Genomic DNA, 110,308 nt, shown 5'->3' with positions numbered 1-110,308 from the left:
GACGGTCACGCCGCGCGCCACGGACGGTCTGGTGATCGCCGCGGGGCCCGGCGGCGTCGAGGCCCTTGACGCGGATACGGGCCGCAAGCGCTGGTCGCGGCCGGGATACGAGTGGATCGAGGACGGCGTGCCGCTGGTCTCCGACGGGCTCGTCCTGGTGTCGGGACCGGAGCCGGGCGGCGCGGCCGACGGGGGCGCGTGGGGGGTCCACGCGCTGCGGGCCCGTACGGGGGAGGTGGCCTGGGCGGCCCCGGTACCCGCCGCGTCCCGCATGACCCTGGCAGCGGCACACGACGGCCTCCTCCACATCTGCGCGGACCGCACCCTGCACACGATCCGCGCCCCCCGGAAGACAGCGGTCAGGTCGTGAACGCGGTCGGCCGGCGCCGCGTCAGCGCCGCTGCCGCTTCCACGGCCCCGTGATCGCCAGCATGATGCCGGGCGTCTGGATGTTGGCGTAGAGCGTCCGGCCGTCGGGCGAGAACGTGACGCCGGTGAACTCGCTGTACTCCGGCTTCTCCGGGGTCCCAGCGTTGAGTTCGTTGCGCGCGATCGGATACGTGCGGCCACTCTCCGTCGCGCCGAACAGGTGCTGGATCCCCTCCCCGTCCTCCGCGATGACCAGGCCGCCGTACGGCGAGACGGTGATGTTGTCGGGCCCGTCGAAGGCGCCGTCCTTGCCGGGGTCCGGGTTGACGCCGAGCAGCACCTTCAGCGTCAGCGTGCGGCGGCCCGGGTGGTAGAACCACACCTGCCCGTCGTGCGGGACGGGGCTCTCGGAGCGGGCGAAGGAAGAGACGATGTAGACGCCGCCGTCGCCCCACCACATGCCTTCGAGCTTGCGTGCCCTGGTGATGTCGCCGTCGTCGAACTGCTCGCGCACCGGCACCGTGCGGGCGTCGCGGTCCGGCACCTCCGCCCAGTCCACGCCGTACACCGTGCCGGTCTTCGTGGCGCGGGACAGGTCGTCGACGAAGCGGCCGCCGGAGTCGTAGCACTTGGCGGCCTTCAGGACGCCCGCGTCGTCGGCGAGGGTGCGCAGCCTGCCGCGGCCGTGTTCGAAGCCGTGCGGCGGGGTCCAGCGGTAGAGGAGGCCGTTCGGCTTCGACGCGTCCTCGGTGAGGTAGAGGTGGCCGCGCCGGGGATCGACGACGACGGCCTCGTGGGCGTAGCGGCCGAGCGCCTTGACGGGCTTGGGGGCGCGGTTGGCACGGCCGTCGACCGGGTCGACCTCGAAGACGTAGCCGTGGTCCTTGGTCATGCCGTTCTGACCGGCCTTGTCCTCGGTCTCCTCGCAGGTGAGCCAGGTGCCCCAAGGAGTGCTGCCGCCCGCGCAGTTGGTGGCGGTGCCCGCGATGCCGACCCATTCGGCGACGTGCCCGTCGCGGCGGACCTCGACGACGGTGCAGCCGCCGGACGCCGCCGGGTCGTAGACGAGCCCCTCGGTGAGCGGGACGGGGTTCTGCCACTTGCTCCGGGGGCCGCTCAGCTCGTGGTTGTTGACGAGGAGCGTGGTGCCGCGCGGGCCGCGGAAGGCGGCGGTGCCGTCGTGGTTGGACGGCGTGAACTCGCCGCTCTCCAGCCTGGTCTTCCCGCTGTGCGTGATGACGCGGTACGAGAATCCGGCGGGCAGCGCGAGGAGCCCGTCCGGGTCGGGCAGGAGCGGGCCGTAGCCGGGGCCGTGGTGTCCGTGGCCGCGCGCCGCGTCACCGTGCCCTTCGGCTCCGTCGAGTTCCTCGGTCTCCGTGGCGGCGAGGGCGCCGGGCGCGGTGGCGAGCGCGCCGACGCTGCCCGCCAGGGCGACGCCCGCGCCGGTGACCGCGGAGCGTCTGGCGAAGTCCCTGCGGGTGAGCGACATGATTACTCCTGAGGACGCGAGGACGGGGAGGTGGCCGGGCTGCTGTCGGCGCCACGGTCCCGCTCGCGTATAAACGGCGGTTGAACACCGTTCGACGTCGAGGGGCCTCATTCCATGAACCTGCCCGTGAACCTGCCAGCCACCGGCCGCCGTGTCCTCGTCAGCGGGGCGTCCCGGGGTCTCGGCCGCGCGCTCGCCCGCGCCTTCGCGGAGAACGGCGACCGCGTCGCCGTGCACTACGGCTCGCGCGAGGACGAGGCGCGGGCGACGCTCGACTCGCTGGCGGGCGAGGGGCACGTCCTGGTGGGCGGCGACCTGTCGGACCCGGCGGGCGCGGCGGACGTCGCGGGCCGTGCGGCCGAGGGGCTCGGCGGCGGCATCGACGTCCTGGTGAACAACGCCGCCGTGAACCTGCCGCATCCGCTCGCCGACACGTCGTACGAGGACTGGGCGGCGCTGTGGCAACAGCACGTCTCGGTCAACCTCCTCGCCACGGCGAACCTCAGCCACCTCGCGGCCCGCCGCATGATCGACCAGGGGACGGGCGGCCGGATCGTGAACATCGGCTCGCGCGGCGCCTTCCGCGGCGAGCCCGACCACCCGGCGTACGGCGCGACGAAGGCGGCGGTGCACGCGCTCGGCCAGTCGCTCGCCGTGTCGCTCGCGCCGTACGGGATCGCGGTGGCGTCGGTGGCGCCCGGGTTCTTCGGGACGGAGCGCGTCGCGCACCGCCTCAGCGGGGCCGAGGGCGAGGCGATCCGCGCGCAGAGCCCGTTCGGGCGCGCGGGCACGGCGGAGGAGATCGCGGCGGCGGTGCTGTGGCTGGCGTCGCCGGTCGCCGAGTGGGCGTCGGGGACGGTCCTCGACCTCAACGGGGCTTCGCATCTTCGTACCTGAAAGTTCGTACCTGAAAGAACGTCCCGCCGCGGCCGCGACCTCGGCCGCGGCGGGACTTCGTAAACAAGGTCAACAGGCGTGGATCACCCGCAAAGCGAAGAATCAACGCAGAACACCTTGACCCGCGATGCCCGCCGCAATAGACATCACCACGTGGAGCGCCGCACCACCCGCACGGGGAGGCGAGCCGAGTGGACGCACATCAGGCACGCAGCCTCCATGAGAGCCGGCTGATGAGGCTGGCCAATGTCACCGGCGTCGGCACCGGGAGGGACGAGCACTCGGGTCAGGACGTGATCGTCGTCTTTGTCACCCACCGAGTGCCCCGCGACCGGCTCCGTGACGAAGACGTGGTTCCGGAAGTGCTCGAAGGTGTCCCCGTACGCGTACTCGCCATCGGCGAGGTCGACGCGCAGCACGGCGAGGCGTAGCGAGAGCGACGCACGGGCACCGTCCGGAACTCCCACCCTTCACAGAGGAAGAGGTGGTCTGGCGTGGTGAGCCAGCCCGAACTGATGCGAGGACCCACCGGCGGTCAAGTCAGCGACAGCTCGCGCCAGCAGGCGATGTCCGACTTCCTGCGGCCGCAGCAGCCGCTCGCGAACGTGGTCGGCTTCGGCCACGGCGTGAAGTGGACCGACGGAGAGCCCACCGGCGAACCCGCCGTCCTGGTGTTCGTCACCCAGAAGGTCCCGGAGTCCATGCTTCCGGAGCGGGACGTCATCCCGCGCCAGATGGACGACGGCACCCCGACCGACATCATCGCGGTCGGCCACATCGCGGCACAGCGCGGCCAGAGCAGGCCGGGCGGCCGCCGCGCCGAGGACCGCTCCTCGGTGACGTACGGCCCCGACGGCAGCGTCAGCGAACAGCTCGCGGGCCTCGGCCAGCCGCAGCTTGAAGAGCTCATCGGACGCGGCGCGTTCGAACCGCAGCTGCTCAAGCGCCGGATGCGCCCGTGCCCCTCGGGCTTCTCGGTCGGCAACGTCCGGGTGACCGCGGGCACGCTCGGCAGCGTCGTCTACGACTTCCTGCCCGGCGCCTCCGTCGACCCGCCGGGCTCCGGCCTCGGCGTACCGGCGAAGTTCTACATCCTCTCCAACAACCACGTGCTCGCCGACTCCAACCGGGCGCAGCTCGGCAGCGCGATCGTGCAGCCCGGCGTCTTCGACGGCGGCACCGACCCGGCGGACCGCATCGCGACCCTGGACCGGTTCATCACCATCCAGTTCGCCCCGCAGATCCCGCTGGAGCGGCACAACAACGTGGTGGACGCGGCGCTCGGCGCGGTCGACTTCCAGGACGCGACGCGCGAGCAGTACTTCAGCGGTGCGCCGCGCGCCTGGCGCCGCAAGGCCAACGTGGCCGTCGGCGACCTGGTCAAGAAGACCGGCAGGACGACGAACATCAGCTTCGGCCGGATCATGGCGGTCGACGCGACGATCGACGTCAACTACGGCACGGCGGGCACCGCCCGCTTCAAGGACCAGATCCTGACGACGAACATCTCGGCGGGCGGCGACTCCGGTTCGCTGGTCGCCTCGCAGGACGACGTCGCGGTGGGCCTGCTCTTCGCCGGGTCCTCGACCGTGACCGTGCTCAACCACATCGAGAACGTCCGCGCGCTGCTGCGCGTGGAGATCGCCGAGCTGCTGGCCTGACGGTCAGGACGGAAGGAGGGTTTTCCATGACCACTCAGGCACGTAAGCAGAAGGGCCAGACGCGGACGGAGCACCGCTTCCACAATCCGCAGGGCGCCGAGGTCAAGACGCGCGACGAGGCGTTCGCCTCGCAGGTCGCCGACGTGTCGGCCGAGGCCCTGTCGACGGACTGCAAGCTCACGCTCCACGCCGGGGCCGTCACCTTCGCCATCGAGGTGAAGTACAACCCCAACACCTATCCGCACGTGGTGACCGGCGGCCAGATCACCTCCGGCATCTGCGGCGCCCCGTGGGACATCACGGGCGGCACGATCGGCGAGACGATCCGCCTGGACGCGAAGCGGGCCGGGCAGGGCAGTTGCGCGAACACGATCACGATCGTGGGCGAGTACCAGAATCCGCCGGCGTACCGGGGGACGTACGGGTTCGACGGCGCGACGTCGTCGTTCAAGCACACGACTCGCTACGAGTGCTGAGGTAGCGGACCTGGTGGGTAGGCAGTACTCCTTCCTACCCGCCAGGTTGCTGTCTATCGCCCTGCGGGCTCGTCCTCAAACGCCGGACGGGCTGAACATGGCTAGATGTTCCTCGCCTTGAACGCCGCCTTGCGGGCCTCCTTCGCCACCTTCTTGTCGGGGTGGAGGCGGCCCATCGCGTCGAGGACGTCCGCCGTGGCGGGGTGCTCCACCCGCCACGCCGTGGCGAAGAAGCCGCTGTGCTGCTCGGCGAGGCCCTCGACCAGGCCCTGCAGCTCGTCCGAGTTGCCCTCGGCGGCCAGCTGCGCGGCGAGCGTGTCGATGGTCAGCCAGAAGACGAGCTCCTCCGAGGGCGCGGGCACGTCCGCCGCGCCGTGCTCGGCGAGCCACACCCGGGCGAGGCCCCCGAGCTCGGGGTCGTCGAGCACCTCGCGAAGCGCGGGCTCGGCCTCGTCGCCGACGAGCGAGAGCGCCTGCTGGCAGCGCAGCCGCCGCAGCGGCGCGCCCTCGTCGCCGCCGCGCGCCGCGGTCAGCAACTCCCGTGCGGCGCCCAGCGGTTCGTGCCGGGCGAGCCACTGCTCGATCTCCGCCTGCGCGGCGTGCTGCGGGAATCCGGAGGTGCCGTCGAGCAGCGCGTCGGCGCCCTTGTCCGCGAGGTCGCCGACGGCGGGCGCGTCGACGCCCGCCTCCAGCATGCGGGCGCGGATGCCGTAGAGGCCGAGCGGGGTGAGCCGGACCATGCCGTAGCGGCTGACGTCCTCGTCTTCGACGGGGGCGGGCTCGTCGGCGGCCTCGTCGATCTCGGCCATCAGGGCCTCGTCGACCGGCTGGTACTCGACGAGACCGAGCGGCTCGAAGAGCCGGAACTGGTCGTCGAGCTTCATCATCGCGTCCGACACCTGCTCCAGGATGTCGTCGGTGGGCTCGCCCATGTCGTCCGGGACGATCATCGAGGCGGCGAGCGCGGGCAGCGGCACCGGGCCCTCGCCGCCCGCGGCGTCGCCGACGGTCAGCAGGTAGAGGTTGCCGAGCACGCCGTCCAGGAAGTCGGCCTCGGCCTGCGGGTCCCAGCCGAGCTCGCCGAAGTCGACCTCGCCGCTCTCCTCGAGGACGTCGAGGAGGTCCTCCATGTCGGGCACGGTGGCGTCCGCGTACACGGTGTCGAGGGCGCCGAGCCAGATGCCCAGGACGTCCTGGGGGCCGCCCGCGACGAGCAGGGCGAGCTCCTCGCCCGCGGTGACGGTGCCCTCGGCGCCCTCCTCCTCGGCGTCCGTGACCTCGATCAGGCCCGTGTCGACGGCGACGCGCCAGGCCTCGCTCGTGTACGCGGCGGCGTCCGCGTCGTCGATGCCCTCCGCTTCGAGGCCGAGCTCGGCGGCGGCCGCCGGGAGCTGCGCGTCGACGAGCTCGCCGCCCGCGCCGACCCGGGTCTCGGGTCCCGCCCAGCGGGCGAGCCGCACGGCGCGGGAGAGCAGCGGTGTGGCGAGCGCGGCCCGCGCGAGCTCCGCTTCGGAGTGCAGCAGCACCGGCGGCAGGGTGGCGGGGCTTACGGACATCTGCTGGTTCTCCTCCGGGGGTGCGGTGCGCCGTAGGTAGGTCTCGGCAAGGCGCAAGCCTAGACGGATTTGGCCGGGTGCCGCCCGGTTCATGTCCCTGTCAGACGGCGTACAGGGAATGAGCACCCGGACAACCTTGACAACTCCCCTGGCCACGCAAGAGATTGACGCGCGTAGAGCGCCGCTCGGGCGCCCGCCGTCCTCTCCGCCTTCCCTCACCCGGAGTTCCCTGATGCCCCACATACCGAGATCAGCCGCCGTCGGCGCCGTCGTCGCCACCGCGCTCGCCGCCGGTCTGCTCGTGACCACCTCGTCCGCCGCGTCGGCCGACACCGTCGCCATCCACGACATCCAGGGCACGACGCGTGTCTCGCCGCTCGCCGGACAGCAGGTCACGGACGTCGCGGGCATCGTGACGGGGGTCCGCGGCTACGGCTCCAAGGGCTTCTGGATCCAGTCCGCCGACGGCGACGCCGACCAGGATCCGGCCACCAGCGAGGGCGTCTTCGTCTTCACCGGCTCGGCACCGCTCACCGTCGAGGCGGGCGACGCGGTCCTGGTCTCCGGCACGGTCGCGGAGTACGTCCCCGGGGGCGCGGCCTCCGGCAACCAGTCGCTCACCCAGATCACCAAGCCGACGGTGACCGTCAGGACGTCCGGCAACGCGCTGCCCGCGCCGGTCAGGATCGACGCGAAGTCGGTGCCCGCCGCGTACGCGCCCGCCGGTGATCCCGCGCGGGACAACAGCGTCAACGGTCTGCCGCTGCGGCCCCGCTCGTACGCCCTGGACCTCTACGAGTCCCTGGAGGGCATGAACGTCCGCGTGGGCACCTCGCGCGTGGTCGGCGCGACCGACGCGTACAACGAGCTCTGGGTGACGGTGAAGAAGCACGAGAACCCGAACCGGCGCGGCGGCACCGTCTACGGCTCCTACCGCGCGCAGAACGGCGGACGGCTGCAGATCCAGCAGCTCGCGCCCGTCTCCCAGCAGCCCTTCCCGAAGGCGAACGTCGGTGACGTGCTGAACGGCCGCACCGAAGGCCCCCTGGACTTCAACCAGTTCGGCGGCTACACGCTGGTCGCCCGTCAGCTCGGCGAGGTCGCGGACAAGGGCCTCGCGCGCGAGAGGACGAAGCGCCAGGCCAAGGGTGAGCTCGCCGTGGCCACGTACAACGTGGAGAACCTCGACCCGAGCGACCCGCAGCAGAAGTTCGACGCGCTCGCGGGCGCCGTCGTCGCCAACCTCGCCTCGCCCGACATCGTGGCCCTGGAGGAGATCCAGGACGACACGGGCGCGAAGAACGACGGCACCGTCTCCGCGGCGGCGACCCTGAAGAAGTTCACGGACGCGATCGTCGCGGCGGGCGGCCCGCGCTACGCGTGGCGCTCCGTCGACCCGGAGAACAACAAGGACGGCGGCGAGCCCGGCGGCAACATCCGCCAGGTCTTCCTCTACAACCCCGAGCGGGTCTCGTTCACCGAGCGGGCGCCCGGCGACGCGACCACCCCCACCGGTGTCGTACGCGAAGGGGGCCGGGCCGCGCTGACCCACTCCCCCGGCCGGATCGCGCCCGGCGACGCGGCGTGGGCGGACAGCCGCAAGCCGCTGGCGGGCGAGTTCGTCTTCCGCGGCCGTACGGTCTTCGTGATCGCCAACCACTTCGGTTCCAAGGGCGGCGACGAAGGTCTCACCTCGCACCACCAGCCGCCGGTGCGCTCGTCGGAGACCAAGCGGCTGCGGCAGGCGCAGGTCGTCAACGGCTTCGTGAAGGACCTGCGCAAGGTCAAGGGCGACGCCGACGTCGTGGTGCTCGGCGACATCAACGACTTCGAGTTCTCGGCGACCGCCAAGGCCCTTCAGGACGGCGGGGCGCTGCGCTCGGCCGTCGAGTCGCTGCCCAGGAGCGAGCGTTACTCCTACGTCTACCAGGGCAACTCCCAGGTCCTCGACCAGATCCTGACCAGCCCGGGCGTGGGACGCGACTTCGCCTACGACAGCGTGCACATCAACGCGGAGTTCGCGGACCAGAACAGCGATCACGACCCGCAGGTGCTGCGCTTCCGCCCGTAGCCACCCGCGGTCACCCGTAGAGGTGGTCCAGCCAGTCCTGCCACGCCAGTTCGGTGCGCTTGCCGTCAGCGTGCGCGCCGAAGTCGTGCACGCTGACGGTCACCGGGAGGCCGAAGTGGTTGCGGCCGAAGAAGCGGTGCAGGCTGTCGTCCGCGCGCAGCCCCAGGAAGTACCTGCTGCGGAAGTCGATCACCGCGTCGAGCGGCTCGCCGGGCGTCCTGACCCGGACGCGGGCCCCTTCCGACGCGTCGTCGGGCAGGGCGAGCGAGCGGCCGAGCCTGACGAAGGCGTCCGGCGCGGCCGACGCGGGCGGTCCGGTGATCGCGGAGTGCACGGCGGGACGGCCCTTGAAGTGCGCGAGGTACTCGCACAGGGTGTGCAGCCGGAAGTCGGTGTGCTTGGCGACGGTGTCGTACTGGGTGTCGCGGTCGCCGGTGAAGACGCCGCTGCGGACGTAGCGCACCCAGGAGCGGCGGCCGCCGTTGCGCGGCTCGACGATGTGGTCGAGCTGGCTGAGGGTCTGGCCGGGTATCCGGTCCGGGTCCTCCACGCGGGCGGTGAGGCGGTGCGGCGGGTCCCAGCACGTGACGGTGCCGCCGGAGGGGGCGGCACCGCCCGTGCGGGGTTCGTACCGCAAGGGCCTGAGCCAGCCCGCCGCGCCGGTGGTGAGGGCGTCCCAGACCTCAGCGGGCGATGCGTCGACCTCGAACTCCCTGGCTATCTCGAATCCCTTGCCGCTGCCCGCGCCGCTGCCGCTCATGCCGTCCCCCTCGCATCGCCCTGCGCCGGTCCACCGTCCCGCCGACGGGGGCCGCTGTCCAGGCGCGTTCGGAGGTCGGCGGTTCGGCGCCGGGGATCTACGCTCCGCGCGGTACGAAGGTGTGCGCCAACCGGTAGCGGGCGACCGAGTCATCGGAGAGGACGCCCGGGAATTCCCGCACGCGCCGCCACCGGGGCGTCGGCGTTCCCACCCCGTCGCTCCCGGCGGCGAGCGCGTCGACGTGGGCCTGTACGTCGGTCCACTCCGCGTAGTTGACGACCCGCCTGCCGTCGGTGCTGACGTGGAAGTGCGCGGCGAGCAGCCCGCCGCCCGCCGTCCCGTCGCCGTCCAGGGCGTCCAGCACCCCGTCCACCCAGGCCCGTTGGCGATCGGCGTCGGGCCCTTCGAAGTCGACGCGCACGATCACGATCGCACCGGGCTCGCGGTCCGTGCGCTCCGGGGCGCCGGTCCAACTGCGGTACAGCGTCGTCTTGTTCAGACCGAGGCGCTCGATGCCCGGCACGGCCGCGTCGATGTCGGCGTTCCTCGCGTCCCTGCCGTTCGAGGCGCTCGCGAAGAAGTCCTGGTAGGCGTCCTCGTCCCGCCACTGCGAGTGGTGCAGGACCGTGTCACCGTCGGTGCCCGCGTACACGGCGTACGACAGCAGGCCCTCGTGCGGCCAGTCCCTGCTGCTCCAGGCCGTGGCGATGGCGTCCAGCGTGCCCTGCTGCCGCTCGGCCGAGCCGGTGCTCCAGGTACTGACGAAGGTGAGCCCTGCGTCGGGGCGGGCGGGGTCGGGGTGGGTGCCGGTGCGGAGGGTCGCGCTCGTGCTCGGGGCCGTGGTCCGGGTCGGTCCCTGCGTCGGTCCCTGCGTCGTAGACATGGCTGTCCCGTCCATCCGTCTCGGTGTGTGTGCCGGGCCCGGACCGGCGACCGCCCCGGGCACGTCCCACACTCCGACCTCAACCGACCTTGAGGTCAAGCCCCGGTCAAGCCCGTTCCCGATCCGGCACGGTCACCGCGGCCAGCGCGGGACGCTTCGCCTCCCGGCCGTCCCCCGAGGAACGGCCCCGTACCCGCCGCCACACCCACGGCCCCATGAACCCCGCGAACCAGCGCGCCTCCGCCGTCACCGCGCCGAACACCGACTGCGGGGCGAGCGGCGGCAGCGGCTCCAGCCAGCTCTCGTGGCCCGGTACGCCCAGGACGTCCGCCACGCCCGCGGCGATCCTGGCGTGGCCGAGCGGGCTCGCGTGCAGGCGGTCCCGGCTCCACAGCCGCGGGTCGGTGGTGACCCGGTGCGGGAACGTGTCGAGGACGGCCACCCCGTGCCGGTCGGCCGCCGCGCGGATCCGCGCGTTCAGATCAAGCACCCTGGGCAGCGCCCGCCGCGCGAGCGGGGAGATCCGTCCGATGTCAGGGAAGGTCACGGTGGCCACCCGGGCGCCCGTCGCGGTGAGTTCGGTGAACATCTCCTCGATGTCCGCGGCCACGCGCGCGGCGTCGAAGCCCGGCCGCACCAGGTCGTTCATGCCCGCCATCACGGTGACGAGATCCGGCTTCAACGCGAGGGCGGGGCCCAGCTGTTCCGCCTTGACCCGGGCGGTCACGCGCCCGCGCACGGCGAGATTGGCGTACGTGAGGTCCGGATTTCCCACCGCGAGGATCTCCGCGAACCGGTCGGCCCACCCCCGGTACCCCTGGCTCTCGTCGCCGTCCCCGAGCCCCTCGGTCTGGCTGTCCCCGATCGCGACGTAGCGCGTGAAGGGATACTGCTGCCTCGTGCTCATGGCCTGAGCTTGCTCCGGCCACGCGGACCCGTCAACGCGGGTCCACGGAGCGCGGGCCGCCCCGCCGCCTCACAGCAAGTGCCCGCCCCCGTCCACGAGCAGCACCTCGCCCGTGATGTACGAGGAGTTGGTCAGGTCGACCACCGCCTCCGCGATGTCCTCCGGGCGGCCGACCCGCCCCAGCGGCAACCGTTCCGCGGCGGCCTCCATCGCGGCCGCCACGCCCTCGACCCCGTCGAACCACGGCGTGTCGATCATGCCGGGCGCGACGGCGTTGACCCGCACCGCGGGCCCGAGCGTCTTGGCGAGCAGCTTGGTCATGTGGTTCACGGCGGCCTTGCTCACCGCGTACGGGATGGAGCTGCCACCGGGCCGCACCCCCGCCTGCGACGAGATGTTCACGATGCTGCCCGCGCCGCTCGACCGCAGGTGCGGGACGGCCGCGGTGATCGTCTGCCAGACGCCGATGACGTTGACGTCGTACAGCTCCCGCCACACCTCGGGGCTCGCGGCCTCGAAGTCGTCGTGGTCGATGAACCGGGTGGCGCCCGCGCAGTTGACCAGGACGTCCAGGCGGCCGTACGTGTCGACGGCCGTCCGGACGAGCCGCTTGGCGTCGCCCTCGTCCGCGACGTTCGCCCTGACGTAGATCGCGTCGGGCAGTTCGGCCGCCAGTTTCTCGCCCGCCGCCACGGAGCGCGCGGAGTTGACGACCACCCGGATCCCGCGGGCGGCCAGACGCCGGGCGATCTCGGCGCCGATCCCCGACGAGGACCCCGTCACGAGGGCGACGCGCTCCTCACCGGCACGGCCACCGTCGCGGATGCCGCTGATGCCGTCGTTGCTGCTGGTTTCCATCTATGCCTCAAGCCTCTGTACGTCCGGCCTGTCGGCGCCCGCGCCGATCATGCCAGAAGCCGCCCCGGTCAGCCGGGCCAGCTCCCCGTGAGGCGCCGCACGCCGACCGCGCCGCCGCGCTCCACCGCGGCCCTGACCACGGCGAAGATCGCGCCCTGCAGCGCGGCCGCGGCGAGGATCTCGCGCCAGGCGCGCTCCTCGTCATGGGCGTCCGGCGCGTCGTCCTCGCCCGCGACCGGCTTGTAGAGCAGCTTGACCGGGCTCATGCCTCGTCGCCCCGCCTGCGGCGGCGCAGTGCCGCGCAGGCGAGCAGCGCGCCGGTGCCCGCCGCGACCGCCATGAGCACCCGCGGGCGCCTGCCGCCGCGCACCCGCCGCGCGGCCTCGGCGACCTTCTCCTCGACCTGGGCCACGGCGCGGTACTCCTCGGCCTGCGCGGCCCCCTCGGCGACCTTGTCCTTGACCTGCGCCGCGGTGTCGCGCATCTGGTCCTTGACCAGCGCCGCCCCGTGCCTGGCGCGGGACTTGACGTCCGCCTGCGCGAGCAGTTCCTTCGGATTCCTGGGCGTGTCGGCCATGAGTGCGCCTCCTCGGCTCGTCCGGTTCGTCGTCCGGTTCGTCGTTCGTCGCTCGCGCTCCGCCACGGGGAGCGCGGTGCCGACCGGGTACCCGGACCTGGCCCGGCTGCCCCCGGCACCCGCGATCTTTTAGCGTCCATGCCCACCACCTCGTAGGAGAATTAAGTGGAGCTTCAGCGACGCGTGCCGAACACTGCCGTCATGACCTCCCGGACCCCGGCCCCCTTCGGCCGCGCCCTGTGCGCGATGATCACGCCCTTCACCGACGCGGGCACCCTCGACCTGGACGGCGCGCAGCGCCTCGCCGACCGGCTGGTGACCGACGGCTGCGAGGGGCTCGTCCTGTCCGGCACCACCGGCGAGTCGCCGACCACGTCCGACGCGGAGAAGTCCGCGCTCGTGCGCGCGGTGGCCGACGCGGTGGCGGGCCGGGCCCGGGTCGTCGCGGGCGTCGGCAGCAACGACACCCGGCACACCGCCGAGCTGGCCCTGGCGGCCGAGAAGGCGGGCGCGGACGGCCTGTTGGTGGTCACGCCGTACTACAGCAAGCCGCCGCAGGACGCCGTGGCGGCCCACTTCCTGGCGGTCGCCGACGGCTCGGGCCTCCCGGTGCTGCTCTACGACATCCCCGGCCGCACCGGCACCCGCATCGCACCGGAGACGGTCCTGCGCCTGGCGGACCATCCGCGGATCGTGGGCGTGAAGGACTGCGCGTACGACATCCTCGCGAGCCAGCGCGTCATGGCCCGCACGGACCTGGCGTACTACGCGGGCTGCGACGAGTACGACCTGGCGCTGTACGCCGTCGGCGGCGCGGGCTACATCAGCACGGTGGCCAATGTGATCCCCCGTCAACTCCGGTCCGTCCTCGACGCGTTCGACGCGGGCGACCACGCGGAGGCGCGCCGCGGGCAGCTCGCCGCCACCCCGCTCATCGACCTCATGATGGCGTCGGGCCTGCCCGGCACGGTCACCGCGAAGGCGCTGCTCGGGGCGCTCGGGCTGCCGTCGGGCCCGGTGCGGGCACCGCTGCTGCCCGCGGGCCGTGAGGTGACCGACGAACTGCGGGCGGCGTACGACGCGGTCGGCTAGCGCGCCGCGAACACTGGGGTCCAGCGCCCGTTCGCGTCGGCCTTGGGCGAGAGGAAGCCGCTGAGCGGAACCGTCTTCTTGCTCCCGATCGTGACGAGGACGAGCCGGTTGCGGTACTCGCTCGTGCCGGGCGCGATGTCCCAGGCGATCAGCCGCTTGTCGTCGACCCAGGCGAGGAGCTGCTGCCCCGGCACCTTGGCGACGCGCTTGCCGGTGAGCGGGTCGATCACCTCGGAGGCCGTCTTCTTGTTGGTGCCCGCGAAGTCACCGGCCGCGAGCTTCCCGCTCGGGGAGAGCCTGGCGTCGACGTACCAGCGCAGGTGCTTCTCCCTGGCGGGAGCGCTCCGCTCGCGGCCGTCGAAGTCGTAGTACTGCTGGTTCGGCGCCCTGGTGAGGCCCGTGTAGACCAGGGATCCGTCCTGGCTGAAGCCGAAGTCCTGGCGGGTGTTGATGTCCGCGAACCCGAACTCGCCGGACGTGTCCGTCGCCACCTTGCTCCAGTGGGTTTCGCCGGACGCCACGTCGACGAGGTAGAAGCCGGTCCTGCTCGGCTCGGCGGGGCCCGGCTCCTCCGTCTTGCCGTTGTTGATCGGCCGGTCCCCGTCGAGCCGGTCGGGATCCTGCGCGTACGTCGTCGCGACGAGCTTCCTGCCGTCGGGCGAGAACTCGACGCCGCCGACCCCGTGCTTCACCGGGATCCAGCGCTCGACCTTGCCCGTGAGCAGGTCGAGCAGGCCGATCCGCTGGGCGGGCAGGCCGCGTTCGAGCACGGCCGCGGTGCGCATGCCGGGCGCCACGTCGAGGAAGGACCAGCGTTCGGCCTTCCGGTAGCGTCCCGTCTTCTGGTCGAGCAGCTGATAGGTCCGGGTGATCAGGGCGTCGCCGTCGGACTGCTTGACGCGGGCGCTCGTACTGAACGCGGCGAGCGCGGTGCCGCCCGCGGCAATCAGGTCGCGGGGCGGCGACTGGTCGGGGTGCGCGACGACGTCACCGTCGTGCAGCTCGCTCGCGGGACGCGGGCCGTGCGCGTCGGAGTCCGCGCCGATGACCGGCACCGCCACCGCCAGCACGGCCGCCACCGCGGCGAGCGACGTGCCCGCGATCGCGCGCGCCCTGCGACGGCGCCGCACGGTCAGCACCCGGTCGGCGAGGTCCCCCGGCACCGGCGCCCCTTCCGCCGCCTGTTCCCGCAGTGCGTCGCGCACCAGGTCTTCGACGTTCACGGTCCTACCTCCACGGGCGAGAAGTCGGGGGATCCGGTCCTGGTGCCGGGCCCTTCGAGCCGGGCGAGCTCGGGCGCGAGGCCCCTGAGCCGGGCCAAGGAGCGGTGCGTCGTGCTGCGCACGGTGCCGACGGAGCAGCCCAGGAGCGCGGCCACCTCCGCCTCCGGCAGGTCCTCGAAGTAGCGCAGCACGAGGACGGTCCGCTGCCGTGCGGTGAGCTTGGCGAGCGCCCCGCGCAGCACGATCCGCAGCTCCGCGGTGGACGCGCCGTCCCCGGCCACGGGGGTCTCCGGCGGTTCGGCGACGGCCAGTTCGCGCCTCGGCCACTTCAGCCGCCAGCGGCTGATCTGCTGGCGGTAGAGGACCTGCCGTACGTACGCCTCGGGTTCGTCGATGCGGTACCAGCGGCCGACGGCCTTGACCAGCGCGTTCTGGAGCAGGTCCTCGGCCGCGTGCTGGTCGCCGCCGCTGAGCAGCACGGCGGTCCTCAACAGCGCGCCGGATCTGCTCCGCACGAACTCCCGGAAACTCTCCTGCCCTTCGGCATCCATCGTCACCTTCTCTTCCCCGGCGGGCCTGCTGCCCCCTCACTCCTCTGGACGGGTCCGGCCGTCCCCCGCTATGCCTGCGTCCGAAAGAAACTTCCCGCGGCCGTGGTCAGCCAGGGAATCCCGCCGCCTTGGTCCAGCGCAGCGTGTCCCCGCCCCTGCTGAAGGTGACCTGCTTGCCCCCGGCGGCGACGGCGATCTTCTCCCAGCCGTCGAAGTTCTTGGTGAGGTGCTTGTCCCACTTGGTCAGCGGCCCGGTGGCGACCGCGGCGACAGATTCGGTCGGCGGCTCGCCGTCCGCGCAGTACACCCCGAAGTCCCCGAAGGCCGCGACGGTCCCGTCCTTGGCCTTGAGCGTGATCCCCTGGCAGGCGTCGGTCTTGGTCCGGTGGACGACCGCGGGCTTGGACCACCCCTTCGCGCTGGGGCTGTAGTCCTGCACGAAGAGCCCCTTCTCGCTCAGGTAGTGCATGGCCACACGGCGCCCGTCGGCGAGCTTGACCTGCGCGTTGAACGGGCTGGGGCTGCCGCTCCAGTGGATGTCGCTCTTTTGCAGCGGATAGCTGTGATCACCGGCAACGGCCCGGTCCACCTGCCGCACGGCCCCGTGCCCGGCGGCCTTGCCCTGCCCCGCGCCCGTGTCCTGGCCGGTGCTCTGCCCGCACCCGGCCACGAGCCCGACCACGGTCACCGCCCCCAGCGCCATGGCCCTGATCCCCGCTCCGCGCATGTCCTTCTCCTGTTCGTCCCGCGCAGCATACGTACGCGAGAGCGCGAGAGCGCCCTCCCGTGACGGAAGGGCGCTCTCGACGGAGCCTGCGGGGCAGGTCAGTTGTGGCTGTTCTGATGTTGCAGCAGGCCAGGCGGTCAGTCCTCCCCCTGGGCCGTGTCGGGGCCGTGATCCGCAGCGTCTTCGCCCCTGAACACGCGATCCACGGCGGCCCGCGTACGGGTCTCGCTCGATGGCATCAGATGCGTGTACGTGCGAAGCGTGAAGGCCGGGTCATGGTGTCCGAGGTACTCGCTCAGGGCCTTGATGCTCTCGCCCGCGTCGAGGAGTACAGAGGCGTAGAAGTGCCTCAGCGCGTGCATGCCGTTCTCGCGGCCGGTAGGCACCCCGGCGACTCGCAGAGCCGGTTGCCACACCTTCTCGTTGAAGCGAGTCCGGTTGAGCGGCTTTCCCTGCGCGCTGAGGAACAGCAGCGAGGCAGTGACCGGCGGACCGTCCAAGGTCTTCCAGGGCAAGGTCACCTCAACCGGCGCATGCCTGGTGATGTGTGCGGCGAGCGCGAAGCTCACGGTCTCCGGCAGCGGCACGTCGCGCTCTTTGCCACCCTTGGGAGGCCCGAAGACAGGTCGCGTTCCCTGGAGAAGCTTGACCTGGCGAACTACGTGGAGAGTGCCGCCAAGGAAATCGATGTCTTCCACGGCCAACCCGAATATCTCGCCTTGCCGGGGCCCACAGCCAGCACCGACCGCGACCATCTCTCGATATTCGTCCGGCAATGCCTCGTGCACGTCCATCACACGACCCGCCGTCCATGGCTTGACCTTGCGCGGGTCCAGCCTTGGGGCCCGGACAGACCGAGCCCGGCAAGGGTTCTCAGCGATGATCCGATCCTCTACAGCGGCAGTGAACACCGCTGAGACGTTGGCGAAGATCGAGCGGCGGTACGAGGCTGCGCGTCCGGTCGCCTCCAACTGCCGCATCCACACACGTAGGTGCGACGGCCGGAAGGACGCCATGGGCCGATCACCCAGGTACGGAAGCGCGTGCACCCGTAAACGGATCTCGACACTCTCACGCGTCACCGGATCAGTGGTGAGCGCCTCCATCCACGCCTTGGCGTACCGCCCGAAGGTCACCGCTCCCGCCAAGGGATCGATGTAACGGCCCTGGGACACGTCAGCCTCGATGTTCGCCAGCCAAGTGTCGGCCTTGCGCTTCTGCTTGTCGGGGAAGCTCTTGGACTTCTCGGTGCCGTCCGGGGCGATGTAGCGGGCGCGGTACCGCAGGCCGACGCCGAAGCGGTCGGTCTTGACCTTTACCGGCTTGCCGTCGGCTCCCGGCTCGGTCTTGTACCAGCGGTCTTGGACGTGTCCGGCCATCAGGCAGCCTTTTCCAACTGGGAATGGACCCACAGACACACGTCTTCAGGGTCGTAGCGGAGGTGTCGACCGACGCGGAAGCCGCGCGGCCCGGTGTGCTTGCGGCGCCACTGGTAGATCGTCTCGATGGGGACGCCAAGCAGGTCTGCCAGGTCGACCGGGGCCAAGTAGCGATCAGGCAACGCGCGCTTCATGCCACTCCCCCACGTTGTCGAGGTCGGGTAGATCAGCGAGTGCTTCGCGCGCGGTGTCGCGGTTGAGCTGGAGATCCCGGGCGATCGTCGCGGCGAGGGCGGATTCACCGGGGGTGTGGCCGTGGCCCGCGTACTGCCAGTCGGAGAGGACGAGGACGGTTTCCGGCTCGTGGTCGGCGAGGCAGAGGGCGTCGCGTTCTTGGGCGGCGCGGAAGTCGGCTCGGGCCTGGCGGAGTTCGCCGAGAGTAGTGGAGTAGCGCCGAGACTTGGTGGAGAAGTGACCGCGGAAGCCGAGCATGTGCGCCCAGGCCCACAGGCGGCGGTCCGGATACGTCGCGTCGAGGCGACGGCATGCGGTGATCAGTCTGCGCGCGTGGTCGGGAACGCCGTGACGGTCAAGTTCGGCGAGTTCGCCGATGCGGCGGTCCAGGGTCCCGGTGTTCTCCGCGGCCTTGGTGGCGTACTTGGCGACGTAGGAGGCGACGGCCTGTTCGGTGATGTCAGAGCCGTCCCCGAACGCCTTCACGGGCCGTACGTCGAGCTGCTGTCCCCAGCGGAAAGTGCGGACCGGTTGGCCATCGACGGCGGGCACCGAGACCGAGGTGTAGGCGTGCGTGGCGGCGGCACGGATGGCGTCGGCGAGGAGGTCGACGTTGGCCCAGGGCGGGGGCGGAGTGACAGGGCCGTCCGAGCCGTCGAGGCGGATGACGGCATGGAAGTGGATGGCACCGCGCTTCTGGAATTCGGCGACCTTGCCGTAGGAGAGCCGGGCCACGTCGGCAAAGCCTCGTTGAGTGAGCCCAGCTCGTGCGGCAATCTCCCGGCGGAGCCGGTTGCTGAAGCGCTGCCACAGATCGCCCGCGTAGTTGTTGAACAGGACCGCGGCGACGTAGTCGTAGGTGGCCGGGTCCAGGGCAGTGCCAAGTACCGGGTCGTCGATGGAGTGAGGGGAGCCGCAGCGGCAGGTACCGCAGTCGGGCCGGTTGTGGACAGGACCAAAGGTTGGGGCGGTGAGGGTGGCGAAGACGCGGGGGTGGTCGCGGACGGTGGCAGGGATGTCGCGGCGGTCGTCGCCAGCAAGGCCCGCGCGGATCAGGTGGTAAGTGTCCCCAGCGTAGGTCCAGGCGCAGGAAGGACAGCGGGAGGCGCGGCGATTCCCGCAGGCGATACGGAGGCGTCCACCGGGCTCGTGCTCGGTCGTGTAGTGCTGCAGGGTCTCACCGGTCGTCTTGTCCCTGGTGAGGGACCATCCGGTCAGGTGGATCGGGTCGGAGCAGCCTCCAGTTCGGCGGATCTGGTCCTGCCAGCGGTCGAAGTCGTCGGCCGAAGCCACCCTCAACAGATCGCCGAGGGTGGTCGGGTCACGCAGCGTGTCAGACACGGGCGCCCTCCCGCGTACGAGCGCTGGAGACCGTGACGGCGCCGCGGCAGGCCATGCAGTGGGCCGTGATGGTGCGCAGATGCCCGTGGCGGTCCCGACCACCGAGGGTGACCTTGACGGTGGCGAAGCCGTCGCAGTTGCCGCAGATACGGGCCGGGGTAGGCGTGGGTTGGACCATGATGATGTCTTCCTTCCGGATCGTTGGGTTCGGTCGGGAGGCGTGGCACCGGAGCGGGCTGGACTTGGCGGTTGAGACCGCTCCGGGGCCGGTCAACGGCCGTGCTTGGAAGCGCCGTTCATCAGCGAGCGAATGACGAGCGCGAGGACGGCGAGCGATCCCGCGGTGACGGCGACCGCCAAGAGCATGGAGACCAGCACGACGCCCACCACGAGCACGACCGCGATGCCGCCGCCGACGAGCGCGATGACCGAGCCAGGTGTGATCTGCACAGCCGGTCGGGACGTGACCGCGTTCGGTGCGGAGGAGGCATCGTGGCGGCAGAAGCAGTTCGTCGGAGCATGTCCGGGGTGAGGCTCCTGGAGCGGCTCGGGGGTGTAGACCGGGATCACTTCGCCGGTCGGGGCGGGGTTGGTCGGGATCCGGGGCTGGAACACTGGGCGTTCTCCTCTCACTTGGTCGCGGTGTCGATGGCAGGGGCAAAGAGGCTGTCGGCAAGGAGGTAGCCGCCGAGCAGCAAGACGGCGACGAGCCAGAGCGGCGGACGGACGAGCTTGATGCCGACCCATCCGACGCAGGCAAGGAAGAACCACAGCGGCACAGACATCAGCGGGTCTCCTTCTCAGCGGACGCCGCAGCGATGACCCTGGGCGGCCACCATGGCGGCGGCGGAAGTCTCGTACTCCGCCGACCAGCCGCAGTCCTCAGTGGCGCAGGCGGCGACATAGGCGATCTGGCCGCGGCGTCCGTGGGAGGTGCCGACAGTGACGTGACCGACGCGGCGCAGTTCGCGGAAGATCCGGTACAGGCCCATGAGTGGTGCTCCTCTCGAATCAGGTGAGTTGGGCGGCGATGGCGTCGGCCAAGGGGGCCGGGACGCCGAGGCGGGTGCACAGGGTGGCGGGGTCGATCCGGACCCCGGTTCGGGTGTGGTGGTCGTCGGCGAGCTTGCGAGCGTGCGCCACCAGCGCTGGCGGAACCACGGCTGCGGGCGCCGGGTCTGCGGCGACCAGGGACGGAGGCGGCTCGGGGATGGGGAGTTGAGCGGGAGAATCGTCGGAAGCCACCGGGCCATCGCGTTTGAGGTCCTCAACTGCGATCTTGTTCGGCGGTAGGGACGGTGTCGGGTCGTCCGCGCCCCGGTCGGGTGCATGGGCGAGGAGGGTGCCACCAAGGAACGCGAGCGCAGGCCATCCGGCGATGCCGAACCGCAGCCAGTCAGGGGGGTGCTGCAGGTCGAGGAATCCAGCGGTGGCGACGTTCGCGCCCAGCGAGGCAGCCAGAGCAATCAGGAACCAAGACCAGGCCAGCCGGGACGGACCATCACTGCGGAGCCGCCGCCAGGCCGCCACAAGCAGCAGGTCGACCGATACGGGGTAGGCCCATGCCTTCCAGTCGTCCTGTCCGGCCGCGGCCGCCAGGTCGTGCAGGTGGGCGAAGGACAACGCTCCAGCGATCACGGCTTGGATCAGAACGGCGTCCGGGCGGATCGAGCGGATCATGTCCATACCTCCTTCGCGAGGTTGGAGCCAGGACGGGGCGGGGCATCATGTCCGGCCGCCCGGCCCCGGCTGTGATCAGTCAGTGGCTTCTCCGGTGCCCCAGCACTTCGGGCACAGAGCGCTCTGTTGGTCGTCGGTTGCACGGCCCTTGCGGATGCCGACGCGGACTGTCTCGGTGATCTCGCCCGCGCCCTTGCAGTCCGGGCACACGGGAGGATGCGGCTTATGCGGGGTGGTCTTCTTCGCGGTCACGGCCGTCACCCCTGACCGGGGTAGTTGGGGCCACGGGTGGGGTCGTAGCCCGGCGGCGGCTCGGGCAGCGAGGCAGCCAAGGACGGGCCCATCACGTTGATGAACTCCTGATCGGCCCCCGGGGTGTGGTCGTACAGGGCTAGGTCACCGAGCATGGCCACGGTGCGGGCGAGGTCCTCACAGTGCGAGCACACTGCGCTCACCGGCCCTTGGCACGTGAACGGTGGTCGACTTCAGCTGCCCGAGAGGCGACTTCCAGTCGCGCGAGCAGAGCATCACGACGCGCTCCCGCTGCCGCACGGCGAAAGCTACGGGCGCGCCGGGCGATCGAGCCACCAATGCAAGCCATGATCTTGGCCAACGAGGGGTGACGCATGATCATCCTTCCGATCTTCAGGCATGGCGGGGATAGGGAATTGGCGAGAGGCGGTCACGCCGAACGTGAAGCAGGAGGAGAGGTCAGGCCGCTTCAACTACTGCGGGCACGGGGTCCAGCGCGGGCTTGAAGCGGGCCAGTTCCGGCAGATCCGGCGTCAGATGGGCGTGCCGGTTGCAGGCGGCGACGGCTTGGCGCATCGAGGTGTGCGGGGTGCGGATGCGCGTCCACTCGCCGCTGGAGTAGCCAACGATGGCCGTACCGCGGCGCGCGTTGGGGATCTGGGTCGCGGCGAACACGGCGTGCGGGGAGATGTCCCCGAAGGTCATCTTGGCGGTCGATTCGTCGTTGACGCGGTGCACCACCCGACCAGTCAACTGGGCCCGCAGCATGGTGATCCCATCGCCGAGTTCGGAGCCGAAGCGCTGCCCGTAGATGTCGAGGAACATCCCCGCGGCGCGGCCGAGTTGGGCCAGCCGGATCAGGGCGGTGATGATCCGGTCCCGACGCTGATCATTGCGCTTGGCGCTCAGGGCGAGTTCCGCGATCTCGTCGATGGTGATCACGACGGGGACCGGGCGTAGCTCTTCGGGAAGGTCCCAGATGTTCGCGGCGATCTCCGCATCCGGAGTGTCAGCACTGATCCGCTGGGCGCACCGCACCGTGTCGTAGATGTCCTCCATCCGCGCCACGAGCGCTTCGAGGAGGTCGGCCGCGTCGTCGGGGCTGTCGGCCAGGGCGGAGAAGCGGCGCGCGAACGGGCTAAGTTCGATCTTCTTGCAGTCGATGCCGACCAGCGCCACCGGCTGCGCGGAGAGCTCTTTGATCACCGTGCGCTGGAAGACCGACTTGCCCGACTGGGTCGCGCCGACCGTCACCGAGTGCGGAGTCTCGCGATAGTCGCGGTAGTGCACCGAGCCGTCTTCCACTCGCGCAACCGGGATCTTCAGCAGATCACGGGCCGTCTTGACGGGCATCCGCACGTCCTTGAGCACGTCGAAGGCCGTCAGGGTGAGCTCGATGATGCCGGGCTTGATCTCGCGTGAGGTGACCTGATGGACCGCGAAGGAGTGCCGCAGCCGGTCGGCAGCCGAGGAGAACTCGAAGGCGTCCTGCCCGGGCCACATCCGGATCCGCAGCAGGAGACCGGTCCGTGTCGGCCGCAGCCACAGAAGCCGGGGTACTCGTTGGCGAGGAACCTCGCGCTTGAGTGCACGGGCCATGGCCAGCCGGAAGCGCGAGGCCGGGACGGTCAGGTGACAGGCGTCCATCACGGCCGCGTAGCGCAGCCGGATACGGAGCGCGGCGATGACGATCCCGAAGGACAGCCAGTACCAGGCGGGGCGCCGCCATCGCAGAAGCCCCGCGGTAGCGACGATCAACGCTAAGACAGTCAGCCACATCATGGTCAAGCGGCCTTCGGCTTCGCGGACCCGGTGGTGAGCGAGGTGACAGCGATCGCGCGGAAGGCGATGCCGTGCCGCTTCTGCCCGTTGAACTCGTTCTCCCAGGCCGAGGCGACCAGGCCCGTCAGAGCAACCGGCGCCCCCATGACCAGGTCGTCCGAGATGCCCGGCTGCGGGACGGTGACCTTCAGAATCTCCACCTCGTCGTTGGCGGAAAACATGACCTCAACCGTCATCTGCGTGACGCCGTCCGCATCCGTGGCGATCTCACCGGTGCGACGGTCCTTGACCTTGGGCTGCGGGGCCTTGGCCACCATCACTGTGGCGGCGGTGGTGTCGACGGGAATCTGACGCATCGTCTGTTCTCCTGATCTTGCGGGGAGTTGAGAGCCGTCGTGCGACGGTGAGATCAGGAGACCGCCAAAGAGGGTGGACGCATCTCGGTCCAGAGGGACGTTTGGGGACGTCTCCCGAAGGGGTAAAACGTCCTTAGCCGTCCGTGCCTCATGGAGGGGACCAGGGAGATGGCGAACGAGCGCTTACGAGCCGCGATTTCAGCAAAGGGCGAGACGATTCAGTCAGTCGCCGAGCACGTCGAGGTGGACCCCAAGAGCGTGGAACGTTGGATCACGCTAGATCGCACCCCGCACCGTCAGCACCGCTGGACTACAGCCAGTTTCCTCGGAGTTGACGAGGTCTACCTCTGGCCAGCAATCGAGAAGCAGGCCGAGACCGCAAGCGCTTCCGAGTTGGTCACGTACTACCCGCACCGCGGAGCCGTGCCAGCGGCCCTGTGGTCGTCCCTGATCGAGAACGCCTCGCATCACGTGGAAATCCTCGTGTACGCGGGCCTGTTCCTCTTCGACAGCCACCCGGACCTACCCGACGAGTTGGCCGACAAGGCGAAGGCCGGGGCCCAGGTGCGCATCCTGTTGGGCGACCCGGATTCAGCGATGATCAGGCAACGCGGCGAAGAGGAAGGCATCGGCGACGACCTGGCTGCCCGAGCCCGCATCACGCGCCGCTACCTCCAACCGGCGACAGCGACACCCGGTGTCGAACTCCGCCTTCATGACACGATCTTGTACAACTCGATCTACCGCTTCGACGACGACGTGTTGGTGAACCCTCACGTACTCGGGGCGCCCGCCGGACAGAACCCAGTACTGCACTTCCGGTACCTTCCCGGCGCCCGGACGTTCCGGCACTACATGCGGAGCTTTGACTACGCGTGGGAGCGGGGACGGCCCGCGTAAGTGAGCCTGCCAACCAGCCGTGCGACGCTGGGGGCATGGCCCGCATCGACTACGTGAATGATCCGAACGCCCCGAAGGCGAACAGCATCGTCCCCTCGGTGGTCGCCGTCGCCGTCAACGAAGCCGGGGAAGTCCTCTTGATCCACAAGACGGACAACGACCTGTGGGCACTGCCCGGCGGCGGGGTCGAAGTCGGCGAGTCTGTCGCCGATGCTGCCGTGCGGGAAACCAAGGAAGAGACCGGCTTCGACGTAGAGGTGACGGGATTGGTCGGCCTCTACACGAACCCAGGGCACGTCATGGCGTACGACGACGGCGAAGTGCGCCAACAGTTCTCGATCTGCTTTACGGCCCGCATCGTCGGCGGGGAGCCCCGCACGAGCAGCGAAAGCAAGGAAGTTGCCTTCATCGCACCAGAGCGGTTGAGCGAGCTGAGCATCCACCCATCCATGCGGATGCGGATCGAGCACGGCTTGGCCAACCGGTCCCAGCCCTACATCGGTTGATCACTCACCAAGCCGGGCACAGGTGCGCTCGACAGCGGCCCCAAGGTACGGCCGAGCCTTGCTGATCGCGGTGTGCACTTCACTGCCCGGCTCGTAGCGAACGAGGATCTCGTCAATCCGACGGTCGAAGTCGAAGAACTGCCCGGCGGGACCGGTCGTCATGTCGGCGTAGATCAGTGCGTCAAGAAGAGGCGAGTCCTCCCGCTCGTAGATGCCCAACTCAGTCGACAGGCCACGCTGTTCCGCCTCATAGACGGCGCCGGAGTGGTGAGCGACCAGCCGGACCAGGCGATCAGGAGCGCCGAGGGACTCAAGGTGCCGAGCACCATCAAGAGGGTGGAAGCCGGTTTCGCGTAGCTCCGGGGCATACCCGATGTCGTGCAGCCAGGCGGAAGCGACGAGGAGATCCCGTTCAACCTCCGGAACAGCCGCCGATGCCTCGCGTGCGCGTGCCGCCACGGCCTGAGTGTGCAGCCAACGGTTCCCGAGCGGAGGCAGCAGGGACTCAGCCAGTTCGGCCGCACCCTGAGGCGTGTCCAGTGCAATAGGCATGATTCGCACCGTAGCCGAGTCGGCCGGTTGTCCAACAGCCCGGCATCAGACCCTCCGAATCATGGTGCGGTCAGAGTTTCCCTACTTCATCAAGGCTCGCTGCGCTCGCGTCTGCCTGATCAGCCTGAGGCGCCAACTACCTTCACCCCGCGGCTTCGCCCCGGTCACACGGAAGCGCCCACCACGGACCGCCGCCGCGATCCGGCCTAGAAGAGGGAAGAGATCAACAGCATCCGTAGGACGACCAGGCGCAGGCACAGGAACACCCCCTCAAGACCACCCACCAGGCCCGAGCCCGCCCCCAAGGGGATCAATCCGAAGGACCGAGGGCCCCAGAACGGGGCGGCGCCGGTCGGCCGCCGCACCGCCGCCTCCCTGTCTGCGCCACCGGCTGCGGGGCACCGACCACCCGTCGCACTCAAGGGGCCAAAACCCAGCACAGGGCCATGGGGGTACAGGGGATTGCCGCACCACAGGTCAACGACGCTTTGTGTTACCGATAAGGCCGGATCGCGGCGGCAGTCCGCGGCGGTATCTCCCGCTACCTGGGCCGTCACCCCGTGGCTGGGGTGGTCGGCTCCACGGCTTTAGGCAGCCACTTTGGGGCGAGCCTCTAAGATCATGGCCCCGATTCGGACCTTGCGGGCAGGTCCACCGACCGCCCGAATCACGATGAGCTTAAGGGGCCATGATCACTCGCCCCAAAGCAGCTCCAGCCCAAAGCCGCTCCACCGACCTCACTAGCAGCCGCCAGTCAGGATTCGCTTACTCTTGCCGCGAGCGAGCTTGTCCCCGACGCGGGTCTATCGCATCCTCGTAGGCGTCATCGATCTCCACTGCCAAGTCGAGCATCCTCTGAGCTAGGTCATCGAGGTCGCAGATAGCAATCTCGCGCTCTTCGAAGCCCTTTCTGTGGCGGCTGCGATAGACGTGGAATATTCGCTGATCAGCCTTCGCTGTCTGCGGGCGCGCCGTGCAGATCTCGTCCCCCGAGCAGCTCTTGGCCCACTGACCATGGACCAGAAGGTTCCTCATTCGAGCCGCATCCTGAATGTCATTGAATGCACGGGCAATGCGGTCGGAGTGATCACTGGGCCACCACTTCATCTCAGTGATCTGACCAAGGATCGCTTTCCCATTCGAGACGAGCCACTCAACTGACTGGCCTTCGAACACGATCCACCCCGCATCGTGGTCGCCAGCCATCCAGCCCACGTTGTAGCGCAGGCGAGATTCCATCCGTGCGCTAGCGACCACCACCCGACCGAGGGCGGAGTACAAGGCGTCGAGGTCTGACGCTTCCTCTGCCGCAGCTCTCATGGCACTAGCATGCCCAAACCGGAGTCTCCGTGCTGCCGAATATCGCAGAGCGACGGGGCAGGGAGCGTAGCGCCTCTCAACACAGGCCAACCACGTGAACGAGCCCCTGCCCAAGGGCGGGCTGACATCCCCTATTGACACCAACGACGATGAACAGCCGCAGTACGCAGCAGCCTTGAGCGCCGCGCCGATCCGCAGCGGGAGGCCCTCTTGGGCATGCCCGATCGAACTCCTGATGCGGTGCTCATGCACGAACGCCCTCCCGGGCCGTCCTCGGGCCGCGGAAGGGCGCTCAGCGATGACCAACGCCGACAACTGCCGACAGCTCAACAGCAGTTCAGAGCGCTGATCAGGTAGGCGGCCGCACGTCAGGCCACCATTGATCAGTTGTGGCTGTGCAGAACCTCGTTCAGACCGCCCCAGACCGCGTTGTTCGGGCGGGCCTCGACGGTGCCCGTGACCGAGTTGCGGCGGAAGAGGATGTTCGAGGCGCCGGAGAGCTCGCGGGCCTTGACGATCTGGCCGTCGGGCATCGTCACGCGGGTGCCCGCGGTGACGTACAGACCGGCCTCGACGACGCACTCGTCGCCGAGCGCGATGCCGACGCCCGCCTCGGCGCCGATCAGGCAGCGCTCGCCGATGACGATGCGGACGTTGCCGCCGCCGGACAGGGTGCCCATGGTGGAGGCGCCGCCGCCGATGTCCGAGCCGTCGCCGACGACGACACCGGCGGAGATGCGGCCCTCGACCATGGAGGTGCCGAGGGTGCCCGCGTTGAAGTTCACGAAGCCCTCGTGCATGACGGTCGTGCCCTCGGCGAGGTGCGCGCCGAGCCGCACGCGGTCGGCGTCGGCGATGCGGACGCCCTTCGGCGCGACGTAGTCCGTCATGCGCGGGAACTTGTCGATGGAGGTCACGGCGAGGTGCAGGCCCTCGGCGCGGGCGTTGAGCCGGACCGTCTCGACGTCGTCCACGGCGACCGGGCCGAGCGAGGTCCAGGCGACGTTGGGCAGGAAGCCGAACTGTCCGTCCAGGTTCACGCCGTGCGGCTTGACCAGGCGGTGGCTGAGCAGGTGCAGACGCAGGTACACGTCGTGGGCGTCCTGCGGCTTGTCGTCGAGGGACGCGATGACCGTACGTACGGCGATGATCTCCACGCCACGGCGGGCGTCCGGGCCCATCGCCTTGGCGGCGCCCGCACCGAGCAGCTCCACGGCGCGCTCGGCGGTCAGCCGCTCGGTGCCCGCGGGGCCCGCCTCCGCGGCGAGCTCGGGAGCGGGGAACCAGGTGTCGAGAACGGTGCCGTCGGTGGTGACGGTGGCGAGTCCTGCGGCGACGGCGCCGGTGGTGCGGGAAGCATTCGTGTCGGTCATGGGTGAAACCTAACCGGAGGTACGGCGCGCGAGCGAACCGGTCTCAGGAGGCGGGCCGCCCGCGGCGTCCGGGGCCGGACCGCCCGCACGAGCGGCGTCCGGTCCTTCCCCGGCGACCACGTCGGCCCGCACCCTGCCGCGCCCCCGCCCCGCCACGAACACCGCGCACCCCGCCGCCCCCGCGAGCACCGCGCAGAGCGGCCACAGCAGCCCGGGCGCCACGGTGTACAGCGCCCCACCGAGCGGCGCCGACAGGACGACCCCGCTGACCGAGACCCCCGAGTACAGGCTCTGGAACCGGCCCTGCAGCCCCGCGGGCGCGTGGTCGGCGACGTACGCGGTGGCCGGTGTCTTGTAGAGGATCTCGCCCGCGGTGAGCAGCAGCATCATGGCCACGGCGGTGCCGAGCCCGGTGCCGACGGCGAGCACGGCGTAGCCCGCGCCGACGAGCAGCAGCCCGGCCCCGACGATCCGCAGCGGCGCGCGGCCGCGCAGGGCGAGGGTGACGGGGAGTTCGAGGAGCAGGATGACGCCGCCGTTGATCGCGAGGAGCCAGCCGTAGACCCCTGTGTCCAGGCCGTGCCGGTCGAGGTCGACGGGGAGCGTCGAGTACTGCTGACGGTAGACGAGGTCGGCGACCAGGATCGCGCCGAGCAGCACGAGGACGGTGGGGCGCCCGCGCAGCGCGGCGAACACCCCGGGACCCGGGTCTGCCGCCCTGGCCCGCACCGCGCCGCGCGCGGGCAGCACCCGCCAGGCGTACACGGCGAAGACGAGCGTGCCGAGCCCGTCGACGACGAAGAGGAGGGCGTACGAGGCGTGGGCGATGAGCAGCGCGCCCAGCGGGGGCCCGACGGTGAAGCCCGCGTTGGCCGCGAACCGGGTCACGGCGAAGGCCTGACGGCGCCCGCCGCCGGGCACGGAGACCGCGACGAGGGCACCGTTGGCGGCGCGCACACAGCCCCCCGCGTACTGGCCGACGGCCGGCACGACGTAGAGCAGCGCGGCGGGCAGGACGGGCAGCGCGAGCACGCCCACGCCGCTGACCAGCGATCCGGCGAGCAGGACGCGCCGGTGGCCGTACCGGTCGCCGAACCAGCCGCCGGTGAAGTTGCCCGCGACCATCCCGGCGCCGCCGATGCCGCTGATGAGACCGGCCTGGGCGACGGACAGGTCGCGCTCGTCCGTCAGATAGACGAAGAAGTAGACGAAGGTGAAGGCGACGACCATGTTGAAGAACTGACCGGCGGCGAGCAGCCACACGACCCTCGGCACGTCCCGCAGACGCTGCCCTTGCGCTTCCCCCTGCCCCTGCCCTTTCCCTTGCTCTTTCTCGTGCCCTTCGCGTTTCCCGCGCGGCATGCCACCCCCGGTAGATCGACGACCACTTAGTTCCTTTTGGGAACGGACTATGTCAGCATGGACGTCATGCCGCAACGGACCCGCCTCGACGACGACCACTGCGCCATCGCGCAGGCCCTGGACGTCGTGGGCGACTGGTGGACCCTGCTGATCGTGCGCGACACGGCGCGCGGGGTGCACCGCTTCGACGAACTGCAGGCCGAACTCGGCGTGTCCCGCAAGGTGTTGACCGAGCGGCTGCGCCTCCTGGTGGCCGCGGGCGTACTGACCCGCACCCCCTACCAGGACCGCCCGGTGCGCCACGAGTACCGCCTGACACCGCGCGGCCGCGCACTGCTGCCCGTCCTGGTCGCCCTCCAGGACTGGGGCGATACCTGGGTACTGGGAGAGGGAGAGACGATGGCGACCGCGACGGAGACGTCCCTGGAGGCCCAGCGGGTCCACGAGCTGCTCGGCACGCGCGTACCGGCAGTCCAACTCATGGGCCATGAAGGGGAGTTGTGCGACCCGGTCGCCGGGGACACCCCCTACACGGTCCTGTACTGCTTCCCCGGCGCGTACGCCCGCCAGGACGCCTACCCGCCCGGCTGGGCGGGGATCCCCGGCGCGCGCGGCTGCACGCTGGAGTCCTGCTCCTACCGCGACCAGCTCGCGGAGTTCACCGCGGCGGGTGCGACCGTGCACGGCGTCTCGTCCCAACGCCCGGACGAGCAGCGGGCGTTCGCGGAGAAGGAGGACCTGCGCTTCCCGCTCCTGTCGGACGCGGACCTGGCCCTGACGGCGGCCCTGCGCCTGCCGACGTTCCGCGCGGCGGGCGTGAGCCGGATGAAGCGGCTGACGCTGGTGGTGGACGGCGACCGGGTGGTGCGGGACGTGCAGTACCCGGTCACGGACGTGGTGGCGAGCGTCGGGGCGGCCCTGGCGAAGGTCAAGTCCCTGACGGAAGAAGCCGGTTGAGCACCTCGCGGGTGTACGCCGCGTCGTAGTCGCCGCCCGTGAGCAGCACCTGGAGACAGATCCCGTCCATCACGGCGACGAGGGCGCGCGCGGTGAAGCGGTCGGTGCGCCGCTCAAGGACGGCGGAGACCTCCTCGCACCACTCCGCCGCCACCGGGCGCAACGCGGGCCTGCGCAGGGCCGCGAGATAGAGCTCGTACTCCAGCTCGACCCCGGCGCGCTCCCCCGAGAACCATTCGCCGAGCAGCCGCACGAGCTCGTCCGCGACATCGGCACCGGGGTCCTCGAAGGCGCCGCTGCTGGTCATCGCCTTGGCGAAGCCCTCGTTGGACTGCCGCAGCGCGGCGACCATCAGCTCGTCGAGCGTCTTGAAGTGGTACGTCGTGGAGCCGAGCGGCACGTCCGCCTCGGCGGCGACCGAACGGTGGCTGAGCCCGGCGATGCCCTGCCGCCCGACCACCCGGATCGCGGCGTCGATGATCCGCTGACGGCGGTCGGGGTCGTAGCGACGGCCCATCAGTGCGCCCCGCCCAGATTGAGCACGACGACGCCCGCGATCACGAGCGCGATGCCCGCGACCTTGACGAGATTGGCGGCCTCTCCCAGGAAGAGCATGCCGATCGCGGCGACGGCGGCGGTGCCGATGCCCGCCCAGATCGCGTAGGCGGTGCCCACGGAGAGGGTCTTGAGGGTCTGCGCGAGCAGCGTGAAGGCGAGGAGATAGCCCGCGACCGTGATCAGCGAGGGCCACAGCCTGCTGAACCCCTCGCTGTACTTCATGGCGGTCGTCCCGGCCACCTCCGCCGCGATGGCCCCGGCCAGCAGTGCGTATCCCATGCGTACGAGTGTACATATCGATGTGTACGGGCGTACGCAAAAGCCCCCCGGAGAATCCTCCAGGGGGCTTCGTCGAAGCAGTGCGGTCTCAGACCGACTCAGACGTTGAACCCCAACGCCCGAAGCTGCTCGCGCCCATCGTCCGTGATCTTGTCCGGGCCCCACGGCGGCATCCAGACCCAGTTGATCCGGAGCTCGTTGACGATGCCGTCCGTGGCGGACTTCGCCTGGTCCTCGATGACGTCGGTCAGCGGGCAGGCCGCCGACGTCAGCGTCATGTCGATCGTGGCGATGTTCGCGTCGTCGACGTGGACGCCGTAGATCAGGCCGAGGTTGACGACGTCGATGCCCAGCTCGGGGTCGACGACGTCGTACAGCGCCTCGCGGACCTCTTCCTCGGAAGCGGGCTTCGTGGTCAGGGTCTCGTTCTCGCTCATGCGGTCTTCCTCTCAGCGACGTCGTCGGCGGCGTCGGTGCCGAGCGCCTGCGCCGTCGCGTCCTTCCACGCCATCCAGCTCAGCAGAGCACACTTCACGCGCGCCGGGTACTTGGAGACCCCGGCGAACGCGACGGCGTCCTCCAGGACCTCCTCCATCGCGTCGTCCGGCGTCAGCTTGCCCTTGGACTGCATCAGTTCCAGGAACACGCCCTGGATCTTCTGCGCCTGGGCGAGCTCCTTGCCGACCAGGAGGTCGTTCAGGACGGACGCGCTGGCCTGGCTGATGGAGCAGCCCTGGCCCTCGTACGACACGTCGGCGATGGTCGACCCGTCGTACCTGACGCGCAGCGTGATCTCGTCGCCGCACGTCGGGTTGACGTGGTGCACCTCGGCGTCGCCATCGCGCAGACCACGCCCGTGCGGGTGCTTGTAGTGGTCCAGGATGACTTCCTGGTACATCGAATCCAGCTTCACGTTCCCAGCCAGCCCCTCAGCCGAAGAAGTTCCGTACGTGCTCCAGGCCGTCGACGAGAGCGTCGATCTCGCCGGGCGTGGAGTACAGATAGAACGACGCTCGCGTGGTCGCAGGAATTCCGTAGCGGAGGCAGACGGGCCGTGCGCAGTGGTGACCCACGCGGACCGCGATGCCTTCCTCGTCCAGGACCTGGCCCACGTCGTGCGGGTGGATGTCGCCGAGCGTGAAGGAGATCGCGGCGCCGCGGTCCTCGGCCGTGGAGGGGCCGATGATCTTGAGGTCGGGGACCTCGAGGAGCCGCTTGACCGCGTACTCGGTGATCGCGTGCTCATGGGCGGCGATCTTGTCCATGCCGATCGCGGACAGGTAGTCCACGGCCGCGCCCAGGCCCACGGCCTGGGAGACCGGGGGCGTGCCCGCCTCGAACTTGTGCGGTGCGGGAGCGTACGTCGAGGAGTGCATCGACACCGTCTCGATCATCTCGCCGCCGCCGAGGAACGGGGGCAGGTCCTCCAGGAGTTCCTGCCGTCCCCACAGCACGCCGATGCCCGTCGGGCCGCACATCTTGTGGCCGGTGAAGGCCACGAAGTCGGCCTGCAGCGCCTGCACGTCGAGCGGCATGTGCGGGGCGGCCTGCGAGGCGTCGATCAGGACGAGGGCGCCGACCTCCTGGGCGCGGCGGACGATCGCCTCGACCGGGTTGTGGGTGCCCAGGATGTTCGACACGAGCACGAAGGAGACGATCTTCGTCTTCTCCGTGATGACCTCTTCGATGTTCGAGAGGTCCAGGCGGCCGTCGTCCGTGAGGCCGAACCACTTCAGCTTCGCGCCCGTGCGCTGCGAGAGCAGCTGCCACGGAACGATGTTGGAGTGGTGCTCCATCTCCGTGATGACGATCTCGGTCTCGTGGTCCACGCGGTAGGGCTCATCGGCCCAACCGAGCATGTTGGCCACGAGGTTGAGCGACTCGGAGGCGTTCTTGGTGAAGATCACCTCGTCGCGGCTGGGCGCGTTGATGAACTCCGCGACCTTGTCACGGGCGCCCTCGTACAGCGCCGTGGCCTCCTCGGCGAGGACGTGCACGCCGCGGTGAACGTTGGCGTTGTGCTGCTCGTAGTACTCGTTCAGTACGTCGAGGACCTGGCGGGGCGTCTGGGAGGTCGCCGCGTTGTCCAGGTACACGAGCTTCTTGCCGTCGTGGATCTGGCGATCCAGGATCGGGAAGTCCTTGCGGATCGCCTCGGTGTCGAGGAGGCCCGGCAGCTGTGTCACGCGGATGCGCCGCCCTTCGTGTAGGCCTCGTAGCCCTCGGCCTCGAGCTTGTCGGCGAGCTCGGCGCCGCCCGACTCGGCGATGCGGCCGTTGGCGAAGACGTGCACGAAGTCGGGCTTGATGTAGCGCAGGATGCGCGTGTAGTGCGTGATGAGGAGCGTGCCGACCTCACCGGTCTCGCGGACGCGGTTGACGCCGTCCGAGACCTGGCGCAGGGCGTCGACGTCCAGGCCGGAGTCCGTCTCGTCGAGGATCGCGATCTTCGGCTTGAGGAGCTCCATCTGGAGGATCTCGTGGCGCTTCTTCTCACCTCCGGAGAAGCCCTCGTTCACGTTGCGCTCGGCGAAGGCCGGGTCCATCTGGAGCTGCTCCATCGCACCCTTGACCTCCTTCACCCAGGTACGCAGCTTGGGCGCCTCGCCGCGGATCGCCGTCGCCGACGTACGCAGGAAGTTGGAGACCGAGACGCCGGGGACCTCGACCGGGTACTGCATGGCGAGGAACATGCCGGCGCGGGCACGCTCGTCGACGGACATCTCCAGGACGTCCTCGCCGTCGAGGGTGACGGTGCCCTTGGTGATCGTGTACTTGGGGTGACCCGCGATGGAGTAGGCGAGCGTCGACTTGCCGGAGCCGTTCGGGCCCATGATGGCGTGCGTCTCGCCCTGCTTCACGGTCAGGTCGACGCCCTTGAGGATCTCCTTCGTGGCGTTGTCGGCCTCGACGGTGACGTGCAGGTCCTTGATTTCAAGCGTTGCCATGGGTGCCTCAGGACTCCTGGGAGAGGGAGACGAGCACGTCGTCCCCTTCGATCTTTACGGGGTATACGGGGACGGGGCGCGTCGCGGGAAGGCCGGACGGCTTGCCGGTGCGGAGGTCGAACGCGGAGCCGTGCAGCCAGCATTCGATCTGGCAGTCCTCCACCTCGCCCTCGGAGAGGGAGACGTTCGCGTGCGAGCAGATGTCGTTGATCGCGAACACCTCGCCCTCGGTGTGGACGACCGAGACCGGCGTGCCGTCGAGTTCCACCCGCTTCGGGGTGTCCTCCTCCAGCTCGCTCAGCCCACAGGCCCGAATGAATCGGGCGCCGTCGAAGGTCATGCGACCGTCGCCTCCAGCTCCTCTTCGATCTTCGCGATGAGGCGCTCCTCGACGTCGGGCAGGCCGATCTGCTGGACCAGCTCGGCGAAGAAGCCGCGGACGACCAGGCGGCGCGCCTCGTCCTCCGGGATGCCGCGGGACTGCAGGTAGAAGAGCTGCTCGTCGTCGAAGCGGCCGGTCGCCGAGGCGTGGCCCGCGCCGACGATCTCGCCGGTCTCGATCTCGAGGTTCGGCACCGAGTCGACCCGGGCGCCGTCGGTCAGAACCAGGTTGCGGTTCATCTCGTAGGTGTCCGTGCCCTCGGCCGCGGCCTCGATGAGGACGTCGCCGATCCACACCGCGTGGGCGTTGTCGCCCTGGAGCGCGCCCTTGTAGACGACGTTCGACTTGCAGTGCGGGGTGTTGTGGTCGACCAGGAGGCGGTGCTCCTGGTGCTGGCCCGCGTCGGTGATGTAGAGGCCGAAGAGCTCGGCCTCGCCGCCGGTGCCCGCGTAGTTGACGCGCGGGTGCAGGCGGACCAGGTCACCGCCGAAGGTGACGACCACGGACTTGAAGGAGGCGTCGCGGCCGATCAGCGCGTTGTGCTGGGCGACGTGCACCGCCGTGTCGTCCCAGTCCTGGACGGAGACGACGGTGAGCTTGGCGCCGTCGCCGACGACGAAGTCGACGTTGGCGGCGAGCACGGCGTCACCGGTGTGGTCGATGACGACCAGGGCCTCGGCGAACGCGCCGAGCTCGATCACCTGGTGCGCGAAGGCGGTGCCGCCCTCGCCGTGCACGGTGATCCGGATCGGCTCGGTGAGGACCGTCTCCTTGGGGACGGACACGACCGAGGCCTTCTCGAAGGACGAGTACGCCTGGGCGGCGACGCGGTCGACGGGCTTGCCCGCCTTGCCCACGCGCGCGTCGTCCCGGCCGACGGTCTCCTGGGTGACGCCCTCGGGGGCGCTCACCTCGACGCGGATGCCGCCGTCGGCGACCGCGGTGCCGTCGTGCAGCCCGCGCAGGCGCTCCAGCGGCGTGAACCGCCACTCCTCCTCGCGGCCGTGCGGCACGGGGAAGTCCGCCACGTCGAAGGACGGGGGCGCGCTCATGCGGGTCGCGACGGTGGACTCGGCGGCCACCGCGATCGATCCTGCGGTGGTGCTTCCCACCGGGATGTTCTGAGCCTCAGCCATGGCTGTCGTCGTGCTCTCTCTCTGCGTAAAGAAGTCAGTAGCTGCGGGGGCCCGGCCGGTTCGCACCGGCCGGGACGCGGCCGGTGTTAACCGACCGAACCCTCCATCTGCAGCTCGATCAGCCGGTTCAGCTCCAGGGCGTACTCCATGGGCAGCTCCTTGGCGATCGGCTCGACGAAGCCGCGCACGATCATCGCCATGGCCTCGAACTCCGTCAGACCGCGGCTCATCAGGTAGAAGAGCTGGTCGTCGGAGACCTTGGAGACGGTGGCCTCGTGGCCCATGGAGACGTCGTCCTCGCGGACGTCGACGTAGGGGTAGGTGTCCGAGCGCGAGATCGTGTCGACGAGCAGCGCGTCGCAGAGCACGTTCGACTTCGATCCGGCGGCGCCCTCACCGATCTCGACGAGGCCGCGGTACGACGTACGACCGCCGCCGCGCGCCACCGACTTGGAGACGATGTTGGAGGACGTGTTCGGCGCCATGTGGACCATCTTGGAACCGGCGTCCTGGTGCTGGCCCTCGCCCGCGAAGGCGATGGAGAGCGTCTCGCCCTTGGCGTGCTCGCCCATCAGGTAGACGGCCGGGTACTTCATGGTGACCTTGGAACCGATGTTGCCGTCGATCCACTCCATGGTCGCGCCCTCGTACGCCACGGCGCGCTTGGTGACCAGGTTGTAGACGTTGTTCGACCAGTTCTGGATCGTCGTGTAGCGGCAGCGGCCGCCCTTCTTCACGATGATCTCGACGACCGCGGAGTGCAGCGAGTCCGACTTGTAGATCGGCGCGGTGCAGCCCTCTACGTAGTGAACGTAGGCGTCCTCGTCCACGATGATCAGGGTCCGCTCGAACTGGCCCATGTTCTCCGTGTTGATGCGGAAGTAGGCCTGGAGCGGGATCTCGACGTGCACGCCCTTGGGGACGTAGATGAACGAGCCGCCGGACCACACGGCGCTGTTCAGCGAGGCGAACTTGTTGTCACCGACGGGGATGACGGTCCCGAAGTACTCCTTGAAGAGCTCCGGGTGCTCCTTCAGCGCCGTGTCGGTGTCCAGGAAGATGACGCCCTGCTCCTCCAGGTCCTCGCGGATCTGGTGGTAGACGACCTCGGACTCGTACTGGGCGGCGACACCGGCGACGAGGCGCTGCTTCTCCGCCTCGGGGATGCCGAGCTTGTCGTACGTGTTCTTGATGTCCTCGGGCAGGTCCTCCCAGGACGCCGCCTGCTTCTCCGTGGAGCGCACGAAGTACTTGATGTTGGCGAAGTCGATGCCCGAGAGGTCCGAGCCCCAGTTGGGCATGGGCTTCTTGTCGAACAGGCGCAGGCCCTTGAGGCGGAGCTTGGTCATCCACTCCGGCTCGGACTTCTTCGCGGAGATGTCCCGGACGACGTCCTCACTGATGCCGCGCTTGGCAGAGGCACCAGCCGCGTCGGAGTCGGCCCAGCCGTATTCGTACGTGCCCAGGCCCTCGAGCTCGGGGTGGGCAGTCTCCTCGATAGGGAGAGTCATGCGGGGTTCCTCCCGGCGGTGCTTGCTGATGCTGAATGGGGGTGCTGCGGGGTACTGCGGGGGATGAACGTCGTGCAGACGCCGTCGCCGTGGGCGATCGTGGCGAGGCGCTGGACGTGCGTGCCCAGGAGCGTGGAGAACATCTCCGTCTCCGCCTCGCACAGCTGCGGGAACTGCTCGGCGACGTGCGCGACCGGGCAGTGGTGCTGGCAGAGCTGCTCGCCGACCGGTGCGCTACGCGCCGTAGCAGCGTACCCGTCGGTGGTCAATGCCTTCGCCAGAGCCTCGGTGCGCCGCTCCGGGGGCGCCGCCTCGATCGCCTTCTTGTACGTCTCGGCCTGGGCGGCGATCCGCGCCTTGGCGAACGCGACGACCGCGCCTTCCCCGTGGTGCTCGGCGATCCACCGGAGCGCGTCCGCGGCCAGCTTGTCGTACGACTGGTCGAAGGCGTCGCGCCCGCAGTCGGTCAGGGCGAAGACCTTGGCGGGCCTGCCCCTGGTCCGTGCTCCGTAGACCCGCTGCTCACGGGGCTCGACGACGTTCTCATGGGCGAGGGCGTCGAGGTGCCTGCGGACGGCGGCCTGGGTGAGGCCGAGCCGCTTGGCGAGGTCGGCGACGGTGGACGGGCCGTGGTCCAGGATGGACCGCGCGACCCGGTTGCGCGTGGAGCGCTCTCCGGTCGCGAGTTCCTCCTGCGGAGCCTCGCCAACGTTTTTCACAACGCCATTGTTGCGTAATTCCTCAGAACCTGACAACCCGCGCCCCGATCACCGGTCGGTGCGCTGCATCACTTAGGCATACCTAAGCTGACCTGCGGAAACGATCACTGATCGATCAAATCGGTGGCGCCCGCCCGATCCTTCCAGGAGACTCCTGGACCATGCCGACACCCCCTCCCACCGGCCCTTTGTGCACGCGCGAGTCGCTCGCGGACGAGCTGTCGAAGCTCGGTGTGCGCCCCGGCGAGACCCTCCTCGCGCACACCTCGCTCAGCTCGCTCGGCTGGGTCAGCGGAGGCCAGATCGCACTCGTCCAGGCGCTCCTCGACGCCCTCGGGCCCGACGGCACCCTGGTGGTCCCGACCCACTCGGGGGACAACTCCGATCCCGCGGTGTGGCAGAACCCTCCGGTGCCCGAGAGCTGGCTGCCCGTGCTCCGCGCCACGCTCCCCGCGTACGACCCGCTGCTCACGCCCAGCTTCGGCGTCGGCGTCGTCCCCGAGGCCGTACGCACCTGGCCCGGCGCCCTGCGCAGCGCGCATCCGCAGGCCTCGTTCGCGGCCCTCGGCCCCGCCGCCGCCACGATCACCGCGGGGCACGCCCGCGGCTGCAGCTTCGGCGAGCGCAGCCCGCTGGCCCGGCTGGAGAAGGCGGGCGCCCGCGTGCTGCTGCTCGGCGCGGGCTACGGCGCCTGCACCGCGTTCCACCTGGCCCAGTACCGGATCCCAGGACCCGAGACCGAGCACTCCTTCGCGGCCATGACGCCCCAGGGCCGCCGGTGGACGACCGTGCGGGAACCGGCGATCCCCAGCGACCGCTTCGAGGAGCTCGGCGCGGCCTTCGAGCGGGACACGGAGGTCGTACGGGGAAGCGTGGGCGCCGCCGCATCGCGGCTGTTCCCGCTCGCGGACGCGGTCGCCTACGCCGAACGGTGGCTGGTGTCCCCCGCCCAGTCGTCGGCGTCTCCCGCCTAGAGGTCCTCCTCGCGCTCCGGTCGCCCCATGAACCAGTACGAGCCCGCGACGAGGAGACCGCCCCCGACCACGTTCCCCGGCACCGTGAACAGCAGGTTCCTGCCCAGGTCGGCGAAGCCCGCGCCGCCGTCCAGGATCGCGAGGGCGAACAGCGCCATGTTCGCCACGCAGTGCTCGAAGCCGACCGCGACGAAGACCAGGACCGGGATCCACAGCACGAAGATCTTCGCGCCGTCGCCCTTGGCCCGGTAGAACATCCAGATCGCCAGGCAGACGAGGAAGTTGCAGAGCACGGCCCGCCAGAAGAGCTGGCCGCCGTCGAGCGCCTCCTTGCCCCGGACCATCTCGGCGAGCATCGCGCGCGCCGAGGGCGTGGACGTCACGCCCGACGCGTGCACCATCGCGCCGAAGAGGAACGCCCCGACGCCGTTCCCCGCCAAGGAGAGCGCCCAGCTGCCGACCAGGTCCCGCGCGCCCGTGCGCCCCGTCAGGGCGCCGATCAGCATCACCATCACATTGCTGGTGAACAGCTGTGCGCCCGCGAACATCACGATCGTCAGCGCGATCGGGAAGACCGCTCCTTCGAGGAGTCTCACCGCCGGGGAGCCCGCCGCCACGAACGGCGACACCGCCACCAGGAGCAGCACCTCGCCGATCCCGATGTACGCGCCCGCGAGGACGGCCGAGACGAAGTAGCGCGGGGTGCGCCTGAGGTCACGCGCCTTGTGGGCCGCCTGCTCGGATGTCTCCTCGACGTTCTCCGCGATGCTGGTCACGCATCGACGCTAGGCCCCGCTTCGTCCCCGTACGGCCGGAAAAGGTCACCAGGAAGAGGACCGGCGCCCCGCCCGCCCGGGACCTCGGACCCGTCCCTAGACTGGCTCACCATGCGAAACGAGCCCGTCGTCCAGATCGAGAGTCTGGTCAAGCGGTACGGAAACAAGACCGCGGTCGACGGTCTCGACCTCAGCGCCGGGGCGGGCATCACCGCCGTCCTCGGCCCCAACGGCGCGGGCAAGACCACCACGATCGAGACCTGCGAGGGCTACCGGAAGCCGGACTCCGGCACCGTGCGCGTCCTCGGCCTGGACCCGGTCCGCGAGGCCGACGCGCTGCGGCCCAGGATCGGCGTGATGCTCCAGTCCGGCGGCGTCTACTCGGGCGCCCGCGCCGACGAGATGCTGCGCCACGTCGCCAAACTCCACGCCGACCCGCTGGACGTGGGCGACCTCATCGAGCGCCTCGGCCTCGACAGCTGCGGCCGCACCACCTACCGGCGCCTGTCCGGCGGCCAGCAGCAGCGCCTCGCGCTCGCCATGGCCGTGGTCGGCAGGCCCGAACTCGTCTTCCTCGACGAGCCGACCGCGGGCCTGGACCCGCAGGCGCGCCGGGCCACCTGGGACCTCGTGCGCGATCTGCGCCGCGACGGCGTCGCCGTCATCCTCACCACGCACCACATGGACGAGGCGGAGGAGCTCTCCGACGACGTCGCGATCATCGACGCGGGCAAGGTCATCGCCCAGGGCAGCCCCGACGAGCTGTGCCGGGGCGGCGCCGAGAACACCCTGCGCTTCACCGGCCGTCCAGGGCTCGACGTCGGCTCGCTCCTCAAGGCGCTGCCGCCGGACTCGGCCGCGGCCGAACTGACCCCCGGCGCCTACCGCGTGAGCGGCACGGTCGACCCCCAGCTGCTCGCCACGGTCACCTCGTGGTGCGCCCAGCACGGCGTCATGCCGGACCGCATCTCGGTCGAACGCCACACCCTCGAAGACGTCTTCTTGGAGCTCACGGGTAAGGAGCTGCGCGGATGAGCGCCGCCGGTACGTACACGCCGAAGCCGGGCGCCGCCCCGCTGCCCCGCATGATCGCCGCGCAGGCTGTCCTCGAGACGAAGATGCTGCTGCGCAACGGCGAGCAGCTCCTCCTGACCGTCGTCATCCCGACGCTCCTGCTCGTGCTGTTCAGCGCGGTCGACATCGTCGACACGGGCGACGGCGAGGCCGTGGACTTCCTCGCGCCCGGCATCCTCGCGCTCGCCGTGATGTCGACGGCCTTCACGGGCCAGGCCATCGCGACGGGCTTCGAGCGGCGGTACGGCGTGCTCAAGCGGCTCGGCGCCTCGCCGCTCCCCCGCTGGGGCCTGATGGCGGCGAAGACCCTGTCCGTCCTGGTCACCGAGGTGCTGCAGATCGTCCTGCTCACGGTGATCGCCTTCGCGCTCGGCTGGTCGCCGCACGGCAACCCCTTCGCCGTACTGCTGCTCCTGGTGCTCGGCACGGCCGCCTTCTCCGGGCTCGGTCTGCTGATGGCGGGCACCCTCAAGGCCGAGGCGACGCTGGCGGCGGCGAACCTCGTCTTCCTGCTCCTGCTCATGGGCGGCGGCGTGATCGTCCCGCTCGACAAATTCCCCGACGCGGCCCAGTCGGTCCTCGGCCTGCTGCCCATCTCGGCGCTCTCCGACGGGCTGCGCGACGTGCTGCAGCACGGTGCGGGCATGCCGTGGGGGGACCTCGGGATCCTCGCGGTCTGGGCGGTCGCCGGGCTCGGCGCGGCGGCCAGGTTCTTCCGCTGGGAGTGACGCGGTCCGTCCTCAGGGAGTGACGTGAGCACGGAACGGGCACTCCCGTTCCGTGGCCGACACCCCGGAATTACCCGGATCATCGCGGGCAGCCCGCGCCCTGCAGCCGCTCCTCCACGACGTGGTCCTCTGCGTCGCGGCACCCGCGTTCGCCGCGTCGCCCCGCGACGGCCAGCTCCGCGGCGCGCGGGCCGACGGCTTCTACGACCACGACCGGCGGCTCCTGCACACCCTGTGCCTGCTGCTCGACGGCCGTGCGCCCGAGCCCGTCGGCGTCCAGCCGCTCGGCCCCGACCGGGTCCGCTTCACCTCCGTGCACCGCTGCCCCGGCGACGGCACCGCCGACCCGACGCTGATCGTCGAGCGGGTGCGCACCGCGGGCGACGGCGAGACGGTCCTGCTGCGCAACGTCGGCACCGCCGCCCGCCGATTACGCGTCGAACTGACCGCCGCCACCGACCTCGCCGACATCGCCGACGTGAAGCGAGGCCTCACCGGCCCCGCCGTCGCCCCGTCCGCGCCGCGCGCGGGAGGCCCCGCGCTCGTCTGGCGCTCCCCCACGGGCCGTGCCCGGGTGCGCGCCGTCGAATGCCCCGAGGAGCCCGAGACCGCGACGGGCCCGGCGCACGGCACGTTCACCTGGCCGCGGGTCGAGCTCGCGCCGGGCGGCTGCTGGCTGCTCCGGCTCGCCGTCACGGGCCGCGCCGTGCCCGACCCGCCGGGCCATCCGGTCGCCGCGCCCCCGCGCGTGCCCTGGTCGGATCCGGTGGTCCGCGGCGACCGGCGGCTGATCGGCCTGGTCCGCCAGGGGCTCGCCGAGCTGCGGGCGCTGCGGCTAGCGGACCGGGCGGGTGGCGGGAGCGCCCGCTGCGACGACCAGTTCATCGCCGCGGGCTGCCCCTGGTACCTGACGCTCTTCGGCCGGGACTCCCTCTGGTCGGCCCGCATGCTGCTGCCGCTCGGCACCGAACTGGCCCGCGGCACCCTGTGGACCCTCGCTCGCCGCCAGGGCACGGTCCACGACGACTTCCGCGAGGAGGCGCCGGGGCGGATCCTGCACGAGCTGCGCCCCGCCGAGTCCCGGCACGGCCAGGGGCTGCTGCTCCCCGCCCACTACTACGGCTCCGTCGACGCCACCCCGCTCTTCGTCTCGCTGCTCGTCGACGCCTGGCGCTGGGGCCTGCCCGCCGCCGAGGTCGAAGGGCTCCTGCCGTACGCGGAGCGCGCGATGGCCTGGATCGTCCGCACCAGCGGCAAGGACAAGGACGGTCTGCTGCGCTACTACCCGCGCCGCGGCGGGCTCCTGCACCAGTCCTGGAAGGACTCCGCCGACGCGGTGCGCGACGCGGCGGGCCGGCGCGTCGAGCCCCCGCTGGCCCTCTGCGAGGTGCAGGGCTACGCCTACGAAGCCGCCACGGGCCTCGCCGACCTGCTGCACTCCCGCGGGGCGACGGCGCGGGCGAGGAGGCTGCGCACCTGGGCCGTGGCGCTCCGCGGCCGCTTCGCCGACGCCTTCTGGATCGACGCCAAGGAGGGGCCCGCGCCCCGCTACGTCGCCATCGCGGTGGGCCGCGACCTCGCTCCGGTCACGGGCCCCGCCTCCAACATGGGCCAGCTGCTCGGCACCGGCATCCTCGACCGGGACGGCTGCGCCGACGTCGCCGCCTGGCTGGCCGCGCCCGAGCTGAACTCCGGCTGGGGGCTGCGCAGCCGGTCCGCCGCCGTGCCCGGCTTCAACCCGCTAAGCTACCACGGCGGTTCGGTGTGGACCCACGACACGGCGATCGCCGTGCAGGGCCTGTGCGCGGCGGGCCGCCCCGCCGAGGCCGCGCTGCTCGCCGACGGACTGCTCGACGCCGCCGTCCACTTCTCGTACCGGATGCCGGAGCTGTACGGCGGCGACGCGCGCACCGAGACCTCGCCCGCCCCGCTCGCCTACCCGGCCGCCTGCCGCCCGCAGGGCTGGTCGGCGGCGTCCGGCGTCGCGGTGCTCGGCGCGCTGCTCGGCCTGCGTCCCGACGCCCCGCGCCGCGAGCTGCGGCTGCGCCCGCTCCCCGCGGGCCTGCTCGGACCGCTCGCCGTGTCGGGGCTGCGCCTTGCGGGCGCGGACCTCTCGGTGCGGATCGACCACGCAGGGCGTACGACGGTGACCGGGCTGCCCGACGGCTGGCGGGTGGACACCGGCGGGGGCGCCGGTTCAGACACCGGCGCGGGTGCCGGTCCCGGCCCGCACTGCTGACGCTCCGTCCGGTCCGGCCGGTGCTCCGCCCCGACCGGCCAGGAGTGCGCGGTACTCGTCCTGCATGCGCTTCAGGTAGATCTTGCGCAGGTCGAAGTGCCCGGTGACGTGGGCCCGTCCGCGCAGGCCCATCAGCCGGCCCGTCTCCCGGTCGTCGAGGAGTTCGGCGAGGCGCGCCGCGAGCTGCTCCTCGTCCCTGTCGGGCACCAGATAACCGATCACCCCGTCGTTGTCGACGCCCTCGTCGAGGCCGCCCATCCGGGTCACCACGACGGGCCGCGCCGCGCACATCGCCTCCAGCGGGGCGAGCCCCATCGGCTCGTCGAATAGCGAGGGATAGACGACGACGGTGGACTCCGCGTAGAGATCAGGCATTTGATCGACACCGGCCTCGACGAATTCCACGTACGATTCCAGATCGCGCTTTTCGATCTCTTTTTCGACGCGTTCCCTGAAGCCGATCTTCTCACCGTGGAAATCGACTGTCTGACGGGTGTCCGTAAGCAGCAGCCGGGGCCGGGATACGCACATCCCGCAGCGGACGATCAGATCGAGCGCGCGGACCGCGAGCAGCGCTCCCTTGTCGGGGATCAGCCGGGCGGGCAGCAGCACCGTCCCCGGCTGCGGCGCGACGTCGAGAGGGGCCACGCGCGCGTAGGGGGCGGTGTCGATGCCCAGGTAGGTGCGCTCCGCGCGCACGCCGAGCACGTCGGCGCAGGCGGTGCGCAGGAACTCGGAGACGGCGTAGTGCCGGTCCCAGCGGTCCGCCGTGAGCACGGATTCGCCGCGTCCGGGATCGCCCCAGATGCTGTGGTACGTATGGCAGAGCGCGAGTCGCAGCGGGGTCCGCAGGGCCTCCAGGGCCTGGGCGGGGGCCGCGCTGAAGTGGTGCAGGTTGTGGCAGTGCACCAGCCTGATGCCGCGCTGGAGGAGCACCTCGGAGAACCACCGGGTGAGCCGCCGCGCGTCGTCGGGTCCCGGGTCGAGCCTGGCCAGGTCGAGCGCCGGGTGGGTGAGCACCTCCACCCCCGGTTGACCCGGGCACTGCGCGCCCGGCGTTCCGGTGAGCACGGTGACGCGGTTCCCCCGCCGCGCCAACAGCCGTGAATAGTCCCAGAGGTGGGATTCCACCCCGCCCACGCTGGGCGGAAAGGACCAGTGGACCAACGCGATATCCATCCCGCCCCCCGGGGGTTGATCCATTGTGCCGAGGTCCATGCCGCCTCCGTACCGTCGAATCCGCGAAGCGCAGATGCTAGCCCCAGATTCCACGGCGGTGATATTCCGGCGGGTGCGGCTTTACCCCGAGAATGGGACTGTACTGCGCGCCGCGCGGGGGAGGCAGACAGGGGGAACTGATGTCCGTATCCATTTCCGGCGCATTCACCGGCGCCCGCAGGCAGTTCGCCCTCACACGCAGGCGGCTCGTCAGCACGCGCAGGCGGTTCGCCGTCGGCATCAGGCGGCTCGCCACCGGCACCACCGCGGTCTCCGCCCTGGCCATCGCCCTGATGGGGATCATCAAGGAGAAGACGAGCGGCCCGGCCCTCGTGGTCTTCGTCGTGCTCATCGTGCTGGCCGTCCTCGCCCTCATCCTCGTCGCCCGTCCCGCCACGCAGGAAAGCGGAACGGCCGAGGACGCCACCGTGCGCGCCGTGCCGCCCAACAACCTCCCCTTCCGCTCGCGGTACTTCGTGGGCCGCAAAAAGGAAATGGCCCTCCTGGAACGGACCCTGCGGCCCGAGAAAGGCCCCAAGGGCCGCCGCGTCAGCGTCGTGCACGGCACCGGCGGCGTCGGAAAGTCCCAGCTGGCCACGGCGTACGCGCACGGCACGCTGACCGAGCACAGCCTCACCCGGTGGCTCAACGCCACCAGCCCCGACCGGCTCCTGTGCGACCTGCTCGAACTCGCCACCCTGATCGGCATCACCTACCACGAGTCCAAGACCGTGGTCCTGACCCGGCTGTGGAGCTGGCTGCGCGACCATCCGGACTGGCTGCTCGTCTACGACAACGTCCAGCTCGACGGCGCCGAACAGTCCGGCGAAGGGCCCGTCGACCAGCAACTGCGGTTACAGCCCCTGCTGCCGCCCGAGGGCGTCGGCGAGATCCTGATCACCACCCAGCTGCGCGAGGGCTGGACCGGACTCTGCCCCGATCCCGTCGAACTCACCGTCTACGACGAGGACGACGGCCTGGCCTTCCTGCGCAAGCGGACCGGTTCGACCGCCGACGAGCGGCTGCGCTGGCTCGGCAGGCAGCTCGGCTGGCAGCCGCTCGCCCTCGAACAGGCGGGGGCGTACATCGAACAGGCCGAGATCGGCGTCGAGGGCGAGGACTTCGAGGAGTACCTGCAGCGCCTCTCCGCGCAGAGCGCCGACAGCGACGCCAAGACCTTCGAGCTGGCGATCGAGCGGATCGGCGCGCAGCAGCCCGCCGCCGAGGATCTGATGCGGCTGTGCAGCTTCCTGGCGTCCGAGGACGTGCCGCGCGCCACGCTCTTCCGCTACCGCTCGGTCCTGCCCGACCGGCTGCGGCTCGTCATGGACGACCAGCTGGCCTTCACCCGGCTCGTGCTCAAGCTGGTCGACCACTCCCTGATGACCCGCCACGGCGACGGCCGCACGGAGCCGGTGACGTACGGAATCCACCCCCGGGTGCAGATATTCATCCGGTCCCGGCTGACCGGACACGAGCGTCTGGAGTGGTCGCAGGCCGCGGTCCGGCTGATCGAGGCGGCCTTCCCGCTCGCCCCCGACCAGCTCGAATCGCGAGCCACCTGCGACCGTCTCATGCCGCACGTCGACGCGGTCACCGCCGAGCCCGCCTGGGCCGCCGACAGCGACGGCGAACTGGGCGCGGCCCGCGACCCGGAGGCGCTGGTGCGCCTCCTGCACCGGGCGGGCAGCTACCAGAACCACCGCTGCGAGTGGAAGAGCGCGCTGGCCTACTTCGCCAGGGAGGTGGAGCTGCGCGGCCTGGGCACGGGATCCGAGCAGTGCCTGGCGACGGCCCATCTCGCCACGGCCCGCCAGCACTACCTCCTCGCCCACCTCGACACGGCGGAGGCGGCCTGCGGCAGGGCGCTCGCGCTGTGCGACGCCCACAAGGACGACGACGCCTTCCAGCAGGTGCGGGCGCAGTGCTGCCGCCAGTTCGGCGGCATCCTGCGCGAGCGCAACCGCTTTCGGGAGGCGAGCGGCTATCTGGAGGCGGCGCTGCGCATCTACGAGCTGCAGGGCTCGGGCTGGGAGGTCATCGACTGGGCGGTCACCGAGCAGGAGGCCGGGATGATCCACCGCAACGCGGGCCGGCACGTCGACGCGCTCGACTGCTACGAGCGGGCCGGTGACCTCGTCGGCGGCGGCGGCTCCACCGGCCTGGAGGAGCACGTGGTGTTCCGGGCGATGCTCCGCCGCGACGCCGGGATCGTGGCGCAGGACCGCGGCGACCTGGACACCGCGGAGCGCGAGCTCTCGGCGGCGCACGAGGTGTTCCGCAGCAAGCGCGGCGAGGAGGACTTCGAGACCGCTCAGGTCGCCAAGTTCCTCGCGGACGTGCTGCGCCGCAAGGGCCAGCAGTGCAGGGCGGCGTCGCGCAGCACCCGCAATCCGCTGCGCAAGCGCAGGCTGCGCGCACAGGCCCACGCGCACCTCGCGACGGCGCACGAACTCCTCTGCCCCGTCCTCGCCCTGCTCGGCAAGCGCCGTACGACGGAGGCCCACACCTACGCGGCCTGTCTCAACAAACTGGGCTCGCTGCAGTGGGCGCAGGGGCATCTGCACCGGGCGATCGACACCCTGCGCGAGGCCGAGGAGATCTACGTCACCGCGTACGGACCCGACCACCACTACCGGGCCAAGACCCTCTCCCGGCTCGGCCCCGTACTGCGCGCCGCGGGCGATCGCGAGGGCGCCGAGCGCGCGCTGCGCACGGCCGAACGCATCTTCGTCGCCAGCCTGGGCGAGGGCCACCCCTCGCTCGTCGCGGTGTACGAGTTCCTCGCGGACGGCGCCCAGGACCCGGCGCGGGCCGAGGAGCTGCGGGCCCGCGCCGCCCGCATCCACCGGTCACTCTGGGGCAAGTCGTGCCCCTCGTGAAAGCTTGCACAAGCGGCCCCCTACGATAGGGCGCGTGCCAAACGTGACCCGAGACGACGTCGCTCAAGCCGTGCGGAACCCGCTCGCCTTCATCGCCGAGCGCTGGACCCCCACTCAGCGGACCGTCCAGCAGGCGGCCTTCATCTCCCTCGCGATGACCGTGCTCATCGTGGTGACGGGCGGTGCCGTCCGGCTGACGGGCTCCGGCCTCGGCTGCCCGACGTGGCCCAAGTGCACGGACGACTCCCTGACCGCGACCAGCGAGATGGGCTTCCACGGCGTCGTCGAGTTCGGCAACCGCATGCTGACGTACGTGCTGTGCGCCGCCGTCGGCTGGGCGATCATCGCCGCGCGCTCGCAGAAGCCGATGCGGCGCAGCGTGACCCGGCTCGGCTGGGCCCAGTTCTGGCTGGTCATGGGCAACGCCGTGCTCGGCGGCATCGTGGTCCTCGTCGGCCTCAACCCGTGGACGGTCGCGGCACACTTCCTGCTCTCCACCGCCCTGATCGCGGTCGCCGTCACGATGTGGCAGCGCATCCGCGAGGGCGACGCGGAGCCGCGCCCGCTGGTCGGCAAGGCCGTGGCGCAGCTCGTCTGGTTCCTGGTCGCGGCCTCCGTGCTGCTCATCGCGGTCGGCACGGTCGTGACGGGCTCGGGGCCGCACGCGGGCGACTCCAGCGACGTGCCGCGGATGGGCTTCGACTGGGAGACCGTCAGCAAGCTGCACGCGGTGCTCGCGTGGATCGTGGTGACGCTGACGTTCGCCCTGTGGTTCGTCCTCAAGGCGGTCGACGCCCCGCGCGGCCCGCTCTCGCGCACCCGCGACCTGTTCCTGATCCTGCTCGCGCAGGGCGCCATCGGCTACGTCCAGTACTTCACGGACCTGCCGGAGGTCCTGGTCGGCCTGCACATGTTCGGCTCGTGTCTGGTGTGGATCGGTGTGGTGCGGGTGCTGCTCGCGCTGCGGGAGCGCCCCGTCGGTACGGCGGGGCTGCCCGCCCAGGCCGACGACTCACAGCTCTCCTCCGTCTGAGAGTCCGTACACCCGGCGGGCGTTGCCCGCGGCGATGAGTCCGGCGACGCGCTGCGCGTCGCCGAGCGACCAGGCCCCCTCGGCGACCCAGGTGCCGAGCACCCGGCCGAGCGCCTCCCGGAACAGGCTCGCGCCGACGACGTGCAGTTCGGGCAGCCCGTGGGCGCCGCTGGAGAACAGCAGCTTGCCGAACGGCGCGAGTTCCAGGATCTCCGCGAGGACGGCCGCCGCACGCGCTCCGGTGCGCACGAGAGCGGGCCCCAGATCCGCGTACACGTGCGGGAAGAAGGACGCCAGGTGCGCGGCGCTGCGGTGGTACGGATAGCCGTGCAGCAGCACCAGATCGGTGCCGAGCCCCGCGGTGGCCCGCGCGAAGTCCCCGAAGTACGTCTGGGGGTCACCGGCGCCCGCGTGCAGCTGCAGCGGCCGCCCGGAGGCCACGGCGATCCACAGCAGGTGCCGCAGCAGCACCGGGTCGGTCAGTTCGCCGCCGACCTGCCGCCCCGCGAGCCAGCGCCCGACCGCGCCGCGCACCTCGCCGGGCCCCGGCGGCTCCGCGGCGAGGGCGAGCGGGATCCGCACGCCCGCCACCGAGGTGAAGGCGACGGCCTCCCCGGCGGCCGCGTGCACGGACTCGGCGAGATTGGCGAGGAACGAGTCGGCGGTGCCCGAGGTGTCGGCGACCTGCTCGGCGAGTAACTCCAGGCGGACGATCTCGCGGGCTTCGGCGTCCCCGGTGGACGCCATCTCGCCGGGCCCCGTCAGGTCTCCGGGCAGCCCCGTGTCGACGAGGTAGGTGGTGATGCCGCTGCCGCGCAGCAGGCGCCGCCCCGATTCCAGTACGCCCAGTTCACGGCGGCGGGCGAGATAGCGGGCGGGCGGGCAGTGCTGCTCCAGGCCGAGCAGCGGCGGACACCAGCGGCGCACCGCGAAGCCGGTCTGGGTGTCGAAGAAGGTGGTGCCGGGGGCGGGTGGTCCCTCGCCCCGGCCGAGGTGGGCCTCGAAGGTGCCGAGGCCCAGCTCCGTACGGAGAACGCCATGGCAGTACTGATCCACCAGTGACGGCGTTTCGATCATGCGGGCTCCCGCTGGGTGGACCTTGCTCCTACGGTCCTAACGGGTGACCCGGGTGTCAGGTGTTGCTTTCGGCCAGTCTCGGCAGAACGTTCGGCTACGGCTTCAGCCGTTGCTGGGGCCGCCGATCTGAATGCCCGCCATGCGCGTCCACTCGTACGGCCCGGTCTCCACCTTGGCGGCGAAGTCCCCGTCGAAGTCCTCGTGGACGGTGATCCCGGCCTTCTCCACGGCGCTCTGCGCGACGGCGTAGGTCGGCGCGACCAGGTCGCCCCAGCCGCCGTCATCGCCGACGAGCACGATGCGGGTGCCCTTCTGCCCGATGTACGCGAGCTGCCCCTCGGCACCGCCGTGCGCGCGTGCGAAGGTCCCGATCTCCTTGGCGAGCTTGGCCGCGCGGCGCTCGTCCTTGGCGGCCTGCTTGCTGTCGTCCACCTGCTGCGTGTCTGCCATGGGCAGGATGCTACCGACGGGTAGCCCAACTGGCGACGGGCGGGGCGCGTGGCGTTCAACACCACGTGCCCCGCCCGTCGGCGAAGTAGTCGGCTCAGCGCAGGAAGGGATCCACCGCGACCGCGACAAAGAGCAAGGAGACGTACGTGATCGACCAGTGGAACAGCCGCATCTCCTTCAGCTTGCCCCCCGTCGCCTCCGCCTTGGCCCGGTTCTGCAGCCCGTGCGCCTCCCACAGCCACCAGCCACCGGTGACCAGCGCGACCGCCGTGTAGAACCAGCCCGTGTAGCCGAGCGGCTGGAGCAGCAGCGAGACGGCGACCATCACCCAGCTGTAGAGGACGATCTGCCGGGCGACCACCTTGTTCGAGGCGACGACGGGCAGCATCGGCACGCCCACGCGCGCGTAGTCGTCCTTGACCTTCATGGACAGCGGCCAGTAGTGCGGCGGGGTCCAGAAGAACATGACGAGGAAGAGGATGATCGGCGCCCACGACATGGAGTTGGTGACCGAGGACCAGCCGATGAGGACCGGCAGACAGCCCGCGATGCCGCCCCACACGATGTTCTGCGACGTGCGGCGCTTCAGGATCATCGTGTAGACGACCACGTAGAAGAGCAGCGCGCCGAGCGAGAGCCAGGCGGAGAGCCAGTTGACCGCGAGGCCGAACAGGAGGGTGGAGACGACGCCCAGGGTGATGCCGAAGACGAGGCATTCGCGCGGGCTCACCATGCCGGTGACCAGCGGCCGCTGCGACGTACGGTCCATCAGGGCGTCGATGTCGCGGTCGATGTACATGTTGAGCGCGTTGGCGCCACCTGCCGAGAGGTAGCCGCCCAGGCAGGTCACGAAGACCAGCCACAGGTCAGGCACGCCCTGTTCGGCGAGGAACATCACCGGAACGGTGGTGATGAGGAGGAGTTCGATGATCCGTGGCTTGGTCAGCGCCACGAACGCCTTGACACGGGCCCCGAACGGCCGATGGCTCGGGCTAATGTCCGTCCCGGAAACCCCCGCTGGACGGGATTCAACGGCCGTCACGCACACCCCTGACAGAGACATCCCAGCGAGCCGACCAGCACCTTCTGACATGAAGATCCGGTAAAGGCTCGCGCGTACCACGCCACTGTAGACGTTGCCCATACCTCGCCCTTCGCGGGGGTGGGGTCGTGTTGAGCGACCGGGTGAGCGGTAGGGGTGACGCGCCGGGCGGTCACATGAGCGGTGTCGCCGACCCTTTGAGCGGTCACATGAGCACCCCTTTATTCACATGGTGAATCCCCGCCCTTTCCTTTCAGGAGGCGGATCCCGGCGTGTCCCGGCAGTCTGGAATGACTCGAAAAAATGCACGTTCCACCAGCGGTAGGCTCGACATCGGCCGGTGGGATCTACATCGCCGGCATTCGACATGTGGAGAGGAGCCCTGACTCAGGGTGAGCACCAAGCCGACCACCACAGACCTCGAGTGGACCGAACTGGACCAGCGAGCCGTTGACACCGCTCGCGTCCTGGCCATGGATTCCGTACAGAAGGTCGGCAACGGCCATCCCGGTACGGCCATGAGCCTCGCGCCCGCCGCGTACACCCTCTTCCAGAAGGTGATGCGGCACGACCCGGCGGACGCCGAGTGGACCGGTCGCGACCGGTTCGTGCTCTCCGCGGGCCACTCGTCCCTGACCCTCTACATCCAGCTCTACCTGGCCGGGTTCGGCCTTGAGCTGGACGATCTGAAGGCGTTCCGGACCTGGGGCTCCAAGACCCCGGGCCACCCGGAGTACGGCCACACGGTCGGCGTGGAGACGACGACGGGCCCGCTCGGCCAGGGCGTCGCCAACGCCGTGGGCATGGCGATGGCGACCCGCTACGAGCGCGGTCTCTTCGACCCGGAGGCGGCCGACGGCTCCTCCCCGTTCGACCACCACATCTACGCCATCGCCGGTGACGGCTGCCTCCAGGAGGGCATCTCCGGCGAGGCGTCCTCGCTGGCCGGGCACCAGAAGCTCGGCAACCTGATCCTGCTGTGGGACGACAACCACATCTCGATCGAGGGCGACACGGAGACGGCCGTCTCCGAGGACACCCTCAAGCGGTACGAGGCGTACGGCTGGCACGTGCAGCGCGTGGCGCCCAAGGAGGACGGCGACCTCGACCCGGCCGCCCTCTACGCCGCGATCCAGGCCGCCAAGGCCGTGACGGACAAGCCGTCCTTCATCGCGATGCGCTCGATCATCGCCTGGCCCGCCCCCAACGCGCAGAACACCGAGGCCGCGCACGGCTCGGCGCTCGGCGACGAGGAGGTGGCCGCCACCAAGCGCGTCCTGGGCTTCGACCCCGAGCAGACCTTCGAGGTCTCCGACGAGGTCATCGCGCACACCCGCAAGGCCCTCGACCGCGGCCGCGAGGCCAAGGCCGAGTGGGAGAAGGGCTTCGCCGCCTGGCGCACCGCCAACTCCGAGCGCGCCGCCGAGTTCGACCGCATCGCCGCGGGCGAGCTGCCCGAGGGCTGGGAAGAGAAGCTCCCGGCCTTCGAGACCGGCAAGGGCGTCGCCACGCGCGCCGCTTCCGGCAAGGTCCTCCAGGCGCTCGGCGCGGTCGTGCCCGAGCTGTGGGGCGGCTCCGCCGACCTCGCGGGCTCGAACAACACGACGATCGACAAGACGAGCTCCTTCCTGCCCGCGGACAACCCGCTGCCGGAGGCGAACCCGTACGGCCGCACGATCCACTACGGCATCCGCGAGCACTCCATGGCCGCGGAGATGAACGGCATCGCGCTGCACGGCGGCACCCGCATCTACGGCGGCACCTTCCTGGTGTTCTCCGACTACATGCGCAACGCCGTCCGCCTGTCGGCGCTGATGCACCTTCCGGTGACGTACGTGTGGACGCACGACTCCATCGGTCTCGGTGAGGACGGCCCGACGCACCAGCCGGTCGAGCACCTGGCCTCGCTGCGCGCCATCCCGGGCCTGAACGTCGTGCGCCCGGCCGACGCGAACGAGACCGCGATCGCGTGGCGCGAGATCCTCAAGCGCTACACCAAGGAGTTCGGCAAGGGCGCCCCGCACGGCCTCGCGCTGACCCGCCAGGGCGTGCCGACCTACGAGCGCAACGAGGACGCCGCCAAGGGCGGTTACGTCCTGTTCGAGGCCGAGGGCGGCACGCCCGAGGTCGTGCTCATCGGCACCGGATCCGAGGTCCAGCTCGCCGTCGAGGCGCGCGAGCAGCTGCAGGCCGCGGGCGTTCCGACGCGTGTCGTCTCGATGCCGTGCGTCGAGTGGTTCGACGCGCAGGACCAGGGGTACCGCGACAGCGTCCTGCCGCCGTCCGTCAAGGCGCGCGTGGCGGTCGAGGCGGGCATCGGCCTGACCTGGCACAAGTACGTGGGCGACGCCGGACGCATCGTCTCGCTGGAGCACTTCGGTGCTTCCGCGGACGGCAAGGTGCTCTTCCGCGAGTTCGGCTTCACCGCCGACGCGGTGGCCGCCGCCGCCCGGGCTGCACTGGATTCAACTACTGAGATCGACGCCGCTCAGCGCTGACGCCGACATACGACCAAGTAGGAGATGTATTTCCCATGACAGACGCATTGAAGCGCCTCTCCGAAGAGGGCGTCGCGATCTGGCTGGACGACCTGTCGCGCAAGCGGATCACGTCCGGCAACCTCGCCGAACTGATCGACCAGCAGCACGTCGTGGGCGTCACGACGAACCCGTCGATCTTCCAGAAGGCGATCTCGTCGGGCGACGGCTACGAGCAGCAGCTCGCCGACCTCGCCGCGCGCAAGGTCACCGTCGAAGAGGCCATCCGCATGATCACGACGGCGGACGTCCGTGACGCCGCCGACATCCTGCGCCCGGTCTTCGACGCGACGGGCGGCCAGGACGGCCGCGTGTCGATCGAGGTCGACCCGCGCCTGGCGCACAACACGGCGGCCACGGTCGCCGAGGCCAAGCAGCTGGCCTGGCTGGTGGACCGGCCCAACACGCTCATCAAGATCCCGGCCACCAAGGCGGGTCTCCCGGCGATCGCCGAGGTCATCGGCCTCGGCATCAGCGTCAACGTCACGCTGATCTTCTCCCTCGCGCGCTACCGCGAGGTCATGGACGCGTTCCTCGCGGGCCTGGAGAAGGCCAAGGAGCGCGGCCTGGACCTCACCAAGATCCACTCCGTGGCGTCCTTCTTCGTGTCCCGCGTGGACACCGAGATCGACAAGCGTCTCGACGGCATCGGCACGGACGAGGCCAAGGCCCTCAAGGGCAAGGCCGCGCTCGCCAACGCCCGTCTCGCGTACGAGGCGTACGAGGAGGTCTTCTCCTCGGACCGCTGGGCCGCGCTCGACAAGGCGCAGGCCAACAAGCAGCGTCCGCTGTGGGCCTCGACCGGCGTCAAGGACCCGGCGTACAAGGACACCCTGTACGTCGACGACCTCGTCGCGCCCAACACGGTGAACACCATGCCGGAGGCGACCCTGGAGGCCACCGCCGACCACGGCTCGATCACCGGCGACACCATCGCGGGCACCTACGACGCCGCGCGCGCCGAGATCGCCGCCGTGGAGAAGCTCGGCATCTCGTACGACGACGTCGTACAGCTCCTTGAGGACGAAGGCGTCGAGAAGTTCGAGGCCGCCTGGAACGACCTGCTCAAGTCCACCGAGGCCGAGCTCCAGCGCCTCGCCCCTTCGAAGGGCTGACCACCTTGTCAAGCAGCAATCCGCTGCGTGACGCCGCAGACCGACGGCTCCCGCGCATCGCGGGGCCGTCGGGCCTGGTCATCTTTGGCGTCACGGGCGATTTGTCCCGTAAAAAGTTGATGCCCGCCGTCTACGACCTCGCCAACCGCGGTCTGCTTCCGCCGGGCTTCTCCCTCATCGGTTTCGCCCGTCGCGAGTGGCAGGACGAGGACTTCGCGCAGGAGGTGCACGACGCCGTCAAGCAGCACGCGCGCACGCCCTTCCGCGAGGAGGTCTGGCAGCAGCTCATCCAGGGCATGCGCTTCGTCCAGGGCAACTTCGACGACGACGACGCCTTCGAGCAGCTCAAGGCGACCATCCAGGACCTCGACAAGGCACAGGGCACGGGCGGCAACTTCGCCTTCTACCTCTCGGTGCCCCCGAAGTTCTTCCCGCAGGTCGTCCAGCAGCTCAAGAAGCACGAGCTCGCGGACGCCCCCAAGGGCTCCTGGCGCCGCGCGGTCATCGAAAAGCCGTTCGGCCACGACCTGGCGTCCGCCCAGGACCTGAACGCGATCGTGCACGAGGTGTTCGCCCCGGACCAGGTGTTCCGGATCGACCACTACCTCGGCAAGGAGACCGTCCAGAACATCCTGGCGCTCCGCTTCGCCAACCAGATGTTCGAGCCGATCTGGAACCGGTCGTACGTGGACCACATCCAGATCACGATGGCCGAGGACATCGGCATCGGCGGCCGCGCCGGGTACTACGACGGCATCGGCGCCGCCCGTGACGTCATCCAGAACCACCTGCTCCAGCTGATGGCCCTGACCGCGATGGAGGAGCCCGCCTCCTTCGACGCGGACGCGCTCGTCGCCGAGAAGGCGAAGGTGCTCGGTGCCGTGAAGCTGCCGAAGGACCTCGGCAAGGACACCGTGCGCGGGCAGTACGCCGCGGGCTGGCAGGGCGGCGAGAAGGCCGTCGGCTACCTCCAGGAAGACGGCATCGACGCCAAGTCGAAGACCGACACCTACGCGGCCATCAAGCTGCAGGTGGACAACCGCCGTTGGGCGGGCGTCCCGTTCTACCTGCGCACCGGCAAGCGGCTCGGCCGACGGGTGACGGAGATCGCGGTGGTCTTCCAGCGCGCGCCCCACTCCCCCTTCGACCACACCGCCACCGAGGAGCTCGGGCAGAACGCGATCGTCATCCGCGTCCAGCCCGACGAGGGCATCACGGTCCGCTTCGGCTCCAAGGTGCCCGGCACCTCCATGGAGATCCGGGACGTGTCGATGGACTTCGCGTACGGCGAGTCCTTCACCGAGTCCAGCCCCGAGGCGTACGAGCGGCTCATCCTCGACGTCCTGCTCGGCGACGCCAACCTCTTCCCGCGCACGGAGGAGGTCGAGCTGTCCTGGAACATCCTCGACCCGATCGAGCAGTACTGGGACAAGCACGGCAAGCCCGCGCAGTACCCGGCAGGCACCTGGGGCCCGACCGAGGCGGACGAAATGCTCGCACGAGACGGACGGAGCTGGCGTCGGCCATGAAGATCGACCTTACGGACACCACGTCCAGCAAGATCAACAAGGCGCTCGTGCAGGGCCGCCGCGCGATCGGCACCCCGGCCGTCGGCATGGTGCTCACCCTCGTCATCGTCACCGACGAGGAGAACGCCTACGACTCCCTGAAGGCCGCCAACGAGGCGTCCCGCGAGCACCCCTCGCGCACCCTCGTGGTCATCAAGCGCGCCGCCCGCTCGCCGCGTGACCGCACCACGTCGCGGCTCGACGCCGAGGTGCGGGTGGGCGTCGAGGCGGGCACCGGCGAGACGGTGGTCCTGCGCCTGTACGGCGAGGTCATCAACCACGCCCAGTCGGTCGTCCTGCCGCTGCTCCTGCCCGACGCCCCGGTGGTCGTCTGGTGGCCGGTGAACGCCCCGCTGGACCCCGCCAAGGACCCGCTCGGGGCCCTGGCCCAGCGCCGTGTCACGGACACCTACGCGGCCGAGCAGCCGATCCACGAGCTGACCGCCCGCGCCGACGCGTACACCCCCGGCGACACGGACCTGTCCTGGTCCCGGATCACGCCGTGGCGCTCGATGCTCGCGGCCGCGCTCGACCAGGTCACCTGCAAGGTCACCGCCGTCGAGGTGGAGGGCGAGGAGTTCAACCCGAGCTGCGAGCTGCTCGCGATGTGGCTCGCGGACCGGCTCGACGTCCCCGTGCGGCGCTCGCTGTCCGCGGGTCCTGGCCTGACCGGCGTACGCATGGACACCGACTGCGGTCCCATCGTGCTCGACCGGGCCGACGGCTCGCTCGCGACGCTCTCCATCCAGGGGCAGCCGGACCGCGCGGTGGCGCTCAAGCGCCGCGAGACGTCCGAGCTGATCGCGGAGGAGCTGCGGCGCCTGGACCCGGACGACACCTACGCCTCCGCGCTGAAGTTCGGCGTGGACCGCCTGGGCGAGGCCGTGGAGCAGTCCGCCGCACCGGCCGACGAGAAGGCTCCCGAGGAGCCGAAGAAGGCGGCACCCGCGAAGAAGGCCGCCGCCAAGAAGGCGGCCGCGAAGTGACCGGGGCCCCGCAGCTCGTCGTCCACCGCGACAAGGAGCTGATGGCGCGGGCCGCGGCGGCCCGCCTCATCACGAAGATCGTCGACGCGCAGTCCGCCAGGGGTTACGCGTCGGTGGTCCTCACCGGCGGGCGCAACGGCAACGGCCTGCTCGCGGCGCTGAGTTCGGCGCCCGCGCGGGACGCGATCGACTGGTCGCGGCTCGACCTGTGGTGGGGCGACGAGCGCTTCCTGCCGGACGGCGACCCCGAGCGCAACTACACGCAGGCCCGCGAGGCCCTGCTCGACTCGGTGCCGCTCAATCCGGCGCGGGTGCACCCGATGCCCGCGTCGGACGGCCCGTACGAGGCGGACGCGGCTGCGGAGATCTACGCGGCCGAACTCGCCGCGGCGGCAGGACCCGAGGACCACGGCCCCGTGCCGACCTTCGACGTCCTGATGCTCGGCGTCGGCCCCGACACGCACGTGGCCTCGCTCTTCCCCGAGCTCCCCGCGGTGCGCGAGACGGAGCGCACGGTGGTCGGCGTGCACGGCGCGCCGAAGCCCCCGCCGACCCGCGTCACGCTCACGCTCCCCGCGATCAGGTCGGCCCGCGAGGTCTGGCTGCTCGCGGCGGGCGAGGACAAGGCGAAGGCCGCGGCCATCGCGCTGTCCGGCGCGGGCGAGATCCAGGCCCCGGCAGCGGGCGCCTACGGCCGCTCCCGCACCCTGTGGCTCCTGGACACCGCGGCGGCCTCACAGCTCCCCCCGGAGCTGTATCCGCCGTCGGTGGCCTGAGCATCTTCCGCCGTACGTGACGAGGGCCCCGCACCGGTCGGTGCGGGGCCCTTACGCGTCGGCCAGGACGCGGCGGTAGCTCCCGCCGTCCCGCTCCCGCACAAGGAGCCCGTCCGTCACGCAGTACCTCCGCAGCGCCGCCGTGTCGTCGTGGACCGTGCGGAACGCGTCGTTGATCTCGCGTTCGCTGTAGCTGCGGTCGGTGTCGAAGAGGGTGTCCGTGAGGTGGACGAGGAGTTCGTGGCGGACCACGGGGCGGACGGGGATGGCCGTGAGGCGGCCGTGGGCGAAGAAGCCGGTGAGGCGGCGCGGCACGGTGGGGTGACCGTCTGCGGGTGCCCGCCTGAAGACGGCGGGGTCCGCGTGGAGCGAGCCGTCCGGCAGGCGCTCCACGAGGCCGTTGGCGAGCAGGCGCCCCAGATGCTTGCGGGCGGCGGGCGAGTCCGCCTCGCGGGGCGGGAGTTCGTCGAGGACTATGCGCGCGTAGAGCCGGAGTCTCTCCGGGTCGGCAAGCGCGGCGAGCAGCTGGTCCATGACGGGGTCCCTCCCGGCGGGTGACGGAGCCGAAGCAGTGTCACCCGCCGGGCGGTGCGCCCGCATCCGATTAACGCCCACCGGGGATCAGCTGGGGATCAACGCCCGCGCAGGTCCCGGTACTTGGCGACCAGCGCCGTGGTCGACCCGTCCAGGTCGGGCACCTCGGCGCCCTCGGTGAGCGCGGGCTCGACGCGCTTGGCGAGGACCTTGCCGAGCTCGACGCCCCACTGGTCGAAGGAGTCGATGTTCCACACGGCGCCCTGCACGAACACCTTGTGCTCGTAGAGCGCGATGAGCTGGCCGAGGACCGAGGGGGTGAGGGACTTCGCGAGGATCGTCGTGGTCGGGTGGTTGCCCTTGAACGTCTTGTGCGGGACGAGCTCCTCCGGCACACCCTCGCCGCGCACCTCGTCCGGCGTCTTGCCGAACGCCAACGCCTGCGTCTGCGCGAAGAAGTTGGCCATCAGCAGGTCGTGCTGGGCGACGAGTCCCGGCAGCAGGTCCGCGACCGGCTCGGCGAAGCCGATGAAGTCGGCCGGGATCAGCTTCGTGCCCTGGTGGATGAGCTGGTAGTACGCGTGCTGGCCGTTGGTGCCGGGCGTGCCCCAGACGACCGGGCCCGTCTGCCAGTCGACCTCCTTGCCGTCCCTGCCGACGTACTTGCCGTTGGACTCCATGTCCAGCTGCTGGAGGTACGCGGTGAACTTGGAGAGGTAGTGCGAGTACGGCAGGACCGCGTGCGACTGCGCGTCGTGGAAGTTGCCGTACCAGATGCCCAACAGGCCCATCAGCAAAGGCACGTTGGACTCGGCGGGCGCGGTGCGGAAGTGCTCGTCGACGAGGTGGAAGCCGTCGAGCATCTCGCGGAAGCGGTCGGGCCCGATGGCGATCATCAGGGAGAGACCGATCGCCGAGTCGTACGAGTAACGGCCGCCGACCCAGTCCCAGAACTCGAACATGTTGGCCGTGTCGATGCCGAACTCGGAGACCTTCTCGGCATTGGTCGACAGGGCCACGAAGTGCTTGGCGACGGCGTCCTGACCGGCCTTCAGCTCGGTGAGCAGCCAGTCGCGCGCGGACGTGGCGTTCGTGATCGTCTCGATGGTGGTGAAGGTCTTCGAGGCGATGACGAACAGCGTCTCCGCCGGGTCCAGGTCCCGCACGGCCTCGTGCAGGTCCGCGCCGTCCACGTTCGACACGAAGCGGACCGTGAGGCCGCGGTCGGTGAAGGAGCGGAGCACCTCGTACGCCATCGCCGGACCGAGGTCGGAGCCGCCGATGCCGATGTTGACGACGTTCTTGATGCGCTTGCCGGTGTGCCCGGTCCACTCGCCGGAGCGGACCCGCTCCGAGAAGGCGCTCATCTTGTCGAGGACGGCGTGCACCGCGGGCACCACGTTCTCGCCGTCGACCTCGACGACGGCGCCCCGCGGGGCGCGCAGTGCCGTGTGCAGGACGGCGCGGTCCTCGGTCGTGTTGATCTTGTCGCCGCGGAACATGGCGTCCCGCAGCCCGAACACGTCGGTCGCGGCGGCGAGCTCGCGAAGGAGCGTCAGCGTCTCGCCCGTGACGAGGTGCTTGGAGTAGTCGATGTGCAGGTCACCGACCTGGAGGGTGTACGCCGTGCCGCGCGCCGGATCCGCGGCGAACAGCTCGCGCAGCTGCACCTCCCCGAGCTGCTCGCGGTGCTTGTTCAGCGCCGCCCACTCGGACGTCTGGTCGAGCCTCGTGCGGCTATCTGCGTTCATCTCGGACTTCAGCCTTCTCTCGTACCCGCGTACGTCAATTGCCCCGCTGCACTCTCCAACCTAATCGATCAGAGGGCGGTATGAGATGTCTGAAACTGTCTGTCCATACACGTACGGAGATAAGAAACCGGCCGGACACCTATTCGGTGTCCGGCCGGTTCTCAAGTACTAGATCTCGCCCCGCAGTTTGGCGAGCGCCTCCGCGAGGATCGCCTCGCCGTCCGCGTCGCTGCGCCGCTCGCGCACATACGCCAGGTGCGTCTTGTACGGCTCGGTGCGCGGCGGGTCCGGCGGGTTGTCCCGGTCCTGACCGGCCGGAAAGCCGCAGCGGGGACAGTCCCAAGTATCGGGAACCTGCGCGTCGCTGGCGAAGCTCGGCTGCGTCTCGTGCCCGTTGGAGCACCAGAAGGAGATGCGCAGTCGCGGCGCGGACTCACCGCGCTCGGCCTCGCCCATCGGCCCCGCCCCGACCCGACTTCCTCGGATCGCGTTGCCACTTGCCACGGTCGTAACTCCCTGCGTGATGGTGCTGCTGCGGGCGCCTCAGTTTACGTAAGGCCCAACGCGCGTCCAGTGTGGGGAGTTACACCCCACCGCCGGACGCAAGCCCCATGATAAGCCGCGCACGCGAGCCCGCACCGGACAAGCGGACAGTGCCTGGCGCTAGTTGTTCGCCTTCATGAGCAGGCCCAGCGCGACAATGCACGCGAACCACAGCAGACCGACCACGACGGTGATGCGGTCGAGATTGCGCTCCGCGACGGAGGACCCGCCGACGGACGACTGCATGCCGCCACCGAACATGTCGGAGAGACCGCCGCCCTTGCCCTTGTGCATCAGTACAAGGAGCATCATCAGCGCACTGAAGACGATCAGGGCGATCGAGAACCCCATAACCACGGCTGGACCAACTTCCTCGGATCTGAATCGAGCCTGTTTCCGAATCGCCTCTGTATCGACGACGGGGGCCGGAGCCTCGGAAATTCGAAGCCGCCCGGCCCCCGCAAGGGTACGACGTATTGCCGCTAGCGCATACTCACTGGTCGCGGAAGCGCACGATCTTGACGAACTCGTCCGAGTCGAGGGCCGCGCCGCCCACCAGGGCGCCGTCCACGTCGGGCTGCGCCATGATCGCCGCGACGTTGCCGGACTTCACGGAGCCGCCGTACTGGATGCGCACCTTGTCGGCGAGCTCCTGCGAGTACAGCTCGGCGAGGCGGCCGCGGATCGCGCCGCAGACCTCCTGCGCGTCCTCGGGGGTCGCGACCTCGCCGGTGCCGATCGCCCAGACCGGCTCGTAGGCGATGACGATGGACTCGGCCTGCTCGGCCGGGAGGTCCTTGAGGCCGCCGTCGAGCTGGTTCAGCGTGTACTGGACCTGCTGTCCTGCCTTGCGGATGTCCAGGCCCTCGCCGATGCAGAGGATCGGGGTCAGGCCGTGCTTGTAGGCGGCCTTCACCTTGGCGTTGCAGATCTCGTCGGTCTCGTGGTGGTACTGGCGGCGCTCGGAGTGGCCCACGGCGACGTAGGTGCACTTCAGCTTGGTCAGCATCGGGCCCGAGATCTCGCCGGTGTAGGCACCGGAGTCCTGCGCCGAGATGTCCTGGGCGCCGTACTTGATCTTGAGCTTGTCGCCGTCCACCAGGGTCTGCACGGAGCGCAGGTCGGTGAAGGGCGGCAGGACGGCGACCTCGCAGGCCTCGTAGTCCTTGTCCGCCAGGGCGAAGGCGAGCTTCTGGACGTGGGCGATGGCCTCGAGGTGGTTGAGGTTCATCTTCCAGTTGCCCGCCATCAGCGGGGTGCGCGTGGTCTTGTCAGTCATGAAGTGTCAGTTCTCCAGTGCGGCGAGGCCGGGGAGCGTCTTGCCCTCGAGGTATTCGAGGGAGGCGCCGCCGCCGGTCGAGATGTGGCCGAAGGCATTCTCGTCGAAGCCCAGGTTGCGGACGGCCGCGGCGGAGTCGCCGCCGCCGACCACGGTGAAACCGTCGCAGTTGAGCAGCGCCCGCGCGACGGCCGCGGTGCCGCCCGCGTAGTCGGGGTGCTCGGCGACGCCGACCGGGCCGTTCCAGAAGACGGTCTCGGCGTCGGCGATCTTCTCGGCGAAGAGCTCGCGGGACTTGGGGCCGATGTCCAGGCCCTCCATGTCCGCGGGGATCTGGTCCGCGTCGACGGTCTTGAAGTCCGCCGGAGCCTTCGTCTTCAGGTCGGGGAAGTCCGTGGAGACCAGGACGTCGACCGGGAGGACGAGCTCGACACCGCTGGCCGCGGCGCGCTCCATGTACTCCGTGACGGTCGGGATCTGGTCCTCCTGGAGGAGGGAGATGCCGACCTCGTGGCCCTGCGCCTTGAGGAAGGTGTACGCCATGCCGCCGCCGATGAGGATGCGGTCGGCCTTGCCGAGCAGCTCGTCGATGACGGCGAGCTTGTCGGAGACCTTGGCGCCGCCGAGGATGACGGTGTAGGGGCGCTTGACGTCCTCGGTGAGCTTCTTGAGGACGCCGACCTCGGTGGCGATCAGGTAGCCCGCGTAGTGCGGCAGCTTGGCCGGGAGGTCGTACACGGAGGCGTGCTTGCGGTGCACGGCGCCGAAACCGTCGCCTACGTAGACATCGGCGAGGGCGGCGAGCTGGTCGGCGAACTCGCCGCGCTCGGTGTCGTCCTTGCTGGTCTCACCCGCGTTGAAGCGAAGGTTCTCGATGACGGCCACCTGGCCGGGCTGCAGGCCGTTCACGGCCTCGTGCGCGGCGGGGCCGACGGTGTCCTGCGCGAACGCCACGGGCGCGCCCAGGAGTTCAGCGAGCCGCTCGGCGGCGGGAAGGAGCGAGAAGGCCGGGTCCGGGGCGCCCTTGGGGCGGCCCAGGTGCGAGGCCACGACCACCTTGGCGCCCGCGTCGGCGAGCGCCTTGACGGTCGGCAGGACGGCGCGGATGCGGCCGTCGTCGGTGATGACGCCCTCGGCGAGCGGCACGTTGAGGTCGGCGCGGACGAAGACCCGCTTGCCGTCGACCCCTTCAGCGAGAAGTTCGTCGATCGTCTTCATGTACTGGACTCCTAATTGGGCTGGCTCGGCACGCAACAGGGCCCGGACGGCGCGGCGTTGCGCGGCCCGGACCCTGTGCTCACATCGAGGTGCCTGCTCTGGTGATTAGAGCTGACCGCCGACGAAGACCGTGAGGTCGACGAGGCGGTTGGAGTAACCCCACTCGTTGTCGTACCAGCCGAGGATCTTCACCGTCTTGCCCTCCTGGACCATGGTCAGGGAGGAGTCGAAGGTGCAGGAGGCCGGGTCGCTCACGATGTCCGACGACACGATCGGGTCCTCGGTGTAGAAGAGGATGCCCTTGAGCGCGCCGTCGTCGGCGGCCTTCTTGAACGCGGCGTTGACCTCGTCCTTGGTGACGTCGCGCTGCAGGTCGACGACCAGGTCGGTGGCCGACCCCGTCGGGACAGGGACGCGCATCGCGATGCCGTCGAGCTTGCCCTTGAGCTGGGGCAGGACCAGGGCGGTGGCCTTGGCGGCACCGGTCGTGGTCGGAATGATGTTCTCGGCGGCGGCGCGGGCGCGGCGCAGGTCCGAGTGCGGGAAGTCCAGGATGCGCTGGTCGTTGGTGTACGCGTGGACCGTGGTCATCAGGCCCTTGACGATGCCGAAGTTCTCGTCGAGGACCTTCGCCATCGGCGCCACACAGTTGGTGGTGCAGGAGGCGTTGGAGATGACGTGGTGGTTGGCCGCGTCGTACTTGTCCTGGTTGACGCCCATCACGATGGTGATGTCCTCGTCCTTGGCCGGAGCCGAGATGAGGACCTTCTTGGCACCGCCGGCGATGTGCTTCTCGGCGTCGGCCTTCTTCGTGAAGATGCCCGTGGACTCGATCACGATGTCGACGCCCAGCTGGCCCCACGGAATGTCGGCGGGGTTGCGCTCGGACAGCACCTTGATGGTGTGACCGTCGACGGTGATGGTGTCCTCGGTGTGCGACACCTCGGCCTTGAGACGGCCCAGAATGGTGTCGTACTTCAGAAGGTGAGCGGTGGTCGCGGTGTCACCCAGGTCGTTGACAGCCACGATCTCGATGTCCGCACCCTGCTCGAGCAGTGCGCGGAAGTAGTTGCGACCGATGCGGCCAAAGCCGTTGATGCCTACGCGGATCGTCACGAACCGATCTCCTCGTTGGTACGCCGGTTTTAGACGCCGGCGAGTTGTATGGGATGTCCCCGACCGCCTCCGACCCTACCTCTCCAAGGGCTCCGAGGTGACATCGAGAGGGCCCCTGGGCGGCACTGTGGCCCGTACCCCCCAGTAGGAATACGGGCCACCGGGACCTAGGTCCCGATTACGCAGCGTCAGCCGCGCAGATGTGCCAGGGAGGCGCCCATAAGAGCGGCCCTTTCGGCACCTCCGGGTACCTGCTCGAACCCGAAGCCGAGCAGCACGCTGTCACGCGCTGTGACCGCCGCGTAGGACCGGTAGAGCTCTCCGGTCCTCGCCCAGTCCCCTGTGATATTGGGGCTGCCCGCCGGGGCCGGGGCGACGGCCCAGGTGCCGAGCGAGGTCTCGAATCCCTCGGTCTCGACCGCGTTGCCGCCGACGACCAGTTGCGCGTTGTCGGCGAAGAGGCCGCGGCCCCCGGTGGACGGGTCGGTGATGGCGCTGAGGGAGACCTCGATCTTCTTGCCCGCGTAGGCGCTGAGGTCGAAGGCGACCGGCTTCCAGCCGCCGGAGGAGCCGGTGAAGCTGTTCCAGGCACCGGTGGTGCCGGAGGCCGTGCAGCCGGCCGTGCCGGGCGTCAGGTAGTGGCGCAGGAACGGGTGGAGGTTGATGAGGAATCCGGCCTCGCACTCGGCGGGGACGGTGTTCTTGGAGTTGCCGTTCTTGTCCGGGAGCGTCGTCCAGTCGTCGGCGCCCGTGGTGTGCGCCTCCAGGACGCCGTGGTCGTAGCCGGTCTCCAGGTTCCAGTTCAGCGCGAACCGCAGCTCGGGCTGGTCGGCGGCCGTGACACCGGTCAGGTCGATGGTGTGGGTGAGCCGCTTCCAGTCCTGGTCCGCGTGGGTGGCCGACGCCATGCCCTGCCCCTCGAAGGGCGCGTACGGGTTGGTCAGGCCCGGGTAGGAGCCCGCCGCCGCGCTCGTGAACTGCGGGAACTGCTTGGCGGGCAGGTTGTCGGAGGTGACGGTGAAGCGGCCCGCCTTGTCCAGCGGGTTGGTGTCGGTGCCCGCGAGCGGGGTGTTCACCCCGTTGAGCGCACCGGTACCGCTGAAGCTGGTGACGCCGGGCGCGTTCAGCCGTTCGTACGCGCCGAGGTAGTACTGCGCGAAGTCGTCGGTGAGGGCCTCGCCGAGGTCGACGTTGCCGCCGGTGCGCTCACCGGACTCGATGAGCTTGCCGCCCTCGTTGAGGTAGTCGCGCAGGGCGAGCTGGGTGGCGGCGCCGGGGACCGGGTCGCCGGTGTAGTGCACGACGGCGGAGAAGTGCGCGAGGACGCCGAGCGGGTGCGGGGCGCCCTGCTTGGCCACGTCCCAGACGGCGGCCGTGCGGCCGTTGGCCTTCAGCGCGTCGACGTACTTCTGGGTCTGGGTGGCGGTAGCGCCCTCCTCGGCGACGACGAGCGTGTCGGCCTTGGGCCGCTCGGCCACCGTGTACGTGAAGTGCTCGCTCTCGGTGCGGCCCTTCTTCGTACGGCCGGTGAACCACACCTCCACCTTGTCGCCCACGCGCGCGCCCTCGACCTTCGCGCGGTACTCGTCGAAGTAGAGGTTGTCCTCGCCGCCGTAGGTCTCGCCGCCCTTCCAGGCCTTGAGTCCCTCGTCCTGCGTACGGCCGCCGTTGACGCGGTAGTTGAGCTCCTTGTCGCGCACCGACTTGCGGGCGGTGACGGCGACTTCCTGGTCCTTGCCGCGCGCGTACGACGTGGTGAAGGCGTCAGGGGTGAAGTCGGGGGAGTCGATGCCGGTGACGGAGACCGGCTGGTCGGGGTGGAGTGCCGTCTCGGCGACGGCGAGCGCGAAGGGCACGTTCTTCGCGAACTCCTGCTGGATCAGCTTCTCGTCGTCGGGGAAGGTGAAGACGGACGCGCAGTCCTCGGGCTTCCAGGCGTCGTTGGGGTCGATGTTCGACGCGGTCTGGCAGGTGGACATCTCCGGGGTGAACATCGAGATGCCGTTGACGTTGCCCGCGTGCCCGTCGGCCTCGCCGTTGGTGGTGTAGAGCTCGGAGGAGACCTGCGGGTGGTAGCCGGGGATCGCGGGCTTCTCCGGCGTACCGGCCAGGGCCTTGTAGAGCACGTCGTCCGGGGTGGGCGTGGCGACCTGCCAGCCCACTCCGTAGAGGATCAGCTCGGCCGCGGAGTGGTAGTTGATCGCGTACGTGAAGCCGATGCGCTTCTCGAAGCGGTCGAGCGCCTGGGTCTCGGGCTCGGACATCGGCCCGCTGCCGCGGTAGGTCTCGTTCGAGGGATCCGGGGACGAACCCTCGTTGTCGTAGCCCCACTTGTAGGCGAAGTTGCGGTTGGGGTCGACGCCGTCACCCGGGGCGATCTTGCCGTCGCCGTCGACGTCGCGCAGGTTCTTGCGCCACTGGCGGTTGGCCGCCGCGGCGTGCGTGAAGTCGTAGCCGTCGGGGTTGGCGGAGAGCACGAACCACAGCTCGGTGGAGTTCACGAGCTTGGTGATGCGCTGGTCCTTGCCGTAGTTGTCCAGGTAGTGGTGCATCAGGCGGCGGGTCATCTCGGGGGTGATCCACTCGCGCGCGTGCTGGTTGGACATGTAGAGCGTGGACGGCTTGGAGCCGTCCTTGGACTTCTTGGCGCCCTTGGTGAGCTTGAGCGCGAGGATGTCCTTGCCCTGGATCGTCTTGCCGATGGAGACGACCTTGGTGAGGTCGGGGTGGGCCTGCCCGGTCTTGACGATCTCCTCCTGGAGCCCGCCCTTGCCGCTGTACGGCCGGAAGACGCCGTCTCCCGCGGCCTTGAGCCGCTTCTCCGTCGCGGCGGAGACCTTCTGCTCGCTGAGCTCGACCCCCTGGCGCTCGACCGCCTTGGCCTGGCCCTCGGTCAGATAGACCTCGACGCGGGCGGTGCCGCTCTCGGGTGCCTGTCCGGCGAGTTCCTGGGCGTCCTGACCTGCTTCGACGAGGATCGGAATCTGCTTCTTGGTGACCTCGGCCTCGTACACCTTCACGGCCGCCGGGTCGTCGGCGGCCGGTTTCGCGGCGCCACTGGCCTGGGCGTGCGGTGCGGCGACCAGGCCGCCGACGAGCAGTGCGCCCGCCGCGAGAACTGATCTCGCGCTCGCTCTTCGTCTCATGAGCCCCCCTTGCGGTTGTCCGGCGCATTGGTGTGCGGACGCCAGGCTCGTGACACTTCATGATCATGTCAATACAGTGGGAAGGGGTACAAGGGGCGATCAAGCCGGGCATACGTAGGCCACCGGTGCCCTGGGGGACACCGGTGGCCTATGAGACGTATGTGGCGAGCGGGATCAGACCGTCGTGTTTCAGACCGCCATGTTCTCGGCGAGGCTGTCGGCGAGCTCGTCGCCCAGGTTCGACTCCGTGCTCGGGATGCCGAGGTCCTGGGCCCGCTTGTCGGCCATGGCCAGCAGGCGGCGGATGCGGCCCGCGACCGCGTCCTTGGTCAGCACCGGGTCGGCGAGCGCGCCCAGCTCCTCCAGGGAGGCCTGCTTGTGCTCCATGCGCAGGCGTCCGGCGGCCGCGAGGTGCTCGGGCACCTCGTCACCGAGGATCTCCAGGGCGCGCTGCACACGGGCGCCCGCGGCGACGGCCGCGCGGGCCGAGCGGCGCAGGTTCGCGTCGTCGAAGTTGGCCAGGCGGTTGGCGGTGGCACGCACCTCGCGCCGCATCCGCCGCTCCTCCCAGGCGAGCACCGACTCGTGCGCGCCGAGCCGGGTGAGCAGGGCGCCGATGGCGTCCCCGTCGCGCACGACGACGCGGTCCACGCCGCGCACCTCGCGCGCCTTGCTCGCGATCTGCAGCCTGCGGGCCGCGCCGACGAGCGCGAGCGCCGCCTCCGGGCCCGGGCAGGTGACCTCCAGGGAGGAGGAACGCCCCGGCTCGGTGAGCGAGCCGTGCGCGAGGAACGCCCCCCGCCAGGCCGCCTCGGCGTCGCAGGTGGCCCCCGAGACCACCTGCGGCGGCAGCCCCCTGATGGGACGGCCGCGGCCGTCCACGAGGCCCGTCTGGCGGGCCAGCTGGTCGCCGCCCGCGACCACGCGCACGACGTAGCGCGAGCCGCGGCGCAGCCCGCCGGGCGCCATCACGATCAGCTCCGAGCTGTGCCCGAAGATCTCCAGGATGTCCCGCTTGAGGCGTCGTGCCGCCATCGCGGTGTCCAGCTCCGCCTCGATCACGATGCGGCCGCTCACCAGGTGAAGGCCGCCCGCGAAGCGCAGGATCGCCGAGACCTCTGCCTTCCTGCAGCAGGTCCGGGTGACGGGGAGCCGGGAAATCTCGTCCTTCACCGCTGCCGTCATCGCCATGGGCCGATCCTTCCATGCATCCGAAAAATACGGTCGTACGCGGCTGCCAGGAGCTCCGGGTCGTGCCTCGGAGTCCCGTCGGGCCGGGCCACCGGCGCCAGCTCGACCGTGGCGCCGAACCGCTTCGCGGCATCGGTCAGTGACTCACGGTCGGGCACGGCGGCCTCGTCGGCCAGCACCACGTCCAGGGCGAGTTTAGGGGCGTGTCGGGCCAAAACCTCCAAATGACGCTGCGGAGAGAAGCCATCGGTTTCTCCGGGTTGCGGAGCGAGGTTGAGCGAGAGGACCTTGCGGGCCTTCGTCTCGTTCAGCGCGTCGAGCAGTTCCGGCACAAGCAGGTGCGGGATCACCGACGAGAACCAGGACCCCGGGCCGAGCACCACCCAGTCCGCGTCGAGGACGGCGGCGACCGCCTCGGGGACGGCGGGCGGGTCGTGCGGGACGACGTGCACGGACTGCACCTCGCCCGGTGTGAGGGCGACCGTGGCCTGTCCCCGCACCGTGTCCACGTCGTCGGGCCGCTCCGGGTCGTGGCCCTTGACCAGGGCCTGGAGCTCCAGCGGCACGGCAGACATGGGCAACACCCTGCCCTGCGCGCCGAGCAGGCGGCCGACCAGGTCGAGCGCCTGGACGTGGTCGCCGAGCTGCTCCCACAGGGCGACGATCAGCAGATTGCCGACCGCGTGTTCGTGCAGCTCGCCCTTTGACTGGAAACGGTGCTGGATGACGCGGGCCCAGGTCTGGCCCCAGTCGTCGTCGCCGCACAGCGCCGCGAGGGCCTTGCGCAGATCACCGGGCGGCAGCACGCCGAGCTCGTCGCGCAGGCGGCCGCTGGAGCCGCCGTCGTCGGCGACCGTGACGACGGCGGTGAGGTCCCCGGCTCCGGTGATCCGGCGCAGCGCGGCGAGCGAGGCGGACAGGCCCATGCCCCCGCCGAGCGCGACCACCTTCGGCTGGGTGCCCCGCTTGCGGCCCAGACGGCTCAGGCGGACGGTCCGGCGGGTCGGCTTCACTCGCGCCCCATGTCCCGGTGGACGATGACGGTCTCCACGCCCTCGGACGCGAGGCGCGCCGCGAGCTTCTCCGACATGGCCACCGAGCGGTGCTTGCCGCCCGTGCAGCCGACCGCGATCGTCACGTACCGCTTGCCCTCGCGGCGGTAGCCCGCGGCGATGAGCTGGAGCAGCTCGGCGTACCGGTCGAGGAACTCCTTGGCGCCCGGCTGGTTGAAGACGTACGCCGCCACCTCCTCGTTCTGGCCGGTGTACTGGCGCAGCTCGGGGACCCAGTGCGGGTTCGGCAGGAAGCGCATGTCCACGACCAGGTCGGCGTCGACCGGCAGGCCGTACTTGAAGCCGAAGGACATGACGGTGGCCCGCAGCTCGGGCTCCTCCTCGCCCGCGAAGGAGGCGTCCATCTTGGCGCGCAGCTCGTGCACGTTCAGGCTGGAGGTGTCGATCACCAGGTCGGCGTCGCCGCGCAGCTCGCGCAGCAGGTCGCGCTCGGCCTCGATGCCGTCGACGATGCGTCCGTCGCCCTGCAGCGGGTGCGGGCGGCGCACCGACTCGAAGCGGCGGACCAGGGCCTCGTCGGAGGACTCCAGGAAGACGATGCGGCGCGTGACGTTCTTCGACTCCAGCTCGGCGAGGGACTCGCGGAGGTTGTCGAAGAAGCGCCTGCCGCGGACGTCGACGACCACCGCGATGCGGGCGACGTTGCCCTGCGAGCGGGCGCCGAGCTCCACCATGGTGGGGATCAGCGCGGGCGGCAGGTTGTCGACCACGAACCAGCCGAGGTCCTCCAGACACTTGGCCGCCGTGCTGCGGCCCGCGCCCGACATGCCGGAGATGATCACCAGCTCCGGGATCGCCGCTTCCGGTACCGCGGGCGTCTCGCTGGGCGTGCCCGTACTCACTTGCTCTCCACCTTCGTCGTGCTCGCTCATGTCTCCTGCCCCCGTCGTTCCTCCGAGGAGCCCGCGGTCACGGGCTCCTCCTCTTCCATGATCTCTCCGGTCGCCGTGTTCACGGCGGGTGCGGCGGGTGCCGCCCGGGCGAGGGCCACCACGATGGCCTCGGCCGTCTTGCGGCCTATGCCCGGTACCTCGCAGATCTGGTCGATTGTCGCGGATCGAAGCTTCTTCACCGAACCGAAGTGCTTGATGAGTGTCTGCTTGCGCGCGTCGCCGAGTCCCGGCACGGCGTCCAGTGGGCCCGCCTTGAAGCGCTTGGCCCGCTTGGCGCGCTGGTAGGTGATGGCGAAGCGGTGGGCTTCGTCACGCACGCGCTGCAGGAGGTAGAGCCCCTCGCTGGTGCGCGGCAGGATCACCGGGTCGTCGTCGCCGGGGACCCAGACCTCCTCCAGGCGCTTGGCCAGGCCGCAGACCGCGATGTCGTCGATGCCGAGCTCGTCGAGGGCCTTCTGGGCGGCCGCGACCTGCGGCTGGCCGCCGTCGACCACGACGAGCTGGGGCGGGTACGCGAAGCGCTTGGGGCGGCCGTCCTCCTCGGTGAGTCCGTTGTCCGCGGAGACCTCGCCGGTCTCCTCGTCCACCGCCCACTCCCCCGTCTTCTCCTTGTCGGCGAGGTAGCGCCTGAAGCGGCGCGTGATCACCTCGTGCATGGAGCGGACGTCGTCCTGGCCCTCGAAGCCCTTGATCTGGAAGCGGCGGTACTCGCTCTTCCTGGCGAGGCCGTCCTCGAAGACGACCATCGAGGCGACGACGTCGTCGCCCTGGAGGTGCGAGATGTCGTAGCACTCGATGCGCAGCGGGGCGCCGTCGAGGTCCAGGGCGGCGGCGATCTCCTCCAGGGCGCGCGAGCGCGTGGTGAGGTCGGAGGCGCGCTTGGTCTTGTGCAGGACGAGGGACTGCTGGGCGTTGCGCGCGACGGTCTCCATGAGGGCCTTCTTGTCGCCGCGCTGCGGGATGCGCAGCGAGACGTTCGCGCCGCGGCGCTCGGTCAGCCACTCCTGGACCGGCTCCAGCGGCTCTGGCAGGGCGGGGACGAGGACCTCCTTGGGCACCGCGTCGCCGCTCTCCTCTCCGTAGAGCTGCTGGAGTGCGTGCTCGACGAGGTCGCCGCTGGTGACGGCCTCGACCTTGTCGGTGACCCAGCCGCGCTGGCCGCGCACGCGCCCGCCCCGGACGTGGAAGATCTGGACGGCGGCCTCCAGCTCGTCCTCGGCGAGGGCGATCAGGTCGGCGTCGGTGGCGTCGGCGAGGACGACGGCGCTCTTCTCCATCGCCTTCTTGAGCGCCTCTATGTCGTCGCGCAGGCGCGCCGCCCGCTCGTACTCCATCTCCTCGGCCGCGTCCGCCATCTGGCGCTCCAGGCGGCGGATGTACGTCCCCGTGCGGCCCGCCATGAAGTCGCAGAAGTCCTCGGCGAGTTCACGGTGCTCCTCGGGGGTGACGCGCTCCACGCAGGGCGCCGAGCACTTGCCGATGTAGCCGAGCAGGCAGGGGCGGCCCGTGCGGGCGGCGTTCTTGAACACGCCCGCGGAGCACGTGCGCACGGGGAAGGCGCGAAGGAGCAGGTCGACGGTGTCGCGGATCGCCCAGGCGTGGCCGTAGGGGCCGAAGTAGCGCACGCCCTTCTTCTTCTGGCCGCGCATCACCTGCACGCGCGGGAACTCCTCGTTCATCGTCACCGCGAGGTACGGATAGCTCTTGTCGTCGCGGTACTTGACGTTGAACCGGGGGTCGAACTCCTTGATCCAGGAGTACTCCAGCTGGAGGGCCTCGACCTCCGTGTTCACCACGGTCCACTCGACGGAGGCGGCGGTCGTCACCATGGAGCGCGTGCGCGGGTGGAGATTGGCCAGGTCCTGGAAGTAGTTGGCCAGGCGCTGGCGCAGGCTCTTGGCCTTCCCGACGTAGATCACCCGGCGGTGCTCGTCGCGGAATTTGTAGACCCCCGGGGCGTCGGGGATCTGTCCCGGCTTGGGGCGGTAGCTGGAAGGGTCGGCCATGTCGGACAGCCTACTGGCGGGGGCTGACAGCGCGGGTCAGCGTCCGCTTCAGCCGGCCCGGACCGTGATCACGTCGCCCGGTTCGAGCCGGTCGTGGAGCCAGCGGGCGTCGTCCGTGCGCAGGCCGATCCAGCCCCGGGTGATGTCCCTGACGCCCGGCGCCTTCTCGTCGTAGGTCAGCGCGACGAGGTAGTTGGTGCGGCCGTCGGGGGTGCGCAGCTCGACGACCCAGGGCAGCTTCAGGTCGTACTCACCGCCGAGGCCGGTGTCCCCCGCGGGCATGCGCTTCTCGCGGTGGACGGCGGTGACCGTCATCCGGCCGGTCGGGGTGGGGTGTTGGGCGCTGCCCGCGGAGACCGGCAGGGTCCTGCCGTCGACCGTCATCCGGTGCGTGTCCAGGTCGAGGGTGGCGACGACCTTGCGGTGGCCTTGGGTGGCGACGGGTGCCGGTGTCCTGTCCGGGCCGTCGTCGGAACCGGGGAGCAGGCCGACGATGACGGTCACCGCGACGGCGGCCGTGACGAGGGCGCCGCCCGCGACCGCGGCGCGGCGCCTGCGGCGGCGCAGCACCGCGCGGCAGCGGATCTCGGCGCCGGGCACCGGAGGGGGCGTGCGGCGGTCGGCCGCGAGGTCGTGGAGCGCGGCGCTCAGGTCATCGGACACGGCCGTCCTCCTTCGCGCTCCGCCCGTCGTCGCCGTCCCGCTCCACGGACAATCGCGCGGCGAGCGCCGCCCTGCCGCGCGAGAGGCGGGCCTTGACCGTCCCGACGGGCGAGCCGGTCTCGGAGGCTACCTGCTCCACGCTCAGGTCGCACAGGTGGTGCAGCACGACGGCCGTGCGCTGCGCCTCGGGGAGGGTGCGCAGCGCCTGGACGAGGGCGGTGTGCTCGGGCCCGGGGCCGGGGACGCGATCGGCGGGCGGGTTCCCGCGCACCAGGTCGAGCCAGCGCCTGGCCCTGCGCCAGCGGCTGACCGCCAGGCGCAGGGCGACGGTGCGGATCCAGGCCTCGGGTGCCTGGTCGGCGAGGAAGCTGTCGCGGCGGTCCCAGGCGCGTACGAACGCCTCCTGGACGACGTCCTGCGCTTCGCCGTGGTCCCCGGTCAGGGCGTACAACTGGCCGACCAGGCGCGGGAAGGCGGCGGCGTAGAACGCGTCGAACTCGTCCTCCGTCATGCCCCCGCGCCCCCGTCCGGCCCGGCCGGATCACGTGATCAGAAATTCCCGTATCTCGTCCGCAACCCGCCGCCTCCCCCGTGCGTACAGGTCGCGTACGTCGAAACGTCGCGTACATCGAAGCACAGCCCAGGGGGAACGATGACCACAGGAATCACGATGAGACGCGCCACGCGCGCGTGGGGCGCGGCCGCGCTCTGCTCTCTGGTGCTCGCGGGCTGCTCCGCGGGCGACGGCGCGGACGAGCGTGCGGCCGACGCCAGGCCCACGACGACGACGGCGGGCCGGGGGGCGTCGGGGAAGAAGGAGGCGAAGCCTGAGCCCGTGCCGGAGCCCGCCGCGCTCAAGGGCGTGCGGCTCAACGTCACGGACGGGCAGACCGTCGGGGTGGGCATGCCGATATCGCTCACCTTCGACAGGCCGGTGCCGGTCGCCGAGCGGGCCGCCGTCGAGCGACGCCTTGAGGTGACGGCACGGCCCGGCGTCACGGGCTCGTGGAGCTGGGTCGAGGACCGCAACCTGCACGAAGGACAGCGCGTGGACTACCGGCCGCGCGAGCCGTGGAAGCCCGGCACGAAGGTCACCGTCCGGGCGGGCGCGGGGACGACGAGGACGTTCGGTGTGGGCCGCTCGCTGGTCGCCACCGTGGACGTGCGGACCCACACGATGACGGTGGTGAAGGACGGCAGGACGCGCCGGGTGAAGGTCACCGCGGGCGCGCCGGGCATGGACACCTGGAACGGCACGATGGTCGTCCTCGACAAGCAGTCGCGGGTGCTCATGGACTCCCGGACCGTGGGCTACGGAAAGGCTTACAAGGACTACTACAACTACGCGGTCCACCTGACGACCTCGGGGACCTACCTGCACGAGAACCCGAACGCGAACGCCACCGCGGGCGAGCGCAACGTCACGCACGGCTGCATAGGACTGGCCACCGACGGGACCGCGCGGCGCTTCTACGAAGAGGTGATCCCCGGGGACATCGTGCGGGTGGTCGGCTCCGAGGAGACCGTGGCGACGGGCAACGGCTACGGAAACTGGAACGTCGGCTGGAAGGAGTGGCGCGCGGGCAGCGCGCTGAGCTGAGGCGTGGGCGCTTGGGCGCGTGGGCGCGCTTGGGCGCGTGCGTAAGGAGCGGCGACCGGCGTCCCGGTCGCCGCTCCCCCGTGCCGGGTCAGCCCTGTCGGCGCGCCGCGCGGCGTCGCACGAGTGCCGTTCCCGAGATGCCGAGGGCGAGCAGCGCGCCCGCCCCGGCTATCGAGGAGGCAACCGTGACCGGGCCCTCCACGGGCTCCTGGGCGGACTCCTGAGCGGGCATCTGCTCGGGCTTCCGCGCGGGCTTCGCGGTGTCGTAACCGCCCGCCTTGCCCGACTTCTCGTACGCCGAGCCCGGCAGCTTGTCGCCGTACGCCTTCTGGACGCGCTTGCGGTAGGCGGCGACCGAGGTGCCTTCGGCGCCCACGGCACGGACCGCGTCCTTGTCGAGCGGCAGCACGCGCGCGTGGGCATCGTCCCGGCCGTCGCGGACGTACCAGGCGTTGATCTGCGGCTCGTGGAAGACGGTGCCTCCCGGAACCTTCTCCGCGCCCACGCGCGCGTAGTGCGTCTCGTCGTCCCCGGTGGCGATGTTCACGACCTGCCAGGAGCCGCCCTGTTCCACGGTCCACAGGGAGGCTTCCTGGCCGTCCGAGGAGACCGCCTTGCTGGCGAGGAACTCCAGGCGGGCGATCGACGCGCCCTTCTTGCCCGCGACGAAGTCCGGGGAGAGGTAGTACACGGGCACGGCCCCACCCTGGACGCGCGGCTGCGCAGCGGCCTTGGTGACCGCTCCCTCACGCGCGAAGAAGCGGGAGAGCGTGTCGAGGGTCCCGGGCGCGGCGGCCGCCTCGTGCGCGGCGTCGCGGGAGGCCGCCGAGGGGGCGGCGGGGCCCGAGTCGGCGGTTGCGGCGGGGGCCGCGATGCCGAGCGCGAGGGTCGCGGCACTACCGGCGAGTACCGCCTTCAGGAGGTGTCGGGGAAGCTGACGGGTCATCGCTCTCACGCCCCGATCCGGTAGAGCGAGTGGGTCCAGGAGAAGGTGTTGTTGTCGGTGTACCAGGCGTGCGAGGCCCAGTTGTAGCGGTCGTTGGAGGGCCAGGGATCGCCCCAGTAGACCCAACTGTTGGCGTCGTCGTAGCCGTAGATGACGTGCATGTGCCCGCCGCCGTTGGACCACTGGATGCGGGTCTCGACCGGGCGGCCCGCGTTGATCTCCGCCTGTACGGTGGGGTAGCGCAGCCAACCGGTCACGTACGAGCCCGAGTTGATGCCCGCCCAGCGCAGACCGGTCTGCACGTTGCCGAGCGTGGCCTGGTTGTTGGGGCATTCGGTGTTCTGGTTGCGCCCGAAGGCGGCGTTGCAGAATTGGTTCTGGCTGTAGTTGCGGCCCATGAAGGTGGCGATGGTGTTGCCCGCCGCGGCCCAGCACCAGTTGGTCTTCTGCTGGGCCTGCATGGTGATGTTCAGGCGCTTTGCGGCGAGTACGGACGGGTCGGCCGCGGCCGTGGCGGTCGTCGCCCGGTGTGCGGGGGCGGGGTCGAGCGGGGCGGCCGCGGCAGCGGCGGTGGGTGCGGCGAAGAGCGCGGCCGCGACGAAGGCGACGGTGGAAAGGCGTCTCCGTCTGCCGGGACTGCTCTTCGTGGTGGGTGAGTGGCGCATCGCGTTCCTCCCGAGCGGGGTGGGGTTGGAGGAGCGCGTCCGGACGCTGCGATTGAGCATCGAGTGTTGTCGGGTGCAGGTCAACACGCTTCAATGCGGAATGACTTGGGACGTGAACGGCGGCGTACGGATGTGAACACGGCTCGTGCGCCGACCTGGCAACCCGCTCCGACCGGCACGAACGCCGGGACGGGATAAGTGAACGTTCACAGAAAGGGTCCATCTTGCGGCACGGCACACGGCTCGCCGACGGCGCGGCCGAAGGAGACGAAGCGCCCGCGGACCTGGAGGCGGCCCTGCGCACGGGACCCTTCCACGTCGCGCTGCGCACCGCCATCGCCGTACGACGACTGCCCCTGCAGCGCGTCCGGCACCATCTGGCCAGGCACGGGGTCACGGTCGGCGTGACGAGCCTGAGCTACTGGCAGCAGGGCGCGCGCCGCCCCCAGCGTGCCGAGTCGCTGCGGGCCGTACGCGCCCTGGAGGAGATTCTCCAGCTCCCGGAGGAGTCGCTGATCCGGCTGCTCGCGCCGCCGTCGGGGCGCGCCGACAGGGAGCGTCCGGCGGCCCGCTCGTACCGCTCCCTGGTCGAGGCCTCCGACGTCCTGCGCGCCCTCCTCGACGAGCTCGGCTCCCCCGTCGACGGCGGTCTGCACACCATCGGCCAGCACGAAAGGCTGCGGATCGGCGCGCGGCGCGAGCTGCTCGGCCGACAGTCGCAGCACATCGTGCGCGCCCACAAGGACGGCGTCGACCGCTATGTGGCCATTCACCACGGCGATCCGGGGTGCGCCCCCGAGCGGATCGCCGTGCGCGCCCTGGAGAACTGCCGTACGGGACGCGTGCGCTGGCACCGGGGCACCGGGGTGCTCGTCGCCGAGCTGCTCTTCGACGCGCGGCTGCGCGCGGGTGACACCCATCTGTTCGGCTACGGCTTCGAGGACGGCACGGCGGGCGTGGCCACGGAGTACCAGCGCGGCTTCACCTACGCGGGCGGGCAGTACGCGCTGCAGGTCCGCTTCGACGAACAGGCGCTGCCCGTGCGGTGCCACCGCTTCACCCAGCACTCGGCGGCCGCGCCGCGCGGGAACCGCCAGCAGCTCACCCTGAGCGGCAGCCACCGCTCGGTGCATCTGGTGGAGCCGCAGGTGCGGGCGGGGATATTGGGGATCGAGTGGGACTGGGAGTAGCGGGCGGCACGGTCAGGCCTTCTCGGGCCCCGCGACGATCTTGCCCTTCTCGACCTTCACCGGAAGCTCGTGCAGCGGTTTGACGGCCGGTTCGTGCAGCACCTTGCCGTTCGTGGCGTCGAACTGGCTGCCGTGACAGGGGCAGATGAGCTTGTGCCCCTCCAGCTTGTTGATCGGGCACTGCGCGTGCGTGCAGATCGTGCTGAACGCCTTGTACTCGCCCTCGGAGATCCGGCTGACGACCACGTTCTCGTCGGTGTACAGCTTCGAGGCGCCCACCTTCACCTCGTCGGACGCGCCGAGGTCCACCGGCGCGGTGGGCGCCGACCGCGAACCGCCGTCACCGCCGGACGAGCAGGCGGTCAGACCGAGCCCTGCGGCCGGGGCGAGAGCGGCGGCCCGCAGCACGGTGCGGCGGGCATGGGGCGTGCCGGACATGGTGTCTCCACAGGTCAGGGGCGTACGTGTGCGTCGGTGACGGATCAGACCATACCGGTGCGAGGCGTTCCGACCGGGTCGGGCACGAGCGTGCCCGAGTGCTGCCCGCTTCCGTCCCGGAGCCTCCGCACGGCCTAGCCTGAGCGGGACGCCGAGCCCGAGAGGAACCACCCGTGATAGTCGTCGCAGGAGAGGCCCTGATCGACCTCGTCCAGCAGGGGAAGGCCCCCGAGGGCGCTCCCGAGAGCGCTCCCGGGGCCACCGCCGCGGGCCCCGCCGCCCTGGCCCCGCTCTCCCCGCGGCTCGGCGGCGGCCCGTACAACACCGCCGTGGCGCTCGGCCGCCTCGGCTCTCCCGTCGCCTTCTGCTCACGCGTCTCGCGGGACGCGTTCGGCGAGGCGCTGCTCGACGGGCTGCGGGCGGCAGGGGTCGACCTGTCGTACGTCCAGCGGGGCCCCGAGCCGACGACGCTCGCCGTCGCCTCGATCGGCGCGGACGGCTCGGCGGGCTACTCCTTCTACGTCGAGGGAACGGCCGACCGGCTCTTCGCCGCCCCCGCCGAACTCCCCGACGGGGTGCGGGCGATGTCCTTCGGCACCTGCTCGCTCGTCCTGGAACCGGGCGCGAGCGCGTACGAGGAGCTGCTGCGCGGCGCCGCGGCGCGCGGGGTGTTCACGACGCTCGACCCCAATGTCCGTGCCGGTCTGATCCCGGACGCGGACGCCTATCGCGCGCGGTTCAAGAGCTGGCTGCCCTCGGTCTCGCTGCTCAAGCTGTCCCAGGAGGACGCCGACTGGCTCGGCGGCACCCCGCGGGAGTGGCTGGCGTCGGGGCCCGCCGCCGTGGTCGTCACGCGCGGCGCCGACGGCCTGTGGCTGCACACCCGGGACGGCGTCGAGCTGCGGGTGCCGGGCGAGCCGGTCGACGTGGTGGACACGATCGGCGCCGGCGACACCGTCAACGCGGCGCTGCTGCACGGCCTCGCGGCCCGGGACGCGCTCTCCCCCGAGGCGCTGCCCGCGCTGGGCACAGACGGCTGGTCGGACGTCCTGCGGTTCGCCGCGCACGCGGCGGCGGTCACCTGCTCACGGGCGGGCGCGGAGCCGCCGTACGCGGCCGAACTCAGCCGTTGACCGCGTGCAGGCCGCCGGGCCTGCGGCCGTTGAGGCGGTCGAGGGCGGCGGCCGTGGCCTCGTCGGCGGGGACGTAGACGATCAGGCGCTGCGGGTCCGTGTCGGGCAGCGCGAGCGTCTCGTACGAGAGCCGGAGCCCGCCCTCGTCGGGGTGGCTGAGCCGCTCGACGCCGGTACGCCGGGGCAGGGCGGGCGCGCCCGCGACACGGTCGGCGAACGGGGCGCCCGCGATGATCGTCAACTCGTCCGTGAAGCCGACGACATGCGGGTCGTCGAGCATGGAATCGGTCCTGAGGTGCCCGACCAGATCGTCGGCGACGCGGTCCCACTCGGGGTAGGCGACGCGGGCCCGCTCGTCGGTGAAGACGAACCGGGCGAGGTTGGGGCGCTCGTCGTCCAGTACGCCGAGGGGTTCGACGAGCCGCCGGTATCCGCTCGTACAGGCGAGGACGTCGGCGAGGCGGTTGAGCAGCACGGCGGGCGCGGGCTCCAGGCTGTCCAGGATGGCGCGCACGGTGGGCCTGACCGAGTCGGCGGGCGGCACCGCGGCCGGGCAGCAGGGGTGGCCCGGCCCCATCTCCTTCTCCAGGCGGCGCAGATGGATGCGCTCCTCGATGCTCAGCCGCAGCGTGTCGGCGAGCGCGGCGAGCACCTGGGGGGACGGGTGGCGGTCCCTGCCCTGTTCGAGACGGGTGAGGTACTCGACGCTGATCCCCGCGAGGGTCGCGACCTCGGAGCGGCGAAGGCCCGGGGTGCGGCGGCGCGGGCCGCTGGGCAGGCCGACCTCGGTGGGGGTCACGGCCTCCCTGCGCGCGCGCAGGAAGACGCCCAGCTCGTTGTCGCTCACCGTTCGAACGTATCAGCCGGTGCGGGGCGGATCGTGGCCCTGTCACTACCAGCATCGGCCCGGCCTTCCTCGCCCCCTGGCCACGCCGCAAGGTGGGCGCATGACTCTTGACGCGACTGACACGAACCCCGCGAGCCCTGCGGCGCCCGGGGCCCGCACGCTGCCGCTGGCCGCGGGCCACTGGGAGATCGACGCCTTCCACTCCGCGGTGAACTTCTCCATCCGCCACCTCGGCATCTCCAAGGTGCGCGGCCGCTTCGCCGAGGTGGGGGCCGAGCTGGTGGTGGGCGAGAGCGCCGAAACCTCATCGGTGACCGCCACCATCGCGCTGGCCTCGATCGACACGGGCAACAAGGACAGGGACGCGCACGTACGCGCATCCGACCTGCTCGACGTCGAGAAGCGCCCGACGATGACGTTCCGTTCGACCCGGATCGAGGGCACGGGCGAGGAGTGGAGCATGGCGGGCGAACTGACCATCGGCGAGGTGACGCGCCCGGTGACGCTGGCCGTGGAGTTCGGCGGCGTCGAGGGCTTCCCCGGCCAGGACCGCAAACACGCGGGGTTCGAGGCGTCGGGTGAGATCCGCCGCAGCGAGTTCGGCCTCGACTTCGCCCCGGGCCTGCTCGGCGAAGTGGTGAAGATCCAGCTGGACATGCAGTTCTTGGAGCCGGTCGCGCGGGAAGGCTGACGTTCCCTCTCAGCCGTCCTTCGTGAACGCCCCGTGCCGCCCCGCCCCCGCGGCGAACCGGGCCGCGCCCTCCGCCGCCTCGGCGAGGGAGCGAAGGCCGTGTCTCAACTCGCCCGCCATCGCCTCCCGTTCGGGGCGCCCCGCCTGGTCGAGGACCGACATCCTGTCGTGCCGCAGGCAGGTCTGCGGGAACGCGGCGATCTCCGCGGCGAGGGCCTCCGCCGCGGCGCGGGAGGTGCCGGTGGGCACGGTCCGGTTGACCAGGCCCATGCCGAGCGCCTCCGCCGCGGCCACCGGGCGGCCCGTGAGGATCAGGTCCATGGCGCGGCCCTCGCCGATCAGCCGGGGCAGCCGCACCGTGCCGCCGTCGATGAGGGGCACGCCCCAGCGGCGGCAGAACACCCCGAGCACGGCGTCCTCCTCGGCGACCCGCAGATCGCACCAGAGGGCGAGTTCGAGGCCGCCCGCGACGGCGTGGCCCGCGATCGCCGCGATCACCGGCTTGGAGAGGACCATCCGGCTGGGGCCCATGGGGCCGTCCCCGTCCTCCGTGACCTCGTTGCCGTCCGGGGTGCCGATGGCCTTGAGGTCCGCGCCCGCGCAGAACGTGCCGCCCTCGCCCCACAGGACGGCGACGGCGGCGTCCGGGTCGGCTTCGAAGGCGCGGAAGGCGTCGGCGAGGGCGCGGGCGGTGGGCCCGTCGACGGCGTTCCGCGCGGCGGGGCGGGACAGCACGATGGTGGTGACGGGGCCTGCACGTTCGCTGCGTACCGGCATGGGGGCAAGCCGACCACGTGAACGGGCCACCGGGCAAGGCCCGTTCAGGCCGCCACCTGGGCGTACGCCGACGCCCTCTCGCGTACGACGAAAGCGCACCGCCCTCCGGTGGGGGGCGGTGCGCTTCGGCCGGTCGGCGGACCCGGTGGTCCGGGGCCGGTCAGGCCTTGCGGGCCCGCGTCGTCTTCTTGGCGGTGGTCTTCTTGGCGACCGTCTTCTTGGCCGCCGTCTCCTTGGCGGTGGCCGCCTTCTTCGGAGCGGCCGCCTTCTTGGCGGTGGTGCCCGTCTTGACCGTGGCCGTCTTCTTGGTGGCCGTGGCGCTCGCCGCGACCGCCTTCTTCGCGGCGAGCTTCTTCGCCGGGGCCTTCTTGGCCTGCTTGCGCCCCTGCGAGGGCAGCGCTTCGCTGACCCGGTCCGCCGAGATGATGTCCCGCAGGAACTTGCCGGTGTGGCTGGTCGACACCCCGGCGACCTCCTCGGGCGTGCCCTCGGCGACGACCAGACCGCCGCCGTTGCCCCCTTCGGGGCCCATGTCGACGACCCAGTCCGCGGTCTTGATCACGTCGAGGTTGTGCTCGATGACGATGACCGTGTTGCCCTTGTCGACCAGGCCGGAGAGGACCGTGATGAGCTTGCTGATGTCCTCGAAGTGCAGACCGGTGGTCGGCTCGTCGAGCACGTAGACGGTCCGGCCCGTGGAGCGCTTCTGGAGCTCGGAGGCGAGCTTCACGCGCTGGGCCTCGCCTCCGGAGAGGGTGGGCGCCGACTGGCCGAGGCGCACGTATCCGAGGCCGACGTCGTTGAGCGTCTTCAGGTGACGCGCGATCGCCGGGACCGCCTCGAAGAAGGCGAGTCCCTCCTCGATCGGCATGTCGAGGACCTCGGCGATGGACTTGCCCTTGTAGTGCACGTCCAGCGTCTCGCGGTTGTAGCGCGCGCCGTGGCAGACCTCGCACGGGACGTACACGTCCGGCAGGAAGTTCATCTCGATCTTGATGGTGCCGTCGCCGGAGCAGTTCTCGCAGCGGCCGCCCTTGACGTTGAAGGAGAAGCGCCCGGGGAGGTAGCCCCGCACCTTCGCCTCCGTGGTCTCCGCGAAGAGCTTGCGGACGTGGTCGAAGACTCCGGTGTACGTCGCGGGGTTCGAGCGCGGGGTGCGGCCGATCGGCGACTGGTCGACGTGCACGACCTTGTCGACGAGGTCGTCGCCCTCCACGCGCGTGTGGCGTCCGGGAACGGAACGGGCGCCGTTCAGCTCCCTTGCCAGGTGCGTGTAGAGGATGTCGTTGACCAGGGTCGACTTGCCGGAGCCCGAGACGCCCGTGACGGCCGTGAGGACACCCAGCGGGAAGGAGACGTCGATGTCCTGGAGGTTGTTCTCGCGGGCGCCGTGCACCGTGAGCTGCCGGGAGGGGTCGGCGGGGCGGCGCACGTCCGGGATCGGGATGGACTTCTTGCCCGAGAGGTACTGCCCGGTGATGGACTTGTCGTTGGCGAGGAGCTCCTTCATGGAGCCGCTGTGCACGACCTTGCCGCCGTGCTCGCCCGCGCCGGGGCCGATGTCGACGACCCAGTCGGCGACCTTGATGGTGTCCTCGTCGTGCTCGACGACGATGAGTGTGTTGCCCATGTCGCGCAGGCGGACGAGGGTCTCGATCAGCCGGTGGTTGTCGCGCTGGTGCAGGCCGATGGACGGCTCGTCCAGTACGTAGAGCACGCCGACCAGGCCGGAGCCGATCTGGGTGGCCAGGCGGATGCGCTGCGCCTCGCCTCCGGAGAGGGTGCCCGCCGCGCGGTTCAGCGAGAGGTAGTCCAGGCCGACGTCGACCAGGAAGCGCAGCCGCTCGTTGACCTCCTTCAGGACGCGCTCGGCGATCTTCTTGTCGCGGGCGCCCAGCTTCAGCTCGGCGAGGAAGTCCGCGCAGTCGCTGATGGACATCGCGGAGACCTCGGCGATGGAGCGGCCCATGACCGTGACGGCCAGGACGATCGGCTTGAGGCGCGTGCCCTCACAGGTGGGGCAGGGCACCTCGCGCATGTAGCCCTCGAAGCGCTCGCGGCTCGCGTCGCTCTCGGCCTCGCTGTGCCGCCGCTTGACGAAGGGGACGGCGCCTTCGAAGGCGGTGGTGTAGACCCGCTCGCGGCCGTACCGGTTGCGGTAGCGGACCTCGATCTGCGTCTTGTGGCCGTTGAGCAGGGCCTTCTTGGCGCGCTGCGGCAGGCCCGCCCAGGGCATGTCGGTGGCGAAGCCGAGCGCGTCGGCGAGGGCGCCGACGAGCCGCCCGAAGTACTCCTTGGTGTGGCCGTGCGACCAGGGGTGGATGGCGCCCTCGTCGAGCGACTTGTCCTCGTCCGGGACGATCAGCTCGGGGTCGACCTCCATGCGCGTGCCGATGCCGGAGCAGTCCGGGCAGGCGCCGAAGGGCGAGTTGAAGGAGAAGGAGCGGGGCTCCAGCTCCTCGAAGGACAGGTCGTCGTACGCGCAGTAGAGGTGCTCCGAGTACATCCGCTCGCGCTCGGGGTCGTCCTCGGGGAGGTCGACGAAGTCCAGGACGACCATGCCGCCCGCGAGGCCGAGCGCGGTCTCCACGGAGTCGGTCAGGCGGCGCTTGGCGCTGTCCTTCACCGTGAGGCGGTCGATGACCACCTCGATGGTGTGCTTCTCCTGCTTCTTCAGCGTGGGCGGCTCGGAGAGCTGGATCGTCGTGCCGTCGACCCGCGCGCGGCTGTAGCCCTTGGTCTGGAGGTCGGCGAAGAGGTCGACGAACTCGCCCTTGCGCTCGCGCACCAGCGGCGAGAGGACCTGGAAGCGGCTGCCCTCCGGCAGTTCGAGGACCTTGTCGACGATGGCCTGCGGCGACTGCCGGGCGATGGGGCGCCCGCACTCGGGGCAGTGCGGCTTGCCGATGCGCGCGAAGAGCAGGCGCAGGTAGTCGTAGACCTCGGTGATGGTGCCGACCGTCGAGCGCGGGTTGCGCGAGGTCGACTTCTGGTCGATGGAGACCGCCGGGGAGAGGCCCTCGATGAAGTCGACGTCGGGCTTGTCCATCTGGCCGAGGAACTGCCGGGCGTACGAGGAGAGCGACTCCACGTACCGCCGCTGGCCCTCGGCGAAGATCGTGTCGAACGCGAGCGAGGACTTGCCCGACCCGGAGAGTCCGGTGAACACGATGAGGGAGTCACGCGGGAGGTCGAGCGACACGTTCTTGAGATTGTGCTCGCGCGCGCCACGGACGATGAGACGGTCGGCCACGCCGGTCCGCACCTTTCTTGAGAGTGGTGACAGGGGCGAAACCCCCGTCGTTCACAGACTAGGGCGAGCCACTGACAACGCCGGGCTGCTTCCCCTGTTCACAACAAACCCGGACCACCAAGAATGCCCGATGCCATCCCCGACCATATAGCACGTGCATTCGATTTGCGGGACTCCCCAGAGACCTTCACCCGAACGTGTGGCGGGACTATCGTCGGGCGCATGATTGATCATGTGCGCGACCTGGCGTCTGTACGTGACGCGACCGACCGACTGCTCACCGCAGCGGCGAAACTGAACAACGATTCGACAGCTCAACCGTCACTGCTTCCCGGCTGGACCGTCGGCCACGTCCTCGCCCACCTCGCGCGGAACGCGGACGCGCTGGTGAACGTGCTGGCCGGACGGCCGATGTACGCCAGCGCCGAGGTGCGGGACGCGGACATCGAGCGGGACGCCCCGCGCGCGCTGGCAGCGCAGCTCGACGACGTACGGGAGAGCGCGGCCCGCTTCGAGGCGCAGGCCGCGGTTCCCGCGGACTGGTCCCGCACCATCGAGATGCGCAACGGCATCACCGACTCCGCGTCGCGGGTGCCCTTCAGGCGGTGGGTCGAGGTCGAGCTGCACCACGTGGACCTCGGGATCGGGTACGAGCTGGAGGACCTGCCCGCGGAGTTCACGCAGCGTGAGATCACGTTCCTGTCCGCGCGCTTCGGCGGGAACCCCTCGGTGCCGCCCACCCGGATCACGGACGGCACGCACGCGTGGAGCACGGGGCGCGCGGGCGAGCCCGAGATCACCGTCTCCGGGTCCCCGGCGGACCTGGTCGGCTGGCTGGCGGGCCGCCGCGAGGGCACCGCGCTCACGGCCGAAGGCGGCCTCCTCCCCGCCCTGCCCCCGCTATAGGCTGACCGACATGACGTACAGCGGAGCGGTGAAGGTCGGCGGACCCTCGGACGTGCACGAACTGCAGGACCTGATGATCTCGAAGGTCGCGGTCGGGCCGATGGACAACAACGCCTATCTGCTGCGCTGCCGGGCCACCGGCGAGCAGCTCCTGATCGACGCGGCGAACGACGCCGCGACGCTGCTGACACTGATCGGCGACGACGGCATCGCGTCCCTGGTCACCACGCATCAGCACGGCGACCACTGGCAGGCACTCGCCGAGGTGGTCGGGGCGACGAGCGCGCGGACCTACGCGGGCCGGGAGGACGCCCCGGGCATTCCGGTGCCGACGGACGTCCTGGTCGACGACGGGGACACCATCACGGTCGGCCGGGTCGAGCTCACCGCCCGCCACCTGGTGGGTCACACCCCGGGCTCGATCGCGCTGGTCTACGACGACCCGCACGGCCATCCGCACGTGTTCACCGGCGACTGCCTCTTCCCCGGCGGCGTCGGCAACACGTGGGACGACCCGAAGGCCTTCGCGCGCCTCATCGACGACGTCGAGACGAAGATCTTCGGGACGCTGCCCGACGAGACGTGGGTCTATCCCGGCCACGGCAACGACACGACGCTGGGCGCCGAGCGTCCGCACGTGGCGGAGTGGCGCGCGCGGGGCTGGTGACGTCAGGGGGTACGCGTCACGCCCCGGCGGCGACCAGCGCCGCCACCCGTTCCACCGCGAACGCGTACCCCTGCACACCGCAGCCCGCGATGACGCCGTCGGCGCGCTGCGAGACGTAGCTGTGGTGCCGGAAGGCCTCCCGCTGGTGGATGTTGGAGATGTGCACCTCCAACACCGGCATCCCGTCACAGGTGTTGAGCGCGTCCAGGATCGCGACGGACGTGTGGGAGTAGGCCGCGGGGTTGATGACGATGCCCACGTGGTGCTCGCGCGCCTCGTGGATCCAGTCGACCAACTCGCCCTCGTGGTTGCTCTGTCGCAGGTCCACCGTGCCGCCGTGCGCGGCCGCCGCCTCGGCGCACAGCGCCTCGACGTCGGCCAGCGTGTCCGAGCCGTAGATCTCGGGCTGGCGCTGCCCGAGCAGGTTCAGGTTCGGACCGTTGAGGATCATGATCGGGGCGGTGGCGAGGCTGCGCGTCATGGTCGAGGTCTATCACGCCGCCCGCGTACGCGGAGATGGACTCCGCACCCCCGCACACCCCCTGCGACACCCCGTAACCGACCGTCACTGTGGGTAATTGACGCGGCATGCGCACCGCCGAACCCACTGAACCCGTCCCGGCCGCACCGCCGTCGCTCCCCCGGATCGCGGCCGCCTCGCTCGCCGGGACCGCCATCGAGTTCTACGACTTCTTCATCTACGGGACGGCCGCGGCGCTCGTCCTCGGCCCGCTGTTCTTCCCGACGTTCTCCCCTCTGGCGGGGACCCTCGCCGCCTTCGCGACCTTCGGCGTGGGCTTCGTGGCGCGGCCGCTCGGGTCCGTCGTCTTCGGGCACATCGGCGACCGGCACGGACGGCGTCCCATGCTCCTCGCCTCGCTGCTCCTCACCGGCATCGCCACGGTCGCCGTCGGCTGCGTACCGACGTACGAATCGATCGGGATCGGCGCTCCCCTGCTCCTTAAGAGCTTGGGGAAGTGTGCCGTTCTGGGCGGCGGGCCTGCTCGCGGCCGCCGGGCTCGCGCTGCGCACCTCGCTGGCGGAGAGCCCGGACTTCCTGCGGCTGCGGCGGCACGCGCGCGTACCGCTCGCCGAGGTGGTCCGGGACACTGGCGCCTGGTGCTCCTGACGGCGGGCGCGATGGCGGTGGGGTACGCCGTGTTCTACGCCGTGACGACGTGGTCCCTCGCCTACGGAGTGGAGCGCCTCGGAGTGAGCCGTACGGTCATGCTGGCGTGCGTCATGGCGGCCGTGGTGGTCAAGGGCGCCCTGACCCCGGTGGTGGCGGTGCTCGGCGACCGGTTCGGACGGCGGCCGTTGTGCCTGATCGGGTGCGCGGCGTCGGCACTGTGGATGTTCCCGATGGTCGCGCTGCTCTCGACGGGCGAGCCGCTGGCGATGTTCACCGGCTTCCTGGTGGCACTGCTCGCGTTCATCACGATGTTCGCCGTGGTCGCCGCCTATCTGCCCGAGCTGTACGAGCCCCAGGTGCGCTGCACGGGCGCCGCGGTCGGCTACAACCTGGGCGGGGCGCTCGGCGGGGCGCTCACCCCGATCGTGGCGACGGCCCTTGCCCAGGGGGACAGGAAGCCGTGGGGCGTGGCCGCGTACCTGTCGGGCACCGCCCTGCTGAGCCTCGGGTGCTTCGCCCTGCTTCCGGAGACACGGCCGGTCGCGGCGTCGGATCCGGCGGCCGCTACGGGGTGATCACGAGTTCTACGGAGTGATCGCGAGTTCCAGGAACGCCGCGAACAGCACCAGGTGGACGCCGCCCTGCAGCGGCGTGGCGCGCCCCGGCACGACCGTGAGCGTGCCGACGATCACGGTCAGCGCGAGCAGCACCATATGGGTCGAGCTCAGGCCGAGTACGAGCGGGCCCGACAGCCATACGGAGGCGACCGCGACGGCCGGGATGGTCAGTCCGATGCTGGCCATCGCGGAGCCGAGGGCGAGGTTCAGGCTGGTCTGCACGCGGTCGCGGCGGGCGGCGCGCGCGGCCGCGATCGTCTCGGGGAGCAGCACGAGGAGCGCGATGATCACGCCGACCACGGCGTGCGGCAGGCCCGCGCTCTCCACGCCCGACTCGATCGTCGGGGAGACGCCCTTGGCGAGGCCGACCACACCGATCAGCGCGAACCCGAGCAGCGCCAGGCTCAGCTTCGCGTCCCGCGCCGAGGGGCCCTCGGCGTGACTGTCGGCGTCGATGACCTCCCCCTGCTTGGTGAGGGGCAGGAAGTAGTCGCGGTGCCGCACGGTCTGGGTGGTCACGAAGATGCCGTACAGGACGAGCGAGGCGACCGCGGCGAAGGTGAGTTGGGCGGTGGTGAACTCCGGGCCCGGCTTGGTGGTGGTGAAGGTCGGCAGGACCAGGCAGAGCGTGGCCAGCGTGGCGACGGTCGCGAGGGCCGCGCCCGTGCCCTCGGGGTTGAAGACGGCGACGCGGTGCCGGAGCGCGCCCACCAGGAGGCAGAGTCCGACGATGCCGTTGCAGGTGATCATGACCGCGGCGAAGACGGTGTCGCGGGCGAGCGTGGAGCTCTTGTCGCCGCCGTCGGCCATGAGGGTGACGATCAGCGCCACCTCGATGATCGTCACCGCGACCGCGAGGACGAGTGAGCCGAAGGGTTCGCCGACGCGGTGGGCGATCACCTCGGCATGGTGGACGGCGGCGAGCACCGCTCCGGCGAGGATCAACGTCACCACGGCGACGATCGCGCCGGGCAGATCGCGCCCCCAGGTGAAGACGAGGAGGACGACCGCGAGAAGCGGAACCACCGTCGTCCACTGCATGCCGAGCGCCCGGAGCCGAGTGACCATGACTCGATGCTGCCCCGGGCGCCTGGGTGCCGCTACTTGGTGCCGTTGCCACCTCCCGCCCCCGAGGGGGCGGGAGGTCGGCCGTCAGGCCTCGATGCTGTCCTTCGGGTTCTCGCCCGCGGCGGCCTCGGCCGCGTCCTTCTGCGCCTGCTTCTTGGAGGCGAAGAGGCTGGTGATCGTGGTGATCACCAGGACACCGCAGATGACGCCGAGCGAGACGGGGATGGAGATCTCGGGGACGCTCACCCCGTTCTCGTGCAGGGCGTGCAGCACCAGCTTCACTCCGATGAAGCCGAGGATCACCGACAGGCCGTAGCTGAGGTGGACCAGCTTCCTGAGGAGTCCGCCGATGAGGAAGTACAGCTGGCGCAGACCCATCAGGGCGAACGCGTTGGCGGTGAAGACGATGTACGGGTCCTGGGTGAGGCCGAAGATCGCCGGGATGGAGTCCATCGCGAAGAGCACGTCGGTGGTGCCGATGGCGAGCATGACGACCATGAGCGGCGTCATGATCTTCTTGCCGTTCCTCCGGACGAACAGCTTCGTGCCCTCGTACCGGTCGGAGACGCCGAACTTCTTCTCGATGGACTTCAGGAGGCGGTTCTCCTCCCAGTCCTCTTCCTCGTCGTCGGCGCGCGCCTCCTGGATGAGCTTCCAGGCGGTGTAGATCAGGAAGGCGCCGAAGATGTAGAAGACCCAGGAGAAGTTGGCGATCACCGCGGCACCGGCGGCGATGAAGATCGCGCGCAGCACCAGGGCGATCAGTACACCGAACAGCAGCACGCGCTGCTGCAGGTGGGAGGGCACCGAGAACTTCGCCATGATCAGGATGAAGACGAAGAGGTTGTCCACGGAGAGGGACTTCTCCGTGATGAAGCCCGCGAAGAACTCGCCGGACGCCTGGCTCTCTCCGGCGACCAGCAGGCCGATCCCGAAGAGCGCGGCGAGCACGATCCAGACGATCGTCCAGATTCCGGCTTCCTTGATCGACACGTCATGGGGCTTGCGCCCGATGAAGAAGTCGACCGCGATCAGGGCACACAGACCGAGAACGGTCGTCACCCACATGGTCATAGAAACGTCCACTGCGCCTCCGGCGTCGTACGGCTACTGATCAGCGTCGTCGCTGCCGGAGGTCTCTTCCACCCGAGGCGGTCACCGCCGTGTCGGGCCGACGCCCCGGGACCGATGGCGGTCCGTATTGACGGGTACGTCGCAGCCGGGAGTACTCCCCTCCGCTGACAGAAGGGTACGCGAAACACCAAGGTTTGGTAAAGGTGATGGCAATCAAGAGCCAAAAGGCCAGGTCAGATGGGCCTAAAGTCGCTTTACCGGCAACGCGCCGGCGGCCGCCCGGCGAGGGCGCGTCAGCGGCCGCCGTTACGCCGGGCGGTGGCCACCTGGTCGAGGATCTGCCCCAGGATCCGGCTGCCCTCGGGGATCGTCGGCGGCTCGTACGTCCAGGTGTGACCGACCCACGGGTCGGCGAGATGGTCGTCGGGCACCGGCGTCAGACGGAGCAGCGCGCGCCACAGGGGGTCGAGCAGCGGGCCGTACTCCGCGGCGTCCTCGCGATCGGCGACCATCATCAGGTGGACGCCGACCGCCGGGCCCTCGTCCGCGAGATAGCGGAGCTGGGTCACCGCGCGGTCGTCGAAGCCGTGCGGGAAGTCGTTGACGATCAGGAGCTGCTCGGCGGTGTCCAGGTCGGGGGGCAACGCGTCGGCGGCGCCGCCGCGGACCGCCATCTGCACGAGGTCCACGCGCTGGGTGAGCTCGGCGAGGACGGCGGAGACACCGGCGGCGCCGGAGGCCGGGGGCCCGGCGAGCACACCGGAGGTCACCAGCGGCGCGAGCGCGCCCGCGGCGGAGCCCGCCGCGTCGATGACGTGCACCGTGAACTCGCCCGCCGGATAGGCCGCGAGCAGTCGCGCGGCGTGCGCGACCGCACTGTCCACGGCGAGGCGCCGCAGCTCGGCGGCGTCGGTGAAGGTGTTGGTGAGCGCCTTGCCGCTGTCGATCCACAGGCCGCGCTCGAGAGGCAGCCTGACGAGCATCGGGATCCGCAGGTCGATGCGCTCGGGCAGATGCAGATCGCCCAGGCGCAGCGCCATCGGGATCTCCATGGGCGCGCGGTAGGCGTGCCAGACCGGGCTGCTCCACGCCGCGAAGGGCGGCGGCAGGGCGGGCTCCACGACGCCGGACTCGGCGGCGAGCTGCGCCAGGTCGCGGTCGAGGGTGGCCCTGGCCTGGCCGACGAGGTCGGCGTGCTTGGCGCGGGCCGCGTCGCGTGCGGCATCGCCCGCGCCGCCGACGCGGCTACGCGGGTCGGAGAGGGCCTTGTCGATCTCCTGCTCCATGCGGGAGTCGGCGAAGTCGACGGCACTGCGGTACGCCGCGGTGGTGCGCGCCAGGTCCTCGAACATGCCCCACACCTGGTTGTAGAGCCGCTCGTCCATCGACCATCCGGTGGCATCACCCGCGACGGGCTGCGCGGCCTGTCCCGGCTGGGCCGGGGGCGCGGCGGGCGGAGGCGTCGGGGGCGCGGCGGCCTGTCGGCGAGGGTGGGTGTAGTCGACGGGACCGCCGGTGGGGGCGTCGCCGCCCGGCTGCTGCGGCGGTGCGGTGGGCGGAGACGTCGGGGCGGTCCTGCCCTGGTCCTGGTCGGCCTGGCCGGTGTGACCCGGCTGACCGCCCGGGGGATTCGCCTGCGCGCCCGGTGGGGGCACGTGGCCACTTGCCGGGAGCGCCTGGCCGCTCGTCGAGGCCGCTTGCCCGCCCTGCGATGGCGCCTGCCCGCTGGCCGCGGCCGCCTGACCACTCGCCGGGGCCACCTGACCGCCCTGCGGAGTCGCCTGACCACTTGTCGACGCCGCCTGCCCACCCTGCGGGGGCGCCTGCCCGCTTACCGCAGCCCCCTGCCCGCCCTGCAGTGGCGCCTGCCCACTCGCCGGGGCCACCTGCCCGCCTGGCGCGGCCCCCTGGCCGCCCCGCGGCACCGTCCGCCCCTGGGATGCGGTGCCTACGCGAGTGTCGTCCGCGGAGCGCGGTGGGGGCGTGGCCACGGAGCGGGCCAGGCCCCTCGCCACCGCTTCGTCGATCGTGTCCGCCAGGTCCCCGGCGGCGGGCAGGCCCTGGTCGGCGAGCATCTCGGCGAGGCCGCCCGCGTAGCCCTGGCCGACCGCGCGGACCTTCCAGGCGCCCTGGCGGCGGTAGAGCTCCAGGGCGACGACGGCGGACTCGGTGCCCAGGTCGGTGATGGTGTAGCTGGCGATGCCGGTGCCGTCGAGGCCGGTGACCGCGACGAACGGGGCGGCGAGTGCGCTGAAGCTGACCGGTCCTCCGACGCCGACGGGCAGCGCGAGCAGGACGCTGACCCGGTGGACGGTGTCCGGCACGGCGTCGAGGTCCACGGCGAGGCGGTGGTCGGCGGCCGCCTGCTTGGACACCTCGAGCCCCGGCAACGTGGGCGATCCCGGGTGGGCCACCCATTCGACGCCGCGGATCCTGCCCCGCTCGTCGCCGAGCGTCGCGCCCGCCACGATCGGCTTTCCGGCCGAGACACGGATCTCCAGGCGGGTCCCGGGAAGCGGGTGGTTCTGCCCCCGCACCAGCTCAGCCGTCATCGCCTTCGTCCCCCTCGTGGGCCCCCGTCGAGCCCTCGTTCCCTCGGTGCGTACGGACGTCGCTTACAGGTGCGGCAGGATCGCCGGCATCAGGTCCTGGAAGGTGCGGCCGTTGGCGGGGTTGCCGATGGCCGTCATCTGCCAGCCCGTGCCCGCGCGGTGGACCTTGGCCATGATCTGCGCGGTGTACTGACCGCCGCCGTCGAGGGTGTAGCGGGCCAGCTCCTGGCCGTTGGTCTCGTCGACCAGACGGCAGAAGGCGTTCTGCACCTCCTGGAAGGTCTGGCCGGTGAACGAGTTCACCGTGAAGACGATCTGGTCGATGTGGACGGGGACCCGCTGCAGGTCGACGAGGATCGCCTCGTCGTCGCCGCCCTGGCCGACACCGCCCACGAGATTGTCACCGGTGTGCCGCACCGAGCCGTCGTCGCTGATCAGGTGACGGAAGAACACCACGTCCAGCGGCTGCTTGTCGGCGAAAAGCACCGCCGAAGCGTCCAGGTCGACCTCGCGCGTACGCGTGCCGAACAGGCCTCGGCGCGGGGCCGCCTGCCAGCCGAGGCCCATGCGCACCGCGGTCAGGGCGCCCCCGTCGTCCTTCTGCAGGCTGATGGCCTGGCCCTTGGTCATGTTGACCGTCACGCGCTGTCCCCTTCTTCGAACTGCCTGGGCAACCGCCTCTTGCGGTTGCCCAGCACCCTATGCAGTGGGCCCGGCACGGCCGCACTCCGGGCGGCACTTTGTGGCGGTCTTGCAACAGACCGGCCAGTACGCCGAAACCCGTCCCCCAGCAGCGCTTCTACGCCTGGCCCGCCTCCCGCATCTGCCGCAGTTCCTTCTTCATCTCCGACACCTCGTCGCGCAGTCGCGCGGCGATCTCGAACTGCAGGTCGGCGGCGGCCGCGCGCATGCGCTCGGCCATCTCCTCGATCTGCTCGGCCAGTTCGGCCGCGGGGCGGTCGGTGGGCGTGGCCTCCGCGGACTTCTTCGCCTTGGCCTTGGTGGACTTGGCCGCCTTGCCGCCGAGCGCGGGCACCGGGGCCTTGGCGGCCTTGCCCTCCTTCGGCTTGCGGTAGTCCGAGCCGAGGAGCTCTTCGGTGTCGACCTCTTCGCGCGCGATCGCCGACACGATGTCGTTGATCTTCTTACGGAGGGGCTGCGGGTCGATGCCCTTCTCCTTGTTGTACGCGATCTGCTTCTCCCGGCGCCGGTTGGTCTCGTCGATGGCCTTCTCCATCGCTGGGGTGATCTTGTCCGCGTACATGTGGACCTGGCCCGAGACGTTGCGCGCCGCGCGGCCGATGGTCTGGATCAGGGAGGTCCCCGAGCGCAGGAAGCCCTCCTTGTCGGCGTCGAGGATCGCCACCAGGGAGACCTCGGGCAGGTCGAGGCCCTCGCGCAGGAGGTTGATGCCGACGAGGACGTCGTACTCACCGGCGCGCAGCTCGCGCAGGAGCTCGACGCGGCGCAGCGTGTCGACGTCGCTGTGCAGATAGCGGACCTGGATGCCCAGTTCGAGGAAGTAGTCGGTGAGGTCCTCGGCCATCTTCTTGGTGAGCGTGGTGACCAGGACGCGCTCGTCCTTCTCGGTGCGCTGGCGGATCTCGTGCACCAGGTCGTCGATCTGCCCCTCGGTGGGCTTGACGACGACCTCGGGGTCGACGAGTCCGGTGGGGCGGATGATCTGCTCGACGAAGCCGTCGCCGCGCGAGAGTTCGTACTTGCCCGGGGTCGCCGAGAGGTAGACGGTCTGGTCGATGCGGCCGAGGAATTCCTCCCACTTCAGGGGGCGGTTGTCCAGCGCGGAGGGGAGCCGGAAGCCGTGGTCGACGAGGGTGCGCTTGCGGGAGGCGTCGCCCTCGTACATCGCGCCGATCTGCGGGACCGTGACGTGCGACTCGTCGAGGACCAGGAGGAAATCCTCGGGGAAGTAGTCGATGAGGGTGTTCGGGGCGGAGCCGGGCTCTCGGTCGTCGAAGTGCATCGAGTAGTTCTCGACGCCGGAGCAGGAGCCGATCTGGCGGAGCATCTCCAGGTCGTACGTGGTGCGCATGCGCAGGCGCTGCGCCTCCAGCATCTTGCCCTGCTTCTCCAGCTCGGCGAGGCGCTCCGCCAGCTCCTTCTCGATGCCGTTGACCGCCTTCTCCAGGCGCTCGGGACCCGCCACGTAGTGCGAGGCGGGGAAGACGTAGAGGTGGTCGTCGTCGCTGATGACCTCGCCGGTGAGCGGGTGCAGCGTGGAGAGCGCCTCGATCTCGTCGCCGAACATCTCGATGCGGACGGCCAGTTCCTCGTAGACCGGGAAGATCTCGATGGTGTCGCCGCGGACCCGGAAGGTGCCTCGGGTGAACGCCAGGTCGTTGCGCGTGTACTGGATGTCCACGAAGCGGCGCAGGAGCTGGTCGCGGTCGATCTCGTCGCCGACCTTGAGGGGGACCATCCGGTCCACGTACTCCTGCGGGGTGCCGAGGCCGTAGATGCAGGAGACGGAGGCGACCACGATCACGTCGCGGCGGGTGAGCAGCGAGTTCGTCGCGGAGTGGCGCAGGCGCTCCACCTCCTCGTTGATCGAGGAGTCCTTCTCGATGTAGGTGTCCGACTGCGGGACGTACGCCTCGGGCTGGTAGTAGTCGTAGTACGAGACGAAGTACTCCACGGCGTTGTTCGGCAGGAGCTCGCGGAACTCGTTCGCCAGCTGGGCGGCCAGCGTCTTGTTCGGCGCCATCACGAGCGTGGGGCGCTGGAGCTTCTCGATCATCCACGCGGTGGTGGCCGACTTGCCGGTGCCGGTCGCGCCGAGCAGGACGACATCCTTCTCACCTGCGCGGATGCGCCGCTCCAGCTCGGCGATGGCAGCCGGCTGGTCGCCGCTTGGCTGGTACGGGCTGACGACCTCGAAAGGTGCCACCGTGCGTTCGATCTTCGATACGGGCCGCATGGAAACCACCGTACGACCCCGCACTGACAACCGGGTCCGATCGGCCGCTCAGCGGCCGCCCGTCACCAGTTCTGCGGGGTGCGGGAGCCGGGCCGCTGCCGGGATCCGCGCCGGCGCGGCGGGACGTGCCGGTCGCCCGAGCGCGGGACGGAGTAGGACGGCCCGGAGCGGGCCCTGGCCGCCGTGTCCTTGGCCTCGGGCCTGCCGCCGAGGACCATGAGCGGGTCGAACATCACGATGACTCCCGCGAGGAGCAGGAAGGCGAGCGGGCCGATCATCATGGGCGCGAGGATCTCGGCGGGCGAGTCACCGGGGGGCACGGCGCCCGAGCCGTGCAGATGGACGCTGAGGGCGGCCATGCCGGTGTAGTGCATGCCGCTCACGGCCAGGCCCATCACCAGGCTCGCGCCCAGACTCCACAGGAATCCCCTGACCTGTGCGGCCGCCCAGAGGGCCGCGGTGGCGGCGACCACGGCGATCACCACGGACGCGGTGACGACCAGGGTGTTGTACTCCAGCGTCCCGCGAAGACGCATACCGGCCATTCCGAGGTAGTGCATCGAGGCGACACCGAGCCCCGTGATGGTTCCGCCGGTGAACAGGGCCGTGCCCGTGGCGCCGCGGTAGCCGACGATGAAGACGCCGATGCCGACCATGACGATGGCGACGGCGAGGCTCGCGAAGGTCAGCGCCTTGTCGTAGCGGATCGGGGCCTCCGCGACGGTGAAGCCCATCATGGCCACGAAGTGCATGGTCCAGATCCCGGACCCGATCGCGGCCGAGCCGAGCGCCAGCCAGCCGGGCCGCCAGGAGCGGTCGACGAGCAGCGATCTGGTGGTGCAGCGCAGGCCGAGCGCCCCTCCCAGACAAGCCATGAGGTACGCCACCACCGGTGTGACGACTCCGTAGCTGAACCCGTCGACCGTGCCCTGCATGCGCGGTTGCCCTTCCGCCTGTTATGCCCAAATTCTCCGGAACGCCCCGTTCGCCCCCCCTGTCGACGCCCATCTGAAAGGCCGTCGGCTGAGGCAGAGAGTAAAGCTCACCCCGGAACCTACGAACGATTTTCCGGCAAAGAATCGCAGTCCCCGCGCGCGGGGTCCCCGTCTTTGGAGACTCCGTTCAACCTGTGGCCATCCTGCACCTGTCTCCCGTTGACCCCGGACTGTCACTCTCGACCGGTCCGCGATCTCACGACGCGAGGAGTACCCGTGTACGCACGCGCTGCCGCTGCCACCGCCGCCGCCCTCATCGGAGCCGGCTCACTCGTCCTCCCCACCGCCACCGCCACGGCGCAGACCCCCGCGGCGTCCCGCGCCGCACACCACGACAGCCCGCTGGTCGTCGCCCACCGGGGTGCCTCCGCCTACGCGCCGGAGAACACCTTCGCGGCCATCGACAAGGCCCGTGACATGGGGTTCCGCTGGGTCGAGAACGACGTCCAGCGGACCAAGGACGGCGAGCTCGTGATCATGCACGACGACACCCTGAAGCGGACGACGAACGTCGAGGAGGTCTTCCCCGACCGCGCCCCGTGGAAGGTCGGTGACTTCACGGCCGCGGAGATCAGGCAGCTGGACGCGGGCAGCTGGTTCAGCCCGAAGTACGCGGGCCAGCGCGTGCCGACCCTGCAGCAGTACATGCGGCGGGTCTCGCACAACCACCAGAGCCTGGTCTTCGAGTTCAAGAAGCCCGAGCTCTACCCGGGCATCGAGAAGCAGGGCCTGCGGGTGCTGCGCGACACGGGCTGGCTCGACAAGCACCACGTGAAGAGCAAGCTGGTCATCCAGAGCTTCAGCGCCGACAGTGTGAAGACCGTGCACGCGCTGCGGCCCGATGTGAAGACCGGTTTCCTCGGCACCCCCGCGGCCGCCGAGCTGCCCGCGTACGCGGAGTTCGCCGACCAGATCAACTCGGCGCACACCTCCATCTCGGCCGACTACGTAGACGCGATCCACGCGCAGAAGGGCCCGCACGACAAGCCCCTTGAGATCTTCACCTGGACGGTCAACGACGCGCCGAGCGCGGTGCGCGCGGCGGGCTTCGGGGTGAACGGGATCATCACCAACACCCCTGACGTCGTCCGCAAGGCGCTGCGCGAGGGCTGACGGGCGGCCGGGCCGACGACCGCCGCACCGCGTTGTCAGTGGGCGGTCGTACGGTGGTCGGCATGTACTCCCATGCGCAGGAGCAGGAGCGGAAGCAGGACGGCCGTCAGGTCGTCTGGGCCGTCGTCGAGAGCGACATCGGCCCGCTGCTGCTCGCCGCGACCGGTGAAGGACTCGTCACCGTCGCGTTCCACGCCACCGACGCGGTGCGCGACAAGGTCCTGGAGGGGCTCGGCTCCCGGCTCGGCGCCGAGCCGGTCCAGGAGCCCGGCTCCCCGCTGCTCGCCGAGCCCATACGCCAGTTCGCGGCGTACTTCGCGGGCGAGCGGCGCGACTTCGACCTGCCGCTCGACTGGTCGCTGATCTCCGGCTTCAACCGCCAGGTGCTGCGCGAGCTGGCCACCACCGTGCCGTTCGGCACGGTGGTGGGCTACGGAGACCTGGCCCACCGCGTCGGCCAGCCGCGCGCGGCGCAGGCCGTGGGCCTCGCGATGGGCGCCAACCCGCTGCCGGTCGTGGTGCCGTGCCACCGCGTGGTGGAGAGCGACGGGGGCATCGGCGGCTTCGGGGGCGGTCTGGAGACCAAGCGGCAGCTCCTCGCGCTGGAGGGCGTGCTGCCGCAGCCGCTGTTCTGACCGGGCCGCCGCGCGGTCCCGGCGGACTGTGACAACTACGTTTCGCCCGTACGAACGCCCTGGCACACTGCGTCGGTGACTTCGACCCTCGACGCCCCCGGCATACCCGCGCCGGAGGCGCTCCCCGCCCTGCGCCGCCGTACGAACGCGGTGCTGATCGCCAGCCAGATCCTGGGCGGGCTCGGGGTGCCGATCGGCATCGCGCTCGCCCCGGTCCTCGCGACCGAGGTGAGCGGGACGGAGGCGCTGTCCGGGCTCGCGCCGACGGCGTCCGTCACCGGCACGGCCCTGCTCTCGCTGCCGCTGGCCGCGCTGATGACGTCACGGGGACGCAGGCCCGGCCTCGTCCTCGCGTATCTGGTCGGCGCGCTGGGGGCGGGGCTCGTCGTGCTGGCCTCGGTCGTGGCGAGCTTCCCCCTGCTGCTGCTCGGCATGGCGGCCTTCGGGGCGGGCTCGTCCGCCAATCTGCAGGCCAGGTTCGCCGCGGCCGACCTCGCCGAGCCCGACCGGCGCGGCCGCGCCATCTCGCACGTCATCTGGGCCACCACCATCGGCTCGGTGCTCGGCCCGAACATCGCCGCGCCGACCAGCCGCGCCTTCTCCGGCACGGCCATCCCCGAGAAGGCGGGCCCCTTCCTCTTCGCCGCCGGGATCTTCGCGGTCGCCGCGCTCGTGGTGGCGGTGCTGCTCCGCCCCGACCCGCTGCTCACCGCCCGCGCCCTGGCCCCGGACGAGGACCACTCCGCGGGGAGCCGCTCGCTGAAGGCCGGTGTCGCCGCGGTGGCCGGGTCGCCGATGGCCCGGCTCGCGCTGGTGACGGTGACCGTGTCGCACACGGTGATGGTCTCGATCATGGTGATGACCCCGGTGGACCTGGGCCACCACGGGGCGAGTCTGCAACTGGTCGGCCTTGTCATCAGCGGGCACATCGCGGGCATGTACGCGTTCTCGCCGGTCCTCGGCTGGCTCTCCGACCGGTTCGGCAGGCTCGCCGTGATCGGCCTCGCGGTCGGGCTGCTGAGCTGCGCCGCGCTGCTCGCGGGCACCGCGGGGCCCAGCCACGGCCAGACCGCCGCCGGGCTCTTCGTCCTCGGCCTCGGCTGGTCCGCGGGCCTGGTGGCCGGATCGGCGCTGCTCACCGACTCGGTGGAGGGGCCCGCGAGGGCTGCCGTGCAGGGTCTGTCCGACCTGACCATGAACGCCTCGGCGGGCATCGGCGGCGGGCTCGCGGGACTGATCGTCGCGCGGGCCAGTTACGGCTGGCTCAACCTCGTCGGCGCCTGCGTACTGCTGCCGATGGCCGGACTCGCCGTACGCAGAGCGGTCAGGCCCGCGAGCTGACGTCAGGCAGTCACGGCAGCGTGATGTGGTACGCCTTGCGCAGCGTCTCGTGGACCGTCCAGGTCGTGCGGTCGCCCTCGCGGAGCACCGCCGCGTCGCCCGGACCGATCTCCAGCGTGGCGCCGCCCTCGACCTCGACGGTGGCGCGGCCGCTGACGACCACGAAGAGCTCGTTGGCCTCGGTGTCGGTGACCACGCCGGGGGTGATCTGCCAGATGCCGCGCAGCTGCTTGCCGTCGGCCGACTCCCACAGCACCTTGCCGGTCACCACGGGGTCGCCGGAGACGATCTGCTCCGGGTCCAGGGGCTCGGCCTCCAGGTCGACATCCGGAATGTGCACGGCGAAAGACGCGACAGCTTGATCATTCGTGGTCATGGCCGGTCACCCTAGCCGGGCCCTTCGCCCGAATCCCTGCCGGGTCCGGACGTCCGGTCAACGGGGTTTGACGGGCCGCGCCGACCGCCAGGGATGAGAGGGAGACCCGACAGGCAGGAGGCAGGCCCGTGCTGGTGGTGTCCGACGAGGTGCAGACGGCGGTCGCGGAGCGGCAGCCCGTGGTGGCCCTGGAGTCCACGATCATCGCGCACGGCCTGCCGCGGCCGCGCAACCTCCAGGTGGCGAAGGAACTCGAAGCGGTCGTACGCGAGGAGGGCGCCGTCCCCGCGACGATCGCCGTCCTCGACGGGCGCCCCCATGTCGGCCTGGACAAGGAGCAGTTGGAGCGGGTCGCGAACGAGGACGGCATCCGCAAGCTGGGCCACCGCGACCTGCCGCTCGCCGTCGCCACGGGCGCGAGCGGGGCGACGACGGTGTCGGCCACGGCGCTGCTCGCCGCCCGCGCGGGACTGCGGGTGTTCGCCACGGGCGGGCTCGGCGGGGTGCACCGGGAGTGGACCGTCACCCAGGACGAGTCGGCCGACCTGGGGCTGCTCGCCCGTACCCGGATCACGGTGGTGTGCGCGGGCGTGAAGTCGATCCTGGACGTACCGGCGACGCTGGAGCGCCTGGAGACCCTCGGCGTCGCGGTCGCGGGGTACGGGACCGACCGCTTCCCCGGCTTCTACCTCGCCGACTCCGGGCACCCGGTGGACTGGACGCTGCGCGCGCCCGGTGAGATCGCGGAGGTGATGCGCGCCCAGGACGCGCTCGACGGGCCCGACGCGGCGCTGATCGTGGCGAATCCGGTGCCACGGGACGAGCAGCTCGATCCCGTGCTCCACGCGCGCGTGCTCGCCGAGGCACTGGCGGCGTGCGAGGAGCGGGGCATCACGGGGCAGGCCATCACCCCGTTCCTGCTCGACGAGTTGGTGCGGCGCACCGAAGGGGCGTCCCTGGAGGCCAACCTCGCCGCGGTGCGCGGCAACGTACGGCTCGGGGCGCGGATCGCGACGGCCTGGGCCGGGCGGTGACGGCGCGGCCCTGCGGCCTGCTGGTGGTCGGGGACGTCGTCACGGACGTCGTCGCGCTGCACCGGACGCCGCTCGCGCCGGGGACCGACACGGCGGCGGCCATCCGTACGGTGCCGGGCGGCGCGGGGGCCAATGTGGCCTGCTGGGCGGCGTACGGGGGCTGTCCGGACGTACGTCTGCTGGGGCGGGTCGGCGCGGACTCCGCGGCGTGGCACGAGGCGGCGCTCACGCGCGCGGGGGTGCGACCACGGCTCGTCATAGATCCGCGGGAGCCGACCGGCACGGTGATCTGCCTGGTGGACGCGGGCGCGGCGGCGGAGCGGACGTTCCTCTCGGACAACGGTGCCTCGTTGCGGATCTCCCCCGCCGACTGGTCGCCCTCGCTCCTCGACGGCGTCGCCCGGCTGCATCTGTCCGGCTACCTGTTCTTCGCGGCGGCGAGCCGTGCGGCGGCCGCCGAGGCGCTGGCGTCGGCACGCGCGCGTGGGGTGCCGGTGAGCGTGGATCCCGCGTCGGCGGGGTTCCTGGCGCGTCTCGGCGTGGCGCGGTTCCTCGCGGCGGTGGAGGGAGTGGAGACGCTGGTGCCCAGCCGGGCGGAGGCGCAGCTGTTGACCGGACTGCCCGATCCGGCGGCCGCGGCGTGCATGCTGAGCCGCCGTTTCCCCTCGGTGGTGGTCAAGTTGGGCACGGACGGGGCGCTGGTGGCGTGGGGCGGCGAGGTGCGCGGCCGGATCCCCGCGGTGCCCGCGCGGGCCCGGGACTCCACGGGGGCGGGCGACGCGTTCACCGGCGCGCTCCTCGCCGCCCTGCTCGGCGGCGCGGGCCTCGTCGACGCGGCGGCGCAGGGGTGCGGGGCGGGAGCGCGGGCGGTGGAACGGACGGGAGGCAGGCCTCCCGAGGCCGCGGAGCGCTGACCCGGGCCGGTGCGCGCGCGGCGGAGCGCTCCGGCCACGCCCCGCCCGAGCCGACTCAGCGATCCACGGGAACGCCCTCTCCATCTGCGGGTGCGTCGTGGCTGGTCGGTCGCGCAGTTCCCCGCGCCCCTTCAGACGCACCCGAACCGCGGTCGCTACGCCTTCCGTCCCCACGTGGAGACCATCGGCGGCGTCGCCAGGTCGAGCGTGCCCGCCGCGACGCTCGCCAAGTGGTCGTCGATCTCCTCCGTCGTCGCGAGGCCCGCGGCGACCAGGTCCGCGCGCAGGTGCTGGAGCGTCGCGGTCTCCAGGGCGGCGCAGGCCGGGGAGGTGAGCGGGATGTGGACTTCGGACTCGACGTGGCGCAGGCCGCCCGCACGCAACAGGCGGGGCAGCACGCGGCCGTACGCGGGATCGGCGCCACGCTCGGCGAGCAGCGCGCGCACCCCGTGGCGCAGGCGGTTCGCCAACTCCTGGGCGGGGCCGTACTCGTCGGGGCAGGCAAGCGGCTGGAGCGCGTGGTCGGCCTCCTCGATCAGGAGGCGGCCGCCGGGCCGCAGCGCCCTGAGCATCGACTGCAGGGCCCGCTCCCGGTCCGCGACGTCGACCAGGACGAGCCGCGCGTGCACCAGGTCGAAGCCCTCCACGGGCGGCGGGTCGGCGGCGACATCGTGGACGCGCACTTCGAGGGGTGAGCGCGCGGCCCGCGTCTGCCAGGACGTGTCGGTGTCGGTCGCCAGGACCCTGCCGGTGGGGCCGACCCGCTTGGCGAGCCAGGAGACCACGGAGGTGCCGCCAGCCCCGACCTCCCAGCAGCGCCAGCCGGGGCCGATGCCGAGCCGTTCGATGTGCCCGAAGGTCGTGGGGTCGAAGAGGGCGGCGAAGGCGTCGAGGCGCCGCACCGTCACGGGCTGCCGGGCGTCGAGGAGAGGGCCGTCGGTTCGCGTCATGCCCTGATCATCCCAGTTGCCCGGCTTGCTCCCGGGAGGCAGAACCGGGCATTCCGGAGCGGAATACTCCGTTCCCACAGGCCCCAGCGAGGTCCTGTACCGGGCTGGCAAACTGGCACGCCACACCACCAGCGGTCACCAGCGCGAGGAGCCCCTCATGTCCATGGCAGGCAACCTTCGGAAGGTAGGAAGCCTTGGCAAAGTCTCAAGTCTGCGCAAGGTCGGCCGCCTCCGTAAGGTCGCGCGCCTGGGCCGACGCCGCTCACGCGTCGACCTGAGCCACCCGGCCCGCTCCCCGCTCGGCTCGTCGGTGGTGAACTGCGTGTCGTACCGAAAGGGCGTGCGCCAGCCCTCCGTCGACAGCCTCGTCGAGGCGGTCGAGCGGGTCCGCAAGGCCGACGACGGCTTCGTCTGGCTGGGGCTGCACGAGCCGACAGGGCAGGAGTTCGCGGGCATCGCCGACCTCTTCGACCTGCACCCGCTCGCCGTGGAGGACGCGGTGCACGCGCATCAGCGCCCGAAGGTCGAGCGGTACGACCACACGCTGTTCGCCGTGTTCAAGACCGTCTGCTACGTCGAACACACCGAACTGACCGCCACCAGCGAGGTGGTGGACACCGGCGAGATCATGGTCTTCGTCGGCCGCGACTTCGTCATCACGGTCCGGCACGGCAGGCACGGCTCGCTCGGCCCGCTGCGCGAGGAGCTTGAGGCGTCCCCCGAGCAGCTCTCCCAGGGACCTGCCGCCGTGCTGCACGCCATCGCCGACCAGGTGGTGGACGACTACCTCGCGGCGACGGACGCGGTGCAGTCGGACATCGACCAGGTGGAGACGGACGTGTTCGCCCCGGACGGCGCGCGGGCCGACCCCGGCCGCATCTACCAGCTCAAGCGCGAACTCCTCGAACTGAAGCGGGCGGTGGTGCCGCTCGGCCGCCCGCTCCAGGTGCTCGCCACCACACCGATGCGCGCCATCGCCCCGGAGATACAGGCGTACTTCCGGGACGTGGACGACCACTTGCACCGGGCCACCGAACAGATCGCCGCCTTCGACGAGTTGCTGAACTCGATCCTCCAGGCCCACCTCGCACAAGTGACGGTCGCGCAGAACGAGGACATGCGGAAGATCACCGCATGGGCGGCGGTCGTCGCGGTGCCGACGATGGCCTGCGGTCTCTACGGCATGAACTTCGACCACATGCCCGAGCTGCACTGGAAGTTCGGCTATCCGCTGGTCATGTCCGTGATCGCGGCGACCTGTCTCGCGCTGTACCGCGGCTTCCGGAGGAACGGGTGGCTATGAGCATCAGCCCTTGGCGTAGACGCTCTCGACCCAGCCCGCGAGCTGGTCATCGGTGAGGTGCGTGGCGAGGTCGGCCTCGCTGATCATGCCGACGAGCCGCTTGTTCTCGATCACCGGCAGGCGGCGGATCTGATGGCCCTGCATCTCCCGGAGGACCTCGTCCACATCGGCGCCCGAGTCGATCCAGCGCGGCGTGCCCTTGGCCATGTCACCCGCGGTGACCCGGGACGGGTCGTGCCCCATGGCCACACAGCCGACGACGATGTCGCGGTCGGTGAGGATGCCGCAGAGGCGTTCGTTCTCGTCGCTGATGGGCAGCGCGCCCACGTCGAGTTCGCGCATCAGCTGGGCCGCGCGGTCGAGCGTCTCGTGCCTGGGGATCCACTGGGCGCCCCGGTGCATGATGTCTCCGGCGGTGGTCATTGGTGCCTCCCGTTGCCGGGCGTGTTCCGGCGCGGCGCGAGGGCGCCGCTGATCCCGGCGCCCTCATTCTCGCCGTGCCCCCGGACGCACGCATCCGGAGACCGCTCGGGCCCGGCGCGGACCGGGGCAGGGCGGGCCGGGGGGGTGAGACAGGCAAGAGTGAGGCGGGATGCGGTCGCGTGGGGTGCCCGCGCGTCACGTCGCGGCCGGTGCGCCGCTCCACGCCGGATGCCGTGGATCGTCCGCCCGTACGACCACGTCGGCGCGGCCCGCGGGGTCCGCCTCCGTCTCGTACCGTTCGAAGGCAGGCAGCGTCCACCGCTCGTCCTCCGGTGTGCGGCGCCGCAGCGCGCCGGGCGAGAGCCGCACGTGCACGCTCAGGTCGAACGGGAACCAATGGCCGAGCAGCAGCGGGCCGTGCAGCAACAGCACGCCGCCGGGCGGGAGTTCGACGTACGGGCTGCGGGTCGCGCGATCGGCCGCCGGGTCCCAGAGGTCGGGCAGGACCCGCCCCGTGCCGCCCGGTTCGAGGGGGCCGAAGACCTCGCGCCACAGGGCGCCGGTGTCGAACCACCCGCTGTAGTACGCCTCCACGTCCTGATGCCCGTACTCGAAGCGCAGCGAGGCGGGCCGCAGGAAGCCCTCCGTGCCGACCACCAGCGGGGTGCGTCCGCGCAGCCGCAGCGCGTCGGCGAGGCGCGCGGCCAGTTCGCCGGTCCCGCCGGCCCGCGCCCCGTCGACGGCGACGCGCGGCCAGGGGCTCCCGTCGCCGGTCTTCAGGTCGAGCAGGCGGTCGGCGAGGGTGTCGGTCAGGCGTTCCCAGGTGATCGGTTCGAGTCGCACAGGGCCATGATGCCGTGGCCCTCGCGCGGGGAAAGAGACGGGCATGGCGAGCTCCCCGGTCTCCCCCGCCCGCCCCGGACTCCTGGCGTTCCAGCCGCTGAAGCGCAGGCGCTGCGCGGAGTGCCGCTCGGGGCCGTTGCGACTGCTGGTCCTCGAAGGCGGCGAGCCGCGCTGCCTGGACTGCGCCGACCTCGGACACCTCGTCTATCTGCCGCGCGGCGACACGGCACTCACCCGGCGGGCCCGCGAGGGCAGCGGGCTCTGGGCGGTGGTGGTCCGCTTCCACCGGCGCCGCGCCCGGTACGAGCGGCAGGGCGTCCTCGTCGAGGAGGCGGCGCTCGCGCTCGCCGAGGAGCGGTGCCTGGCGGACGCCGAGGCACGGGCGCGGCGCAGGGCGCGGGACGCGGTGCGGCGGGCCGCGCGGGACGTGCGGTTCACCGAGGCGTTCGCCGCCGAGATAGGGCGGCTCTTCCCCGGCTGCCCCGCGGACAGGGCCCGCGCGATCGCCGCGCACGCATCGGAGCGGGGCAGCGGTCGGGTGGGGCGCAGCGCGGCGGGCCGGGCGCTGTCGGAGGGCGCCGTGACCGCGGCGGTCGGCGCCGCGGTGCGGCACACGGCCACGCCCTACGACCGGTTGCTGATGAGCGGTGTGCCCCGGGGCGAGGCGCGGCGGCGGATCGCGCCCGCCGTGGAGGCGACGTTGCGCGCGTGGCGCGAGGCGCCGGGCTCGACTGGCACGCCGGGCACGCTTGGCACGTCTGGCACGCCGGGGCGAGACGCCCGCGCATGCCCGGGCGAGGGTCACGCATGGCCACCAGGGCCCGTTGGCAATTGACTTGTGGTGACGGGGCTCGCCGTGGAGGATCACTCGCGGCAGGCCCGCCCGTCCGACGTAGGTGACGCAGCCGTAGCACGCCTGCGTGACGTAACGGCCTCAGACCCACGGGAGTTGCCATGATCGACGGTCCGTACTTCGTACTCGCCGTGCTCGGCGCGCTCGCCTGTGGCCTCGCCGCCGGGGTCTTCTGCGCCTTCTCCACCTTCGTGATGAAGGGTCTCGCCGGGCTGCCGCCCGCGCAGGGCATCGCCGCGATGAACCGGATCAACGTCACCGCTGTCACTCCGGCGTTCATGGCCGTGTTCCTCGGCGCCACGGGGCTGTGCGCCGTGCTCGCCGTCGTGACGTTCGTGCTCTGGCCCGACGAGGGCACCGTCGAGCTGCTGCTCGGCTGCGCGCTGTACCTGGTCGGCTCGTTCGGGGTGACGATCGCCGCGAACATTCCCCGCAACGACGCCCTGGCCAAGGTCGATCCGGAGAGCGCGGAGGGCGCCGAATACTGGCGTACGTACGTCAGCGAGTGGACCGCGTGGAACCACGTGCGCGGTGTCGCGTCCCTCGCCGCTTCGGCGTCGTTCATCCTCGCGCTGACCTGACCTGACCTGACCCGTCCCGATCCTCAGCCGCCTGGTGGGCGGGTCACGAGAGCAGGAAGTCCGCCTCGCCCGCCTTCGCCCCCTGGATGAACGCGGTGATCTCTCCACGCGTGTAGATCAGCGCGGGACCGTCCGGGTCGGTGGACTGGCGCACCGCGACCCTGCCGTCGGCCAGCTTCATGGCCTCCAGGCAGTTGCCGCCGTTTCCGCCGCTCCACGGCTTGTGCCAGCCGTCGTTGCCGAGGTCGCGGGCGGGCATGCCGTTGTATATCCGGGACTCACTGCGCGAGTCGTCGCGGGCTCCTGGTGAACGCGGACCGGCAGGGCGCGTTCCGGCTCGATGTCGGTCCATGTCACAGCTCCTTGCGGAGGTCCCGGAGGATCTCCTTCGTGCGTTGTGCGGTGGCGGCCTGCGCCGCCATGCGGTCCATGACCTCCAGGTGGGTGGCCACCTCGGTGCGCGCGTCCAGGTAGACGGCGCCGGTCAGGTACTCGCTGTAGACCATGTCGGGCAGCTCCGACACGGCGAACCGGAACAGCACGAACGGTCCGTACGTTCCGGGGTGCGGCCCCGACGCGAACGGCGCGACCTGCAGCGTGATGTGGGGCATTTCGGTTGCTTCGAGCAGTCTGTCGATCTGCTCGCGCATCACATCGGCTCCGCCCACGGGCCTGCGCAGCGCGGTCTCGTCCATCACCACCCAGAGCCGGGGCGCGTCCTCGCGGGTGAGCAGCGACTGGCGCTCCATGCGCAGCGCCACGTACCGCTCGATGTCCGCCGGCCTGGTCTGGCCGATCGCACCGGAGCGCATCACCCCGCGCGCGTACTCCTCGGTCTGGAGCAGTCCGGGCACGAAGTGCGGCTCGTAGGACCTGATGAGGCTGGCGGCGCCCTCCAGGCTGACGTACATGCTGAACCAGCCGGGCAGGATGTCGTGGAACCGCTGCCACCAGCCGGGCTTGTTGGCCTCCTCGGCGAGCATGACGAAGGCGTCCGCCTCGTCGTCGGCGATGCCGTACGACTTCAGGAGCAGCTGGAGGTACGGGATCTTCAGCGCGACCTCGGCCGTCTCCATCCGGCGGACGGTGGCGGGGGCGACGCGGAGGATCTTCGCGGCCTCCTCGCGTTTGAGGCCCGCGCGCTCGCGCAGATCCTGCAGGCGACGACCGAGAACGACCTGTCCGACGGTCGGCGCGGACCGCGGTTCGCTCACGTCTCCTACCTCCACCTACTCCGCGTTGCTTCAACTCACACCGCACCGCGAGCTGTTGCGAGCAGTGTGCCATGCGCCGTCTCGAAGGAACACGCCACTGTGCACTTTTCAGAGTGGCTCTTGCCAAGGTGTTCCGGGCGGGGCGATAGTGGAGAGCGTGACTCCGCCCGCGCCGTTAGGAACCGAAGCCGTCGGAGGCCGTCTTGGCGATCTCGCCGAGCACCGGCCCCAGGACGCCGCCGAGGTCTGCGTCAGTTTCGCTCTCGCCCCACTTCCGGGCTCCGCCGCACAGGCCAGACGGCTGATGCGTGCGCAGCTCGACGAGTGGGCGGTGCGCGACGACGACGCCTGCGACGCGGCGGCTCTGATCGTCTCCGAACTGGTCACCAATGCCGTGGTGCACACCGCGAGCCGGCGGATCATCTGCGAGCTCTGCGCGGATCCGGAGAAACTGCGAATAGCCGTACGTGACGACGGATGCGGTTCAGGCATGCCGCGCCCGGCTCACAGGGGGGCCGACGAGGAACACGGGAGGGGACTGCTTCTCGTCGATGCGGTGAGCAGCGCTTGGGGCGTCCACGACGCGGGGCCCGGTATCGGGCTCACGGTGTGGGCGGAGTTGCCGAGAACGGCGTGCGCGCAGTGGTGACCAGAACGGCGTGCGCGGAGAACGGATGAGTCGAACGTGGCAGTGACGCGGGCGGGGGGCATGTGAGCGCGGGTACGGTGCGGCCGTTGGATCTGAACACCTTGGTCCGGCTTTCCCGGCGGCGACAGGCGACCAGAGCGTCGCCGCCGCCTCCCCAGCGGCTCGGCCTGCCCGAGGGAATGACCGACCCACTGGGCTGCGACGCGGTCTCGGTGCCCGCGTCGCTCGGCCCCGGCCTGATGTCCCGGCTGCCCCGGGTGGGGTGCGTGTACGAGGACGGCTCGCGCTGGTGGTGGATCGTGCCCGCGGACTCCGACGTCGCGATGGAGTGGCCTTCGCTCGTCGCGTACTCGGCGGGCGCGGTGGTCCGTGACGCGGGGTGCCGTCCGGTGCTGATCCATCGCCCGGACGGGGATGTCCCCTACACTCCGCCGATCCCGTTGTATCTCGCGTTGTGCGGGGCCGCGGGGGCCACGCCGGGGTGGTCCCGGGCCCTCAGCGCGTGAGCGCTCCGCTGGGTTGAGCGGATTCCACGTCCGCGGGTCCGCCTGGGCTGGGCGCGCAGTTCCCCGCGCCCCTTACGGGGCCACTCTGCGGGGCCGCGGGCAGGTCCCCGCGCTCCTTACGGGGTCGCCCTCAGTACCGAGGCCTCGATCGCCCTCACCACCTCCCCCGGTGTCTCCATGTGGGGCATGTGGCCCGTGTCCGGGATCATGCGGACGTCCGCCGTGTCTGTCAGGGACGCCGCGTTGGACGCGGGGATGATCCGGTCCTTCTCGCCCCAGAGCGCCACCACGGGGACCGCGGCCGCCGGGCCCCTCAGGAGGTCCGTCACGTCGATGGCCGGTGCGTCGTCCTCGTCGAGCAGGGTGTCGAGGAGCGTCCGCAGGGCGCGGTCCACGCCGTCCAGGCGCTTGTATTTGAGCAGGTCGTCGATCAGCTGCCTGGTCACCCTGGACTCGTCGGCGAAGAGCTTCACGAGTTGCGGCCGCAGCTCGCGCCGGTTGCCCGCCGCCGCGAAGCCCCGCAGGTAGGAGGCGTCCACGTCGGGGCCGAAACCGGCGGGGGCCACCAGGGTC

The 110,308-nt window shown here is 70.9% G+C and carries 113 protein-coding genes and 1 pseudogene (2 of these 114 cut by a window edge); 38 read left to right on the top strand and 76 right to left on the bottom strand.

Annotated elements, in window-relative coordinates; translation table 11 throughout:
* On the top strand, positions 1–370 hold the 3' end of the coding sequence (locus CP970_RS45585; RefSeq protein ID WP_263406804.1) for a protein kinase domain-containing protein. It extends 2,042 nt beyond the left edge of the window; 370 of the gene's 2,412 nt are visible here — the last part of the coding sequence; its start codon lies off the left edge, out of view; the stop codon is at positions 368–370.
* Between the two features lie 21 nt (positions 371–391).
* Here the strand turns inward: CP970_RS45585 and CP970_RS33445 are convergent, their stop codons facing one another.
* Positions 392–1,858, bottom strand: coding sequence for an alkaline phosphatase PhoX (locus CP970_RS33445; protein WP_055543598.1), 1,467 nt, complete (start codon positions 1,856–1,858; stop codon positions 392–394).
* Between the two features lie 114 nt (positions 1,859–1,972).
* Here CP970_RS33445 and CP970_RS33440 point away from each other — a divergent pair, with 114 nt between their 5' ends.
* The 4 genes from CP970_RS33440 to CP970_RS33425 all read left to right on the top strand — a co-directional run bounded on the left by CP970_RS33440 (position 1,973) and on the right by CP970_RS33425 (position 4,892).
* Positions 1,973–2,755 carry an SDR family NAD(P)-dependent oxidoreductase gene (locus tag CP970_RS33440; RefSeq protein ID WP_055543597.1) on the top strand — a complete coding sequence of 261 codons (783 nt, stop codon included), beginning with the start codon at positions 1,973–1,975 and terminating at the stop codon, positions 2,753–2,755.
* 233 nt (positions 2,756–2,988) lie between these two features.
* A complete protein-coding gene (locus tag CP970_RS33435) occupies positions 2,989–3,186 on the top strand; it encodes a hypothetical protein (RefSeq protein WP_055543596.1) in 198 nt (65 codons plus the stop codon).
* Between the two features lie 66 nt (positions 3,187–3,252).
* Positions 3,253–4,416, top strand: a complete 1,164-nt coding sequence (locus CP970_RS33430; protein WP_224058866.1) for a S1 family peptidase — start codon at positions 3,253–3,255, stop codon at positions 4,414–4,416.
* Positions 4,417–4,442: 26 nt separating this feature from the next.
* On the top strand, positions 4,443–4,892 hold the full coding sequence (locus tag CP970_RS33425) for a hypothetical protein (protein ID WP_055543595.1): 450 nt from the start codon (positions 4,443–4,445) through the stop codon (positions 4,890–4,892).
* Positions 4,893–4,993: 101 nt separating this feature from the next.
* Here CP970_RS33425 and CP970_RS33420 read toward each other — a convergent pair whose 3' ends face one another.
* On the bottom strand, positions 4,994–6,448 hold the full coding sequence (locus CP970_RS33420) for a hypothetical protein (RefSeq protein WP_055543594.1): 1,455 nt from the start codon (positions 6,446–6,448) through the stop codon (positions 4,994–4,996).
* 232 nt (positions 6,449–6,680) lie between these two features.
* On the opposite strand from CP970_RS33420, the gene CP970_RS33415 reads away from it, so the two are divergent.
* The gene (locus CP970_RS33415) at positions 6,681–8,519 is read left to right on the top strand and encodes an endonuclease/exonuclease/phosphatase family protein (RefSeq protein ID WP_055543593.1); all 1,839 of its coding nucleotides are present in this window, start codon (positions 6,681–6,683) and stop codon (positions 8,517–8,519) included.
* Positions 8,520–8,529: 10 nt separating this feature from the next.
* Here CP970_RS33415 and CP970_RS33410 read toward each other — a convergent pair whose 3' ends face one another.
* The 6 genes from CP970_RS33410 to CP970_RS33385 all read right to left on the bottom strand — a co-directional run bounded on the left by CP970_RS33410 (position 8,530) and on the right by CP970_RS33385 (position 12,504).
* Positions 8,530–9,279, bottom strand: coding sequence for an SRPBCC family protein (locus tag CP970_RS33410; protein WP_055543592.1), 750 nt, complete (start codon positions 9,277–9,279; stop codon positions 8,530–8,532).
* 97 nt (positions 9,280–9,376) lie between these two features.
* Positions 9,377–10,162, bottom strand: coding sequence for an antibiotic biosynthesis monooxygenase (locus CP970_RS33405; protein WP_079043103.1), 786 nt, complete (start codon positions 10,160–10,162; stop codon positions 9,377–9,379).
* A gap of 106 nt (positions 10,163–10,268) precedes the next feature.
* Positions 10,269–11,069, bottom strand: coding sequence for an SGNH/GDSL hydrolase family protein (locus CP970_RS33400; protein WP_055543591.1), 801 nt, complete (start codon positions 11,067–11,069; stop codon positions 10,269–10,271).
* Between the two features lie 69 nt (positions 11,070–11,138).
* Entirely contained in the window at positions 11,139–11,927 is a 789-nt protein-coding gene (locus CP970_RS33395) for an SDR family NAD(P)-dependent oxidoreductase (RefSeq protein WP_055543590.1), read from the bottom strand.
* A 68-nt stretch (positions 11,928–11,995) separates the two neighbouring features.
* Positions 11,996–12,193 carry a DUF4235 domain-containing protein gene (locus CP970_RS33390; RefSeq protein WP_079043102.1) on the bottom strand — a complete coding sequence of 66 codons (198 nt, stop codon included), beginning with the start codon at positions 12,191–12,193 and terminating at the stop codon, positions 11,996–11,998.
* Positions 12,190–12,504 carry a hypothetical protein gene (locus tag CP970_RS33385; protein WP_055543588.1) on the bottom strand — a complete coding sequence of 105 codons (315 nt, stop codon included), beginning with the start codon at positions 12,502–12,504 and terminating at the stop codon, positions 12,190–12,192. Before CP970_RS33385 ends, CP970_RS33390 begins: the two co-directional genes overlap by 4 nt.
* A gap of 201 nt (positions 12,505–12,705) precedes the next feature.
* On the opposite strand from CP970_RS33385, the gene dapA reads away from it, so the two are divergent.
* A complete protein-coding gene (gene dapA, locus CP970_RS33380) occupies positions 12,706–13,596 on the top strand; it encodes a 4-hydroxy-tetrahydrodipicolinate synthase (protein ID WP_055543587.1) in 891 nt (296 codons plus the stop codon).
* Here dapA and CP970_RS33375 read toward each other — a convergent pair.
* The 15 genes from CP970_RS33375 to CP970_RS33310 form a co-directional block, all read right to left on the bottom strand.
* The gene (locus CP970_RS33375; protein WP_055543586.1) at positions 13,593–14,819 is read right to left on the bottom strand and encodes a hypothetical protein; all 1,227 of its coding nucleotides are present in this window, start codon (positions 14,817–14,819) and stop codon (positions 13,593–13,595) included. The genes dapA and CP970_RS33375 overlap by 4 nt on opposite strands.
* Positions 14,816–15,370: a SigE family RNA polymerase sigma factor gene (locus CP970_RS33370; protein ID WP_055543603.1), complete on the bottom strand. Its 555-nt coding sequence runs from the start codon at positions 15,368–15,370 to the stop codon at positions 14,816–14,818. Before CP970_RS33370 ends, CP970_RS33375 begins: the two co-directional genes overlap by 4 nt.
* A gap of 106 nt (positions 15,371–15,476) precedes the next feature.
* A complete protein-coding gene (locus CP970_RS33365) occupies positions 15,477–16,097 on the bottom strand; it encodes a hypothetical protein (RefSeq protein WP_224058864.1) in 621 nt (206 codons plus the stop codon).
* 137 nt (positions 16,098–16,234) lie between these two features.
* Complete coding sequence (locus CP970_RS33360; protein WP_055543585.1) at positions 16,235–17,476, bottom strand: tyrosine-type recombinase/integrase; 1,242 nt, start codon at positions 17,474–17,476, stop codon at positions 16,235–16,237.
* On the bottom strand, positions 17,476–17,670 hold the full coding sequence (locus CP970_RS33355) for a helix-turn-helix transcriptional regulator (protein WP_055543584.1): 195 nt from the start codon (positions 17,668–17,670) through the stop codon (positions 17,476–17,478). The genes CP970_RS33360 and CP970_RS33355 overlap by 1 nt, the downstream gene beginning before the upstream one ends.
* Complete coding sequence (repSA, locus tag CP970_RS33350) at positions 17,651–19,051, bottom strand: replication initiator protein RepSA (RefSeq protein ID WP_055543583.1); 1,401 nt, start codon at positions 19,049–19,051, stop codon at positions 17,651–17,653. Before repSA ends, CP970_RS33355 begins: the two co-directional genes overlap by 20 nt.
* Positions 19,044–19,229 (bottom strand): hypothetical protein, encoded by a 186-nt coding sequence (locus CP970_RS33345; RefSeq protein WP_055543582.1) that lies wholly within the window; start codon positions 19,227–19,229, stop codon positions 19,044–19,046. The genes repSA and CP970_RS33345 overlap by 8 nt, the downstream gene beginning before the upstream one ends.
* A 92-nt stretch (positions 19,230–19,321) precedes the next feature.
* A complete protein-coding gene (locus CP970_RS33340; protein ID WP_055543581.1) occupies positions 19,322–19,666 on the bottom strand; it encodes a hypothetical protein in 345 nt (114 codons plus the stop codon).
* A gap of 14 nt (positions 19,667–19,680) precedes the next feature.
* Positions 19,681–19,836, bottom strand: a complete 156-nt coding sequence (locus CP970_RS33335; RefSeq protein WP_107098799.1) for a hypothetical protein — start codon at positions 19,834–19,836, stop codon at positions 19,681–19,683.
* Between the two features lie 15 nt (positions 19,837–19,851).
* Entirely contained in the window at positions 19,852–20,043 is a 192-nt protein-coding gene (locus tag CP970_RS33330; RefSeq protein ID WP_055543580.1) for a mobile element transfer protein, read from the bottom strand.
* A gap of 19 nt (positions 20,044–20,062) precedes the next feature.
* Positions 20,063–20,731, bottom strand: coding sequence for a DUF2637 domain-containing protein (locus CP970_RS33325; protein ID WP_055543601.1), 669 nt, complete (start codon positions 20,729–20,731; stop codon positions 20,063–20,065).
* A 75-nt stretch (positions 20,732–20,806) separates the two neighbouring features.
* Positions 20,807–20,983: a hypothetical protein gene (locus tag CP970_RS44415; RefSeq protein WP_169801182.1), complete on the bottom strand. Its 177-nt coding sequence runs from the start codon at positions 20,981–20,983 to the stop codon at positions 20,807–20,809.
* 5 nt (positions 20,984–20,988) lie between these two features.
* Positions 20,989–21,186 carry a hypothetical protein gene (locus CP970_RS33320; RefSeq protein WP_224058862.1) on the bottom strand — a complete coding sequence of 66 codons (198 nt, stop codon included), beginning with the start codon at positions 21,184–21,186 and terminating at the stop codon, positions 20,989–20,991.
* Positions 21,187–21,442: 256 nt separating this feature from the next.
* Positions 21,443–22,765: an FtsK/SpoIIIE domain-containing protein gene (locus CP970_RS33315; RefSeq protein WP_055543578.1), complete on the bottom strand. Its 1,323-nt coding sequence runs from the start codon at positions 22,763–22,765 to the stop codon at positions 21,443–21,445.
* Between the two features lie 2 nt (positions 22,766–22,767).
* Entirely contained in the window at positions 22,768–23,121 is a 354-nt protein-coding gene (locus CP970_RS33310) for an SCO3933 family regulatory protein (protein ID WP_055543577.1), read from the bottom strand.
* Between the two features lie 168 nt (positions 23,122–23,289).
* On the opposite strand from CP970_RS33310, the gene CP970_RS33305 reads away from it, so the two are divergent.
* Complete coding sequence (locus CP970_RS33305; protein WP_055543600.1) at positions 23,290–24,021, top strand: XRE family transcriptional regulator; 732 nt, start codon at positions 23,290–23,292, stop codon at positions 24,019–24,021.
* Positions 24,022–24,056: 35 nt separating this feature from the next.
* On the top strand, positions 24,057–24,527 hold the full coding sequence (locus CP970_RS33300) for an NUDIX hydrolase (RefSeq protein ID WP_055543576.1): 471 nt from the start codon (positions 24,057–24,059) through the stop codon (positions 24,525–24,527).
* Here CP970_RS33300 and CP970_RS33295 read toward each other — a convergent pair whose 3' ends face one another.
* From CP970_RS33295 to CP970_RS33280, 4 genes are all read right to left on the bottom strand, one after another.
* Complete coding sequence (locus tag CP970_RS33295; protein ID WP_055543575.1) at positions 24,528–25,079, bottom strand: HD domain-containing protein; 552 nt, start codon at positions 25,077–25,079, stop codon at positions 24,528–24,530.
* A gap of 765 nt (positions 25,080–25,844) precedes the next feature.
* Entirely contained in the window at positions 25,845–26,399 is a 555-nt protein-coding gene (locus tag CP970_RS33290) for a hypothetical protein (RefSeq protein WP_055556398.1), read from the bottom strand.
* Between the two features lie 383 nt (positions 26,400–26,782).
* Complete coding sequence (gene dapD / locus CP970_RS33285; RefSeq protein WP_055556396.1) at positions 26,783–27,772, bottom strand: 2,3,4,5-tetrahydropyridine-2,6-dicarboxylate N-succinyltransferase; 990 nt, start codon at positions 27,770–27,772, stop codon at positions 26,783–26,785.
* A 9-nt stretch (positions 27,773–27,781) separates the two neighbouring features.
* Positions 27,782–29,056 (bottom strand): MFS transporter, encoded by a 1,275-nt coding sequence (locus tag CP970_RS33280; protein ID WP_224059350.1) that lies wholly within the window; start codon positions 29,054–29,056, stop codon positions 27,782–27,784.
* 144 nt (positions 29,057–29,200) lie between these two features.
* On the opposite strand from CP970_RS33280, the gene CP970_RS33275 reads away from it, so the two are divergent.
* A complete protein-coding gene (locus tag CP970_RS33275) occupies positions 29,201–30,091 on the top strand; it encodes a winged helix-turn-helix transcriptional regulator (RefSeq protein WP_055543931.1) in 891 nt (296 codons plus the stop codon).
* Here the strand turns inward: CP970_RS33275 and CP970_RS33270 are convergent.
* From CP970_RS33270 to CP970_RS33225, 10 genes are all read right to left on the bottom strand, one after another.
* Positions 30,063–30,608: a TetR/AcrR family transcriptional regulator gene (locus tag CP970_RS33270; protein WP_055543926.1), complete on the bottom strand. Its 546-nt coding sequence runs from the start codon at positions 30,606–30,608 to the stop codon at positions 30,063–30,065. The two genes, CP970_RS33275 and CP970_RS33270, sit on opposite strands and share 29 nt — an antisense overlap.
* A complete protein-coding gene (locus CP970_RS33265; protein WP_055543925.1) occupies positions 30,608–30,928 on the bottom strand; it encodes a DMT family transporter in 321 nt (106 codons plus the stop codon). Before CP970_RS33265 ends, CP970_RS33270 begins: the two co-directional genes overlap by 1 nt.
* Before the next feature lie 98 nt (positions 30,929–31,026).
* A complete protein-coding gene (locus CP970_RS33260; RefSeq protein ID WP_030564757.1) occupies positions 31,027–31,365 on the bottom strand; it encodes a metal-sulfur cluster assembly factor in 339 nt (112 codons plus the stop codon).
* Complete coding sequence (sufU, locus tag CP970_RS33255) at positions 31,362–31,841, bottom strand: Fe-S cluster assembly sulfur transfer protein SufU (RefSeq protein WP_055543924.1); 480 nt, start codon at positions 31,839–31,841, stop codon at positions 31,362–31,364. The genes CP970_RS33260 and sufU overlap by 4 nt, the downstream gene beginning before the upstream one ends.
* Before the next feature lie 16 nt (positions 31,842–31,857).
* Positions 31,858–33,114, bottom strand: coding sequence for a cysteine desulfurase (locus tag CP970_RS33250; RefSeq protein ID WP_055543923.1), 1,257 nt, complete (start codon positions 33,112–33,114; stop codon positions 31,858–31,860).
* Complete coding sequence (gene sufC, locus CP970_RS33245) at positions 33,111–33,875, bottom strand: Fe-S cluster assembly ATPase SufC (protein WP_055543922.1); 765 nt, start codon at positions 33,873–33,875, stop codon at positions 33,111–33,113. Before sufC ends, CP970_RS33250 begins: the two co-directional genes overlap by 4 nt.
* Positions 33,876–33,882: 7 nt before the next feature.
* Positions 33,883–34,215, bottom strand: coding sequence for a bifunctional 3-phenylpropionate/cinnamic acid dioxygenase ferredoxin subunit (locus tag CP970_RS33240; protein WP_055543921.1), 333 nt, complete (start codon positions 34,213–34,215; stop codon positions 33,883–33,885).
* Complete coding sequence (gene sufD / locus CP970_RS33235) at positions 34,212–35,393, bottom strand: Fe-S cluster assembly protein SufD (protein ID WP_055543920.1); 1,182 nt, start codon at positions 35,391–35,393, stop codon at positions 34,212–34,214. The genes CP970_RS33240 and sufD overlap by 4 nt, the downstream gene beginning before the upstream one ends.
* 86 nt (positions 35,394–35,479) lie before the next feature.
* Positions 35,480–36,904, bottom strand: a complete 1,425-nt coding sequence (gene sufB, locus CP970_RS33230; RefSeq protein ID WP_055543919.1) for a Fe-S cluster assembly protein SufB — start codon at positions 36,902–36,904, stop codon at positions 35,480–35,482.
* Positions 36,901–37,623: a helix-turn-helix transcriptional regulator gene (locus tag CP970_RS33225; RefSeq protein WP_055543918.1), complete on the bottom strand. Its 723-nt coding sequence runs from the start codon at positions 37,621–37,623 to the stop codon at positions 36,901–36,903. Before CP970_RS33225 ends, sufB begins: the two co-directional genes overlap by 4 nt.
* Before the next feature lie 161 nt (positions 37,624–37,784).
* Between CP970_RS33225 and CP970_RS33220 the strand changes: the two genes are divergently transcribed.
* Complete coding sequence (locus tag CP970_RS33220) at positions 37,785–38,597, top strand: aminoglycoside N(3)-acetyltransferase (RefSeq protein ID WP_055543917.1); 813 nt, start codon at positions 37,785–37,787, stop codon at positions 38,595–38,597.
* Here CP970_RS33220 and CP970_RS33215 read toward each other — a convergent pair.
* Positions 38,594–39,373, bottom strand: coding sequence for a formate/nitrite transporter family protein (locus CP970_RS33215; RefSeq protein ID WP_055543916.1), 780 nt, complete (start codon positions 39,371–39,373; stop codon positions 38,594–38,596). The two genes, CP970_RS33220 and CP970_RS33215, sit on opposite strands and share 4 nt — an antisense overlap.
* A 111-nt stretch (positions 39,374–39,484) precedes the next feature.
* Between CP970_RS33215 and CP970_RS33210 the strand changes: the two genes are divergently transcribed.
* From CP970_RS33210 to CP970_RS33200, 3 genes are read left to right on the top strand one after another with little or no spacing between them, the layout of a single operon-like run.
* Entirely contained in the window at positions 39,485–40,408 is a 924-nt protein-coding gene (locus tag CP970_RS33210) for an ABC transporter ATP-binding protein (RefSeq protein WP_055543915.1), read from the top strand.
* Positions 40,405–41,175 (top strand): ABC transporter permease, encoded by a 771-nt coding sequence (locus CP970_RS33205; RefSeq protein ID WP_055543914.1) that lies wholly within the window; start codon positions 40,405–40,407, stop codon positions 41,173–41,175. Before CP970_RS33210 ends, CP970_RS33205 begins: the two co-directional genes overlap by 4 nt.
* Positions 41,176–41,227: 52 nt before the next feature.
* Positions 41,228–43,414, top strand: coding sequence for a glycogen debranching N-terminal domain-containing protein (locus CP970_RS33200; RefSeq protein ID WP_063805987.1), 2,187 nt, complete (start codon positions 41,228–41,230; stop codon positions 43,412–43,414).
* Here CP970_RS33200 and CP970_RS33195 read toward each other — a convergent pair.
* Entirely contained in the window at positions 43,373–44,545 is a 1,173-nt protein-coding gene (locus CP970_RS33195; protein WP_240507285.1) for a glycosyltransferase family 4 protein, read from the bottom strand. The two genes, CP970_RS33200 and CP970_RS33195, sit on opposite strands and share 42 nt — an antisense overlap.
* 227 nt (positions 44,546–44,772) lie before the next feature.
* On the opposite strand from CP970_RS33195, the gene CP970_RS33190 reads away from it, so the two are divergent.
* Positions 44,773–47,514: a tetratricopeptide repeat protein gene (locus tag CP970_RS33190; RefSeq protein ID WP_055543912.1), complete on the top strand. Its 2,742-nt coding sequence runs from the start codon at positions 44,773–44,775 to the stop codon at positions 47,512–47,514.
* 43 nt (positions 47,515–47,557) lie between these two features.
* Complete coding sequence (locus CP970_RS33185; protein WP_055543911.1) at positions 47,558–48,547, top strand: COX15/CtaA family protein; 990 nt, start codon at positions 47,558–47,560, stop codon at positions 48,545–48,547.
* Here CP970_RS33185 and CP970_RS33180 read toward each other — a convergent pair.
* From CP970_RS33180 to CP970_RS33170, 3 genes are all read right to left on the bottom strand, one after another.
* Positions 48,527–49,624, bottom strand: coding sequence for an amidohydrolase family protein (locus CP970_RS33180; protein ID WP_055543910.1), 1,098 nt, complete (start codon positions 49,622–49,624; stop codon positions 48,527–48,529). The genes CP970_RS33185 and CP970_RS33180 overlap by 21 nt on opposite strands.
* Before the next feature lie 102 nt (positions 49,625–49,726).
* A complete protein-coding gene (locus tag CP970_RS33175; RefSeq protein WP_055543909.1) occupies positions 49,727–50,074 on the bottom strand; it encodes a hypothetical protein in 348 nt (115 codons plus the stop codon).
* Positions 50,075–50,168: 94 nt separating this feature from the next.
* Positions 50,169–51,122 (bottom strand): heme o synthase, encoded by a 954-nt coding sequence (locus CP970_RS33170; RefSeq protein WP_079043148.1) that lies wholly within the window; start codon positions 51,120–51,122, stop codon positions 50,169–50,171.
* 386 nt (positions 51,123–51,508) lie between these two features.
* Between CP970_RS33170 and tkt the strand changes: the two genes are divergently transcribed.
* From tkt to pgl, 5 genes are read left to right on the top strand one after another with little or no spacing between them, the layout of a single operon-like run.
* Positions 51,509–53,614, top strand: coding sequence for a transketolase (gene tkt / locus CP970_RS33165; protein WP_055543907.1), 2,106 nt, complete (start codon positions 51,509–51,511; stop codon positions 53,612–53,614).
* A 35-nt stretch (positions 53,615–53,649) separates the two neighbouring features.
* Positions 53,650–54,768 (top strand): transaldolase, encoded by a 1,119-nt coding sequence (tal, locus tag CP970_RS33160; RefSeq protein ID WP_055543906.1) that lies wholly within the window; start codon positions 53,650–53,652, stop codon positions 54,766–54,768.
* A 5-nt stretch (positions 54,769–54,773) separates the two neighbouring features.
* The gene (zwf, locus tag CP970_RS33155; protein ID WP_107098811.1) at positions 54,774–56,297 is read left to right on the top strand and encodes a glucose-6-phosphate dehydrogenase; all 1,524 of its coding nucleotides are present in this window, start codon (positions 54,774–54,776) and stop codon (positions 56,295–56,297) included.
* The gene (gene opcA / locus CP970_RS33150; RefSeq protein WP_055543904.1) at positions 56,294–57,322 is read left to right on the top strand and encodes a glucose-6-phosphate dehydrogenase assembly protein OpcA; all 1,029 of its coding nucleotides are present in this window, start codon (positions 56,294–56,296) and stop codon (positions 57,320–57,322) included. The genes zwf and opcA overlap by 4 nt, the downstream gene beginning before the upstream one ends.
* Before the next feature lie 41 nt (positions 57,323–57,363).
* Positions 57,364–58,098 carry a 6-phosphogluconolactonase gene (gene pgl / locus CP970_RS33145; RefSeq protein WP_055543930.1) on the top strand — a complete coding sequence of 245 codons (735 nt, stop codon included), beginning with the start codon at positions 57,364–57,366 and terminating at the stop codon, positions 58,096–58,098.
* Between the two features lie 51 nt (positions 58,099–58,149).
* Here pgl and CP970_RS45160 read toward each other — a convergent pair whose 3' ends face one another.
* From CP970_RS45160 to CP970_RS33075, 14 genes are all read right to left on the bottom strand, one after another.
* Positions 58,150–58,413, bottom strand: a complete 264-nt coding sequence (locus tag CP970_RS45160; protein ID WP_055543929.1) for a DUF2087 domain-containing protein — start codon at positions 58,411–58,413, stop codon at positions 58,150–58,152.
* A 317-nt stretch (positions 58,414–58,730) separates the two neighbouring features.
* Positions 58,731–60,383, bottom strand: coding sequence for a glucose-6-phosphate isomerase (gene pgi / locus CP970_RS33135; RefSeq protein WP_055543903.1), 1,653 nt, complete (start codon positions 60,381–60,383; stop codon positions 58,731–58,733).
* 168 nt (positions 60,384–60,551) lie between these two features.
* The gene (locus CP970_RS33130) at positions 60,552–60,887 is read right to left on the bottom strand and encodes an RNA polymerase-binding protein RbpA (RefSeq protein WP_003957010.1); all 336 of its coding nucleotides are present in this window, start codon (positions 60,885–60,887) and stop codon (positions 60,552–60,554) included.
* Between the two features lie 159 nt (positions 60,888–61,046).
* A complete protein-coding gene (secG, locus tag CP970_RS33125; RefSeq protein ID WP_030784160.1) occupies positions 61,047–61,277 on the bottom strand; it encodes a preprotein translocase subunit SecG in 231 nt (76 codons plus the stop codon).
* 142 nt (positions 61,278–61,419) lie between these two features.
* Positions 61,420–62,205, bottom strand: a complete 786-nt coding sequence (tpiA, locus tag CP970_RS33120; RefSeq protein ID WP_055543902.1) for a triose-phosphate isomerase — start codon at positions 62,203–62,205, stop codon at positions 61,420–61,422.
* A gap of 6 nt (positions 62,206–62,211) precedes the next feature.
* Positions 62,212–63,423 carry a phosphoglycerate kinase gene (locus CP970_RS33115; protein WP_055543901.1) on the bottom strand — a complete coding sequence of 404 codons (1,212 nt, stop codon included), beginning with the start codon at positions 63,421–63,423 and terminating at the stop codon, positions 62,212–62,214.
* 105 nt (positions 63,424–63,528) lie between these two features.
* A complete protein-coding gene (gap, locus tag CP970_RS33110) occupies positions 63,529–64,539 on the bottom strand; it encodes a type I glyceraldehyde-3-phosphate dehydrogenase (protein ID WP_055543900.1) in 1,011 nt (336 codons plus the stop codon).
* Positions 64,540–64,727: 188 nt separating this feature from the next.
* Positions 64,728–67,685: a M14 family metallopeptidase gene (locus tag CP970_RS33105; protein WP_055543899.1), complete on the bottom strand. Its 2,958-nt coding sequence runs from the start codon at positions 67,683–67,685 to the stop codon at positions 64,728–64,730.
* Between the two features lie 189 nt (positions 67,686–67,874).
* Positions 67,875–68,876: a DNA-binding protein WhiA gene (gene whiA, locus CP970_RS33100; protein ID WP_055543898.1), complete on the bottom strand. Its 1,002-nt coding sequence runs from the start codon at positions 68,874–68,876 to the stop codon at positions 67,875–67,877.
* Positions 68,867–69,889, bottom strand: coding sequence for a gluconeogenesis factor YvcK family protein (locus CP970_RS33095; protein ID WP_055543897.1), 1,023 nt, complete (start codon positions 69,887–69,889; stop codon positions 68,867–68,869). The genes whiA and CP970_RS33095 overlap by 10 nt, the downstream gene beginning before the upstream one ends.
* The gene (gene rapZ, locus CP970_RS33090) at positions 69,886–70,821 is read right to left on the bottom strand and encodes an RNase adapter RapZ (RefSeq protein ID WP_055543896.1); all 936 of its coding nucleotides are present in this window, start codon (positions 70,819–70,821) and stop codon (positions 69,886–69,888) included. The genes CP970_RS33095 and rapZ overlap by 4 nt, the downstream gene beginning before the upstream one ends.
* Positions 70,818–72,848 (bottom strand): excinuclease ABC subunit UvrC, encoded by a 2,031-nt coding sequence (uvrC, locus tag CP970_RS33085; protein WP_055543895.1) that lies wholly within the window; start codon positions 72,846–72,848, stop codon positions 70,818–70,820. The genes rapZ and uvrC overlap by 4 nt, the downstream gene beginning before the upstream one ends.
* 48 nt (positions 72,849–72,896) lie before the next feature.
* A complete protein-coding gene (locus tag CP970_RS33080) occupies positions 72,897–73,511 on the bottom strand; it encodes a L,D-transpeptidase (protein WP_055543894.1) in 615 nt (204 codons plus the stop codon).
* Positions 73,501–74,022, bottom strand: a complete 522-nt coding sequence (locus CP970_RS33075) for a SigE family RNA polymerase sigma factor (protein WP_055543893.1) — start codon at positions 74,020–74,022, stop codon at positions 73,501–73,503. Before CP970_RS33075 ends, CP970_RS33080 begins: the two co-directional genes overlap by 11 nt.
* 159 nt (positions 74,023–74,181) lie before the next feature.
* On the opposite strand from CP970_RS33075, the gene CP970_RS33070 reads away from it, so the two are divergent.
* A complete protein-coding gene (locus CP970_RS33070) occupies positions 74,182–75,111 on the top strand; it encodes a L,D-transpeptidase (protein ID WP_055543892.1) in 930 nt (309 codons plus the stop codon).
* 88 nt (positions 75,112–75,199) lie between these two features.
* Here the strand turns inward: CP970_RS33070 and CP970_RS33065 are convergent, their stop codons facing one another.
* Both CP970_RS33065 and CP970_RS33060 read right to left on the bottom strand, forming a co-directional pair.
* On the bottom strand, positions 75,200–76,057 hold the full coding sequence (locus CP970_RS33065) for a hypothetical protein (RefSeq protein WP_079043144.1): 858 nt from the start codon (positions 76,055–76,057) through the stop codon (positions 75,200–75,202).
* 5 nt (positions 76,058–76,062) lie between these two features.
* Positions 76,063–76,722: a papain-like cysteine protease family protein gene (locus CP970_RS33060; RefSeq protein ID WP_055543891.1), complete on the bottom strand. Its 660-nt coding sequence runs from the start codon at positions 76,720–76,722 to the stop codon at positions 76,063–76,065.
* A 224-nt stretch (positions 76,723–76,946) separates the two neighbouring features.
* Between CP970_RS33060 and CP970_RS33055 the strand changes: the two genes are divergently transcribed.
* Positions 76,947–77,912 (top strand): hypothetical protein, encoded by a 966-nt coding sequence (locus CP970_RS33055; protein ID WP_055543890.1) that lies wholly within the window; start codon positions 76,947–76,949, stop codon positions 77,910–77,912.
* A gap of 12 nt (positions 77,913–77,924) precedes the next feature.
* On the opposite strand, the gene CP970_RS33050 is transcribed toward CP970_RS33055, so the two are convergent.
* A complete protein-coding gene (locus CP970_RS33050) occupies positions 77,925–78,350 on the bottom strand; it encodes a Rieske (2Fe-2S) protein (protein WP_055543889.1) in 426 nt (141 codons plus the stop codon).
* 173 nt (positions 78,351–78,523) lie between these two features.
* Between CP970_RS33050 and CP970_RS33045 the strand changes: the two genes are divergently transcribed.
* The gene (locus CP970_RS33045) at positions 78,524–79,483 is read left to right on the top strand and encodes a carbohydrate kinase family protein (protein WP_079043143.1); all 960 of its coding nucleotides are present in this window, start codon (positions 78,524–78,526) and stop codon (positions 79,481–79,483) included.
* Here CP970_RS33045 and CP970_RS33040 read toward each other — a convergent pair.
* A complete protein-coding gene (locus CP970_RS33040; RefSeq protein WP_055543888.1) occupies positions 79,473–80,330 on the bottom strand; it encodes a helix-turn-helix transcriptional regulator in 858 nt (285 codons plus the stop codon). The genes CP970_RS33045 and CP970_RS33040 overlap by 11 nt on opposite strands.
* 100 nt (positions 80,331–80,430) lie before the next feature.
* On the opposite strand from CP970_RS33040, the gene CP970_RS33035 reads away from it, so the two are divergent.
* Positions 80,431–81,021, top strand: a complete 591-nt coding sequence (locus CP970_RS33035; protein WP_055543887.1) for a YceI family protein — start codon at positions 80,431–80,433, stop codon at positions 81,019–81,021.
* Positions 81,022–81,030: 9 nt separating this feature from the next.
* Here CP970_RS33035 and CP970_RS33030 read toward each other — a convergent pair whose 3' ends face one another.
* The gene (locus tag CP970_RS33030; RefSeq protein ID WP_055543886.1) at positions 81,031–81,798 is read right to left on the bottom strand and encodes a crotonase/enoyl-CoA hydratase family protein; all 768 of its coding nucleotides are present in this window, start codon (positions 81,796–81,798) and stop codon (positions 81,031–81,033) included.
* A 160-nt stretch (positions 81,799–81,958) separates the two neighbouring features.
* On the bottom strand, positions 81,959–85,051 hold the full coding sequence (uvrA, locus tag CP970_RS33025; RefSeq protein WP_055543885.1) for an excinuclease ABC subunit UvrA: 3,093 nt from the start codon (positions 85,049–85,051) through the stop codon (positions 81,959–81,961).
* 222 nt (positions 85,052–85,273) lie between these two features.
* On the opposite strand from uvrA, the gene CP970_RS33020 reads away from it, so the two are divergent.
* Entirely contained in the window at positions 85,274–85,957 is a 684-nt protein-coding gene (locus tag CP970_RS33020; protein ID WP_055543884.1) for a maleylpyruvate isomerase family mycothiol-dependent enzyme, read from the top strand.
* Positions 85,958–85,967: 10 nt separating this feature from the next.
* Entirely contained in the window at positions 85,968–86,624 is a 657-nt protein-coding gene (locus CP970_RS33015; RefSeq protein WP_055543883.1) for an MBL fold metallo-hydrolase, read from the top strand.
* Between the two features lie 16 nt (positions 86,625–86,640).
* On the opposite strand, the gene aroQ is transcribed toward CP970_RS33015, so the two are convergent.
* Positions 86,641–87,105: a type II 3-dehydroquinate dehydratase gene (aroQ, locus tag CP970_RS33010; RefSeq protein WP_055543882.1), complete on the bottom strand. Its 465-nt coding sequence runs from the start codon at positions 87,103–87,105 to the stop codon at positions 86,641–86,643.
* Between the two features lie 107 nt (positions 87,106–87,212).
* Between aroQ and CP970_RS33005 the strand changes: the two are divergent.
* Positions 87,213–88,331 (top strand): annotated as a pseudogene (locus CP970_RS33005) (MFS transporter).
* Between the two features lie 9 nt (positions 88,332–88,340).
* On the opposite strand, the gene CP970_RS33000 reads toward CP970_RS33005, so the two are convergent.
* From CP970_RS33000 to CP970_RS32975, 6 genes are all read right to left on the bottom strand, one after another.
* A complete protein-coding gene (locus CP970_RS33000) occupies positions 88,341–89,441 on the bottom strand; it encodes a calcium:proton antiporter (RefSeq protein WP_055543881.1) in 1,101 nt (366 codons plus the stop codon).
* A gap of 84 nt (positions 89,442–89,525) precedes the next feature.
* Positions 89,526–90,527: a TerC family protein gene (locus CP970_RS32995; protein ID WP_055543880.1), complete on the bottom strand. Its 1,002-nt coding sequence runs from the start codon at positions 90,525–90,527 to the stop codon at positions 89,526–89,528.
* Positions 90,528–90,808: 281 nt separating this feature from the next.
* The gene (locus tag CP970_RS32990; protein ID WP_150494342.1) at positions 90,809–93,067 is read right to left on the bottom strand and encodes a TerD family protein; all 2,259 of its coding nucleotides are present in this window, start codon (positions 93,065–93,067) and stop codon (positions 90,809–90,811) included.
* Between the two features lie 63 nt (positions 93,068–93,130).
* Positions 93,131–93,709 (bottom strand): TerD family protein, encoded by a 579-nt coding sequence (locus tag CP970_RS32985; protein WP_055554290.1) that lies wholly within the window; start codon positions 93,707–93,709, stop codon positions 93,131–93,133.
* 157 nt (positions 93,710–93,866) lie between these two features.
* Positions 93,867–96,005: an excinuclease ABC subunit UvrB gene (gene uvrB / locus CP970_RS32980; RefSeq protein ID WP_055554292.1), complete on the bottom strand. Its 2,139-nt coding sequence runs from the start codon at positions 96,003–96,005 to the stop codon at positions 93,867–93,869.
* 62 nt (positions 96,006–96,067) lie between these two features.
* Entirely contained in the window at positions 96,068–96,940 is an 873-nt protein-coding gene (locus CP970_RS32975) for an MHYT domain-containing protein (RefSeq protein ID WP_055554293.1), read from the bottom strand.
* A gap of 276 nt (positions 96,941–97,216) precedes the next feature.
* Between CP970_RS32975 and CP970_RS32970 the strand changes: the two genes are divergently transcribed.
* The 3 genes from CP970_RS32970 to CP970_RS32960 all read left to right on the top strand — a co-directional run bounded on the left by CP970_RS32970 (position 97,217) and on the right by CP970_RS32960 (position 100,089).
* On the top strand, positions 97,217–98,113 hold the full coding sequence (locus CP970_RS32970) for a glycerophosphodiester phosphodiesterase family protein (RefSeq protein ID WP_055554295.1): 897 nt from the start codon (positions 97,217–97,219) through the stop codon (positions 98,111–98,113).
* A gap of 62 nt (positions 98,114–98,175) precedes the next feature.
* Positions 98,176–98,748: a methylated-DNA--[protein]-cysteine S-methyltransferase gene (locus tag CP970_RS32965; RefSeq protein ID WP_055554346.1), complete on the top strand. Its 573-nt coding sequence runs from the start codon at positions 98,176–98,178 to the stop codon at positions 98,746–98,748.
* Between the two features lie 75 nt (positions 98,749–98,823).
* Entirely contained in the window at positions 98,824–100,089 is a 1,266-nt protein-coding gene (locus CP970_RS32960) for an MFS transporter (protein WP_055554297.1), read from the top strand.
* A gap of 10 nt (positions 100,090–100,099) precedes the next feature.
* Here the strand turns inward: CP970_RS32960 and CP970_RS32955 are convergent, their stop codons facing one another.
* Positions 100,100–100,465, bottom strand: a complete 366-nt coding sequence (locus CP970_RS32955; RefSeq protein WP_055554299.1) for a cupin domain-containing protein — start codon at positions 100,463–100,465, stop codon at positions 100,100–100,102.
* 128 nt (positions 100,466–100,593) lie between these two features.
* Between CP970_RS32955 and CP970_RS32950 the strand changes: the two genes are divergently transcribed.
* Together CP970_RS32950 and CP970_RS32945 are read left to right on the top strand one after the other, a co-directional pair.
* Positions 100,594–101,499, top strand: coding sequence for a pseudouridine-5'-phosphate glycosidase (locus tag CP970_RS32950; RefSeq protein WP_055554301.1), 906 nt, complete (start codon positions 100,594–100,596; stop codon positions 101,497–101,499).
* Positions 101,496–102,413, top strand: a complete 918-nt coding sequence (locus tag CP970_RS32945; protein WP_224058859.1) for a carbohydrate kinase family protein — start codon at positions 101,496–101,498, stop codon at positions 102,411–102,413. The genes CP970_RS32950 and CP970_RS32945 overlap by 4 nt, the downstream gene beginning before the upstream one ends.
* A gap of 155 nt (positions 102,414–102,568) precedes the next feature.
* Here the strand turns inward: CP970_RS32945 and CP970_RS32940 are convergent, their stop codons facing one another.
* The gene (locus tag CP970_RS32940) at positions 102,569–103,363 is read right to left on the bottom strand and encodes a methyltransferase domain-containing protein (RefSeq protein ID WP_055554303.1); all 795 of its coding nucleotides are present in this window, start codon (positions 103,361–103,363) and stop codon (positions 102,569–102,571) included.
* Between the two features lie 157 nt (positions 103,364–103,520).
* On the opposite strand from CP970_RS32940, the gene CP970_RS32935 reads away from it, so the two are divergent.
* Positions 103,521–104,666, top strand: coding sequence for a magnesium and cobalt transport protein CorA (locus CP970_RS32935; RefSeq protein ID WP_055554305.1), 1,146 nt, complete (start codon positions 103,521–103,523; stop codon positions 104,664–104,666).
* A gap of 3 nt (positions 104,667–104,669) precedes the next feature.
* Here CP970_RS32935 and CP970_RS32930 read toward each other — a convergent pair whose 3' ends face one another.
* The gene (locus tag CP970_RS32930; protein ID WP_055554307.1) at positions 104,670–105,089 is read right to left on the bottom strand and encodes a CBS domain-containing protein; all 420 of its coding nucleotides are present in this window, start codon (positions 105,087–105,089) and stop codon (positions 104,670–104,672) included.
* A gap of 195 nt (positions 105,090–105,284) precedes the next feature.
* Entirely contained in the window at positions 105,285–105,932 is a 648-nt protein-coding gene (locus CP970_RS32925; RefSeq protein ID WP_055554309.1) for a nucleoside/nucleotide kinase family protein, read from the bottom strand.
* Between the two features lie 43 nt (positions 105,933–105,975).
* Here CP970_RS32925 and CP970_RS32920 point away from each other — a divergent pair, with 43 nt between their 5' ends.
* Both CP970_RS32920 and CP970_RS32915 read left to right on the top strand, forming a co-directional pair.
* The gene (locus CP970_RS32920) at positions 105,976–106,767 is read left to right on the top strand and encodes a DUF2293 domain-containing protein (RefSeq protein WP_079043919.1); all 792 of its coding nucleotides are present in this window, start codon (positions 105,976–105,978) and stop codon (positions 106,765–106,767) included.
* 119 nt (positions 106,768–106,886) lie between these two features.
* The gene (locus CP970_RS32915; protein ID WP_055554311.1) at positions 106,887–107,366 is read left to right on the top strand and encodes an anthrone oxygenase family protein; all 480 of its coding nucleotides are present in this window, start codon (positions 106,887–106,889) and stop codon (positions 107,364–107,366) included.
* Positions 107,367–107,409: 43 nt separating this feature from the next.
* Here CP970_RS32915 and CP970_RS32910 read toward each other — a convergent pair whose 3' ends face one another.
* Together CP970_RS32910 and CP970_RS32905 are read right to left on the bottom strand one after the other, a co-directional pair.
* The gene (locus CP970_RS32910) at positions 107,410–107,625 is read right to left on the bottom strand and encodes a DUF397 domain-containing protein (RefSeq protein ID WP_055554313.1); all 216 of its coding nucleotides are present in this window, start codon (positions 107,623–107,625) and stop codon (positions 107,410–107,412) included.
* Positions 107,626–107,719: 94 nt separating this feature from the next.
* Positions 107,720–108,580: a helix-turn-helix domain-containing protein gene (locus CP970_RS32905; RefSeq protein WP_055554316.1), complete on the bottom strand. Its 861-nt coding sequence runs from the start codon at positions 108,578–108,580 to the stop codon at positions 107,720–107,722.
* Between the two features lie 157 nt (positions 108,581–108,737).
* Between CP970_RS32905 and CP970_RS32900 the strand changes: the two genes are divergently transcribed.
* Both CP970_RS32900 and CP970_RS32895 read left to right on the top strand, forming a co-directional pair.
* Positions 108,738–109,229 carry an ATP-binding protein gene (locus tag CP970_RS32900; protein WP_055554350.1) on the top strand — a complete coding sequence of 164 codons (492 nt, stop codon included), beginning with the start codon at positions 108,738–108,740 and terminating at the stop codon, positions 109,227–109,229.
* 86 nt (positions 109,230–109,315) lie between these two features.
* Positions 109,316–109,735 (top strand): hypothetical protein, encoded by a 420-nt coding sequence (locus CP970_RS32895; protein ID WP_398656189.1) that lies wholly within the window; start codon positions 109,316–109,318, stop codon positions 109,733–109,735.
* Positions 109,736–109,851: 116 nt separating this feature from the next.
* Here the strand turns inward: CP970_RS32895 and CP970_RS32890 are convergent, their stop codons facing one another.
* Positions 109,852–110,308 carry the final stretch of an acetoin dehydrogenase dihydrolipoyllysine-residue acetyltransferase subunit gene (locus CP970_RS32890; protein ID WP_055554320.1) on the bottom strand. The gene runs 746 nt beyond the window's last position, so the window shows 457 of its 1,203 coding nt (coding positions 747–1,203); its start codon lies off the right edge, out of view; it ends in the stop codon at positions 109,852–109,854.

Source organism: Streptomyces kanamyceticus (assembly GCF_008704495.1).
GTDB classification, from domain to species: Bacteria; Actinomycetota; Actinomycetes; order Streptomycetales; family Streptomycetaceae; genus Streptomyces; species Streptomyces kanamyceticus.
This window is presented reverse-complemented; position numbering and strand designations above follow the sequence as displayed.

What these genes read in the sequence shown, in the direction of transcription:
- CP970_RS33445 (WP_055543598.1), bottom strand. Translation starts at nt 1,858, where the DNA reads ATGTCGCTCACCCGCAGGGACTTCGCCAGACGCTCCGCGGTCACCGGC.
- CP970_RS33440 (WP_055543597.1), top strand. Translation starts at nt 1,973, where the DNA reads ATGAACCTGCCCGTGAACCTGCCAGCCACCGGCCGCCGTGTCCTCGTC.
- CP970_RS33435 (WP_055543596.1), top strand. Translation starts at nt 2,989, where the DNA reads ATGAGGCTGGCCAATGTCACCGGCGTCGGCACCGGGAGGGACGAGCAC.
- CP970_RS33425 (WP_055543595.1), top strand. Translation starts at nt 4,443, where the DNA reads ATGACCACTCAGGCACGTAAGCAGAAGGGCCAGACGCGGACGGAGCAC.
- CP970_RS33420 (WP_055543594.1), bottom strand. Translation starts at nt 6,448, where the DNA reads ATGTCCGTAAGCCCCGCCACCCTGCCGCCGGTGCTGCTGCACTCCGAA.
- CP970_RS33415 (WP_055543593.1), top strand. Translation starts at nt 6,681, where the DNA reads ATGCCCCACATACCGAGATCAGCCGCCGTCGGCGCCGTCGTCGCCACC.
- CP970_RS33410 (WP_055543592.1), bottom strand. Translation starts at nt 9,279, where the DNA reads ATGAGCGGCAGCGGCGCGGGCAGCGGCAAGGGATTCGAGATAGCCAGG.
- CP970_RS33405 (WP_079043103.1), bottom strand. Translation starts at nt 10,162, where the DNA reads ATGTCTACGACGCAGGGACCGACGCAGGGACCGACCCGGACCACGGCC.
- CP970_RS33400 (WP_055543591.1), bottom strand. Translation starts at nt 11,069, where the DNA reads ATGAGCACGAGGCAGCAGTATCCCTTCACGCGCTACGTCGCGATCGGG.
- CP970_RS33395 (WP_055543590.1), bottom strand. Translation starts at nt 11,927, where the DNA reads ATGGAAACCAGCAGCAACGACGGCATCAGCGGCATCCGCGACGGTGGC.
- CP970_RS33390 (WP_079043102.1), bottom strand. Translation starts at nt 12,193, where the DNA reads ATGAGCCCGGTCAAGCTGCTCTACAAGCCGGTCGCGGGCGAGGACGAC.
- CP970_RS33385 (WP_055543588.1), bottom strand. Translation starts at nt 12,504, where the DNA reads ATGGCCGACACGCCCAGGAATCCGAAGGAACTGCTCGCGCAGGCGGAC.
- dapA (WP_055543587.1), top strand. Translation starts at nt 12,706, where the DNA reads ATGACCTCCCGGACCCCGGCCCCCTTCGGCCGCGCCCTGTGCGCGATG.
- CP970_RS33370 (WP_055543603.1), bottom strand. Translation starts at nt 15,370, where the DNA reads ATGGATGCCGAAGGGCAGGAGAGTTTCCGGGAGTTCGTGCGGAGCAGA.
- CP970_RS33365 (WP_224058864.1), bottom strand. Translation starts at nt 16,097, where the DNA reads ATGCGCGGAGCGGGGATCAGGGCCATGGCGCTGGGGGCGGTGACCGTG.
- CP970_RS33360 (WP_055543585.1), bottom strand. Translation starts at nt 17,476, where the DNA reads ATGGCCGGACACGTCCAAGACCGCTGGTACAAGACCGAGCCGGGAGCC.
- CP970_RS33355 (WP_055543584.1), bottom strand. Translation starts at nt 17,670, where the DNA reads ATGAAGCGCGCGTTGCCTGATCGCTACTTGGCCCCGGTCGACCTGGCA.
- CP970_RS33345 (WP_055543582.1), bottom strand. Translation starts at nt 19,229, where the DNA reads ATGGTCCAACCCACGCCTACCCCGGCCCGTATCTGCGGCAACTGCGAC.
- CP970_RS33335 (WP_107098799.1), bottom strand. Translation starts at nt 19,836, where the DNA reads ATGTCTGTGCCGCTGTGGTTCTTCCTTGCCTGCGTCGGATGGGTCGGC.
- CP970_RS33330 (WP_055543580.1), bottom strand. Translation starts at nt 20,043, where the DNA reads ATGGGCCTGTACCGGATCTTCCGCGAACTGCGCCGCGTCGGTCACGTC.
- CP970_RS33325 (WP_055543601.1), bottom strand. Translation starts at nt 20,731, where the DNA reads ATGATCCGCTCGATCCGCCCGGACGCCGTTCTGATCCAAGCCGTGATC.
- CP970_RS33315 (WP_055543578.1), bottom strand. Translation starts at nt 22,765, where the DNA reads ATGATGTGGCTGACTGTCTTAGCGTTGATCGTCGCTACCGCGGGGCTT.
- CP970_RS33310 (WP_055543577.1), bottom strand. Translation starts at nt 23,121, where the DNA reads ATGCGTCAGATTCCCGTCGACACCACCGCCGCCACAGTGATGGTGGCC.
- CP970_RS33305 (WP_055543600.1), top strand. Translation starts at nt 23,290, where the DNA reads ATGGCGAACGAGCGCTTACGAGCCGCGATTTCAGCAAAGGGCGAGACG.
- CP970_RS33300 (WP_055543576.1), top strand. Translation starts at nt 24,057, where the DNA reads ATGGCCCGCATCGACTACGTGAATGATCCGAACGCCCCGAAGGCGAAC.
- CP970_RS33295 (WP_055543575.1), bottom strand. Translation starts at nt 25,079, where the DNA reads ATGCCTATTGCACTGGACACGCCTCAGGGTGCGGCCGAACTGGCTGAG.
- CP970_RS33290 (WP_055556398.1), bottom strand. Translation starts at nt 26,399, where the DNA reads ATGAGAGCTGCGGCAGAGGAAGCGTCAGACCTCGACGCCTTGTACTCC.
- dapD (WP_055556396.1), bottom strand. Translation starts at nt 27,772, where the DNA reads ATGACCGACACGAATGCTTCCCGCACCACCGGCGCCGTCGCCGCAGGA.
- CP970_RS33275 (WP_055543931.1), top strand. Translation starts at nt 29,201, where the DNA reads ATGCCGCAACGGACCCGCCTCGACGACGACCACTGCGCCATCGCGCAG.
- CP970_RS33270 (WP_055543926.1), bottom strand. Translation starts at nt 30,608, where the DNA reads ATGGGCCGTCGCTACGACCCCGACCGCCGTCAGCGGATCATCGACGCC.
- CP970_RS33265 (WP_055543925.1), bottom strand. Translation starts at nt 30,928, where the DNA reads ATGGGATACGCACTGCTGGCCGGGGCCATCGCGGCGGAGGTGGCCGGG.
- CP970_RS33260 (WP_030564757.1), bottom strand. Translation starts at nt 31,365, where the DNA reads ATGAGCGAGAACGAGACCCTGACCACGAAGCCCGCTTCCGAGGAAGAG.
- sufC (WP_055543922.1), bottom strand. Translation starts at nt 33,875, where the DNA reads ATGGCAACGCTTGAAATCAAGGACCTGCACGTCACCGTCGAGGCCGAC.
- CP970_RS33240 (WP_055543921.1), bottom strand. Translation starts at nt 34,215, where the DNA reads ATGACCTTCGACGGCGCCCGATTCATTCGGGCCTGTGGGCTGAGCGAG.
- sufD (WP_055543920.1), bottom strand. Translation starts at nt 35,393, where the DNA reads ATGGCTGAGGCTCAGAACATCCCGGTGGGAAGCACCACCGCAGGATCG.
- sufB (WP_055543919.1), bottom strand. Translation starts at nt 36,904, where the DNA reads ATGACTCTCCCTATCGAGGAGACTGCCCACCCCGAGCTCGAGGGCCTG.
- CP970_RS33220 (WP_055543917.1), top strand. Translation starts at nt 37,785, where the DNA reads ATGCCGACACCCCCTCCCACCGGCCCTTTGTGCACGCGCGAGTCGCTC.
- CP970_RS33210 (WP_055543915.1), top strand. Translation starts at nt 39,485, where the DNA reads ATGCGAAACGAGCCCGTCGTCCAGATCGAGAGTCTGGTCAAGCGGTAC.
- CP970_RS33205 (WP_055543914.1), top strand. Translation starts at nt 40,405, where the DNA reads ATGAGCGCCGCCGGTACGTACACGCCGAAGCCGGGCGCCGCCCCGCTG.
- CP970_RS33190 (WP_055543912.1), top strand. Translation starts at nt 44,773, where the DNA reads ATGTCCGTATCCATTTCCGGCGCATTCACCGGCGCCCGCAGGCAGTTC.
- CP970_RS33180 (WP_055543910.1), bottom strand. Translation starts at nt 49,624, where the DNA reads ATGATCGAAACGCCGTCACTGGTGGATCAGTACTGCCATGGCGTTCTC.
- CP970_RS33175 (WP_055543909.1), bottom strand. Translation starts at nt 50,074, where the DNA reads ATGGCAGACACGCAGCAGGTGGACGACAGCAAGCAGGCCGCCAAGGAC.
- tal (WP_055543906.1), top strand. Translation starts at nt 53,650, where the DNA reads ATGACAGACGCATTGAAGCGCCTCTCCGAAGAGGGCGTCGCGATCTGG.
- opcA (WP_055543904.1), top strand. Translation starts at nt 56,294, where the DNA reads ATGAAGATCGACCTTACGGACACCACGTCCAGCAAGATCAACAAGGCG.
- pgl (WP_055543930.1), top strand. Translation starts at nt 57,364, where the DNA reads ATGGCGCGGGCCGCGGCGGCCCGCCTCATCACGAAGATCGTCGACGCG.
- pgi (WP_055543903.1), bottom strand. Translation starts at nt 60,383, where the DNA reads ATGAACGCAGATAGCCGCACGAGGCTCGACCAGACGTCCGAGTGGGCG.
- secG (WP_030784160.1), bottom strand. Translation starts at nt 61,277, where the DNA reads ATGGGGTTCTCGATCGCCCTGATCGTCTTCAGTGCGCTGATGATGCTC.
- tpiA (WP_055543902.1), bottom strand. Translation starts at nt 62,205, where the DNA reads ATGACTGACAAGACCACGCGCACCCCGCTGATGGCGGGCAACTGGAAG.
- CP970_RS33115 (WP_055543901.1), bottom strand. Translation starts at nt 63,423, where the DNA reads ATGAAGACGATCGACGAACTTCTCGCTGAAGGGGTCGACGGCAAGCGG.
- CP970_RS33105 (WP_055543899.1), bottom strand. Translation starts at nt 67,685, where the DNA reads ATGAGACGAAGAGCGAGCGCGAGATCAGTTCTCGCGGCGGGCGCACTG.
- whiA (WP_055543898.1), bottom strand. Translation starts at nt 68,876, where the DNA reads ATGGCGATGACGGCAGCGGTGAAGGACGAGATTTCCCGGCTCCCCGTC.
- rapZ (WP_055543896.1), bottom strand. Translation starts at nt 70,821, where the DNA reads ATGAGCGAGCACGACGAAGGTGGAGAGCAAGTGAGTACGGGCACGCCC.
- uvrC (WP_055543895.1), bottom strand. Translation starts at nt 72,848, where the DNA reads ATGGCCGACCCTTCCAGCTACCGCCCCAAGCCGGGACAGATCCCCGAC.
- CP970_RS33075 (WP_055543893.1), bottom strand. Translation starts at nt 74,022, where the DNA reads ATGACGGAGGACGAGTTCGACGCGTTCTACGCCGCCGCCTTCCCGCGC.
- CP970_RS33070 (WP_055543892.1), top strand. Translation starts at nt 74,182, where the DNA reads ATGAGACGCGCCACGCGCGCGTGGGGCGCGGCCGCGCTCTGCTCTCTG.
- CP970_RS33065 (WP_079043144.1), bottom strand. Translation starts at nt 76,057, where the DNA reads ATGACCCGTCAGCTTCCCCGACACCTCCTGAAGGCGGTACTCGCCGGT.
- CP970_RS33060 (WP_055543891.1), bottom strand. Translation starts at nt 76,722, where the DNA reads ATGCGCCACTCACCCACCACGAAGAGCAGTCCCGGCAGACGGAGACGC.
- CP970_RS33050 (WP_055543889.1), bottom strand. Translation starts at nt 78,350, where the DNA reads ATGTCCGGCACGCCCCATGCCCGCCGCACCGTGCTGCGGGCCGCCGCT.
- CP970_RS33035 (WP_055543887.1), top strand. Translation starts at nt 80,431, where the DNA reads ATGACTCTTGACGCGACTGACACGAACCCCGCGAGCCCTGCGGCGCCC.
- CP970_RS33030 (WP_055543886.1), bottom strand. Translation starts at nt 81,798, where the DNA reads ATGCCGGTACGCAGCGAACGTGCAGGCCCCGTCACCACCATCGTGCTG.
- CP970_RS33020 (WP_055543884.1), top strand. Translation starts at nt 85,274, where the DNA reads ATGATTGATCATGTGCGCGACCTGGCGTCTGTACGTGACGCGACCGAC.
- CP970_RS33015 (WP_055543883.1), top strand. Translation starts at nt 85,968, where the DNA reads ATGACGTACAGCGGAGCGGTGAAGGTCGGCGGACCCTCGGACGTGCAC.
- aroQ (WP_055543882.1), bottom strand. Translation starts at nt 87,105, where the DNA reads ATGACGCGCAGCCTCGCCACCGCCCCGATCATGATCCTCAACGGTCCG.
- CP970_RS33000 (WP_055543881.1), bottom strand. Translation starts at nt 89,441, where the DNA reads ATGGTCACTCGGCTCCGGGCGCTCGGCATGCAGTGGACGACGGTGGTT.
- CP970_RS32990 (WP_150494342.1), bottom strand. Translation starts at nt 93,067, where the DNA reads ATGACGGCTGAGCTGGTGCGGGGGCAGAACCACCCGCTTCCCGGGACC.
- uvrB (WP_055554292.1), bottom strand. Translation starts at nt 96,005, where the DNA reads ATGCGGCCCGTATCGAAGATCGAACGCACGGTGGCACCTTTCGAGGTC.
- CP970_RS32975 (WP_055554293.1), bottom strand. Translation starts at nt 96,940, where the DNA reads ATGCAGGGCACGGTCGACGGGTTCAGCTACGGAGTCGTCACACCGGTG.
- CP970_RS32965 (WP_055554346.1), top strand. Translation starts at nt 98,176, where the DNA reads ATGTACTCCCATGCGCAGGAGCAGGAGCGGAAGCAGGACGGCCGTCAG.
- CP970_RS32955 (WP_055554299.1), bottom strand. Translation starts at nt 100,465, where the DNA reads ATGACCACGAATGATCAAGCTGTCGCGTCTTTCGCCGTGCACATTCCG.
- CP970_RS32940 (WP_055554303.1), bottom strand. Translation starts at nt 103,363, where the DNA reads ATGACGCGAACCGACGGCCCTCTCCTCGACGCCCGGCAGCCCGTGACG.
- CP970_RS32935 (WP_055554305.1), top strand. Translation starts at nt 103,521, where the DNA reads ATGTCCATGGCAGGCAACCTTCGGAAGGTAGGAAGCCTTGGCAAAGTC.
- CP970_RS32930 (WP_055554307.1), bottom strand. Translation starts at nt 105,089, where the DNA reads ATGACCACCGCCGGAGACATCATGCACCGGGGCGCCCAGTGGATCCCC.
- CP970_RS32920 (WP_079043919.1), top strand. Translation starts at nt 105,976, where the DNA reads ATGGCGAGCTCCCCGGTCTCCCCCGCCCGCCCCGGACTCCTGGCGTTC.
- CP970_RS32915 (WP_055554311.1), top strand. Translation starts at nt 106,887, where the DNA reads ATGATCGACGGTCCGTACTTCGTACTCGCCGTGCTCGGCGCGCTCGCC.
- CP970_RS32910 (WP_055554313.1), bottom strand. Translation starts at nt 107,625, where the DNA reads ATGCCCGCCCGCGACCTCGGCAACGACGGCTGGCACAAGCCGTGGAGC.